At 69.8% G+C, this 113637-nt stretch carries 114 protein-coding genes and 3 pseudogenes (2 of these 117 running past the window's edge); 32 read left to right on the top strand and 85 right to left on the bottom strand.

Going from position 1 to position 113637, the window contains the following annotated elements; all coding sequences use genetic code 11:
* From ABH927_RS04095 to ABH927_RS04105, 3 genes are all read right to left on the bottom strand, one after another.
* Positions 1-224: the 5' portion of a DUF4082 domain-containing protein gene (locus ABH927_RS04095; protein ID WP_370018163.1), read on the bottom strand. It extends 1474 nt beyond the left edge of the window; the window shows 224 of its 1698 coding nt (coding positions 1-224); it begins with the start codon at positions 222-224; the stop codon falls past the left edge of the window.
* A 270-nt stretch (positions 225-494) separates the two neighbouring features.
* Positions 495-1448 carry a hypothetical protein gene (locus ABH927_RS04100; protein ID WP_370018164.1) on the bottom strand — a complete coding sequence of 318 codons (954 nt, stop codon included), beginning with the start codon at positions 1446-1448 and terminating at the stop codon, positions 495-497.
* A gap of 10 nt (positions 1449-1458) precedes the next feature.
* Complete coding sequence (locus ABH927_RS04105) at positions 1459-2079, bottom strand: hypothetical protein (protein WP_370018166.1); 621 nt, start codon at positions 2077-2079, stop codon at positions 1459-1461.
* Positions 2080-2323: 244 nt separating this feature from the next.
* On the opposite strand from ABH927_RS04105, the gene ABH927_RS04110 reads away from it, so the two are divergent.
* From ABH927_RS04110 to ABH927_RS04120, 3 genes are all read left to right on the top strand, one after another.
* Positions 2324-3316 (top strand): hypothetical protein, encoded by a 993-nt coding sequence (locus ABH927_RS04110; protein WP_370018168.1) that lies wholly within the window; start codon positions 2324-2326, stop codon positions 3314-3316.
* A 156-nt stretch (positions 3317-3472) separates the two neighbouring features.
* Positions 3473-4915: an O-antigen ligase family protein gene (locus tag ABH927_RS04115; RefSeq protein ID WP_370018169.1), complete on the top strand. Its 1443-nt coding sequence runs from the start codon at positions 3473-3475 to the stop codon at positions 4913-4915.
* Positions 4797-5918, top strand: coding sequence for a glycosyltransferase family 4 protein (locus tag ABH927_RS04120; RefSeq protein ID WP_407072826.1), 1122 nt, complete (start codon positions 4797-4799; stop codon positions 5916-5918). Before ABH927_RS04115 ends, ABH927_RS04120 begins: the two co-directional genes overlap by 119 nt.
* 122 nt (positions 5919-6040) lie before the next feature.
* Here ABH927_RS04120 and ABH927_RS04125 read toward each other — a convergent pair whose 3' ends face one another.
* The 11 genes from ABH927_RS04125 to ABH927_RS04175 all read right to left on the bottom strand — a co-directional run bounded on the left by ABH927_RS04125 (position 6041) and on the right by ABH927_RS04175 (position 20812).
* Positions 6041-7153: a DegT/DnrJ/EryC1/StrS family aminotransferase gene (locus ABH927_RS04125; protein ID WP_370018172.1), complete on the bottom strand. Its 1113-nt coding sequence runs from the start codon at positions 7151-7153 to the stop codon at positions 6041-6043.
* A 13-nt stretch (positions 7154-7166) separates the two neighbouring features.
* Positions 7167-7823 carry an acetyltransferase gene (locus tag ABH927_RS04130; protein ID WP_370018174.1) on the bottom strand — a complete coding sequence of 219 codons (657 nt, stop codon included), beginning with the start codon at positions 7821-7823 and terminating at the stop codon, positions 7167-7169.
* Positions 7820-9298: a lipopolysaccharide biosynthesis protein gene (locus tag ABH927_RS04135; protein WP_370018176.1), complete on the bottom strand. Its 1479-nt coding sequence runs from the start codon at positions 9296-9298 to the stop codon at positions 7820-7822. Before ABH927_RS04135 ends, ABH927_RS04130 begins: the two co-directional genes overlap by 4 nt.
* On the bottom strand, positions 9295-10569 hold the full coding sequence (locus tag ABH927_RS04140) for a glycosyltransferase family 4 protein (protein WP_370018178.1): 1275 nt from the start codon (positions 10567-10569) through the stop codon (positions 9295-9297). The genes ABH927_RS04135 and ABH927_RS04140 overlap by 4 nt, the downstream gene beginning before the upstream one ends.
* Positions 10566-11693, bottom strand: coding sequence for a DegT/DnrJ/EryC1/StrS family aminotransferase (locus tag ABH927_RS04145; RefSeq protein WP_370018180.1), 1128 nt, complete (start codon positions 11691-11693; stop codon positions 10566-10568). Before ABH927_RS04145 ends, ABH927_RS04140 begins: the two co-directional genes overlap by 4 nt.
* Positions 11690-12871: a glycosyltransferase gene (locus ABH927_RS04150; RefSeq protein ID WP_370018181.1), complete on the bottom strand. Its 1182-nt coding sequence runs from the start codon at positions 12869-12871 to the stop codon at positions 11690-11692. The genes ABH927_RS04145 and ABH927_RS04150 overlap by 4 nt, the downstream gene beginning before the upstream one ends.
* A complete protein-coding gene (locus tag ABH927_RS04155) occupies positions 12868-13860 on the bottom strand; it encodes an NAD-dependent epimerase/dehydratase family protein (protein WP_370018183.1) in 993 nt (330 codons plus the stop codon). Before ABH927_RS04155 ends, ABH927_RS04150 begins: the two co-directional genes overlap by 4 nt.
* Positions 13861-13910: 50 nt before the next feature.
* Entirely contained in the window at positions 13911-14942 is a 1032-nt protein-coding gene (locus ABH927_RS04160; RefSeq protein ID WP_370018185.1) for a Gfo/Idh/MocA family protein, read from the bottom strand.
* 73 nt (positions 14943-15015) lie between these two features.
* Entirely contained in the window at positions 15016-18996 is a 3981-nt protein-coding gene (locus ABH927_RS04165) for a DUF4082 domain-containing protein (protein ID WP_370018187.1), read from the bottom strand.
* Positions 18997-19153: 157 nt separating this feature from the next.
* Positions 19154-20161, bottom strand: coding sequence for a TolB family protein (locus tag ABH927_RS04170; RefSeq protein ID WP_370018189.1), 1008 nt, complete (start codon positions 20159-20161; stop codon positions 19154-19156).
* A gap of 51 nt (positions 20162-20212) precedes the next feature.
* Positions 20213-20812: an acyltransferase gene (locus ABH927_RS04175; protein WP_370018190.1), complete on the bottom strand. Its 600-nt coding sequence runs from the start codon at positions 20810-20812 to the stop codon at positions 20213-20215.
* A 27-nt stretch (positions 20813-20839) separates the two neighbouring features.
* Between ABH927_RS04175 and ABH927_RS04180 the strand changes: the two genes are divergently transcribed.
* Positions 20840-21697, top strand: coding sequence for a glycosyltransferase (locus tag ABH927_RS04180; protein WP_370018192.1), 858 nt, complete (start codon positions 20840-20842; stop codon positions 21695-21697).
* Positions 21698-21702: 5 nt separating this feature from the next.
* Here the strand turns inward: ABH927_RS04180 and ABH927_RS04185 are convergent, their stop codons facing one another.
* Genes ABH927_RS04185 through ABH927_RS04215 form a run of 7 tightly spaced genes read right to left on the bottom strand, consistent with a single transcriptional unit; the run spans position 21703 to position 30358 of the window.
* The gene (locus tag ABH927_RS04185) at positions 21703-23475 is read right to left on the bottom strand and encodes a WecB/TagA/CpsF family glycosyltransferase (RefSeq protein ID WP_370018195.1); all 1773 of its coding nucleotides are present in this window, start codon (positions 23473-23475) and stop codon (positions 21703-21705) included.
* Positions 23472-24653, bottom strand: a complete 1182-nt coding sequence (locus ABH927_RS04190; protein ID WP_370018197.1) for a hypothetical protein — start codon at positions 24651-24653, stop codon at positions 23472-23474. The genes ABH927_RS04185 and ABH927_RS04190 overlap by 4 nt, the downstream gene beginning before the upstream one ends.
* Before the next feature lie 39 nt (positions 24654-24692).
* A complete protein-coding gene (locus ABH927_RS04195; protein ID WP_370018199.1) occupies positions 24693-25976 on the bottom strand; it encodes an MFS transporter in 1284 nt (427 codons plus the stop codon).
* Positions 25976-26833: a dTDP-4-dehydrorhamnose reductase gene (gene rfbD / locus ABH927_RS04200; protein ID WP_370018201.1), complete on the bottom strand. Its 858-nt coding sequence runs from the start codon at positions 26831-26833 to the stop codon at positions 25976-25978. Before rfbD ends, ABH927_RS04195 begins: the two co-directional genes overlap by 1 nt.
* Before the next feature lie 36 nt (positions 26834-26869).
* Positions 26870-27826: a dTDP-glucose 4,6-dehydratase gene (gene rfbB, locus ABH927_RS04205; RefSeq protein WP_370018203.1), complete on the bottom strand. Its 957-nt coding sequence runs from the start codon at positions 27824-27826 to the stop codon at positions 26870-26872.
* Positions 27823-28887: a glucose-1-phosphate thymidylyltransferase gene (locus tag ABH927_RS04210; RefSeq protein ID WP_370018204.1), complete on the bottom strand. Its 1065-nt coding sequence runs from the start codon at positions 28885-28887 to the stop codon at positions 27823-27825. The genes rfbB and ABH927_RS04210 overlap by 4 nt, the downstream gene beginning before the upstream one ends.
* A gap of 1 nt (position 28888) precedes the next feature.
* Entirely contained in the window at positions 28889-30358 is a 1470-nt protein-coding gene (locus tag ABH927_RS04215; RefSeq protein WP_370018205.1) for a sugar transferase, read from the bottom strand.
* 329 nt (positions 30359-30687) lie between these two features.
* On the opposite strand from ABH927_RS04215, the gene ABH927_RS04220 reads away from it, so the two are divergent.
* Both ABH927_RS04220 and ABH927_RS04225 read left to right on the top strand, forming a co-directional pair.
* Positions 30688-31710: an LCP family protein gene (locus ABH927_RS04220; protein ID WP_370018206.1), complete on the top strand. Its 1023-nt coding sequence runs from the start codon at positions 30688-30690 to the stop codon at positions 31708-31710.
* A 42-nt stretch (positions 31711-31752) separates the two neighbouring features.
* Positions 31753-32520: a crotonase/enoyl-CoA hydratase family protein gene (locus ABH927_RS04225; RefSeq protein WP_370018208.1), complete on the top strand. Its 768-nt coding sequence runs from the start codon at positions 31753-31755 to the stop codon at positions 32518-32520.
* A 28-nt stretch (positions 32521-32548) separates the two neighbouring features.
* On the opposite strand, the gene ABH927_RS04230 is transcribed toward ABH927_RS04225, so the two are convergent.
* Genes ABH927_RS04230 through ABH927_RS04240 form a run of 3 tightly spaced genes read right to left on the bottom strand, consistent with a single transcriptional unit; the run spans position 32549 to position 34555 of the window.
* Positions 32549-32911 carry a hypothetical protein gene (locus ABH927_RS04230; protein WP_370018209.1) on the bottom strand — a complete coding sequence of 121 codons (363 nt, stop codon included), beginning with the start codon at positions 32909-32911 and terminating at the stop codon, positions 32549-32551.
* 58 nt (positions 32912-32969) lie between these two features.
* The gene (locus ABH927_RS04235; RefSeq protein ID WP_370018210.1) at positions 32970-33584 is read right to left on the bottom strand and encodes a GntR family transcriptional regulator; all 615 of its coding nucleotides are present in this window, start codon (positions 33582-33584) and stop codon (positions 32970-32972) included.
* Positions 33581-34555: a DMT family transporter gene (locus ABH927_RS04240; RefSeq protein WP_370018212.1), complete on the bottom strand. Its 975-nt coding sequence runs from the start codon at positions 34553-34555 to the stop codon at positions 33581-33583. The genes ABH927_RS04235 and ABH927_RS04240 overlap by 4 nt, the downstream gene beginning before the upstream one ends.
* Before the next feature lie 268 nt (positions 34556-34823).
* Here ABH927_RS04240 and ABH927_RS04245 point away from each other — a divergent pair, with 268 nt between their 5' ends.
* Entirely contained in the window at positions 34824-36977 is a 2154-nt protein-coding gene (locus ABH927_RS04245; protein ID WP_370018214.1) for a nitrate- and nitrite sensing domain-containing protein, read from the top strand.
* Positions 36974-37327: a DUF742 domain-containing protein gene (locus tag ABH927_RS04250; protein WP_370018215.1), complete on the top strand. Its 354-nt coding sequence runs from the start codon at positions 36974-36976 to the stop codon at positions 37325-37327. The genes ABH927_RS04245 and ABH927_RS04250 overlap by 4 nt, the downstream gene beginning before the upstream one ends.
* 60 nt (positions 37328-37387) lie before the next feature.
* On the opposite strand, the gene ABH927_RS04255 is transcribed toward ABH927_RS04250, so the two are convergent.
* Together ABH927_RS04255 and ABH927_RS04260 are read right to left on the bottom strand one after the other, a co-directional pair.
* On the bottom strand, positions 37388-37789 hold the full coding sequence (locus ABH927_RS04255; RefSeq protein WP_370018217.1) for a hypothetical protein: 402 nt from the start codon (positions 37787-37789) through the stop codon (positions 37388-37390).
* Positions 37790-37894: 105 nt separating this feature from the next.
* Positions 37895-38248, bottom strand: a complete 354-nt coding sequence (locus ABH927_RS04260) for a hypothetical protein (RefSeq protein ID WP_370018219.1) — start codon at positions 38246-38248, stop codon at positions 37895-37897.
* 284 nt (positions 38249-38532) lie between these two features.
* Here ABH927_RS04260 and ABH927_RS04265 point away from each other — a divergent pair, with 284 nt between their 5' ends.
* Positions 38533-38901 (top strand): hypothetical protein, encoded by a 369-nt coding sequence (locus ABH927_RS04265; protein ID WP_370018221.1) that lies wholly within the window; start codon positions 38533-38535, stop codon positions 38899-38901.
* Positions 38902-38908: 7 nt separating this feature from the next.
* Here ABH927_RS04265 and ABH927_RS04270 read toward each other — a convergent pair whose 3' ends face one another.
* Positions 38909-39085, bottom strand: a complete 177-nt coding sequence (locus ABH927_RS04270) for a hypothetical protein (protein WP_370018222.1) — start codon at positions 39083-39085, stop codon at positions 38909-38911.
* Positions 39086-39297: 212 nt separating this feature from the next.
* On the opposite strand from ABH927_RS04270, the gene ABH927_RS04275 reads away from it, so the two are divergent.
* The 5 genes from ABH927_RS04275 (at position 39298) to ABH927_RS04295 (ending at position 43704) form a co-directional block, all read left to right on the top strand.
* Positions 39298-39714 (top strand): STAS domain-containing protein, encoded by a 417-nt coding sequence (locus ABH927_RS04275; RefSeq protein ID WP_370018224.1) that lies wholly within the window; start codon positions 39298-39300, stop codon positions 39712-39714.
* A 251-nt stretch (positions 39715-39965) separates the two neighbouring features.
* Positions 39966-40898, top strand: coding sequence for an NADP-dependent oxidoreductase (locus ABH927_RS04280; protein WP_370018225.1), 933 nt, complete (start codon positions 39966-39968; stop codon positions 40896-40898).
* A gap of 49 nt (positions 40899-40947) precedes the next feature.
* Entirely contained in the window at positions 40948-41727 is a 780-nt protein-coding gene (locus ABH927_RS04285; protein ID WP_370018227.1) for a class I SAM-dependent methyltransferase, read from the top strand.
* Positions 41728-41765: 38 nt separating this feature from the next.
* Positions 41766-42488 (top strand): trypsin-like peptidase domain-containing protein, encoded by a 723-nt coding sequence (locus tag ABH927_RS04290; RefSeq protein WP_370018229.1) that lies wholly within the window; start codon positions 41766-41768, stop codon positions 42486-42488.
* Between the two features lie 79 nt (positions 42489-42567).
* Complete coding sequence (locus tag ABH927_RS04295; protein ID WP_370018230.1) at positions 42568-43704, top strand: ANTAR domain-containing response regulator; 1137 nt, start codon at positions 42568-42570, stop codon at positions 43702-43704.
* Positions 43705-43712: 8 nt separating this feature from the next.
* Here ABH927_RS04295 and ABH927_RS04300 read toward each other — a convergent pair whose 3' ends face one another.
* A complete protein-coding gene (locus ABH927_RS04300) occupies positions 43713-44609 on the bottom strand; it encodes an aminoglycoside phosphotransferase family protein (RefSeq protein WP_370018232.1) in 897 nt (298 codons plus the stop codon).
* 200 nt (positions 44610-44809) lie between these two features.
* A complete protein-coding gene (locus tag ABH927_RS04305; RefSeq protein WP_370018234.1) occupies positions 44810-45865 on the bottom strand; it encodes a nitroreductase/quinone reductase family protein in 1056 nt (351 codons plus the stop codon).
* Between the two features lie 116 nt (positions 45866-45981).
* Between ABH927_RS04305 and soxR the strand changes: the two genes are divergently transcribed.
* Complete coding sequence (gene soxR, locus ABH927_RS04310) at positions 45982-46437, top strand: redox-sensitive transcriptional activator SoxR (protein ID WP_370018405.1); 456 nt, start codon at positions 45982-45984, stop codon at positions 46435-46437.
* An 81-nt stretch (positions 46438-46518) separates the two neighbouring features.
* On the opposite strand, the gene ABH927_RS04315 is transcribed toward soxR, so the two are convergent.
* The 4 genes and pseudogenes from ABH927_RS04315 to ABH927_RS04325 all read right to left on the bottom strand — a co-directional run bounded on the left by ABH927_RS04315 (position 46519) and on the right by ABH927_RS04325 (position 49188).
* Positions 46519-47280: a winged helix DNA-binding domain-containing protein gene (locus tag ABH927_RS04315; protein WP_407072827.1), complete on the bottom strand. Its 762-nt coding sequence runs from the start codon at positions 47278-47280 to the stop codon at positions 46519-46521.
* 107 nt (positions 47281-47387) lie between these two features.
* Positions 47388-47534: pseudogene (locus ABH927_RS34185) on the bottom strand (DNA glycosylase AlkZ-like family protein); the annotation flags it as partial.
* A gap of 316 nt (positions 47535-47850) precedes the next feature.
* Positions 47851-47991: pseudogene (locus ABH927_RS04320) on the bottom strand (ABC transporter permease); the annotation flags it as partial.
* A 162-nt stretch (positions 47992-48153) separates the two neighbouring features.
* Entirely contained in the window at positions 48154-49188 is a 1035-nt protein-coding gene (locus ABH927_RS04325) for a lytic murein transglycosylase (protein ID WP_370018236.1), read from the bottom strand.
* Between the two features lie 402 nt (positions 49189-49590).
* Here ABH927_RS04325 and ABH927_RS04330 point away from each other — a divergent pair, with 402 nt between their 5' ends.
* Positions 49591-50220: a DUF899 domain-containing protein gene (locus ABH927_RS04330; RefSeq protein WP_370018238.1), complete on the top strand. Its 630-nt coding sequence runs from the start codon at positions 49591-49593 to the stop codon at positions 50218-50220.
* Positions 50221-50907: 687 nt separating this feature from the next.
* Here the strand turns inward: ABH927_RS04330 and ABH927_RS04335 are convergent.
* From ABH927_RS04335 to ABH927_RS04345, 3 genes are all read right to left on the bottom strand, one after another.
* The gene (locus tag ABH927_RS04335) at positions 50908-51348 is read right to left on the bottom strand and encodes a hypothetical protein (protein WP_370018240.1); all 441 of its coding nucleotides are present in this window, start codon (positions 51346-51348) and stop codon (positions 50908-50910) included.
* Positions 51349-51394: 46 nt separating this feature from the next.
* Positions 51395-51688: a hypothetical protein gene (locus ABH927_RS04340; protein WP_370018241.1), complete on the bottom strand. Its 294-nt coding sequence runs from the start codon at positions 51686-51688 to the stop codon at positions 51395-51397.
* A 111-nt stretch (positions 51689-51799) separates the two neighbouring features.
* On the bottom strand, positions 51800-52006 hold the full coding sequence (locus ABH927_RS04345) for a hypothetical protein (protein WP_370018243.1): 207 nt from the start codon (positions 52004-52006) through the stop codon (positions 51800-51802).
* A 360-nt stretch (positions 52007-52366) separates the two neighbouring features.
* On the opposite strand from ABH927_RS04345, the pseudogene ABH927_RS04350 reads away from it, so the two are divergent.
* The 4 genes and pseudogenes from ABH927_RS04350 to ABH927_RS04365 form a co-directional block, all read left to right on the top strand.
* A pseudogene (locus ABH927_RS04350) lies at positions 52367-53404 on the top strand (ATP-binding protein); the annotation flags it as partial.
* Positions 53405-53656: 252 nt separating this feature from the next.
* Entirely contained in the window at positions 53657-53857 is a 201-nt protein-coding gene (locus ABH927_RS04355) for a PIN domain-containing protein (protein ID WP_370018244.1), read from the top strand.
* A 99-nt stretch (positions 53858-53956) separates the two neighbouring features.
* On the top strand, positions 53957-54520 hold the full coding sequence (locus tag ABH927_RS04360) for a helix-turn-helix domain-containing protein (RefSeq protein ID WP_370018246.1): 564 nt from the start codon (positions 53957-53959) through the stop codon (positions 54518-54520).
* Complete coding sequence (locus ABH927_RS04365) at positions 54517-55788, top strand: MFS transporter (RefSeq protein WP_370018248.1); 1272 nt, start codon at positions 54517-54519, stop codon at positions 55786-55788. The genes ABH927_RS04360 and ABH927_RS04365 overlap by 4 nt, the downstream gene beginning before the upstream one ends.
* Positions 55789-56141: 353 nt before the next feature.
* Here the strand turns inward: ABH927_RS04365 and ABH927_RS04370 are convergent, their stop codons facing one another.
* Both ABH927_RS04370 and ABH927_RS04375 read right to left on the bottom strand, forming a co-directional pair.
* Positions 56142-56696 (bottom strand): PIN domain-containing protein, encoded by a 555-nt coding sequence (locus ABH927_RS04370; RefSeq protein ID WP_370018249.1) that lies wholly within the window; start codon positions 56694-56696, stop codon positions 56142-56144.
* 2 nt (positions 56697-56698) lie between these two features.
* Complete coding sequence (locus ABH927_RS04375; RefSeq protein WP_370018251.1) at positions 56699-57154, bottom strand: excisionase family DNA-binding protein; 456 nt, start codon at positions 57152-57154, stop codon at positions 56699-56701.
* Between the two features lie 201 nt (positions 57155-57355).
* Between ABH927_RS04375 and ABH927_RS04380 the strand changes: the two genes are divergently transcribed.
* Together ABH927_RS04380 and ABH927_RS04385 are read left to right on the top strand one after the other, a co-directional pair.
* The gene (locus ABH927_RS04380; RefSeq protein WP_370018252.1) at positions 57356-58789 is read left to right on the top strand and encodes a serine hydrolase domain-containing protein; all 1434 of its coding nucleotides are present in this window, start codon (positions 57356-57358) and stop codon (positions 58787-58789) included.
* Positions 58790-58802: 13 nt separating this feature from the next.
* Entirely contained in the window at positions 58803-59204 is a 402-nt protein-coding gene (locus ABH927_RS04385) for a hypothetical protein (protein ID WP_370018254.1), read from the top strand.
* Positions 59205-59448: 244 nt separating this feature from the next.
* Here the strand turns inward: ABH927_RS04385 and msrA are convergent, their stop codons facing one another.
* Positions 59449-60111, bottom strand: a complete 663-nt coding sequence (gene msrA / locus ABH927_RS04390; RefSeq protein WP_370018256.1) for a peptide-methionine (S)-S-oxide reductase MsrA — start codon at positions 60109-60111, stop codon at positions 59449-59451.
* 146 nt (positions 60112-60257) lie between these two features.
* Between msrA and rarD the strand changes: the two genes are divergently transcribed.
* The gene (gene rarD, locus ABH927_RS04395) at positions 60258-61169 is read left to right on the top strand and encodes an EamA family transporter RarD (RefSeq protein ID WP_370018258.1); all 912 of its coding nucleotides are present in this window, start codon (positions 60258-60260) and stop codon (positions 61167-61169) included.
* Positions 61170-61251: 82 nt separating this feature from the next.
* Positions 61252-62109 (top strand): LLM class flavin-dependent oxidoreductase, encoded by an 858-nt coding sequence (locus ABH927_RS04400; protein ID WP_370018259.1) that lies wholly within the window; start codon positions 61252-61254, stop codon positions 62107-62109.
* A 24-nt stretch (positions 62110-62133) separates the two neighbouring features.
* On the opposite strand, the gene ABH927_RS04405 is transcribed toward ABH927_RS04400, so the two are convergent.
* The 17 genes from ABH927_RS04405 to ABH927_RS04485 form a co-directional block, all read right to left on the bottom strand.
* Positions 62134-63129, bottom strand: a complete 996-nt coding sequence (locus ABH927_RS04405) for a polyprenyl synthetase family protein (RefSeq protein WP_370018261.1) — start codon at positions 63127-63129, stop codon at positions 62134-62136.
* Positions 63130-63141: 12 nt separating this feature from the next.
* Complete coding sequence (nuoN, locus tag ABH927_RS04410; RefSeq protein WP_370018262.1) at positions 63142-64698, bottom strand: NADH-quinone oxidoreductase subunit NuoN; 1557 nt, start codon at positions 64696-64698, stop codon at positions 63142-63144.
* Positions 64695-66200, bottom strand: coding sequence for an NADH-quinone oxidoreductase subunit M (locus ABH927_RS04415; protein WP_370018264.1), 1506 nt, complete (start codon positions 66198-66200; stop codon positions 64695-64697). Before ABH927_RS04415 ends, nuoN begins: the two co-directional genes overlap by 4 nt.
* Positions 66200-68110 carry an NADH-quinone oxidoreductase subunit L gene (gene nuoL / locus ABH927_RS04420; RefSeq protein WP_370018266.1) on the bottom strand — a complete coding sequence of 637 codons (1911 nt, stop codon included), beginning with the start codon at positions 68108-68110 and terminating at the stop codon, positions 66200-66202. Before nuoL ends, ABH927_RS04415 begins: the two co-directional genes overlap by 1 nt.
* 39 nt (positions 68111-68149) lie before the next feature.
* Entirely contained in the window at positions 68150-68446 is a 297-nt protein-coding gene (gene nuoK / locus ABH927_RS04425) for an NADH-quinone oxidoreductase subunit NuoK (protein WP_036325326.1), read from the bottom strand.
* The gene (locus tag ABH927_RS04430; protein WP_370018267.1) at positions 68443-69201 is read right to left on the bottom strand and encodes an NADH-quinone oxidoreductase subunit J; all 759 of its coding nucleotides are present in this window, start codon (positions 69199-69201) and stop codon (positions 68443-68445) included. The genes nuoK and ABH927_RS04430 overlap by 4 nt, the downstream gene beginning before the upstream one ends.
* Positions 69194-69709: an NADH-quinone oxidoreductase subunit NuoI gene (gene nuoI, locus ABH927_RS04435; protein WP_370018269.1), complete on the bottom strand. Its 516-nt coding sequence runs from the start codon at positions 69707-69709 to the stop codon at positions 69194-69196. The genes ABH927_RS04430 and nuoI overlap by 8 nt, the downstream gene beginning before the upstream one ends.
* A complete protein-coding gene (gene nuoH / locus ABH927_RS04440; RefSeq protein ID WP_370018271.1) occupies positions 69696-71048 on the bottom strand; it encodes an NADH-quinone oxidoreductase subunit NuoH in 1353 nt (450 codons plus the stop codon). Before nuoH ends, nuoI begins: the two co-directional genes overlap by 14 nt.
* Positions 71045-73453 carry an NADH-quinone oxidoreductase subunit G gene (locus ABH927_RS04445; RefSeq protein WP_370018272.1) on the bottom strand — a complete coding sequence of 803 codons (2409 nt, stop codon included), beginning with the start codon at positions 73451-73453 and terminating at the stop codon, positions 71045-71047. The genes nuoH and ABH927_RS04445 overlap by 4 nt, the downstream gene beginning before the upstream one ends.
* A complete protein-coding gene (gene nuoF / locus ABH927_RS04450) occupies positions 73450-74736 on the bottom strand; it encodes an NADH-quinone oxidoreductase subunit NuoF (protein ID WP_370018274.1) in 1287 nt (428 codons plus the stop codon). Before nuoF ends, ABH927_RS04445 begins: the two co-directional genes overlap by 4 nt.
* Positions 74733-75395, bottom strand: coding sequence for an NADH-quinone oxidoreductase subunit NuoE (gene nuoE, locus ABH927_RS04455; RefSeq protein WP_370018276.1), 663 nt, complete (start codon positions 75393-75395; stop codon positions 74733-74735). Before nuoE ends, nuoF begins: the two co-directional genes overlap by 4 nt.
* Positions 75392-76708: an NADH-quinone oxidoreductase subunit D gene (locus ABH927_RS04460; RefSeq protein ID WP_370018278.1), complete on the bottom strand. Its 1317-nt coding sequence runs from the start codon at positions 76706-76708 to the stop codon at positions 75392-75394. The genes nuoE and ABH927_RS04460 overlap by 4 nt, the downstream gene beginning before the upstream one ends.
* Entirely contained in the window at positions 76705-77382 is a 678-nt protein-coding gene (locus tag ABH927_RS04465; RefSeq protein WP_370018280.1) for an NADH-quinone oxidoreductase subunit C, read from the bottom strand. The genes ABH927_RS04460 and ABH927_RS04465 overlap by 4 nt, the downstream gene beginning before the upstream one ends.
* Positions 77379-77930, bottom strand: coding sequence for an NADH-quinone oxidoreductase subunit B family protein (locus tag ABH927_RS04470; RefSeq protein ID WP_370018281.1), 552 nt, complete (start codon positions 77928-77930; stop codon positions 77379-77381). The genes ABH927_RS04465 and ABH927_RS04470 overlap by 4 nt, the downstream gene beginning before the upstream one ends.
* Positions 77931-77932: 2 nt before the next feature.
* Complete coding sequence (locus ABH927_RS04475; RefSeq protein ID WP_036325316.1) at positions 77933-78292, bottom strand: NADH-quinone oxidoreductase subunit A; 360 nt, start codon at positions 78290-78292, stop codon at positions 77933-77935.
* Positions 78293-78329: 37 nt separating this feature from the next.
* On the bottom strand, positions 78330-79604 hold the full coding sequence (locus ABH927_RS04480) for a geranylgeranyl reductase family protein (protein WP_370018283.1): 1275 nt from the start codon (positions 79602-79604) through the stop codon (positions 78330-78332).
* Positions 79605-79706: 102 nt separating this feature from the next.
* Positions 79707-80444: a demethylmenaquinone methyltransferase gene (locus tag ABH927_RS04485; protein WP_370018285.1), complete on the bottom strand. Its 738-nt coding sequence runs from the start codon at positions 80442-80444 to the stop codon at positions 79707-79709.
* 101 nt (positions 80445-80545) lie between these two features.
* Here ABH927_RS04485 and ABH927_RS04490 point away from each other — a divergent pair, with 101 nt between their 5' ends.
* Positions 80546-81784, top strand: a complete 1239-nt coding sequence (locus tag ABH927_RS04490) for a hypothetical protein (protein WP_370018286.1) — start codon at positions 80546-80548, stop codon at positions 81782-81784.
* Here ABH927_RS04490 and ABH927_RS04495 read toward each other — a convergent pair.
* The gene (locus ABH927_RS04495) at positions 81781-81993 is read right to left on the bottom strand and encodes a DUF4229 domain-containing protein (protein WP_261584984.1); all 213 of its coding nucleotides are present in this window, start codon (positions 81991-81993) and stop codon (positions 81781-81783) included. The genes ABH927_RS04490 and ABH927_RS04495 overlap by 4 nt on opposite strands.
* Before the next feature lie 259 nt (positions 81994-82252).
* Here ABH927_RS04495 and ABH927_RS04500 point away from each other — a divergent pair, with 259 nt between their 5' ends.
* Positions 82253-82474, top strand: a complete 222-nt coding sequence (locus ABH927_RS04500; RefSeq protein WP_036325312.1) for a BldC family transcriptional regulator — start codon at positions 82253-82255, stop codon at positions 82472-82474.
* Positions 82475-82583: 109 nt separating this feature from the next.
* Here the strand turns inward: ABH927_RS04500 and ABH927_RS04505 are convergent, their stop codons facing one another.
* Positions 82584-82820 carry a hypothetical protein gene (locus ABH927_RS04505; RefSeq protein WP_261584986.1) on the bottom strand — a complete coding sequence of 79 codons (237 nt, stop codon included), beginning with the start codon at positions 82818-82820 and terminating at the stop codon, positions 82584-82586.
* 9 nt (positions 82821-82829) lie between these two features.
* A complete protein-coding gene (locus ABH927_RS04510) occupies positions 82830-83678 on the bottom strand; it encodes a hypothetical protein (RefSeq protein ID WP_370018288.1) in 849 nt (282 codons plus the stop codon).
* A gap of 123 nt (positions 83679-83801) precedes the next feature.
* Here ABH927_RS04510 and ABH927_RS04515 point away from each other — a divergent pair, with 123 nt between their 5' ends.
* Complete coding sequence (locus ABH927_RS04515; protein WP_370018290.1) at positions 83802-84125, top strand: PLD nuclease N-terminal domain-containing protein; 324 nt, start codon at positions 83802-83804, stop codon at positions 84123-84125.
* A 154-nt stretch (positions 84126-84279) separates the two neighbouring features.
* Here the strand turns inward: ABH927_RS04515 and ccsB are convergent, their stop codons facing one another.
* The 6 genes from ccsB to ABH927_RS04545 form a co-directional block, all read right to left on the bottom strand.
* The gene (ccsB, locus tag ABH927_RS04520; RefSeq protein WP_370018292.1) at positions 84280-85233 is read right to left on the bottom strand and encodes a c-type cytochrome biogenesis protein CcsB; all 954 of its coding nucleotides are present in this window, start codon (positions 85231-85233) and stop codon (positions 84280-84282) included.
* Between the two features lie 2 nt (positions 85234-85235).
* Positions 85236-86777, bottom strand: a complete 1542-nt coding sequence (locus ABH927_RS04525) for a cytochrome c biogenesis protein ResB (protein WP_370018293.1) — start codon at positions 86775-86777, stop codon at positions 85236-85238.
* Positions 86777-87508, bottom strand: a complete 732-nt coding sequence (locus tag ABH927_RS04530; protein ID WP_370018295.1) for a cytochrome c biogenesis CcdA family protein — start codon at positions 87506-87508, stop codon at positions 86777-86779. The genes ABH927_RS04525 and ABH927_RS04530 overlap by 1 nt, the downstream gene beginning before the upstream one ends.
* Positions 87501-88067 (bottom strand): TlpA family protein disulfide reductase, encoded by a 567-nt coding sequence (locus ABH927_RS04535; protein ID WP_370018297.1) that lies wholly within the window; start codon positions 88065-88067, stop codon positions 87501-87503. Before ABH927_RS04535 ends, ABH927_RS04530 begins: the two co-directional genes overlap by 8 nt.
* A 75-nt stretch (positions 88068-88142) precedes the next feature.
* Positions 88143-88778: a histidine phosphatase family protein gene (locus tag ABH927_RS04540; protein WP_370018298.1), complete on the bottom strand. Its 636-nt coding sequence runs from the start codon at positions 88776-88778 to the stop codon at positions 88143-88145.
* Between the two features lie 12 nt (positions 88779-88790).
* Positions 88791-89699 carry a LysR family transcriptional regulator gene (locus ABH927_RS04545; protein ID WP_370018299.1) on the bottom strand — a complete coding sequence of 303 codons (909 nt, stop codon included), beginning with the start codon at positions 89697-89699 and terminating at the stop codon, positions 88791-88793.
* 481 nt (positions 89700-90180) lie between these two features.
* Between ABH927_RS04545 and ABH927_RS04550 the strand changes: the two genes are divergently transcribed.
* Entirely contained in the window at positions 90181-90678 is a 498-nt protein-coding gene (locus tag ABH927_RS04550) for a Uma2 family endonuclease (RefSeq protein ID WP_370018407.1), read from the top strand.
* On the opposite strand, the gene hemL is transcribed toward ABH927_RS04550, so the two are convergent.
* From hemL to ABH927_RS04585, 7 genes are all read right to left on the bottom strand, one after another.
* Positions 90675-91964 carry a glutamate-1-semialdehyde 2,1-aminomutase gene (hemL, locus tag ABH927_RS04555; RefSeq protein ID WP_370018301.1) on the bottom strand — a complete coding sequence of 430 codons (1290 nt, stop codon included), beginning with the start codon at positions 91962-91964 and terminating at the stop codon, positions 90675-90677. The two genes, ABH927_RS04550 and hemL, sit on opposite strands and share 4 nt — an antisense overlap.
* A gap of 73 nt (positions 91965-92037) precedes the next feature.
* Positions 92038-92697 (bottom strand): bifunctional DNA primase/polymerase, encoded by a 660-nt coding sequence (locus ABH927_RS04560; RefSeq protein WP_370018303.1) that lies wholly within the window; start codon positions 92695-92697, stop codon positions 92038-92040.
* 71 nt (positions 92698-92768) lie between these two features.
* Positions 92769-93752 carry a porphobilinogen synthase gene (gene hemB / locus ABH927_RS04565; protein ID WP_370018409.1) on the bottom strand — a complete coding sequence of 328 codons (984 nt, stop codon included), beginning with the start codon at positions 93750-93752 and terminating at the stop codon, positions 92769-92771.
* Positions 93753-93776: 24 nt separating this feature from the next.
* Positions 93777-95366 carry a uroporphyrinogen-III synthase gene (locus ABH927_RS04570; protein ID WP_370018305.1) on the bottom strand — a complete coding sequence of 530 codons (1590 nt, stop codon included), beginning with the start codon at positions 95364-95366 and terminating at the stop codon, positions 93777-93779.
* On the bottom strand, positions 95363-96274 hold the full coding sequence (gene hemC, locus ABH927_RS04575) for a hydroxymethylbilane synthase (protein WP_370018307.1): 912 nt from the start codon (positions 96272-96274) through the stop codon (positions 95363-95365). Before hemC ends, ABH927_RS04570 begins: the two co-directional genes overlap by 4 nt.
* Positions 96271-97578, bottom strand: a complete 1308-nt coding sequence (locus tag ABH927_RS04580; RefSeq protein ID WP_370018308.1) for a glutamyl-tRNA reductase — start codon at positions 97576-97578, stop codon at positions 96271-96273. The genes hemC and ABH927_RS04580 overlap by 4 nt, the downstream gene beginning before the upstream one ends.
* Positions 97579-97603: 25 nt before the next feature.
* Positions 97604-98302 (bottom strand): redox-sensing transcriptional repressor Rex, encoded by a 699-nt coding sequence (locus ABH927_RS04585; RefSeq protein WP_370018410.1) that lies wholly within the window; start codon positions 98300-98302, stop codon positions 97604-97606.
* A 186-nt stretch (positions 98303-98488) separates the two neighbouring features.
* On the opposite strand from ABH927_RS04585, the gene ABH927_RS04590 reads away from it, so the two are divergent.
* Positions 98489-98737: a glutaredoxin family protein gene (locus ABH927_RS04590; protein WP_370018309.1), complete on the top strand. Its 249-nt coding sequence runs from the start codon at positions 98489-98491 to the stop codon at positions 98735-98737.
* A gap of 175 nt (positions 98738-98912) precedes the next feature.
* Here the strand turns inward: ABH927_RS04590 and ABH927_RS04595 are convergent, their stop codons facing one another.
* Positions 98913-100340 (bottom strand): putative quinol monooxygenase, encoded by a 1428-nt coding sequence (locus ABH927_RS04595; RefSeq protein WP_370018311.1) that lies wholly within the window; start codon positions 100338-100340, stop codon positions 98913-98915.
* A 124-nt stretch (positions 100341-100464) separates the two neighbouring features.
* On the opposite strand from ABH927_RS04595, the gene ABH927_RS04600 reads away from it, so the two are divergent.
* From ABH927_RS04600 to ABH927_RS04610, 3 genes are all read left to right on the top strand, one after another.
* Positions 100465-101151: a sigma-70 family RNA polymerase sigma factor gene (locus tag ABH927_RS04600; RefSeq protein WP_370018312.1), complete on the top strand. Its 687-nt coding sequence runs from the start codon at positions 100465-100467 to the stop codon at positions 101149-101151.
* Between the two features lie 78 nt (positions 101152-101229).
* Positions 101230-101922, top strand: coding sequence for a DUF5667 domain-containing protein (locus ABH927_RS04605; protein WP_370018313.1), 693 nt, complete (start codon positions 101230-101232; stop codon positions 101920-101922).
* Positions 101923-101964: 42 nt separating this feature from the next.
* Positions 101965-102834, top strand: a complete 870-nt coding sequence (locus ABH927_RS04610) for an HAD family hydrolase (RefSeq protein ID WP_370018314.1) — start codon at positions 101965-101967, stop codon at positions 102832-102834.
* 21 nt (positions 102835-102855) lie between these two features.
* Here the strand turns inward: ABH927_RS04610 and ABH927_RS04615 are convergent, their stop codons facing one another.
* The 12 genes from ABH927_RS04615 to ABH927_RS04670 form a co-directional block, all read right to left on the bottom strand.
* The gene (locus ABH927_RS04615; protein ID WP_370018411.1) at positions 102856-103767 is read right to left on the bottom strand and encodes a lysophospholipid acyltransferase family protein; all 912 of its coding nucleotides are present in this window, start codon (positions 103765-103767) and stop codon (positions 102856-102858) included.
* A gap of 5 nt (positions 103768-103772) precedes the next feature.
* Positions 103773-104804, bottom strand: coding sequence for an NAD-dependent epimerase/dehydratase family protein (locus ABH927_RS04620; RefSeq protein WP_370018315.1), 1032 nt, complete (start codon positions 104802-104804; stop codon positions 103773-103775).
* Between the two features lie 71 nt (positions 104805-104875).
* Complete coding sequence (locus tag ABH927_RS04625) at positions 104876-104974, bottom strand: 30S ribosomal protein bS22 (protein WP_018654693.1); 99 nt, start codon at positions 104972-104974, stop codon at positions 104876-104878.
* A gap of 122 nt (positions 104975-105096) precedes the next feature.
* Positions 105097-105300 carry a helix-turn-helix domain-containing protein gene (locus ABH927_RS04630; RefSeq protein WP_030456159.1) on the bottom strand — a complete coding sequence of 68 codons (204 nt, stop codon included), beginning with the start codon at positions 105298-105300 and terminating at the stop codon, positions 105097-105099.
* 320 nt (positions 105301-105620) lie between these two features.
* A complete protein-coding gene (locus ABH927_RS04635; protein ID WP_370018317.1) occupies positions 105621-106436 on the bottom strand; it encodes a phosphatase in 816 nt (271 codons plus the stop codon).
* Between the two features lie 36 nt (positions 106437-106472).
* Entirely contained in the window at positions 106473-107636 is a 1164-nt protein-coding gene (locus ABH927_RS04640) for an acetoin utilization protein AcuC (protein WP_370018319.1), read from the bottom strand.
* Between the two features lie 16 nt (positions 107637-107652).
* Positions 107653-108837, bottom strand: a complete 1185-nt coding sequence (locus ABH927_RS04645; RefSeq protein WP_370018321.1) for an ABC transporter permease — start codon at positions 108835-108837, stop codon at positions 107653-107655.
* Positions 108834-109520 carry an ABC transporter ATP-binding protein gene (locus ABH927_RS04650; RefSeq protein ID WP_370018323.1) on the bottom strand — a complete coding sequence of 229 codons (687 nt, stop codon included), beginning with the start codon at positions 109518-109520 and terminating at the stop codon, positions 108834-108836. The genes ABH927_RS04645 and ABH927_RS04650 overlap by 4 nt, the downstream gene beginning before the upstream one ends.
* Positions 109521-109565: 45 nt before the next feature.
* The gene (locus ABH927_RS04655) at positions 109566-110936 is read right to left on the bottom strand and encodes an efflux RND transporter periplasmic adaptor subunit (RefSeq protein ID WP_370018325.1); all 1371 of its coding nucleotides are present in this window, start codon (positions 110934-110936) and stop codon (positions 109566-109568) included.
* A gap of 35 nt (positions 110937-110971) precedes the next feature.
* The gene (locus ABH927_RS04660; RefSeq protein ID WP_370018327.1) at positions 110972-112210 is read right to left on the bottom strand and encodes an MFS transporter; all 1239 of its coding nucleotides are present in this window, start codon (positions 112208-112210) and stop codon (positions 110972-110974) included.
* 47 nt (positions 112211-112257) lie between these two features.
* Complete coding sequence (gene proC / locus ABH927_RS04665) at positions 112258-113052, bottom strand: pyrroline-5-carboxylate reductase (protein ID WP_370018328.1); 795 nt, start codon at positions 113050-113052, stop codon at positions 112258-112260.
* A 1-nt stretch (position 113053) separates the two neighbouring features.
* Positions 113054-113637, bottom strand: partial view of a proline dehydrogenase family protein gene (locus ABH927_RS04670; protein ID WP_370018330.1) — the 3' portion only. The gene runs 181 nt beyond the window's last position; only the last 584 of its 765 coding nucleotides appear in the window; its start codon lies off the right edge, out of view; it ends in the stop codon at positions 113054-113056.

A 113637-nucleotide genomic window follows, 5' to 3' on the forward strand; every position in this document is an offset into this window, starting at 1 on the left:
GCGGACACCGCGCCCTTCGGCTTCCAGAAGCTGGCCTGCAGGATCTGCTCGTCGGCGACGGGAGCGGTCTTGCCGAGAGACGGGCTGGACGAGTGGTGGGTGAGCGCCACGGTGACCGTGACCCCGCCGACGGCACAGGCGACCAGCAGCGAGGCCAAGCCCAGCAGACGTGGCCTCCGCCGCGGGCCGGACGCCCTGTCCCCGTGCTGAGGGGTACGTGCCATCGCCCTGCCTCCGACCTCCGCGCTCAGCAGAGCGCCTGGTTCGACATCGAGTCAGCCATCCTCATGCGCGGCCATTGTTGCGGTTGAGACACCACGGAACAACACGAATGGACTAGTTCGGCCATTGTTCATCACATGGCCAAAATGCCCGAAACATCCTGACAGAGACTCGTTTGGGCGAATAAATAGCGACAAATAGGCATCAATCGCGCGCCAACGGAAGAGATTCCATGCGTTTCCGGTAAGGCCGCAGACCGTTTGGGACGGCTCTTATGGCTCGACCGGCCGGCCCGAGTCGGCCCAGACGTTGTTCCGCCACTCGTTGCCCTTACCGCTGGCCTCCCAGCCGACCACCGGGCCCCATCTTCCGCCCTTGGGGAACAGGTCACGGGTCCACACGTTCCCGATGATCCTGATGTCGCTGGTCGCGCGCTTGTCCTGGGCTCCGCGCCCGGCGTAGACGGTGTAGCCGCCGCCTCCGAGGAGGTTGTTCTCGATGAGGACGTCGTGCGGGGCGCCGAAGTCCTGGAAGAGGCCCACCGCCGAGGTCTGCTCCTGCTGGTTGAGCAGGGTGTTGTTCCTGATGACGAGCTTCAGCCCGGCCGCCGGACCGCTCCCCGCCTGGATGAGGTCGACATGGTCGTCCTTGCCCGCCGACGGGTCGTGGATGAAGTTGCCCTCGATGAGGCCGTGCGGGGTGACGACGCCGTCGGCGGTTCCGGAGATCTCCGTCTTACGGACGGTCAGCATGCCGCCGAAGTTGAGCACGCCCTGGTCGATCTTGTGCGTCGGCGTACTGACGATCTCGCTGTTCTCGATCACCAGGCCTCCGGCGCCCTGCCGCTGGATGACCCCCCAGCCCTGGTGGGAGTCGCTGACGACCCGGGTGTTGCGGATGACGACGTTGTCCGCCTCCACGCTGATGTCGCCGTGGACCTCGTATCCGTCGATCACCTCTCCCGGGCGGGTCACCCTCAGGCCCGGGTTGGGGATCAACGCGGCCTTGTCAGGCGGTCCCGAGGTCTTGGCGCTGGGCCACGGCGACACGTCGACGGCCCCCGTGGGCCGCGCGGCCCCCGCGCCGGGCGTGATCTCCGCCACGCCGCGCAGGCTCTCCTGCGCCGCGGGCCTGCTGGGCACGGCCACCGCCCACACGACGCCCGCGCCCACGACCGCGCCCGCACAGAAGACGACCGCCGGCCTCACCCAGCCTGCCAGTTCCACCGGTTTCCCTTCACGATGACGAGACGGCCGAGGGCGCCCTGCGCAGCCGGGTCCAGCTCCGCAAGGAGGCCAGCACCCGGTCCGCCACGACGGCGCTCTTGACCACGGCCACGACGGTCAGCAGGGCCAGGATGACCAGCGCCTGCTTGGTGTGCCTGGGCACCTCGGCGGCCTGCTTGGTGCCGTCCACCGTCTTCAGCCTGAGAATGTAGTAGTCGTCGGTGGCTCCGGCGGACATCTGCCAGGAGGCCAGCCTGACCCGCATCGCCCGGACCAGCACGGCCATCGACCTGTCCGCCTCGGCCACGCTCGGAGCGAAGGTGTCGAGCACGACCCACGGCTGGTCCCGGATCGGCACCTCCTCGCTGCCCTGGTTGGCCATCGCCACGAGGTAGTCCGTCCGTCCGCCGGCCTGGGCCACCTGCGCCCGGGTGTCCTCGTCGTCGAAGGACCTCGCGAGCAGGTCGGCCGTACCGACCGTGCTGGCCGTGAAGATCGTCTCCTCGCCCTGACGCACCACGGCGACGACCGTGTGCGCCCGGTAGGAGGGAGGGGAGAGCTTCGTCAAGTAGAACCCCGTGCCCCCGATCACACCGGCGACGATCAGCACCACCAGGGGATGCCGGATCATCGCTCGGAAGATGTGACGAATTGTCACGGAACGCTCCAACTTCGGTGCGAGGATCGGCTTGACGTGTCATTGTGGCACTCTGCCGATCAGGGCGCATGCCCCTTGTCGCAGGTAGCGGAATCCCGCCCCTTAGGGGACACTTTGTAGGGTCCGCTGCTCTGGCATGGTTTCGTCAGTGGCACCTGTCGCGAAAGCACACCGGCATCATGACTATTCACGCGGGGTGGGAGTTGTTGGAGGTCCGGTGGATCTGATGGAAGCCGTGTTCGTCCTCGCGCGCAGGTGGACGATCACTGTGCCGTTGCTGCTGCTCACGATAGGAGCCGTCACGGCGGCATACTTCGTCCTGCCCTGGACCTACGAGTCCTCGGGCACCATCGTGTTCCTCACCTCCAAGCAGATCGCGGACAAGAATACCGGCGGCAACCCGTACCTCTCCTTCGACGGCTCCCTGTCGATCACGGCCGAGCTGGTCGGCCGCGCGGTCAACGACGAGTTGACCGCGCAGAAGCTCGCGGAGCAGGGCCTGACCGGTGAGTACGAGACGCAGATCCCCCCGGACAGCCGCGCTCCCCTGCTCAAGGTGACCGTGACCGACAGCGACCCCCGCATCGCGCAGGCGACGATGGAAGCGATCATCAAGAGGATCCCCTCCACGCTCAACGATCTGCAGAAGACCAACACCTCCATCTCGCAGGTCCGGCAGTCGGTGCTGACCAAGAGCACGGCGCCGGACCGCAAGGCGACGTCGAAGATCCGCTCACTGGTCGGGATCCTCGCCATCGGCATGCTGCTGACCGCGGGCGTGCCGCTGGTGACCGAATCCGTGAAGAACCCTCGCCGGCCGATTCAGCCGAAGCGCGTGGCCCAGGCGACCCAGGGCGAGCCTTCCGTGGAGCCGCCCCCTGAGCGGAGGCGGGTGGACGACGACGCGCCCACGGCCGTACACGTGTGGCCGCCGGCCGCCACGGTAACGGGCCGCCCGCCGGGCGAGCCGTGGCAGGACACCGGCACGAGCAGGGGCCCGGGCCAGCGGACGGCCAGGACGACCGGCAGGGGCACGGGACGGACCAGGAGCACGCGCGGGAGCGCCGACGTGAACGGCGACAGGACGGGGTCCGACAGGACGGGGTCCGACAGGACGGGGTCCGACAGGACGGAGGCCGACAGGACCGACGCCCCGGCATGGCGGAACGGGACGAGCGACGGAACCCCGCCGAGGAGGAGGCCCCTCTAGGCGTCCGGCGGCAGGCAGGCTCAAACGGCGGGCTCAATCAAACGGCACGGTCAGACGGCAAGGTCAGACGGCAGGTCAACGGCAGGTCACAACGGCATGGTCAACGGCACGCAGATCGGCACGGGCACAGACACGGGCACAGGCACAGGCCTTGATATGTCCGACTTCTCCTCGTCCCCGTTCCCCGAGGATGAGGGCCGGCGCGGCAGGAAGTTTCCGGTGGCCATCGACGCGGTCACGGTCCTCAGCCTCCTCGTCGTGGCGCTCGTGCTGATCCCGTCGCGGTACGTCGTCGGCCCGCTGGGCGGCTCCGGCACGCCGGCCAACCTCATCGCCGTGCTGGCGTTCATCTGGTACTGCGCCTCGATCTCGACGGAGAGGTCCACCCCCCTCAAGGGGCGGCAGCCGATCAGGACGTCGATCCTCATTTACGTGTGCGCCATCCTGGCCAGCTATGTCGCCGCCATGAACCGGCCGATCTCCGGCGAGGAGATGCAGGCCGCCAACATGGCCCTGCTGCCCGTGATCGGCTGGTGCGGCATCGCCCTGCTCGCGGCCGACGGCATCACCACCAAGGAGCGGCTCGACACGCTGATCCGCAGGTTCGTCGTCGGGGCCACGTTCGTGGGCATCGTGGGGATCATCCAGTTCGCCACGGCGTTCGACCTCTCGCAGTACCTGGCCTTCCCCGGGCTGAAGGTCAACGGGACGTTCATCTCGCTCTACAACCGCGACGGCTTCAACCGGCCGACGTCCACGACGATCCACCCGATCGAGTTCTCCGCGACCCTCGCCATGGCGCTGCCGCTTGCCATCCACTACCTGCTGTACGGCCTGGGGGGGCGGCGCTGGGTCAAGCGCCTGTGCGTGGCCGTGCTCGCGGTGGCCGTGCCGCTGACCGTGTCGAGGACCGCGGTGCTCGGCATGGCGGTCTGCTTCATCGTCCTCATGCCGACCTGGCCCCGGGCCTGGCGGCACACCGCGTACGTCGCGCTGCTGATGTTCACCGGCGCGATGAGCGTGGCGGTGCCGGGCCTGCTGGGAACGTTCAAACGGATGTTCTTCGGGATGGGCGACGACTCCAGCGCGACGGCCCGTACAGACGACTACGCGGCGGTCGCCCGCTACTTCTCCGAGCACCCGCTGTTCGGGCGCGGCGTGGGGACCTTCCTGCCGCACACCTACCGCATCCTCGACAACCAGTACCTCGCGACGCTGGTGGAGACGGGGGCCTTCGGGCTGGGCGCCGTGCTGCTGATCTTCCTCTCCGGCTGGGTCGTGGCGCGCCGTTCGCGGCGCAAGTCCGACGACCCGGAGACGCGGCACCTCGGCCAGGCTCTCGCGGCGAGCATCGCCGTCTTCGCCGTGACCTGCGGGACGTTCGACGCGTTCTCGTTCCCCGTCGCCGTCAGCATCGCCTTCCTTCTGATCGGCTGCGCGGGCGCGCTGTGGCGGATCACCGACCCCCATGGAGGGGCGTATGTCGCCGTATCCCCGCGTTGGATTCGCCTGTTTATGGGACGAGGATCCGCGCAAGACATGGTCGTACACCCCGTGGCATCTCCGCGAAGCCCTGAGGGAGCGGGCCGACGTCGTTGACGTCGGCGTCGACATCCCCCCAAGGGTCCGCGCGGCACTGCGCGCCATGCACGTACGGCCCCGCCACGGCAGGCTGGCCACGACGTGGAAGTACTCCGGGGTCACCGACGAGTACTGCCGACGGGCGCTGCTGCGCTCCATCGCCGAGTCCGGGTGTGACGCGGTGCTGCAGATCCAGGACATCGCGCCGCTGCCGGTGCCGTTCTTCCTGTACCAGGACCTGAGCTACGACGCGCTGCTCAGCGTGCACGATCCGGACAACGAGCGGGCCGTGCTGCCGAACATCTCGGTCGGCATGATGCACCGCCGGCGGGAGCGCCAGCTCGCGATCTACGCGCGGGCGACGGGGGTGCTGGCGATGAGCGAGTGGTTCGCGCGGACGCTCGTCGAGGTGACCGGGCTGCCGGCCGAGAAGGTGCACGTGGTGCATCCCGGGATCACGTCGGCGGCCGATCCGGCACGCCCGATCCCGGAGCGGCAGGGGCCCCGGCGACGGCTGCTGTTCGTGGGCGGCGACTTCCGGCGGAAGGGAGGGGCGCTGGTCGTCGCGGCGACGGAGCTTCTGCGCCGCGACTTCGACCCCGCCGTCACCCTGACCGTGGCGGGCCCTCCCGCCTGGCCACTGCCCGGGGAGCCCCCGGAGGGGGTGCGGTTTCTCGGCCAGCTTCCCCCGGCCGAGGTCGCGGCGCTCTGGGACACCCACGACCTGTTCGTCATGCCGTCACATCTGGAAGCCTTCGGGATCGTCTTCGCCGAGGCGCTCGCTCGCGGGGTGCCCTGCGTGGGACGCGACGCCTTCGCCATGCCCGAGATCATCCGCCCCGGGGAGAACGGCGGCCTGGTGCGCGGCGACGACCCCGCAGAGCTGGCCGAGACGATCGTCAAGATCCTCGAGGACGACGCGCTGTACGCCGACTGTCGGGACGGGGCCGCCGCGACCGCCGAGTGGTTCAGCTGGGACCGCGCCGCCCGGCAGTCGCTCGAAGCCATCAGAGCAGTCTGATCAGCAGTTCAACCGGTCGCGGTACGGCCGGTGCATGATCACGCGAGGAGTCCGTGCTGGTCAGGCACCCTCGATGGGAGGGTGTGCATGATCACGCCTTCCTGGCCGCGGTGCGGGGTTGATCACAGTGCCTTGCGGAGCGCGTCGACTACCTGCTCCTGCTGCTCGGGGGTGATGTGCGGGAAGATCGGCAGGGAGAGGATCTCCCCGGCCGCCCGCTCGGCCACGGGGAAGTCGCCCTCCCGGTAGCCGAGATCCGCGAAGGCCGGCTGGAGGTGCACCGGCACCGGGTAGTGGATCTGGGCCTGCACCCCGAGCTCGTGCAGCCCGGCCAGGACGCGGTCGCGGTCGCGGTCGGGCACGCGGACCACATAGAGATGCCAGACGTGGTCGGAGCGCAGCGACTCCTCCGGCGTCGCGGGCGGCGTCACCCCGGCCCCGGCGAGGTCCGCGAGCAGTTCCCCGTAGCGCGCGGCGGCCTCCCGCCGCCGGTCGTTCCACTCCCCGAGCCGCCGCAGCTTGGCGCGGAGCACGACGGCCTGGAGCGTGTCGAGGCGCGAGTTGAAGCCCAGCGTCTCATGGCGGTACTTCACCTCGCTGCCGTGGTTGGACAGCAGGCGGACCTTCCTCGCCAGCTCGGCCGAGCCGGTGGTGACCGCTCCCGCGTCGCCGTACGCGCCGAGGTTCTTACCGGGGTAGAAGCTCGTGGCCGCGAGCGCGCCGAAGGCGCCGGAGACCGTGCCGCCACGGGCCGCGCCCTGCGACTGGGCCGCGTCCTCGACCACGGGGACGTCCCCGGCGATCTCGATGATCCGGTCCATGGGCGCGAGCCGGCCGTACAGGTGCACCGGGATGACGGCGGCGGTGCGCGAGGTGACGGCGGCGGCGAGCCCGTCCGGGTCCATGAGCAGGTGCGCGGGATCGGCGTCGACGAGAACCGGCCGCGCGCCCGCGCGGAGCACGGCCTCGGCGGTGGCCACGAACGTGTTGGCGGGGAGGATCACCTCGGAACCGGCGCCCACCCCGAGCGCCCGGAGCGCCAGCTCGATGGCGTCGGTGCCGTTCCCGACGCCGACGCAGTGCGCGACGCCGCTGAACGCCGCGAACTCCTCCTCGAACGCGGCGACGTCGGGCCCCTGCATGAAGGCGGTCGAGCCGAGCACTCGGGCGAAGCCGGCGTCGATCTCCTCCGCCACCTCCTCGTGGGCGGCGCGCAGGTCGACAAAGGGGATCACGGAAGCTCCTTGTTCACGATGGATTTGCGGTTGCCGGCCGGAGGAACCGGGCGGGAGCGCCCACCCATACCTCTCCGGCGGGGACATCCCTGGTCACGACGGATCCCATACCGACGAGCGACCAGGCCCCGACGGTACGGCTCTCGCGGACCAGCGCCCCCGCCCCCAGGTAGGCGCCCCGGCCGATCCGGACGCCGCCGGCCAGCCGCACGCCCGAGGCGATCGTGGCGAAGTCCTCCACGACGTCGTCGTGGGTGAGCGTGACGTGGGGCATCACGGCGACGTGCGCGCCCACCTCGACCGAGGCGGTCAGCACGCACTGAGCGTGGATCACCGACCCCGGCCCCACCCGTGAGGAGGCGGAGACGACGGCCGAGGGATGGATGAGCGTCGCATAGCGGTCGGCGGGCAGGCCCAGCCGCTCCACAATGCGGAGGCGGCTGGCGTAGTCATCCGGCCGCCCGGTGCAGACGACCGCCTTGGCCTGTTCCGGCAGCGCGGCGAGACCGCCGAGCACCGGCAGGCCGTCGACGAGGACGCCGTGGCGGGCCGGGTTGTCGTCCAGGAAGCCGAGCAGCCGCCACCGGTCGCTCAGCGTGAGAGCGAGCTGGGCCGTCTCCCTGGCGAAGCCCCCGGCTCCCACAAGGACAAGATCGACGGTCTCCGTCATGTCACGGCCTCCACTACGCCCGCGCCCGCGCCACGCAGGCCGCGCAACGCGCTCCTCTTCAGGTAGATGAGCGCGGCGACCACCGCCATCGTGGCCGATCCGGCGGCGAGCAGCGCCACCAGGTCGGCGGCGATCAGCCAGGCGATCAACGCGGCGGCCAGCCCGGCGAGCAGGCCGCCCGCGAGACCCGGCGCGACGCTCGCCGCGAGGTCGCGCGCCCGGATCCCGACCCGTCCCAGCTCGCGCAGGTAGATGGGCAGAATGACCAGCACCGCGACGGCCACGTGGGCGATGCCGCCACCCGCGAAGCCGTACGCCCTGACCGCGAAGACGAGCGCGGGGGCGAGCAGGACGAGCCAGATCACCTGGACGGTGAACACGACGCGGGAATGCGCGAGCACCACGAAGTAGTCGTAGACCAGCTCGAACGCGATGCGCAGCGCGCCGAAGACGGCGAGCCAGACCAGCGCGGAGGCGGCCGGCTCCCAGACGGGGCCGTAGACGAACCGGACGAGCGGCCCGGCCGCTCCGGCCAGCAGGAGGCACACGGGCACGGTCACCGCCACGAGAAGCCCGGCGGTGGAGGTGAAGGCCCCGCGGAGCGCCTGGGGGTCGTGCTGGAGCCGGGCGAACGCCGCGGGCGCCACGCTCCGCACGGGCTGGGAGAACACGCTGACCGGCCAGTTGGACAGGTTGAACGCCAGCACGTAGAAGCCGAGGGCCGTGGCCCCGAGCACGTGCCCGACGACGAACTGGTCGAGGTTGCCGACCAGGAAGACGACGATGCTGGAACCGGCCAGCGGCAGCCCGAACCGCAGCAGCCTGCGGGCCACCGCCCGGTCGAACCCGAGCCGGAGCTTGCCCGGCGCGAAGCCGATGTACAGCACGGCCGACCCGGCCGCTCCCGCGAGACGCCCCACGGCGAGGCTCATGGCCCCCCATCCCGCGACGGCGAGGGCGATCGACACGAGCGTGCCCAGCCAGCTGTTGACCTGGTCGGCGATGGCCTTCCTGTCCTGGCGGAAGTGCCGCTGGAGCATGGCTGCCGGCGTCGCCACGACTCCGCTGACGAGCACGTTCAGCGCGAGCAGCCGGACGACGGGCGCGGCCTGCGGGTTTCCCATCGCCTCGGCGAAGGACGGCGCCCCGAGGAAGCAGACGATGTAGATCAGGCAGCTCGACGTGACGGAGATCGTGGCGACCGTCGGGGCGATCTCCTTGGGGTCTCCGGGCCAGCGGACGATCGCGAGGCTCACCCCGAGCTCGTTGAAGCTCAGCACGGCGAGCAGCGCGACCATGGCCACGGCGAACGTGCCGAACTCGACGGGCCCGAGGAGCCGGGCGAGCACGATGCCGATGGCGAGCGTGCTCAACCGGCCCACGATGGTGTTGATGAGGCTCCAGCCGAGCGCCCGGGACGCCTGGCCGAACAACGAGTCGCCGTCCTTGATCCAGATGCCGCGGAACAGCCTCATTTCCCCACCGCGTTCTTCCCCGCGGCGTTCTTCCCCGCGGCGTTCTTCGCCACGGCGTTCTTCGCCACGGCGTTGAAGTCGTCGGCGGGAGCCCTGCCTCTCGCGCGGGCGTACTTGCGGCGCACCTTGTAGCCGAACACGGCGGCCGACGAGGCGGCCGCGGAGCGCAGGGAGGCGCGCGAACCCGCGCGGGCCAGCGCGTCGCGGTAGATGCCCTCCTGGACGCGGGCCGCCCGCTCCAGGCTGAAGCGCTCGACGACCAGCGAGCGCCCGAAAGCGCCCAGCTCGGCCCGGAGGTTCGCGTCGGCCAGCAGCGGACGCAGGGCCTCCTCCAGCCTGCGGGCGCCCTCGGCCGGGCCGTTCCCCAAGCCATACCACCCGCCCGTGAGGAAGCGGTCCACGGTCTCCGGGGTCAGCGGCTCGAAGAAGCCCGCCTCGCCCTGGACGACGAGCGGGCAGCCGAATGCCAGGGCGCGCAGCGCCGAGCCGCCCATGCCGATCGCGACCGCGCCGGAGGCGTACGCGGGGCGCGGGTCGAACAGCTCGCCGGTCAGCACGACGACGCGCTCTCCGGCGCGGGTGTTGGCCTCGGCGGCCCGGCTCTCCACCTGGTCGCGGGCGGCGCCGTCTCCGACGACCACCAGCCGGACGGGCAACTCGGCCGCCAGGCGGCCCACCACCTCGACGGCGGTCAGCAGGCCCTCCAGCTTCAGCTCGGGCACCAGGCGGCAGACGACGACGATGTTGAGCCGGTCGTCGCCGAGGCCGAACCGCTCACGGAACTCCTCGCTGGACCGGCCCGGCGCGTTGGCGACGACGTCCACCGGCGGCTCGATGAGGCGCACGTCGTCGCGGCGCGCGGCCTCCCGCGCTCTGAGCTCCTCGGTGCCCACGATGAGCGGCAGCTCCCGGGGCAGGAACGGCGCGACCCCCGAGGACATCACCGTGCAGACGGCGGCGGCGGGTGACCTGCCGAAGGTCGCGAAGTACGCCTCGAGGCCGGGCGGCCATTCGTAGCCGTGGACGACGTCGATCCCGCGCTCGGCCACGAGGCGCCTGAGCAGCCGCACGGTCGCGGGGTCGGGTCGCCGCCTGGCGGTGTCGAGCTCGACGTGCTCCAGCCCCGCGGCCTTGACCCGCTCGACGAGCGGCCCCGGGTCGCTGACCAGCATGACCTCATGCCCAAGGTCGCGTACGGCCTCGGCCAGCTCGATGGCGTTGAGCTGGCTTCCCCCGACCTCCATGGTGTGGGGATAGACCAGGATCCTCATGTCCCGCTCGCAGCCCGGATGACGGCCACCACCGCGTCCTGCTCCTCCTCCGTGAGCGTGTGGTAGAGCGGCAGGATCAGCGAGTTGTGGCTGAGGCGCTCGGTGACCGGCAGGTCGGCGTCCGAACCGGCGTAGGCGGGCTCCAGGTGGGCCGCCATGATGCCGCGCCGCGCCGAGACGCCGGCGTCGCTGAGCCGCCGCAGCAGCTCGTCGCGCCCCACGGGGAAGTCGTCGGGAAGCAGGACCCAGAAGCTCTGGTAGTTGGTCTCGCCGTACTCCGGGTCCCTGATCGCGTACAGGCCCGGGATGTCGCTCAGCAGCGCGTGGTAGCGCCCGGCCAGCGACCTGCGCCGGGCGATCATCTCGTCGAGCTTGGCGAGCTGGACCAGCCCCAGGGCGGCCTGGATGTCCGTCATGCGGTAGTTGTAGCCGGTCTCCAGGTACCGCTCGATGATGACCTTGCCGGCGCTGGCGTGCCGTTCGGCGGCGCTGACGCTCATGCCGTGCTCGCGCAGCCTCCTGGCCCGGACGGCCCACTCCTCGGACTCGGTCGTGAGCATCCCGCCCTCGCCGGTCGTGAGAAGCTTGCGCGGGTGGAACGACCACGCCGCGATGAGCGCCCCCGCCCCGGCGGGCCTGCCCCTGTAGACCGAGCCCGCGGCACAGGCGGCGTCCTCGATGACGGCGATCCCGCGCGGGTCGCACACCGCGCGGACGGCGTCGACGTCGGCCGGCGTGCCGCCCTGGTGCACGAGGATCACCGCGCGGGTGCGGCCGGTGATCGCCGTCTCCACAGTCTTGGCGGTGAGGTTGGCGGTCGCGGCGTCGACGTCCGCGAAGACCGGCGCGGCGCGCACGTAGCGGACGGCGTTGGCCGTCGCGATGAAGGAGAGCGAGGGCACGATCACCTCGTCGCCCTCCTCCACCCCGGCCAGCAGCAGCGCCAGGTGGAGGCCCGTCGTACACGAGGACACGGCCACGCCGTGCGCCGCGTTGATCCGGGCCGCGAACGCGGTCTCGAACTGGGCGACCCGGGGGCCCTGGGCCACCCAGCCGGACTCGACGGCCGCCGCGACGGCGGCGGCCTCCTCCGGGCCGAACCACGGCTTCATCACGGGGATCATGCCCGTGACACCTCCCTCATCTCGATGTCGAGCAGCCCGGCCAGTGCCAGCGCCCGCTGGGACCAGTCATGACGTGCGGCGAACGCCCTGCGACGGGCGATCAGGTCATCGGTGCGCGGCTCCCGCGCCGCCTCCGCGACCGCCTTGACGAACTCCTCGGGCGACCCGGCCACCCGGATCAGCTCCCGGCCGCCGGCCTCGTCGCGCAGGAGCGCGGTGGCGGGCAGTTCGGACGAGACGACCGCCCGGCCCGCCGCGAGGTATTCCAGCGTCTTCAGGGGGAAGCTCGCGCGGTTGAAGGCCGTGTCGGCGTACGGCGTGAGCCCCACGTCGATCAGCCGCAGGTACGGCGGGAGCTCCTCGAACGCCTTGTGCCCGACCCAGCGGACGGTGGGCAGCTCGACCAGCGCCTCGAACCTGCCGGGCGCGAAGTCCGGATGCCGCGGTCCCACGAGGAGCAGCGGGCCACTGGCGGCCACCGCTTCGAGGACCGCGATGTCGATGCGCTGGTTGATGTTGCCGACGAACCCCGCCACCGGTCCGTCGCCGGCGGTGAAGGAGGCGTCCGGAGGCGGCGGAGCGCTGTCCACATCCGCGTAGGCGGCCACGTCGCAGCCGTTCGGCACGAGCTCCGCCCGCCGGCCCAGCGCCTCGAAGCGGTCGCGGAGCGCCGGGGAGACCACCGCGACGATGTCCGCCTTGCGGAGCTGCCGCGCCTCGGCCCTGATCATGGTCCGCACGGGCAGCCCCATCATCCGGGCCCCGGCCACGATGTCGTCGGTGGCGTAGAACAAGGTGCGGGCACTTTTGATCGTTCCAAGCACGTTGTCGTAGTTCGCCACGATGACCGCGTCCACCGGGCGGCGCATCCGCCGCAGGGCCCGCCGTACGGCACGGCGGGTCAGCGCCACGCTGAGCTGGTAGACGCCCGGCCTGCTGCGCGCCGGAGGGACCCGGAAGGTCAGCAGGGTCAGCCTCGAGCCGACCCTGTCCAGCGACGGCCGTCCCCTCGTCGCGGCCAGGTCGGGCCTGGGCCTGCGCGCGGCCACCGCTATCGGTGGGTTGACGTAGAGCACGTCGTGTTCCACCGCGAGACGGTCGGCCACGTGGCGGTCCGTGCCCGCGACCGAACCGTCGTAGTAACTCCCCGCGAAATAGACGAGAAGCCCACCGCTCACGAGGCCGTGCCCCCCGCGCTGTCACGCCACCAGGCGACCAGGCGCGCGAGGCCCTCCTCAAGACCGATCTCGGGCTTCCAGCCGAGCCGGTCGGCCGCGCGGGAGATGTCGGCCAGCCGCCGGGTGACGTTGTTCACCCGTCTCGCCGGGCCGTACTCGGGGGACAGGTCGCTGCCCATCACGGACAGCAGGGCCTGCGCGAGCTCGGTCAGGCTGGTCTCGACGCCGCCGGCGATGTTGAAGACCTCGTCGGTCGCGTCGGACGCCGCGGCGGCCAGGTTGGCCCTCGCGATGTCCTCGGTGTAGACGAAGTCCATCGTCTGGGTGCCGTCGCCGAGGATCAGCGGTGGCTGGCCGCTCGCGATGCGCTCCATCCACCGGATGAGCACCTCGGTGTAGACGCCGTGGATGTCCATCCGCGGGCCGTACACGTTGAAGTAGCGGAGCGCCACGTAGTCGAGGCCGCGCATCGCGTGGAAGCTCCTGAGGAGGCCCTCGTTGTACGCCTTGGCCGCCCCGTAGATCGTGTCGTTGTCGTAGGGGTGCTGGGTCTCAGGCGTCGGGAACACCTCGGCCAGGCCGTACACGGAGGCGGACGAGGAGGCGACCACCTTGCGCACCCCGGCCTCGGCCGCCGCCTCGACGACGTTGAAGGTGCCGTTGACCAGGACGTCGTTGGCGAGCCGCGGCTCCTCCACGCACTGGGTGATGCGGATCGCCGCCAGGTGGAAGACGTAGTCCTTGCCCTCGGTCAGAGTCCGGACGAGGTCGCGGTCGAGGATGTCGCCCTCGACGAGGCGCACGGCGTCGCCGGCCTGTCGCAGGGCCTGCTCCAGGTTGGCCTTCCGGCCGCGGACGAGGTTGTCCAGGACGACGATCTCGGCGGCGCCGGCTTGGGCGAGCTGGTCGACGATCGTCGAGCCGATCGTCCCCGCACCTCCCGTGATCAGGCACCGGCTTCCAGTCAGTCCCGGGTAAGCGCGAGTCATTGACTCCTCATTCATCAAGATCGTGGGTTCGGTGAAGGAAATGGGGAAGCTCACAGTTCGACCCGTACGCCACCATTGTCGAGGCTGCGGGACGCCGCTTCCAGCAAACGCAGAACTCGCAGACCAGAACGTCCGTCGGTCAGCGGGGCGCGGCCCTCGGTGATGGCGGCCGCGAACTCGGCCATCACCCCGCGCAGCGCCTCTCCCTCCGGGAGGGCGGGCACGCGGATGTCACCGAGCCGGTAGGAGATCAGGGCCTGGCGGCGCTCGTCGAGTCCGAGTTCCCCGGCCTCACGGTCCACGCCGCGGTCGTACACACCGATCCGCTGGGAGGGGTTGAGGTCGTCCCACACGATCGTGCGGCGCGACCCGCCGAGCACCATCGTGCGGATCTTCGTCGGGCTCAGCCAGTTGACGTGGATGTGGGCGATGACGCCGGTGGACAGCCAGACGGTCAGGTAGGCCACGCAGGACCTGCCCGCCCCGATCGGGTCGGAGCCGTGCGCGGCCACGGCGACGGGAGTGACGTCCTCGGGGAGGACGAAGTCGAGGATGGACAGGTCGTGGGGCGCGAGGTCCCACAGGACGTCCACGTCGGGCTGGACCAGCCCGAGGTTGATCCGGACAGAGTCGACGAACTGGACGTCGCCGATCTCACCGCCGCGGACCAGCTCGCGGATGTGCCGCACCGCGGCGGTGTAGCAGTAGGTGTGGTCGAGCATGAGGGTCAGGCCCGACCGCTCGGCCAGCTCGACCAGCTTGGCCGCGTCCTCGGCGGACGGCGTGATCGGCTTCTCCACCAGCACGTGCTTGCCGGCCTCCAGCGCGGCGCGGACGATCTCGAAGTGGGTGGCGGCCGGTGTCGCGACCGCCACGGCCGCGACGGACGGGTCCGCCAGCACCTGCTCGACCGACGTGGTCGCCCGGACCGTGGAGTAGGCCCCGAGCACCGACTGGGCCCGCTGGAGATCCAGGTCGCAGAGCCACTCCAGCCGTAGCGCGGGCGTGGCCTGCGCGTTGCGCACCAGGTTGGGGCCCCAGTAACCGGCCCCGATGACCGCCAGCCCGATTGGTGAAGTCACTGCTTTCCCCTCATGTCACGGTGGGCATGCGGCGGGCCATGCCCCGGTGCCGAGGCATGGCCCGCCGTCATTTCTAGGGTTGGAAGACGACGTCGACCCAGTAGTTGGCGCCGTTGTAGGTGTTGTTCGGGAACTGCGAGGAGCTTCCGTAGGCGTACACGCCGTTGCCGGCCGCGCCGCCGCCGTTGGCGAGCGCCGTCAGGTGGCCGTTGGTCGCCGGTCCGGTGTTGAAGTACGCGCTGTCGGCCGAGTAGTGGCCGTTCGGCGCGTAGTAGGAGGCGACGTACGTCGTGTTGGCGGAGATCGACACCGGTGAGGTGAACGTCAGCGTCTGCCACCCGCCGGACGTCTCGCCGCTGAACGTACCGGACGCCAGCGGCGTGCCGTCGGCCGCCCACAGGTTGCCGATGTGGGTCCCGGTGTTGCCCGGCCCCTTGTAGAAGCGGACTCCGGTGATCTGGCCGGCCGTGTCCGAGCTGAACTTGACGCCCAGCTCGATCCCCGAGCCGTCGTTCTCGGCCGCGACGCCGGGCACGGTGTCACTCTCCCAGATCGAGCAGGGGCAGGAGCCCGTCGTGGTGAAGGACCACGGCGTCGAGGACATGGTGTTGCCCGCGTCGTCCTTGGCCCCGCTGACCGTGACCGTGTACTGCGTGCCGGCCGCCAGCGCGGCGTCCGGGGTGAAGGTCAGGACCTTCCGGGTCGAGTCGAGCGACGCGGCGCCGCTGATCGTGGTGTTGCCCGGCCCCTCAACCGTGATCACGGGAGTCCCGGTCTGGACGGGCTCGCTGAAGGTCGCCTTGACGGTGGTCGTCGTGGGGACGCCGGTCGCCGCGTCTCCCGGCGTCTTGCCCGGGACGGTCGGGGCGGTGGTGTCCGGCGGCACCGTGAAGACCACGTCCACCCAGTAGTTCGACGCCCCCCACGTACCCGTGGGGAACCGCCGCGCGCCGTACGCGTAGAGGCCGTTGCCCCCGTCCGCGCCGTCGGCCAGCGCGGTCAGCGGGCCGTAGCCGACGGCGGACGACAACCCGGAGTTGCTGACCGAGTAGTAGCCGGTCGTGGTGTGGTACGACGCGACGTAGGTCGTCCCGGCCGTGACCGCCACGGGCGAGGAGAACGTCACCTCCTGCCAGCCGAGGGTCGACTCGTTAGAGAAGGTGGCCGACGCCAGGGCCGTGCCGCTCGCCGACCACAGCGTGCCGATGTGGGGGCCGGTGTTCGACACCCCCTTGTAGAACCGGATGCCCCTGACGTAGCCGTCGACGGAGGCGCGGAACTTCACGCCCAGCTCCAGCTCGTTCGGGTCGTTGGCGCTGACCGTCCCGGGGACCGTGAGGTCGTTCCAGATCGAGCAGGGGCACTGTCCCGGCGGGAGCGTGGCCTTGGCCGTCGTGAACGTGTAGCTGTACGTGCCGGACATGGTGTTGCCCGGCACGTCCTTGGCCCCGCTGACGGACACGGTGTACTTGACGTCGGCGGCGAGCGGATTCGCCGGAGTGAAGGTGATCTTCGTGGCCGCGCCGTCCAGCGAGATGTTGCCCGCCACGGTGTTGTTGGCCGCGTCCTTCACGGTGACGTTCGCCGTGCCGCTCTGGATGGGCTCGTTGAAGGTGATCGTCGGCGTGACGCTCACCGGGACGCTCGACGAACCTGCGAACGGCGTCGAGCTGTTGACGCCGGGCGGGAAGGTGTCCTGGGTGGCGAACACCACGTCGACGCCGTAGTTGCCGCCGTTGTAGGTGCTGTCGGGGAATCCCGCCCCCACCCGGTAGACGCCGTTGCCGCCGTCGTCACCGGCCTTGAGCGCGGTCAGCGGCGCACGCGTGTACGCCTGGCCCCAGAAGCCGCCCGGCGTGGACGCGTAGTGCCCGGCCGGGGCGTAGTACGACGCGATGTAGGTGGTGTTGGCCGACACCGTGACGGCGTTGGGGAAGGTCAGCGTCTGCCATCCGGTGGAGGTCTCGCCTGAGAAGGTTCCGGTGGCGAGCAGCGTGCCGTCGGCCTTCCACAGCGAGCCCGTGTGGGTGCCGGTGTTGCCTGTTCCCTTGTAGAACCTGACGCCGGTGACCCAGCCGTTCTGGGCGGCGCGGAACTTCACGCCCAGCTCGACGGCCGAGGAGTCGTTCTCGGCGGCCTTCACGGGGGTGTAGGAGTTCGGGAAGATCGTGCACGGGCAGTTCACGGTGACGTTGCGGCCCGCGCCGGGCGTCTCCAGGTTGGAGCTGTCGTCCACCGCCCGAGTCTTGATGTTCACGGTGCCCGAACCGGTGACGGTCCAGGAGTAGGTCCAGGTCTCCCGTCCCGTCGCCGGGTGCCAGGTGGCGCCGCCGTCGGTGGAGACCTCGACGCCGCCGACCCTGCCGCCGCCGCTGTCCAGCGCGGTGCCGCTGATGCTGACCGTGGCCCCGCTGTTCAGCGAGGTGTTGGCGACCGGGCTGACGATCGTGGAGGTCGGCGCGGTGTGGTCGGACGACGCGGTGGCCGAGTTCAGGCCGGACATCAGCGACTTGGGCTGCACGCCCATGTCGGCGAAGAGGTTCACCGTGGCCTGCTGCATGCTGGCGTCGACCGCCGGGGTGTCGCCGTCGTGGTTGTCGTCCAGACCCCAGGACCACTGGACGGTGCCCGCGCCGAAGACCAGCGCCCCGCTGGGCGCGCGGTACATCGTGAGGCTGTGCGTGGCGGTGTCCGCCGCGACGTTCGAGCCCCAGTCCTGGACCTTCGCCGGGACGCTCACCGTCGTGGACGACATGTGGAAGAGACCGGCGGGACGCGAGCCGTTGTCCACGTCCTCGTCCCACTCGTATCCGAGAGTGCCGTCGGGCAGCGTCGTGGACAGGCCCAAGGTGGCCCGGCTGGCCAGGTTGCTGTTGCGCCAGAGCCGCATCTTGCCGTCCGCCGACGGGACCGTCATCGCGTACGTGCAGCAGTTGACCGTCCACAGCGTGCCGGTGAGGCTGTTCTCCGGCCTGCCGCCGTCGGAGGGCGGGCTGAACCGCGGGTCGCGCCAGGTGCCCGTCCAGGCGGCGTTCGGGTCGGTCTTCGCGTTGTCGTGGGTCTCCTTGTAGGTCACCAGCGTGCGGTACGGCGCGCCGCCCGCGCCGTTCTCCCACCGGGTCTTCCAGAAGACCTCGTTGCCGCTGAAGAAGGCCAGGTTGACCCCGGCGTCCCTGGCCGCCTCGAAGTTGGCCCGCTCGGCGGCCGACCAGTACTCGTCGTGGCCGACGGAGAGCAGGGTCCTGTGGTTCAGCAGCGCCGCGCCGTTACGTCCCGCGTCGAGGCTGCCGATGTAACTCACGTCGTAGCCGTTGCGCTCCAGGAAGCGCACCATGGGGTACTCGGAGTTGAAGAAGAAGTCGCGGCCGGTCGTGCCGACCCGGGTGTGGAACGGGCGGTTGTAGCTCAGCTTGACCGCGCGGCCCGTGGCCGTGTTCGCGGTGCCGCTGTAGAAGCTGTTCCCACCCCAGTCGTTGTACGCCTGCCAGGTGGTGTCCGAGGTCTTGAAGAGGAGGTCGCTGGTGCTGGAGTCGTTCCGCACCACGAACACGATCTTGTTGCCGTCGGTCGTGCCGTCCGTGCGCACGAGGTGCGCGAAGTAGACGCCGGAGATCTGGCCGGACGGGACCGCCCAGCTGGCGGCCGTGTTCCAGGAGCACTCGGTCAGGCCGGTCGTGTCGTTCGTGGGACACGTCGCCGGGTTGGCCCGCGCGACGGAGACGTTGGGTGTCAGGTTCGTGATGAACCGCGCGCCGTTCCCCTGGTAGTAGCCGACCCGGTATATCTTCACCGTGAAGGCCGTGGCGCTCGTCCGGATCTTGAAGTTGATCGTCGTGCCGGGTGCCACGCTGAACTGGTCGGAGTAACCCTCGATGGTCTCTCCGTCGGAGACCTCGTACTCCGAGTCCCACTCCTCCGGGGACGTGCCCGGGTTGTTGTTCTCACAAGTAATCGCGTTACCGCCGGAATCGCAAGGCCCCGCCGCCTGCGCCGATACGGGAATCGCGAACACAGCGGCGAATAACGCGCTGAAGACGGCGATCCGAACTTTCATTTTTGTGCCTTACGGGAGCGGTGCCACTGGCGCACCAAGCGCCAATCGTTCACCAGGAGAAACCCACATAAACGACGTCACCTGCCAGCGGTTGGTTTACCGCCGCCGGCCGCGAACTGGAGCGATCCAGAAGTCTCAGCCCACTCTCAGGTCACCGTCAGGTCACCGCCACCGGAGACCGGGCGTCGCGGGCCAGCAGACGGGGCGTTCCGGAGCCGTCCGCGGGCACCGTCCACACGTCCGTTGTGTTCTCTCCGCGGATCCGGGCGTACATCACATCGGCGTCGTCCAGCCACGCCGCCTGGTCGTCGACGCTCGCGGGCTCGGCCAGCTCGACGTCACGGCCGCTCGCCAGGTCGAGCACGTGGAGCCGCCAGGGACCGCCGACGGCGTTCCGGACCTTCTTCTTGTAGACGAGACGGGTGCCGTCCGGGGAGAGGGACGGGCACTCGACGTTCTCCCGGAGCGTCTCCAAGCGACGTCTGGCGAAGTCGCCCCGCACGAGATAGGTGGCACCCCCCGTCGAGACCGTGGCGTAGAAGACGTTGTCGTCCTTCGCGAACGTGACGCCCCAGTAGTTGACGTCCGACGCCCGGTGAAGGCTGCCTTTCAAATAGAGCGTGAAGTCCTCCAGGGTGCTCACCACGGCGCCGGTCCTGGTGTCGAGGATGCCGGTGCGCGTGGAGAACCCCCCGCCGATGTAGGAGTCCCCGTTGACGAACACGGTCCACGAGACCATGCGGCCGCTGGCCGACACCCGCGCCCGGCTGGGCGCGCCCGGAAGCTCGATCCGCCGTGTCTCGCGCAGCCGGTCGTCGACCGTGACCGCGTAGAACCTCGCCACCGCCGCACGGACCGCAGTGAGGCACACCCCAGTTCCGGACGCCGCGTAGAAGCGCACGCACTCCAGCCCCGACACGCTGCGCGGGCCGTCCGGCGAGGACCTGCCGGCCGAGGCCACCCGACCGCCGCCCGGACCCGCCGTCACGACGAGCAGCCTGCCCGGCTGCTTCAGATCGATCTGGACGGAAGGCGCGGCGGCCCTTTCGGCGGTCCGCGTGCCCTCGCGCACCTCGTCGGCGGCCCGGGCCGCGTAGACCGCCGCCACGACCGCCAGCAGGGCCGCCACGACCGCCAGGACCACCAGCCGGGTCCGCGTGCTCATCTCGCTTACTCCGATGTTCAGGCACTTCTCGTATGCAGGCAGGCTTGGGTTTCAGGCGGGGACGAGCAGGTTCCCGTCCTCCACGTACCTCTCGCCCGTCTCGGGGCAGGTCCACAGGCCGTCGCCGGACTCGGCGAGTGGCCGCCCGGCCCGGCCGACCCATCCGATCCGCCGCGCGGGATTGCCCGCGACCAGGGCGAAGTCCGGCACGTCCCGGGTGACCACCGCGCCGGCCCCGACCAGCGCGTAGCGGCCGATCGTCTTGCCGGCCACGATCACCGCGCGGGCTCCGATCGCCGCCCCCTTACGGACCACGACGCCGAGGGCCTCCCAGTCGCCGTCGCGCTTCAGCCGCCCGTCGACGTCGACGGAGCGCGGGTAGGTGTCGTTCGTCAGCACGGCGGCCGGGCCGACGAAGACGCCGTCCTCCAGCACCGCCGGCTCGTAGACCAGCGCGTAGTTCTGCAGCTTCACGTTGTCGCCCAGCACGACGCCGGGGCCGACGTAGGCGCCCCGCCCCAGGATGCAGCCCGTCCCGAGCTTCGCCTTCTCCCGGACCTGCGCCAGGTGCCAGACAGTCGTCCCCCGGCCGATCTCCGCGCTCGGATCCACGTCCGCGGAGGGGGCGATTCTGGGTTCTTCGGTAGTCATGCCACTCTCCCGTGAATAATCCGGTCCATGCCGACTTCTGCGATGCCGACTTCCGCGATGAGCGTCATCATCCCCGCCCACAACGAGGCGACGGTGATCGGACGGCTCCTGTCGGGACTGCTCAGGGACGCCGAGCCGGGCGAGATCGACGTCGTCGTGGTCGCCAACGGGTGCTCGGACGGCACCGCCGACGTCGCGCGCGGCTTCCTGGGAGTCCGCGTCCTGGAGACGCCCGTGCCGTCCAAGCGCGAGGCGCTCCGCATGGGCGCCGCCGCCGTCACCGCCTTCCCGGTGCTCTACGTGGACGCGGACGTGGAGCTCGGCACCGCCGACGCGAGGGCGCTGTGCGCCACGCTCGCGCGGGACGGGATCCTCGCCACGGCGCCGGAGCGCAGGCTTCCGCTGGCCGACCGGCCCTGGCTCGTCCGGTCCTACTACGCCGTGTGGACCCGCCTGCCGGAGGTGCGGGCGGGCCTGTTCGGCCGGGGCGTCATCGCCGTGAGCGAGAAGGGGCAGGCGCGGCTCGACGCCCTGCCTCCCGTCATGGCCGACGACCTGGCGGCCTCCCTGGCGTTCGAGCCGGGCGAACGGGCCGTGACCGAGGCGGCCTCGGTCGTGGTCCACCCGCCGCGCACGATGGGAGACCTGATGCGCCGCCGCGTCCGGGCGGTGACCAGCGTGGCGGAGCTCGGCGAGAAGAGCGGCCAGCCGGCGGGACAGGCCCGGACGAGCGTGCGCGACCTCATCGGCATGGCCCGCGCGCCGCGCCTGCTCCCCCACCTCGCCGTCTTCCTCGCGGTGACCGTGCTCGCCCGGGCCCGCGCCCGCAAGGCCGTACGGCGAGGCGACTTCTCCACCTGGCTTCGCGACGAGAGCAGCCGTTAGCGACGTCACGGAGAAGATCGGGGCGGCCACCCTCGGCTCCACTGGGACCGGGCGCCCCACAGCGCGCGCCAGTCGTCGCGCTGGGAGGTGGGGCGGCCCTGCCGCTCGGCGCCGGGAGGGCTCATCCACCGGCTGGCGACGGCCCGCAGCAGCACCCCGGCCTTCAGCAGGAGGACTCCAGCCCAGCGCGTCCCCGGCGGGAAGTGCCGCCTGATCAGCGTCACCTTGCCCGTGTGGAGCATGATTTGCTTGCGCAGGCTGCTCGACGACAGGCCGCCCGGATGGACGAACGACGCCGCCGCCGTGACCATCGGCCGGTAGCCGATCCTCGCCGCCCGCAGGCACAGGTCGGCGTCCTCGCCGTACATGAAGAAGGCGCGGTCGAGGCCGCCCAGCTCGTCCCAGGCGTGCCGGTCCACGAACATCATCGCCCCCGTGACGACGGGCACGCCGAACTCCTCGGCGTCGCCGGGCAGCGCATCCGGCGAAGACCAGGGGCGCGGCGTCTCCGGGTCCAGGAGCCTGTGGCCGGGGAACACCGTGGTCAGGCCGAGCCCGAAGCACAGCGCCGACCACAGCGTGGGCCTGCCCCACCACGAGCGCGGGTCGCTCTCCCCGCTTTCGGTGACGCACCGGCCGCCGATGATCCCGGCGCGCGGATTCCGCCGCGCCGCGTCGAGCAGGGCGGCCACCGCGCCGGGGTCCAGCTCGGCGTCGGGGTTGACGAACAGCAGGTGCCTGCCCCTGGCGACCCGCGCGCCCGCGTGGCAGCCTCCGGCGAAGCCGTCGTTGTCCTCGCGCGCCACGATCCGGGCGCCGGGCGACGCCTCCCTCGCGACCTCCACCGTGTCGTCGCCCGACGCGTTGTCGACGACGATGAGCTCGCCGGTCAGGCCCGAGCCGCTCAGCTCCTCGAGCGCCCGGTCCACGGCTTTCAGGCAGCCGGTGACGTAACCGGCGCTGCGGTAGGTGACCACGATGACGGAGACGTCGAGCTCGGTCTGCGCGGGGGACGGCACGGCGTGGCCGCCGCCCTTGAAACGCTCCAGCGCGGTCATCCGGACGAACGCGCCGTTGGTCGCGAGGTAGCGGGGGCCGAGCCGCCTCGGCTCCTGGAGCAGCCGGTAGAGCCACTCCAGCCCGGCCTTCTGCCACGCCACCGGCGCCCGCTTGACCACTCCGGCCAGCACGTCGAAGGAGCCGCCCACGCCGTGGACCACGCAGGCCCCGGTGTGCTCGCCCCACGTCTCGACGAAGATCTCCTTCTTGGGCGACGACATGCCGAGGAAGAGCATGTCCGTCCCGGCCGCGCGGATCTCCTCGGCCACCGATCGGGCCTCGTCGTCGGAGAAGTAGCCGTCCCGGGCGCCCGCCACCACCAGATCGGGATGCCGTCTGCGGATCTCCGCGAGCATGTCGCCGAGCACCTCGCGGGTCGCCCCGAGGAAGAACACCCGGTGGCCGCGCCGCTCACTCTCCGCCAGGAGCGACGTGAACAGGTCGATGCCCGCGACGCGCTCCGGAAGCGGGTGGCCGAGCAGCCGCGACGCCCACACCACGGCCTGCCCGTCGGCGAGGATCATGTCGCACTGGGCGACGGACCGCCGCAGGCCGGGGTCGGTGCGCATGTGCACCAGCTTGGCGGCGTTCACCACTCCGATCGACAGCAGGGAGCGCGCCTCGACGGCCGCGACGCACCGCTCGACGGCCCCCTTCCCGGTGAGGGGGTCGATGCGGATCCCGAAGACGACCGCGTCGGCCCGCGGGGGCGCGCTCACCCCGCCAGCCCCTCGGACAACCCCTGGGACAACCCCTGGGACAACCCCTCGAACAACCAGGCGTAGAGGAGCCACCCAAGCTCGTACGGCCGGCACTCGTGGTCCACGGCGACGGGCGGGTACATCCTGTCGAGCACCGCGACCCGGGCGCCCCGGTTGATCGCGGTGGACATCGCCCGCACGCCTCTGACGACCTTCTTCGGATCGTCGCGGGCGGCCTTGCGCCAGGTGAGGTCCAGCTCCTCGACGATCAGCTCCTCGTCGGTCTCCGGCCGCGAGGTCATCCAGCGGAGCCCCAGCGCGATCGCGTCCATGTACGGCGTGCCGCCCGCGTCGGCCAGGTCGAGCAGCGCCATCGGCGCCATGGAGAGCTGGTGGACGCTGTAGACCGGGTAGCCCTCGACGACCCCTCCCGTGCGGGCGTCGTAGTGCCACCACCACTGGCCCTCGGACCCCTGAGCGGCGCAGATGCCTTCGGCGATCCGTTCGGCGGCGGCGAGCGCCTCGGAGTCGCCGCCGGCCGCCGCGTGCAGCCGGGCCAGGGACTGCATGGGGTAGACCTGGTCGGCGAAGCACCCGACGTGGGCGCGGTACCACGGCGCGGAGCCGATGACGTGGCGGTAGAGCCGGTCGTCCCCGAGGCCCGCGAGCAGCCGGTCGCGGGAGCGCTCCAGGCGGCCGTCGAGGCCGGGTGCCCCTCCGGCTGTCCTGACGGCGGCCAGCGCGGCGAGCGCCCAGGCGGCCTCGACCGTGTAGACCGGCCCGGTGGCCGCGTCCTCGATCTCGGCCAGCCTGGCGAGCGCCGCCCCCAGGTCGGAGTGCCCCGTCTCGGCGGCGGCCCAGCAGATCAGCGCGGTGTCGCCGAGGCCGGTGATGTCCGGCAGGCGCTTGATCATGTTCCCGGTGAGGTCGAGAGCGGTGTCGCCCGCGAGCGCGGCGCGCTGCGTCTTCTCCGGCAGTGTCGCGACGCCGAGCGCCACGATCGCGCTGTAGCGGACGCTGCGGCCCTCGGGCACGGCCGTCCAGCGGCCGTCGGGTCCGCGGTGCCCGCGACGGGTGAACACGAACTCCCCGTCGGCGTAGCCCGGCGGAAGTCCCCGGACCGACAGGTCGACCATCCGGTCGACGAGATCAGCGGCGTCCGGGCCCACCGAGCGGAGCCTGGTCAGACGAGTCACCGCTCCACCCTCCGGCAGACGCACGACATGCCGTGATTTCTACGTTCCACCGGTAACCCCATTCAGGTTCTGACGAGACTTGCCACTGCGGAAATTGCCACCGCTTAAAAGGAAGGCGGCGAGCGCGAGGGCGGCGGCGAGCGCGGCGGCCATGACGCCGACGGCGCCCTCCAGCCCGAGCCCCGACCACAGCACACCGAAGGCCCAGGAGGCGGCCATCGCCGCGAGGGCCTGCCCGGTCTGCACGACGGCGAGGCCGGTGGCCCGCTGCTCCTCGGGCAGCAGCGGGCCGGCGAGCGCGCTCACCACCCCGTCCGTCGCCGCGTAGCCGAGCCCGCGCAGCAGGAGCACGGCCACCAGGAAGGCTGGATGGTGCCCGACGATCACCAGGACATAACAGGCCAGCAGCGCGCCGTACCCGCCGATGACGACCGGTGTCCGGCCGATCCGGTCGGCGAGCCGCCCGAACGGCACGGCCGCGAGGAGGTAGGCGGCCGACATCGCGACGGGCAGCAGCGGCAGCCAGCTCGCCGCGATGTCGAGCCGCTTCAGCAGGAGCAGGTAGAGGAACGCGTCGCTGATCGTGGCGAGCGACAGCGGCACGACCGCTGCGAGCACCCGGCGGAAGGGTCCGGGCCCGAGCAGCCGGGCGGCCTCCCGCAGCGAGACCGCGCGGCGTCCGACTTCCCCGGAGGGCTCGCGGACGAACAGCACGAGCACCAGCACGCCCAGCACGGCGACGCAGAAGCTGGTCACGAAGACCGCGTCGTAGGTCCCGAGCGCCAGCGAGAGCACGCCGAACGCGGCGAGCGGGCCGATGAGGGCGCCGGCGGTGTCGAGCGCCCGATGGACGCCGAAGGCCCGCCCCTGCGCCTCGGGCGGCACGCTCAGCGAGATCATCGCGTCGCGCGGGGCCGTGCGGAGCCCCTTGCCCGCGCGGTCCACGCCGATGACCAGCCCGAGCAGCGGCACCGAGCGCCCGGCGGCGAGGAAGCCCAGCTTGGTTACCGCCGAGAGGCCGTAGCCCGTGCCCGCCACGGCCTTGCGCCAGCGGAACCGGTCCGCGACGTGCCCGCCCACGAGGCGCAGCACGGCGGTCGCGCCCGTGTAGACGCCGTCGAGCACGCCGAACTGGACAGTGCTCATCCCCAGGCCGAAGACGAAGTAGAGCGGCAGGACGGCGGTGACCATCTCGGACGAGATGTCGGTCAGCAGGCTGACCATTCCGAGGGCCAGGACGTTGCCGGTGACGACCCGCAGGCGCGCGGCTCCCCCGGACGTGTCGGCGGGCCGGTCCCCCGCGCGCGCGTCGGACAGGTACATCAGGCCGCCAGCGAGGGCCAGGCGGCGTGGAGCGCGTCCCGCCAGTCCCGGATCGGGGGCAGCCCGGCGTCCGCCCAGCGGCCGTGACCGAGCACGCTACTGGCCGGGCGCGGGGCGGGCCTGGGGAAGGCCTCCGAGGCGACCGGGCGGACCCGGTCCGGATCGGCGCCCAGCAGGGCGAAGACCTCTCGGGCCAGGCCGTGCCAGGTGGTGCTCCCCGAACTGGTGCCGTGGTAGATCCCCGCGGGCGCGCCCGCCTCGACCAGCGCGACGATCTGCCGGGCGAGGTCGGCCGTCCAGGTGGGCTGGCCGTGCTGGTCGTTGACGACGTCGACCGTCTCGCGCTCGCCGGCGAGCCTGATCATCGTCCGGACGAAGTTGGGGCCGGCCGCGCCGTACAGCCACGCGGTGCGGACCACGTAGCCGGTCTCCGGCAGGGTCTTGACCACCGCGTGCTCTCCGGCCAGCTTCGTGCGACCGTAGGCGTTGAGCGGCATGGTCGGCGCGTCCTCGGCGTACGGCTCGCGCCCACCGCCGTCGAAGACGTAGTCGGTGGACGGCTGCACCAGCCACGCGCCGGCGTCGAGACATGCCTCGGCGAGCACCTGTACGGCGGAGCCGTTTACGGCCAGCGCCTCGTCCTCGCGCGTCTCGGCGTCGTCCACGGCGGTCCAGGCGGCGCAGTTGACCACCGCGCCGGGCCGGAGCTCACGGACGGCCCGCCGGACGGCCTCGGCGTCGCGGAGGTCGAGCCCCGCCCGGTCCAGGGGCGTGACGTCGTGCCGCCCGGCCCGCAGCACGGCCACGAGGTCGGTGCCGAGCATGCCACCGGCTCCGGTGATCAGCCATCGGGTCATCGCTTCGCTCTCGGGGGGTCGGAGAGGTACAGGAGATCAGGAGTGCGCGGCCTTGAGGGGCCGCCACCAGTCGGCGTTGTCGGCGTACCAGCGGACGGTGGCCGCGAGGCCCTCGTCGAACGGCGTGCGGGCCTGGAAGCCCAGGGCCCTGAGCTTGGCGTCGTCGAGCGAGTAGCGACGGTCGTGACCCTTGCGGTCGGTGACCCGCTCGACCATGTCCCAGCCCACGCCCAGCGCGTCCAGCAGCCTCCCGGTCAGCTCCACGTTGGTCAGCTCCGCCGTACCGGCGATGTGGTAGATCTCGCCCGGCCTGCCGGCCTCCGCGACGAGACGGATCCCGCGGCAGTGGTCGTCGACGTGGACCCAGTCCCTTACGTTGCCGCCGTCACCATATAACGGGACTTTTCGTCCTTCGAGGAGATTGGTGATGAAAAGCGGGATCACCTTCTCCGGGTACTGGTAGGGCCCGTAGTTGTTGCCACATCGGGTGATCGACACCGGAAGCCCGTAGGTGACCGCGTAGGCGCGGGCGATCATGTCCCCGCCCGCCTTGGCCGCCGCGTACGGCGAGCGTGGGGCCAGCGGAGCGGACTCGTCCCACGAGCCGGACTCGATCGACCCGTAGACCTCGTCGGTCGAGACCTGCACGACCTTGGGGACGCGCGCGTCCAGGCAGGCCTGCATGAGGGCCTGCGTGCCGAGGACGTTGGTGCGCGTGAACGCCGCCGCCCCCTCGATCGACCTGTCGACGTGGGACTCGGCCGCGAAGTTGATGACGAGGTCGTGGCCGGGGACCACGTGCGCCAGCAGCTCGGTGTCGCAGATGTCTCCGTGCACGAAGTCGTACGCCCCGGAGACCGGCTCCAGGTTGGCCAGGTTGCCCGCGTACGTGAGCCCGTCCAGCACGGTGATCTTCTCGCCTGTCTCCGCGATGGCCGTGCGCACGTAGTGGGAACCGATGAACCCGGCGCCGCCGGTGACGAGCACTCTCATTGGGAAATCTGGACCTTACTGTGATCGCCGAGCACGAGCCGGTGCGCCCGTGGCGTGTTGGGGGCGGGGGTGACCTCGACATCGTGGCCGATCAGCGAGGCCTCGATCCGGCGCACCCCCTTGATGGACGAGCGGGCCAGCACGATCGAATACTCGATCTCACTGCCGCTCACGTGGCAGTCCGTGGCGACGGAAGTGAAGGGGCCGATATAGGAGCCCGCGATCACCGTCCCGGCACCGATGATGACGGGGCCGACGATCCGTGACCCGCGCACCAGCGCGCCGGCCTCGATGACCACGCGGCCGATGAGCTCGCAGTCGCGGACGTCGCCGTCCACGCGAGGCTCCATCGACTCCAGCACGAGGCGGTTGACCTCCAGCATGTCGGCGACGTTGCCCGTGTCCTTCCAGTAGCCCGTGATGAGCGTGGACTGGACGCCGCGGCCCGAGTCGATGAGCCACTGGATGGCGTCGGTGATCTCCAGCTCTCCCCGCCAGGACGGCTTGAGCTTGGCCACGGCCTCGTGGACGGCCGGAGTGAACAGATAGACGCCGACCATGGCGAGGTCGCTCTTGGGCTCGCGCGGCTTCTCCTCCAGGCCGACGACCCTGCCGTCCGCGTCGATCTCGGCCACGCCGAACTGGCGCGGGTCCGGGACCCTCGTCAGCATGATCTGCGCGCTCGGCCGCTCCGTGCGGAAGCGCTCGACCAGCTCGCTGATCCCGCCGACGATGAAGTTGTCGCCGAGGTACATCACGAAGTCGTCGTCGCCCAGGTAGTCGCGGGCGATCAGTACGGCGTGCGCCAGCCCGAGGGGGGACTCCTGGCGGAGGTAGGTGATCTCCAGGCCGAACGCCGAGCCGTCCCCCACGGCGGCCTCGATCTCGGCGTGGGTGTCCCCCACCACGATCCCGGCCTCGCGGATCCCCGCCGACGCGATGGCCTCCAGGCCGTAGAACAGGACGGGCTTGTTGGCGACCGGCACGAGCTGCTTCGCCCGGGTGTGCGTGATGGGACGCAGCCGGGTGCCGGAGCCGCCCGCCAGAACGAGGGCCTTCACGTCAGTAGGCTCCTTCTCCGCGAGTGACGGCCGACCAGGTCTTCCACAGCACCTGGAGGTCCAGCATGAGGGACCAGTTCTCGACATAGCGCAGGTCGAGCCGGACCGACTCCTCCCACGACAGGTCGGACCGGCCGCTGACCTGCCACAGGCCGGTCATCCCCGGCTTGACGACCAGGCGGCGGCGGACGTCCGTGCCGTACTGCTCGACCTCGGCGGGGAGCGGCGGGCGCGGACCGACGAGCGACATCTCCCCGCGCACCACGTTGAGCAGTTGCGGCAACTCGTCCAGGGAGTAGCGACGGAGCAACCCGCCGACCTTGGTGATTCTTGGATCGTTCCTAATCTTGAACAGCACCCCGTCTGACTCGTTGTCGTCAAGCAGCACCTGCTTGAGCCGCTCGGCGTCGGCCACCATCGTGCGGAACTTCAGAACCTGGAACTCGCGGCCGTGCCTGCCGACCCGCGTCTGGCGGAACAGCGCCGGGCCGGGGGTGGTCGCCCGGATGATCAGGGCGATGGCCAGCATGGGCACGGCCAGGACGACCAGCGCGGCGGCTGCCACGACCTTGTCGAAGGCGCTCTTCACGAACTGGCGCATGCCGGCGATGTCGGGGTGCTCCACATGTAGCAGCGGCATGCCGGCGACGGGGCGGACGCTGATTCGCGGCCCGGCGACGTCCATGAGGGCCGGGGCGACGAACAGGTCGGCGCCTCTCGACTCGATCCCCCAGGCGAGGCGGCGCAGGGCCGTGCCGTCCAGTTCGGGGCAGGCGAGCACCGCCACCGCGTCGGCCGCGACCTTGTCCACCACCGCCGGGACGTCGCCGAAGTCGCCGAGCACCGGCACGCCGTCGACGTCGAACCGCTGGTTCCGGTACTGCCCGTCAGGCAGGCACACCGCGACGACCCGCATGCCGTGGTACGGCTGCCGCCTGAACTGCATGACGAGGTCCATGACGGACGCACGGTGCCCCACGGCCACGACCCGCCGCATGTGCTGGCCCTTGGCGCGTAACCGGTGCAGCCGCTTGCGCATCCGGTGGCGGAACACCAGCGTGAGGACCGTGGCGAGCGGCAGCATCGCCATGACGTAGCTCCGGGCCACCATGGTCTGCGTCACGTAGGCCCCGATGGCGATCACGGCGATCAGTCCCACGCCGCCCTCGGTGACTGCGCGGAACTCGTCCGCGCCCTCTCCGTGGGCCCGCCTGCGGTATCCGCCCGCCATCCCCATGATCCCCGGCCAGAGGAGGGTCAGGGCCAGCCCGAAGAGGAGGTCGTACGTGGGGATGTACGCGCCCAGCCTGAGCCGGGTCACCTCGACGCCGGCGAAGGCGAGCATGGCGCACATCAGGTCTCCCACCTTGAGGACCCTGAAGTACGACCGCGTCGACATGCTCGCGGGAATCCGCACGTCAACGTCACTGGGGAGCACCCGTATCTCGGGCAGCCCCAATCGCGTTTCCATCTACCACGCCCCTACTCGCTGGACTGTGCAGGAGATTGACGCATATGGAGCCACCCTGGTTCACATGAAACCCATGCGTTTCAAAGGCATCTCGCCCAGGTCGATCCTAGAGAGTGACCGATCGGTAGGGAACGCAGGTCACTGTCCACAATCGGTCGCGGTGAAGCTATCGGAAGCGCTTGACGGAACGGTCCAAAGATGTCCGGCTTACCGGGCCGATGGGCCGAGTTTTGACACTGTTCGCCCATTAGCCAAGATCACTTTCTTGCGGGACACCCTCGTGGGCTACGGTCTCCTGGATCGGCCCGCCCCCCCTCCCAAGGTGACCCGTGACGACCTCAGATGAAACCTCCGGCGACGTCGAGCCGCCCCGGCGATCCACCCGGCGGCGCAAGGTTCTGATCATCGCGACCCTCATCGTCCTCCTGCCGCTCGCCGCCGCGTTCGCGCTGGTCATGCAGCGGCAGTGGGTCTACGACGGCAACATCCGGCGCGTCCAGCAGGTCTTCCCCGAGGAGGGTGACCGGCCGGCCAAAGTCGTCGGGGAAGCCCAGAACTGGCTGGTGATCGGGGCCGACCGGCGTCCCGGCGAGGCGGGCTTCCAGCGGTCGGACAGCATCATGATCGCGCACATCCCCGCCGATCGGAAGAAGGTCTTCGTCATCGGGGTCCCGAGGGACTCCTACGTCACCATCCCCGGCCACGGCAAGGACAAGATCAACGCGGCGTACGCCTTCGGGGGCCCAAAGCTGCTGATCAGGACCGTCGAGAAGCTGACCGGCGTACGGATCGATCATTTCGCCGCGCTCGACTTCAACGGGTTCGTCACGATGAGCAAGGCGCTCGGCGGGGTCGACATCTACGTGGAGCGCGAGGTCCACGACCCGATGAACGACGTCACCTGGCCGCAGGGAAATGTTCACCTCGAAGGCGAGCGCGCCCTGCTTTTCGTCCGGCAGCGTTACAACCTCCCGGGCGGGGATTTCGACCGCATCAAACGGCAGCAGGCCTTCCTCAGGGCGATGGGGGAAAAGGCGATAAGTAAGGGAACTCTGACCGACCCGCTCGCACTCGACGCCTTTCTTCAGGCTTTGACGAAATCCATAACGGTGGATTCGGGCGTGACGATCGGCACGCTGCGCGACCTGGCGCTCGAACTGCGGGATGTCCGGGGCGGCGACCTGATGTCCGCCACGGTCCCCGTCAAGGGCACCGGCATGGTGAAGGGCGCCAGCATCGTGCGGCTCGACCCGGCCGCCTGTGCGCGCCTGTTCGCCGCGATCAGGAACGACACCCTCGAAACCCACCTGGCGGATTTCGGCGGCGAGAACGACACTTCCCTCGTGAGGTAAGGCGCGGCCGCCCCCTACATTCGGACCCCCTACATTCGGACCATGTCCGTACGCATCGACCGGCGGGGCCCGGTCACAACCGTGATCCTGCACCGGCCCGAGGTCCGCAACGCGGTCGACGGGCCGACGGCGGCGGCCCTGGCCGCGGCGTTCCGCGAGTTCGACGCCGACGAGAGCTCCTCGGTCGCCGTGCTGTGGGGCGAGGGCGGCACGTTCTGCTCGGGCGCCGACCTCCACGCGATCGGCACCGAGCGCGGCAACCGGGTCGAGCCGGACGGCGACGGCCCCATGGGGCCGACCAGGACGCGCCTGTCCAAGCCGGTCATCGCGGCGGTGGAGGGCTACGCCGTCGCGGGCGGTCTGGAGCTCGCCCTCTGGTGCGATCTTCGGGTGGCCGCCGAGGACGCCACCTTCGGCGTGTTCTGCCGCAGGTGGGGAGTCCCTCTCATCGACGGCGGCACGGTACGGCTGCCGCGCCTCATCGGGACGGGCCGGGCGCTCGACCTCATCCTGACCGGCCGTGCCGTACCGGCGGGGGAGGCTCTGGACATCGGGCTGGTCAACCGGGTGGTCCCGGCCGGGACGTCGAGGGAGGCCGCGGAGGAGCTGGCCGCCCACCTGGCCACGCTCCCGCAGGCGTGCATGCGCGGCGACCGGCTCTCCGCGCTGGAGCAGGAGGGGCTGACGGAGGAGGAGGCCCTGGCCGCCGAGTTCCGGTACGGCCTGTCGTCGCTGCGGGCGGACACCCTCGCGGGCGTCGAGCGTTTCCGTGCCGGAGCCGGCCGGCACGGCGCCCGGACAACCACCTAGAAACCTGGGAGCAGTGCTCCTGAGCGGGTCAGTCGTATTCGAGGTCGGGTAGGGGCGACGGCGGGTCGGGGCTCCGCCATACGACGACATATCCGTCGTTGGCGCTCTCGAAGGCCGTGCTCAGCCGGTCGAGGTCGAAATCAGGCAGGTACCGGAGGCGTGCCAGGAAGGTCGCGTCGGTCGCCGACCGGGGGACCACGCACCCCTCACCGTCACGGTCGAGCAGGACTATCAGGACGTCGGCCCGTCCGTCGGCCGGCGTCAGGCCGCCGACCCGGACCTCGACGACGTCCTCCCACGCGAGAGCTTCGACGCTGCCGTCGGCGTAATGACGGGTGACGCCTTCCTCGGTGACATAGACATAGGTATCCGGCACTGGGTTGCCGTGCATGGGCGCGATTGTGACCACTCGGGGGCGTCCCGTGCAAGAGAACCCCGGAGAAGAAGATTCAGGATTCGCGCCACCGCAGATGGTCCCTGACGGCCTGTTTCGCCGCGTCGGCAGGGCCCCGGGCGATCACTTGGAGCAGCTCGCGGTGCTCGGCCGCCAGCTCCTGCCGGTCTTCGTAGGCGTCGCGGAGCCCCACGAGACCGAGACGGGTCTCCGCGGCGAGGGCACCATAGAGGCGGCCCAGGCGGGGGCTCCCGACGGCCACGATGAGCGCCTCGTGCAGCGCCATGTGCTCGGCCACCACGGCGGCCCAGGGCGCGTCGGGCGGCAGGCCGTCGAGGCGGTCCAGCGCGGCCTCGGCCCCGGCCACCCGGCGCCCGGCGAGGGCCTCCGCCATCAGTTCCTCCAGGGGCCGCCTGACGTACATCAGGTCGGCGAGGTCCTCGGCCGTGACCTCCGGGACGTGGGCGCTGCGGTTGCGCTCCCGCCGGAGCAGCCCCTCGTGGACGAGGACGGCCAGCGCCTCCCGGACCGTGGGCCTCGCCACGCCGTACCGGGCGGAGAGCTCCTGCTCGGGCAGGGCCGCGCCGGGGCCGATGTCCCCGGACAGCACGCGCTCCCGGAGAGCGGCGGCGAGCGCCTCGACGGTGGAGACGGGCCTGAGCGTGGTCACGCCGCCGAGCCTAGACGCGCGGGCGCGGGCTTCCGCTCGGAGGCGGCCCTGCCGGGAACGGCCACGACGGCCAGGCTGAGCGCGAGAAGCACGAGACCTCCCCACGAGACCGCCGGCAGGTGCTCGTGCAGCACGATGAGGCCGAGCAGCGCCGCCACCGCGGGCTCGGCCAGCGCGAGCGTGGCCGCCGTCGCCACGGGCGTTGTGCGCAGGCCCCTGCCGTACAGCAGGTAGGCGAGCGCCGTCGTCGCGCAGCCCAGGTAGAGCGCGGTCAGCAGGCCGCGCGGCTCGGCCAGCCAGCCGGGGCCGGTCATGACCAGGACGGGCAGCATGATGACGGCGGCGCCGCCGAACAGCACGCCCATGACGGCGGCGGAGTCCATGCCCTCGCCTATGGCCCGGGCGGCGATCACGGCGTAGAGGGCGTAGAGCAACCCGCCGAGCAGGGCGAGCCCGATCCCCTCTGCGTCCGCGCCGCCCGCGCCGCCACCGGTGATCAGAAGGGCGCATCCGGCGATGGCGGCCGCCGTGGCGAGGGCCCAGCGGCGGCTCGGCGGCCGCCGGTCGGTGAGCCAGGACAGCAGGCCGGTGAAGACGGGTCCGCTGCCGATGGCCACCACGGTCCCGATGGCGACCCCCGTCCGGTCGACCGCGGCGAAGAAGGCCAGCTGGTACGCCGCCACGGCCCCCGCCCCCACACCCATTGTGATGATCATGCGCGGGTTCCCCCGCCTCCCCCTCCCCACGCCGTGATCATGCACAGATTCCCGCGCACCGGCCTTCACCTGCGGCTCAGCGGTTCGTGATCGTGCGAGTACGGCGACCAGAGCGAGCACCGCTCCCCCGATCACGAGACGGGCGGCCGCCAGCGAGACGGAGTCGGCGGCGGCCACGGCCCCGGCGGTGCCGGCCGTACCCCAGAGGACGGCGGCGGCCACGACGGCGAGCGGGCCGGAGGGTCGCAGAGTCATGGGCAGATTGTCTGACAACCAGACATGATGCGCAAGCGCGTCGAATCCGCCGTGGAGCGACGGGGGCCACAAATACAACGGGGATGACAGCGCCGAAGGCGCCAAGCAACTCCGGTACTGAAAGTTGTTACTGGAGATCCTTGGTTCGACTGCCAGGCAATTGCTAGGGTTTCGCCACAATTAACACAGTGGCATCGGACGGGCAGGTCTCATGGCTGGCCGGAAACGCTCTATTCGTTTCAAGATTTTCGCGATCCTGCTGGTCCCGGTGACCGCTCTCGTGGTGATCTGGGGGTTCGCCGCCACGCTGACGATCCAGGGTGGCCTCGAGCTGCTCAGGATCCAGACGATCTACAACGACGTCGTCCTCCCGACGAGGGACCTGCTGACGGAGCTGCAGAACGAACGGCTGATGTCCGCCACCTACCTCGGCACGAACACCACGCTGCACACCGAGCTCGACGCCCAGCGCCACCGGACCGACGCGGTGGCCGACACGCTGATCCGTGTGTCGCAGCAGGCGCGGGACGACACCCCCGGACCCATGTGGGACCGGCTCCAGGAGCTCATCCGGCAGATGGGCAAGATCCAGGACCTGCGGCGCCAGATCGACGAGCGCGGCCTCTCGCGGCTGAACGCCATCGAAAGGTACAGCGACCTCGCGGAGGTCGGCTTCCAGACCTACGACCGGCTGATGATCTCGCCCAACCTCGATCTCGTCGAGCAGACCAAGGCCATCATCCTCATCACCCGCAGCCGCGAGATCGTGAGCCAGCAGTCGGCGCTGATCACGGGCGCCCTCGCCGCCGGGCGGATGACGCGAAGCGAGCACGACGCCTTCTCGGCCATGGTCGGCAAGCGCCGGATGCTCTTCCAGCTCGGCACCAGCCTGCTCGACGCCGAGCTGGTCAAGCCGTACGAGCGGCTGAGCACCACGCCGTCCTACACCTCGTTCGTGACGATGGAGAACACCATCGTCAGCCAGGTCCAGCCCGACAGGCCGCTGCCGGCGAGCGCGGCTCCCTGGCACAGGACCGCCGAGATGTGGATCATCAACCTCGCGGGGGTCGGCGCGAGCAAGACGCTCGCGGATCGCGCCGTCCCGCTCGCCAAGGGCGTGCTCTACCGCATCGGCATCGCGGGCGTCCTCGGCCTGATCGCGGTGGTCGCCACCGCGCTGATCTCCCTGCGGTTCGCCCGGAGCCTCACGGCCGAGCTCGTCGAGCTCCAGAGGGCGGCGCTCGAACTGGCCGACCGGCGGCTCCCGGCGATCGTCGACCGCCTGCGGCGGGGAGAGGACGTCGACGTCGCGGCCGAGACGCCGCCCATGCGCTCCGGTGGAGACACGGCCGAGGTGGAGAACGTCGGGAACGCCTTCACGTCCGTGCAGCACACCGCCATCGAGGCCGCCGTCGGGCAGGCCGAGCTGCGCAAGGGCGTCAACAGCGTCTTCCTCAACCTGGCCCGCCGCAGCCAGTCCCTGCTGCAGCGGCAGCTCTCCATGCTCGACGGGCTGGAACGGCAGGTCACCGATCCGGACGTGCTGGAGCAGCTGTTCGGCATCGACCACCTGACCACGCGCATGCGCCGGCACGCCGAGGGCCTCATCACGCTGTCCGGCGCCGCCCCCGGGCGCGGCTGGCGCAACCCGGTCAGCCTCTTCGACGTGGTCCGCGCGGCCGTCGAGGAGGTCGAGGACTACCTGCGGGTCAGCGTCGACGTGGCCCACGGCCCGGCGCTCGTCGGCGGCGCGGTCACCGACCTGGTCCACCTCCTGGCCGAGCTGGTCGAGAACGCGACGATCTACTCGCCGCCGCACACGCAGGTCTTCGTCCACGGCGAGCTCGTCGCCCGGGGCTTCGCGCTGGAAATCGAGGACCGCGGCCTCGGCATCGCCGCCGAGGAGATGGCCCAGTTCAACGAACGGCTCGCCGACCCGCCCGAGTTCAACCTGGCCGACAGCGACCGGCTCGGCCTGTTCGTCGTCGGACTGCTCGCCAAGCGTCACGGCATCCGCGTCTCCCTTCGGACCTCCCCGTACGGTGGCACCAGCGCGATCGTGCTTCTCCCGCAGGAGCTCGTGGTCGAGAACGCCGAGGGCGACTACTCCGTCGAGCCGCTGGTCCCGCCGCAGCCCACGCCCCCGCCCGCCCTCACTCTCACGCCGATCGCCGATGACATCCCGGTCACCCAGGCCGCGCCGGTCGCACAGGTCGCCGACCCTGTGGAGGCCGCCGAGCTCGCCACGCTGGCCGGGCTCGCCGACCGCACCAGCATGACCGGCATCGCCGACATCGCCGCCGAGGACTCCCTGCCCCGGCGCGTACGGCAGGCGAACCTGGCACCGCAGCTCCGCGAGGAGCGTCGCGATGTCTTCTCCTCGTTCCAGGCAGGGTGGCAGCGCGCGCAGGAGGAGTCATGACAGAAGAGGACTTCGGCCCCTTACTCCGCCCCTACACGCTGACCCGCGGCCGGACCCGCCCGACCGGCCCCGAGTTCGACCTGATGACCATCATCAGGACGGCGCCGTCCGCCTACGGGCGTACGGCGGGGCTCGCGCCGGAGCATCTCCGGATCCTTCACATCTGCCAGAGCCCGTCCTCGGTGGCCGACCTGGCATCGGACATCGGCCTGTCGCTCAACGTCGTCCGCATCCTCCTCAGCGATCTGCGCGACCAGGGGTTGATCACGGCCCGGCCGCAGGCCACGGTCGCGCAACTGCCCGAGGAGCGCATCCTCCGCGAGGTCATCCAGGGCCTCCGGGCGCTGTAACCGGTCGCGAGCCCCGAATCACGAGCCCCGAATCACGAGCCCCGAATCACGGGCCCGGAATCACGAGCCCCCGAAGGCTTCGATGAGCGAGCCGACGTGCCTGCGGGCCGGAGCGGTCAGCTCGTCGGCGTAGTGGTCCAGCAGGGCCACGAGCCGGTCCACGTCGTCCGTCTCGACCGGGGGAAGGTCGAGCCGGCTCTCCTCGTCGTCCAGCACGAGATCGCCCGTGATCGTGAACACGTCGTCGCCGACGCCGACGCGCACCTCGAAGACGAGCTCGTGACCGGGCAGCGTGACCTCCATGCCGAGCCGTACGGCACGGCCGGCCAGGTCGGAGATGGGCTCGGTGCGGACGTGCGGGAAGTAGTCCTGGGCGACCGACCTGCCCGCCTCCGTGAAGCGCGCCGCCGTGCGCATCAGCGCCCGCAGGAGCTCCGCGGCGGCCTTACTGTTGGCGTCCACCCCGGCAGGGTAGATCACGCAAAGGAGTCGACGAGGCAAATCATCGAGGTGGACGCGGATTTTCGGGAAAAGCGCAAGAAGGCGTGGCTAGGACCAGGGCGTGGATCATTGGAAGGCGTAGCACTCGACCTCGGCGCGGCGATAGGTCAGCCCGCTCTCCACGGAGTCCTTGACACAAGCCCGCTGCCTGGGGCTGAGCGTCAGCTCTCCGCACACGGTGACGCTGGAGTACGTACGGCAGTCGAGTGAAGGGTTCCGCGCGCCGATGAAGTACTTCTGCTCGACCTCCGACCGGCACTGCGCCCGGGCGCTGGGCGTGTCCGCGTAGCGGCACTGGCTCATCAGGATGTGGTACTGAGCCCTGCTGACCTCTTGCTGCTGACCACCCTCGCCTCCGGCAGCGACCGTCCCGAGCATGGTCATCGCAGCGAGCGCGGCGACAGCGACGATCTTCTTCATAGCGTTCCCCCCACTACGTAAGTACCCGCCATGCCGAAATTCCGACCCTGGCGACATACCGGACATATCTCGCGTTATCCGCTTACTCCGGTATTGGCGGCGCGGCGTTCTGTCATAAGAAAGTCGACGCCGTTACTACTTTAGGCAAATAAGCGATTACTCAGTGTGACCGAACATGATCAGGGGTACGTGTGGTTGCGGATCCGACCGCGTGGGCTCGCGTGGCGGCCGAAACACAAAACGGGCCCGAATCAGGTCACTTCTACATCAAACGGAGCTATTTCGTGCGATTTGTACACGCAATCACGACAGGTGCGCTCGTCCTCGCCGGCGTCGCGGGCGTCACGGGCACGGGCCTGGCCGCGCAGGCGGACAGCGACCCCCACCTGCCGCCCTCAGCGGTCAAGTCCTTCGATGGGTACCAGCTCGTCCAGCTTCCCAACGCCAACGTCCCGAACTTCACCCGGCGCACCGTCTACTGCCCGACCGGCAAGCGCGTCGTCGGAGGCGGCGGCGAGGCACAGGGCAACGACGCCATCCTCGTAGGCAGCTTCCCCACGGACGACGGCAGGGGCTGGATCGCCCTCGGCCGCCAGAACAACTACAGCACGGTCGGCATCAGCGTCTACGCGATCTGCGCCAACGCGAGCTGATCCATCCTCACGGGGGTGCGGGCCCGCCCGCACCCCCGCCCACCCACCGGTGGCCGAAGCCGCCGTTGGCGACCACCACGACGTGCCCGTCCGCAACGGCTTGTACGGCGAGCACGGCGATCGCCGCCACCGTCACCGGATGGCCGAGCCACACCAGGGCTGATCGGGAGCTCCAAGTGGTCACATCGACCTCGCACCGCCGTAGATCCATGCCTTCGTGCGGCCTTCTGTGTGGTTCGACAACCACGAGCCCACGGGAGTTGGCAACGGTTCGACGGCGACGTGGCGTGAAGGCCGCCTCGCCCTCGTGACGGATCCTTTCCCCCGGCCGAGTTGACAGTGCCGTCCGGGGCGGGAAACCCTCGAAAGTGTCCGCGCCTCATCAGGAAGGGCGGCATGCCGATGACGAGGAACGCCCATCCCTTGCAGGGCGACACCCGGGTGGCGGCGGCGGCTCCGGCCCGGCTGACACGGAAGCCGCCGCGTCGCGCCACCGCCGACCGGCGCATCCTGTACGCCGACGACCGGCTCACCGTCTGGTCGGCCACGGTGCGCTGGGTCCGGCTCAGCGGGGAGATCGACCTCACCAACAGCGAGGCGGTCGCGCTGGCGCTCGCCGACGCCCGGCAAGGGGACGACCTGGTCCTCGTCGATATCGGCCAGGTGACGTTCATCGACCTGTCCGGCCTGCGGGCGCTGGCCCTCCTGCCCGCCGCGCCACCCCGCCGCGGGATGCGGCTGGTGAACATGCCGCCGTTCCTGAGACGGCTGCTGCGAACGCTCGATGACCAGCCGGGTCAGCCGGCTGGCTGAGCGGGCGCGGTCCGTGGCTCCTGGGCGGCCCGTGCCGGTCATACGTCTCGCGAGCTGCCAGGGTCTCGGTCACATGCTCCTCGGACCAGTGCTTGATCCCTCCATCAGCGAGACCACGCTGCCGCCACGCTCACTTTTCTCAGGACGGTTTCCACAAGGTACCTATATACCGAAAAAGTGCCTTCTTTCGTTTAGATACCGATACGCCGACTATTGGTCTCGCACATTCCGTCACGAATGAGGAGATCACGATGCGTTCCGTCACCCAGTCCGCTTTCGGCGACCCGTCCGTGCTGGAGATCGTCACGGTGGATCGTCCCTCGCCGGGGCCTGGAGAGGTTCTGATCAAGGTCGGCGCCATCGGGGTCAACCCCGTCGACGCCGCCGTCCGGGCCGGCTACTACCCGTTGCTCGGCGACCCGCCTTTCACCGTGGGGTGGGATGTCGCGGGCGTGGTGGAGACTTCGGGGCCGGGCGTGTCCGCGTTCGCCCCCGGTGACGAGGTGCTGGGCTTGCTCGCGTTCCCCGCCGCCGGAAACACCTACGCCGACTACGTGACGGCCTCGGCGAACGAGATCATCCGCAAGCCCGCCGGGCTGGACACGGAGGAGGCGGCCGCCCTTCCCCTGGCCGGTCTGACGGCGTGGCAGGCGCTGGTCGGCATCGCGCGGATCGCTCCTGGCCAGCGGGTGCTCATCCACGCCGCCGCGGGCGGTGTCGGGCACCTCGCCGTCCAGATCGCCAAGGCGCGCGGAGCCCACGTCGTCGGTACGGCCAGCGCCGCCAAGCACGCGTTCCTCCGCGAGCTGGGGGCGGACACGCTGGTCGACTACAGCTCGGCGGACTTCACTCAGGAGGCCGGGCCCGTCGACGTGGTGTTCGACCTGATCGGCGGAGAGTACGGCGAGCGGTCCGCCACCATCCTCAAGCCCGGCGGCGTGCTCGTAGGGGCACTCGGCGCCAACCTCGGCCTCACTCCCGAAGGCGCGGCCGAACGCGGAGTGCGGCTCACCGCGGTCTCGGTCCGCCCCTCCCCGGCCGACCTGGCGCAGTTGCTCGCGCTGGTCGAGTCCGGGCAGCTCAAGGTGCACATCGACCACGTGCTCCCCCTCGCCGAGGCGGCCAAGGCCCACGAGCTCATCTCGGCCCGCCGTACCACCGGCAAGATCGTCCTGATCCCCTGAGGCGGAAAACCGTTTGGCGGGCCGGCGTGGCGGCTGCGAGCCTCCCGTCATGACGACGACGCGGACGTTCGAGGAACTGGTCGCCGAGGCGGACGCCGTCTCAGTCGAGGGCTGGGACTTCTCCTGGCTCGACGGCCGAGCGACGGAAGAGCGGCCCTCGTGGAGATATTCACGGCTTCTGGCCGAGCGGATGGCACGCGCGACGGCCGCGTTGGACCTCCAGACCGGTGGCGGCGAGGTGCTGGCGGGCGTTCCGCGGCTCCCCGCTGTGGCGGTGGCCACGGAATCCTGGCCGCCGAACATCGCCCGTGCGACCGCGAGGCTGCGCCCGCGCGGCGTCGCGGTCGTCGCCGACGATGACGAGCCGCGGCTCCCGTTCGGCGACGGGGTCTTCGACCTGGTGACGAGCCGCCATCCGGTGACCACCTGGTGGGCCGAGATCGCCCGCGTGCTGCGGCCCGGCGGGACCTACCTCTCCCAGCAGGTCGGCCCCAGGAGCGTCGTGGAGGTGACGGAGCACTTCATGGGGCCACAGCCGTACGGCTCGGCCCGGGATCCGGAGAAGGCGCGAGCCGCGGCGGAGGCCGTGGGTCTCGAGGTGGTCGACCTCCGGCTGGAGGCCCTGCGCACCGAGTTCTCCGACATCGGCGCCGTGATCTACTTCCTGCGGAAGGTGATCTGGATCGTCCCCGGGTTCACCGTCGACCGGTACCGCACCGAGCTGCGGGCCCTTCACGACCGCATCCAGGCCGAGGGGCCGTTCGTGGCCTACGCGACGCGGTTCCTCATCGAGGCCCGGAAGCCGTCCCTCCGGGCGGTGAGCGGTTAGGTCTGTCTCCCAGGGCTGCCGGCCGTACGCTGATCTTCATGCCGAGATGGGACGCCACCGTTCGCCTGTTAGCGGCGATCTCGATCACGAGCGCCGCGGGTTGCGCCGCCGTGCCGTCACCGCCGTCGGTTCCGCGGGAAGGCCCCTCGGCGGCCCAGCCATACGCCGCGGACAGCGTCGTACGGATGAACGCTTTCGCGAGCGCCTGCGACAAGAAGATGGAGGCGACCGGCTTCGTCTACGCCGCCGAGCGGGTGATGCTGAGTGCCCACTCGGTGGCCGGGGCGGACCGGGATCTGAAGGTCGTCCTCGGCGACGGGCGGCCCTTCCCCGCCGAGGTGGTGGTTTTCGACCACCGCGCAGATGTCGCGGTGCTGCGTGTCCCGCATCTGCCCGCGAAGCCGCTGCGCCTGAACACGAAAAGGCAGAGCGAAGGCGTGGTGATCGGCTACCCCAAGGGCCAGACCACGCCGGTCGCCATGCCGGCGGCAGTGGGCTGGAAGACAGAGGCCCTGTCGTACGACATCTACAACCGGAACCGCACCACCCGAGAGGTCTACGGCTTCACCGGCCCGCACATCACGCCCGGCTTGTCAGGGGCGCCCCTGATCTCCGAGGCGGGTCAGGTGCTGGGCATGGTCTTCGCCACCGACAACGATCGTGACGACAAGGGCTACGCGCTCACGGCCAAGCAACTGGCCGCGGCGGCGGACACCGGAATGCGCGCGGCCGGCGCCGTCTCCACGCAGGAGTGCGACTGATCACCGGTCCGGCCGATCAAGGGCGGGATCGGCGTTCGCGCGGGTATGGTCGAGATCTCTCGCCAGGGAGGCGCTGCCGATGAACGCCCCACCCCAAGTCTTGATCGTCGACGATGAGGCCCTCATCAGACTGGACCTCGCCGTCATGCTCGCCGACGAGGGCTACCAGGTCGTGGGCCAAGCCGGTGACGGGCTCACCGCGGTCCGGCTCGCGGAGGAGCTGCGCCCGGACGTCGTGCTGATGGACATCAAGATGCCCATCATGGACGGTATCGAGGCCGCCGAACGGATCAACGCCGAACGGATCGCCCCGGTCGTCTTCGTCACCGCCTTCAGCAATCGGGACCTGCGCGAGCGTGCCGGACGAAGCGGCGCGTACGGCTACCTGGTCAAGCCGATCACCCGCAACGACCTGGTGCCGGCGATCGACATGGCTCTTTCCCGGTACGCGGAGCAGCGGGTCCGGGAGGAAATGGCCGGCAATCCCGCCGCACGGCAGGCCGTCGAGCGTGCCCAGGGATTCCTGATGGGCCGGTTCGGACTGTCCGAACCCGAGGCCCTGACCTGGATGCAGGACCAGGCGATCGACCGGCGGCTCGCCATGGCGGAAGTCGCCGAGCAGGTGCTGTCCGGGGGAATCGTGACGACCTCGTCCGCTCGGCCGGAACTGGTGGACCCGTTGTCCTCGTTCGAGGTCATCGCGGTCGAGGCCTATCTCGCCACCGATGACGAGCCGACCGCGCGGCGTGTCTTCGCCGCCCTGGACGAGGTGGCCCGGCTGCTGGGCTACCAGGACCCGGTCGAGGAGAGCCTGGAGCGGGGGTCGATCTGGCGGCGGGCCAAGGCGGCGCTCCGGTCCGGTCTGAGCTCCCGCGAGGTCCGGGAACGCCTGATCAAAGTCGAGCGTGCCCTGGAAGTGGTCGCGCTCGACGCCCGCCAGGCCGAGGTGGACGGCAAATTCGCCGAGGCGGTGTCCGTCCTCGTGGCCAGCCTGGCCGACGTGCCCGAGGCATGCCTTCGGGTCGGCTCGATTCTGCTGGTCAAGCACTACAACAACACAGGCCCGGTCTTGGTGACCCGCAATCTCTCACAACTGGAGATGCGGGCGCTGGAGCGCTACCCCGAGATCCAGGCACACCCGAAGACGACATTGGCCGCCCTCGCCACCGCGGTCGCCAGCCTGGAGATCGGCGAGGAGGAACCCGCCGGTCATTAGGCGATGGCTCAGGACCACCCCTCGCCGAGCCGGCTTCTCAGCCAGGGCAGCGCCGTACGGCCCTGCGCGGCCTGGAACGCCCGGAGGGTCGGCAGTCCGGGCGGCGCAGGCTGCCTGGCCTGGCGGACGAAGTAACCCGTCATCGCGGCGAGCACGGCGGTGACCGCGTCCGGGTCGGCCTCGGCGGCGAGGGGATGGCTCCGGAAGACGTGCTCGGGGTCCGGGCCGCCCTGCATGCGGACGCTGGGCAGGAGGCCGACCAGGTCGAACCACGGTGCGCCACAGGAGGCCCACGGCCAGTCGACCACGATCACTCGGTCGTCGGTCAGTAGGAGGTTGTCCGCGCGCAGGTCGCAGTGCAGCAGGGTGCTGCCCTCGGCGGCGTCTGACCAGCTGCTCTCCAGCTCGGCCAGGGCGTCCAGGCGCCGCGCCGCCCACGGGTCCAGGCCACTCAAGTCGTCGGTCCCGGAGTCGCGGGCCGCGACGAGTCGTCGCCATCCGCGGAAGACGTCCTCGTATCGGTCCGCGATCGCCGGCGCGTCGATCGGACAGGGCGTGAGCCCGGCGGCGAGGTCGGTGACCATGCTGAGCACGCGCGCCAGCTCGTCCTGGCGCCACGGCTCGGCGGGAAGACGGCCGTCGACATGCTCGAAGAGCAGGACCACCCAGCCTTCTTCTTCGAACGTGGCGATCAGGCGAGGGACGGGCGCGGTGCGCGGAAGCACGGCCGCGATCCGCGCTTCCTCGCGGTAGATCTCCACGGTCTCGGAGTTGCCCTGAGGATCGGCCGCCTTCACGAACGCCCGGCCTCCGTCGGCCAACGTGAGCGCCGCCGCGACCGCCGGGGAGAAGCCCGTGACCGCGCTGACCGCTTCGACGACATCCCCACCGAGGATGTCCTCCATGCGACGCCGTACCACCTCTGGGACGGACGCCCAGGAGATACGGACTCCCCGTGCCGGCGGAACTGCCTGCTCATCAACGGTCCGAGTCATCGCCACATTTTCCCAACGACCCACCGATCAGCGCGAACGGTTTTCACCTGCTCATCTCGTACGTGGCGGCCAGGACGCAGACGAGGGCAATGCAGGCGCGAAGAGGGTCGTCAAGTGCCCTCACGCTCGATGACGACCAGCGGGATCTCCCGGCCGGCGCGAGACTGGTACGTGTCGTAGAGCGGAAAGATCGCTGTCATCCGTTCCCACAGTCGCGGCTTCTCCTCCGCGGTGGCGAGACGGGCCCGCGCGGTGAACCTGTCGCTGCCGACCTGGACGGTGACCGCCGGGTTGGCGACCAGGTTGAGGTACCACGCGGGGTGGTGTGGCGACCCGCCGTTCGAGCCCACCAGCAGGTAGCGATCGCCGTCCTGCCCGTAGATCAACGCGGTGCGCCGGAGCATTCCCGACTTCCGGCCGCGGGTGGTCAGCAGGAGCGTCGGCCAGCCCTGGTACATGTGTCCGCTTTTGCCGTCGGTCTCGACGTAGGCCCGGACGTGCTCGGCCACCCACTTCGTTGGGCTGTCGAGCACTTCGTCCGATGGAGGTGCGGAAAGGCTGCGCAGCAAGCGGTATCGCCGGAATCCGCCGCTTCTGACCCCAGAAAAGTCGAGGACCCGCCGCCACTCGGGTGACGAGCCCACCGTTCCCTGGCCGGACCTTTCGATGGCGTCGCGATGCGCCTGTTCATCGGTCCACTCCGCGTAGTTGACCACCCTGGTGCCGTCCGTGCTCAGGTGAAAGTGACCGGAGATCCCGCCGGGAGGCGGCTCGGTCTCGGCGTCCAGCGCCTCGAAGACCGTGTCGACCCAGCGCCGTTGCCGCTCTGGATCGGGTCCGTCGAATTCGGCGCTGACGACGACGACGCACCCCGGGACGGATGGCTCGTCCTGCACCCTGCTGCGGTACAGCGAATACTCGACCGGCTCGGCGCCGGTGAGTCCGGCCAGGAACTCGCGGTCGGCTTCGCCGTACGTCCACTGCGTGTAGGTCAGCACCGTCTCGCCGTCAGTGCTGAGGAACGCGCTGTAGGAGAGCAGCCCCTTCGGCCAGGGCACATGCTCCAATTCGGCGATCTTCACCTGCTCTATGGGCGATTCGGCGATCAGGACGGTGCAGGCACTTGGCAGCGTGATGTCGGGCAACGTGTTCTGGCTGGCGGTCATCTCTCACCTCTGCGGCTCACGGATCCAGCGGCATGCGGGCACTCAGCGGCAGCGCGGTGCCGTACCGGGAAGTGTCGAACCTGAACAAAGGTTCAAGTCAAGCTAGTGTGATCCGCATGGCATCGCTACCGGCAGAGGCCACGGAGCTCACGATCGGCGAGGTGGCCGGCCACAGCGGAGTTCCGGCCTCGGCCCTGCGCTTCTACGAGCGCCAAGGGCTCATCCGAAGTCGGCGCACCGCCGGGAACCAGCGCCGCTACGGCCGCGAGACCCTTCGTCAGGTCGCCTTCATCCGTGCCTCACACCACCTCGGCATCCCCCTCACGATGATCCGCGACGTACTCGCCCTGCTGCCCGAGGAAGCGGCTCCGACCCGCGAGTTCTGGGTCAGGGCATCCGCGTGCTGGAATACCGAACTCAACGCCCGTATTGAGCGGCTGGAACGGATACGGGATCGATTCACCGAGTGCATCGGCTGCGGCTGCCTGTCGTTCGAGCAGTGTGCGCTGGTCAACCCAGGCGACAAGCTCGGCCAAGAAGGCCCGGGCCCGCGTCGCCTGTTCAGCCCCTAGGGAGCCGGTCAGGTAACCCGTCGCCGTGATCATGCAGGGTTTCCCGGGAAGCTCGGGGACGTGCGGCTCCCCGGATCGTGATCATGCATGGATTCCGCCGTACGCGGTCCGATCAGGGCCGACACCGTTTGTGATCATGTCCGTGGCTCCGAGGAACGGCAGCATGCGCTCGGCTTCGTCCGTCACCGCCCTCAGGTCGGCCGCCGCCAGTGACCTGAACGGGGTGAGACACAGGGTGGTGCCCTTGAGCGACCAGCTTCCGTGTACGAACCCGTCCACGAGGAAGGTCGGCAGCACCATCGCTCCGCCCGGCATCACCCGCTTGCGGTCGGAGTCGCTGATCACCCGGGTGCGGTCGGCGTGACCGAGCAGGAGGTTGTCGAAGGCGGGCAGGAACCGCACCGGGACGGGCATGCCGGGATCGGACGGCTCCGGCGACGACTCCAGATCGAACAGTTCCCTGCCCTCGGTGTCGTGGTAACAGCGCAGCTCACCACGCATGGCGTGAATAACCTCGCGCAGCCGGGTGAGCCCCGACCACGCCTGCACGTCCATGACCCCGGCGGGCCCGAACGCCGCCAGATAGCGGCGCACGAGTTCCTCGACCGGCGCCGGTTCCATGGGCGCGCCGAGCCAGTCCTCAGCGCGGGTGACCGAGATGGCGGCCCTGGTGCCCCAGCCGCCCCATTGCCCGGTCTCGGGCGTGTGGACCAGCGGTGTCCTGAGCTCCACCTCCCCGGCCAGGATCTTCCCATCGCGGCCGGGGTGGCGCGACGCCAGCATCCGGCCCAACTCCCGCCGCGGCAGCGTCCCAGCGGCCAGGATCTCCGTGCCGGCCGCCACGAGAGAGACACGGTGTCGAGACCCGCGCTCACCTTCGCGAAGTACGGCGAGCGCGCCGTACGGTCGAGAACCGGTTGGAGCGCCGGCCGCAGCCGGCGGAAGTCGTCGGCCACGGCGAGGTGCTGGGTGCTGCGCAGCAGCGCCGATCGGACCACCAGCCGCTTGTCCAGCAGCACGCTCAGGTGGGCCTGTGTGAACCCGTCGATCCTGCTCCACAGCCCGACATAGGGCCAGTTGGGCTCCTGGGCCTGCATGGCGACAAGGTGCCCGATGGCCTCCAGCGGAGTGCGGCCGGTGCGCTCCACGAGGAACTGCCGGTGCAGCAGTGCCCGGTTGAGCGCGCGCCGCGAGAGCCGGCTCGCGCGCGCCGCGAGAGCCGGCTCGCGCGCGCCGCACCGTCATGCCTTCCGGTGCCAGGCCGAGACGGCAGGTCCACCAGCCGGTTCTCGCGAGTGATCATTCCCTGTTCCCTTTCTCGGGGGCTGCGGGATCCACGCTAGAGAGGCTTCCGGTCACCTTCTGACCGGAATGCTGGTCAGCGTGACCCCACGTTCTTGAAGGCCGACCGCGCCACAGGTAGCCGGCCAGGGTCAGGCCGGCGCACCAGGCCAGAGCGATGATGCCGCTGTTGCCGATCGGAGTGCCCATCAGCAGTCCCGGCAGCGTCTCGATGAGCGGTGTGAAGGGCTGATACTCGGCGAACCAGCGCACCGGCCGGCAGTCCCGGAGACGGCCTTCGCACGTGAAGTCCGCCATCGGCGAGGTGCCCTGGACGTCCGAGCCGGCCGGCAGCTCGACGGTCACGTCGAGTGCCCCGCTCCGGCCGAACAGTGAGCGCTTCCTGGGCCCTTTGACCAGTGACTTTCCGCGCCTTCAGGGACCGGTCAGGCGACGCTCGCCACGGGTGGTGATGACGAACACCTGCCAGTTGTAGTAGCCGTAGTAATTCCTGATGTCCCGCTTCATCTGCCGAGCATGCAGTAGCACAGCGTCGACGTACGCCTGGGAGTGGTTGTAGGCGTACAGCGCACGCCGGTAGTCGCGCGGCGCCCCCGACGCGTGCAGATAGTTTGCCGCGGCAAGCAGGGCGTCCTTGGTGTCATGGACGTCACCACCCATCCCGTACGCGGCCCAGGTGCCCGGCATGAACTGCATGGGGCCCTGCGCGCCGGTATAGCTCGGCGACCTCACTCGGCCGAACTTGGTCTCGACGAACATCACCGCCGCCAGCACCTCCCACTCGACGCCGAACCGGCGCTCGGCCCGCCGGAAGTCGCCGAGCAGGACATCCGCGGGCTCAGGCGGCCGGACGCGGAACTTCACCGGTCCGCTGATGGGCCGGGCGAGGGAGAGCAGGTTGCGGACGGCCGTCACGTTGTCTCGCGCCTGCCCGGCCAGGTCCTTCGGCAACCTGTCGTAGGTGCGGGACGCGACCTCCGGGTTGCGGGCCAGGTATCGGTAGATGCGCTGCTCGTGCAGTGCCAGCAGGACCACCGGCTCAGGGGCGTTCGCCTTGGCGGGGCCTCCGTCGCGCACCCAGTCATCGACGGCACGTCGGAGCTGCGTGGCTGTGCCGGTCAGGGAGTCGGCCAGCCGCGGCGGGTCCTTGGGGATCGCCGCGTCCGGGGCGGGCAGGACGGGCGCCTGGCGGGAAGGCTCCTGATGGGAGGGCTCCTGATGGGAGGACTCCTTGGCCGAGGGAACCGCGGAGGGCGTCGCCGACGGCTCCGGCCCCCGTCGCGTCGCGGTCTGGCGGAGCGCACCCGGTGAGGCGGCGCCCTCCGAGCCGGCGCACCCCGAGATCAGGACAGTGAGACCGACGAGCGAGGCGGCCAGATGCCTCCCCGGCCGCCCGGCCGGCCGGTGGCGTTGTCCTGACCATGCGACCCCGGCATGCATATCCTTCATCGGTCCCAAACGTATGCCCAGCGGCGAGCTCTCAGGCTGTTTTCTCACTTCTCGCTGTGGCGCTCGGCCAAGAGACCAGGACTCGACCAAGAGATCAAGACTCGAGCGGGGCCTCGCGTCCGTGGGGGCGCGCCACCTGCGCCAGACGGTACGGCATCCGCAGGTCGGGCCGATCGAGCTGGACTTCGACGTGCTGACCGTTCCCGACCGGAGCAGCAGGTGGTGATCTTCACTGCCGCCCCCGGGGTCCCCGCCTACCAGTCCCTCCAGCTCCTGAAGGTCATCGGCACCCAGCGCATGACCGTCGACAGCTGACCGTACGCCACTTGATCCTTTCGCCCGGCAAGGCACGGACAGCTGTCAAACCGGAGTTCTGTCGGTGCCTGCGGGCACAATCGGCGCATGGAGAAACCGGAGATCGTTACAGCCGAGGAGTGGCAGCGGGCCCGCGATGAGCTGCTCAAGGCCGAGAAGGAAACCACCCGCGCGCTCGACGCGGTCGCCGCGCGACGCCGCCGCCTGCCGATGGTCAGGTTCGACAACGGGTACGTCTTCGACACCCCGGCTGGCCCCAAGACCCTGCTCGAACTGTTCGAGGATCGGGGACAACTGGTCGTCTACCAGTTCATGGACAATGGGCCGGACCACTACTGCCCGGGCTGCACCGGGTTCACCAACAACGTTCCCTCGGCCGGGCTGGCCCAGCTCGCCGACCGCGGGGTTACATGGGTGACCGTGTCCAACATGCCGCTCGCCCAGATCGAGGCGTACAAGGCTCGGATGGGATGGACGCTGCCGTTCGTGTCATCGCACGGCACCTCGTTCGCGGACGACTGCGGCGCCGGTGGCGGCTTCATGCTCAGTGTGTTCCTGCGCGACGGCGAAGACGTCTACCGTACGTACAACACCACCTCCCGCGGCGTTGACCGGCTCGTCTTCGTCAACAGCATCCTCGACCTGACCCCGTACGGCCGGCAGGAGGATTGGGAGGACTCTCCACCCGGCTGGCCCCAGCACCCCACCTACGGATAGGTGGGCCGCATGAGACGCGATTTCGCGTAGCACTCGTCGCCGCTCGATTCCAAGCGGCCCGCCGTCTGTGGAAGCTGAGCGAGTGCCTTATGGGCAGCGCGATGTCGGCGTAGGCATTTGGCCGCCCGGCCGGGGTTCCAAGACTGACGGAGGTTGTTGACACCTCGGGTCTCCGATCACGGCGCCTGGCGCGGTTCGCCGAACCATGGCGGCTGGCCGGGGTGGTGCCGGCGCTGTCCGGGCTGTTCGTCGCCGCCTTCTCCGGCGTGGGCAATGGCGGCGCGTTCGGGTCGGCAGCGACGGACGGCGGGAGGCGCTCGCCGTCGCGGGCATGATCGTGGCGGCGGTGCTGCTGGTGATATGGACCCCGCGGGGCGACTACGGGTACACCGGAGGATTGGCGGACGCCAGCTCTGCGGTCCTTGGCCTCCCTTGGCCATGTTGGCGGAGTGGTTGACCACTATCAGCTCGTTCACCCCAGGTCATAATTCCTGCTCACCCAAGCCGTTGAAGAGCCGGGCCTGCTGACGAACCGCCCGTGGAGCATGGCGTTCGACGATGAGACCCCGAGTGCTTCAGTGACACTGGACGAGGTGCAGCTTCCTCGGCACCTCGCGCGCTTGTCGGCGCGCTCCAAGGACCGGCGAACCTCGCTCGCCATCACCTAGGCAAAGCCCAGCAGCTTGTCTACTCTCCGCCCAGGAGACGCTCCGAGGCAGCGGTGACGAACGCGGATACGGCCAACTCGAATTCAGTCTCACGGATCTTGAGTTCATTCGCGTCGGGTGCGTGACGCAGCGCGTCTATGTGCGTGAACGCGGTATCGGCGATCGGTTCCGGCCTGCCCGACAGTAGCCGCAACCGAAAACGTGCCGTCTCGGCGAGAGCACCCAGGCGATCAGCGTCAGCGAGAAGCTGCTTGTGTGCGGCCGCATCCGAGCGGCTCAGCCATACGGCGACGATGGCGCGCTTGAGTTCGGTCAACGCAGCAGCGAATTCGCTGTAGGCGGCCACACGCTCCCGGCGTAGCCATTCCTGCCGAGCGCCTGCCTCGGCCCGCCTGGCGGTCCGCTGCTGGAACAGGTAGGTGCTGAAGGATCCGAAGAGAGTCCCGAGAACGGCGATCAAGCTTCCGAGGACAGTGCTCACCCGCACAAGTGGATCACACGCGCCATTAGAGGCCAAGGGGCGCCGGACCCAGCACGCGGCCGGCGAACCGAGCACACGCCGACCACGTAACTACTGAAATGCCGCCAAGGAGCCCGACGAGGGAAAGGCCGCTGGAGTTCGCCTCGGCCGAACGCTTCGTGTTCGCGAAGCCGCAACTCTCGATCAGCGGGACTATCCGGATCAGGTCCTCGCTGGTCAGATCCACCAACGTCAGGCCGGATCCGAAGGAATTCAGGAAGGCCGCTTCCGCATTGCTGCCCTGCCGCTTCTCAATCAGTTGGCAGACTTCGGTGACCACTGTCGCTGGAACGAGCAGCCGCCCCGGGGGTCTGGAGAAGCCGGGCGCACGCCTGATGGTGATTGTCGCGGCTGTTGACCGCTGCGACGAGGGGACCGGAGTCGATGACGATCACAAAGAGTGATTGTCCTCCGAGTTGAGGATCTCCTCTGCGCGTTCGGCGAAATCCGGCTCCGCTTCAAGCGTTCCGATGAACGGCAGGTCCCGGACCACTGGCTGTTCGTCCAGTTGGCCGCGGACGAGGCTGAGCAGGGGAGCCACCTTCTCCTCGGGCAGCCGATCCACGAGGTGGTGGAGCTCGTCACGCATCACGCTCATGTCCTAAGTCTAACTAGGGCGGTTCCGGATCAAGTAGCGAAAGTACACGCCGGGCCCGCCTACTCCTCTGAAGAGCTCGTCAGCCCTGTCGGGTACCGGGCCGAAGGGCCACCTGCGTTGACACCGGTGCCGCCTATGCCGCAGTAGCCATGACCCAGGACCGCGACCTGCCGCACGAGTGGGCATGGCTTATAGCGCAACGGCAGAACTGCCATGAGATGTGCGGCAGACTGGCCATGAGCTATCCGGCGAATCTGCCATGATAGATGCGGCAAATCTGCCACGCTCAGAGGTGGATCGCCATATCCTGAGCCGGTGGACACCGATGAGCTGACGGTCTTCCCCCGGCGTGCGGAAGCCATGGCTGTGGAAGCACTCGTCGACACCCGTGTCGTAGTGATCAATGGTGCCAGGCAGGTCGGCAAGAGCACCCTGGCCCAGGCGATCGTGCACAGGACGCCAGGATCACGGGAGATTTACCTGGATCAGGCGGCGGTACGCGCTGCGGCACGACAGGATCCTGACGGGATCGTCCACCACAACGGGCTCATACTCATCGACGAGGTCCAGCGCGTACCTGACCTCCTGCTCTCCATCAAACGCGAAGTGGATGCCGACCCTCGCCCAGGACGCTTCCTGCTGACCGGCTCGGCCCGACTACTCGGCCTACGAGATCTTCCCGACGCACTTCCTGGTCGATCCGAGACGATCGAACTCTGGCCGCTCTCCCAGGGGGAGATCGAGCGCAGCGCCGACGGATTCGTGGACGCGGCGTTCCAGAAGGGCCGTGACCTCGCAACTCCGAGATCCCGGCTCCGCAGAGCTGACTACCTTGACCGCGCACTGAGGGGCGGCTACCCGGAGGCGGTCCACCGTCCTACGCATCGGAGAAGGGCACGGTTCTTCGAGTCCTACATCTCCGATCTGATCAACCGAGACGTGAAACAGGTCTCCGATATCGAGCGACCCGCGGACATGCGGCGCCTGCTGAACGTCCTCTGTGGACGCATGGGCGGGCTGGCAGTGATCGACAACATCAGTCGTGACCTGGGACTTCCACGCAACACCGTGAAACGGTACGTCGATCTGCTCGACCTGGTTTATGTCATCAGGCGGATACCGGCATGGTCGTCCAACGCCACAACACGCGCGGTCGCGACCCCCAAGCTACTAATCGTGGACTCCGGACTGGGGGCACACCTGGCAGGTCTCACCCCAGCCCGAACTACAGGCATAACCGCCCCGGTGGGTCCCCTTCTAGAGAACTTCGCCCTCGGCGAGTTGGCTCGCCAATTGACGTGGGCCGAGGAGCCCGTACGCCTCTACCACTATCGTGACCGAGACAACGTCGAGGTGGACGGCATCCTGGAACGAGCATCCGGCGAAGTCGTCGGCATCGAGGTCAAGGCCGCCGAAACCGTACGCGCAGACGACTTCAAGGGACTCCAGCACTTGGCCCGCAAGCTCGGTGACCGCCTGATCGCCGGCTTCGTCCTCTACGCGGGTCAAGAAACGCTCCCATTCGGGGACCGAATGCGGGCCCTGCCACTGTCCGCGCTGTGGGAAGCGACCCCAGCCTCCTGACTGTCAATCAAGCAGCACGCCGAAGGGTCCGCGTTCCTCGACTCCATCGACAGCGGCGAGCTGGAGTTGATCCCTGTCGAGCCGAAGGGCATCACGCGTATCACGGAACTCATACGGCTGTACAAGGATCTCCCCTTGGGCGCAGTCGACGCATCCGTGATCGCGATCGCTGAGCGGCTCGGGCTGCCCGCGGTTGCGACTCTGGATCGTCGCCACTTCAGTATCGTGCGCCCCCGGCATGTCGCCGCCCTGCAACTGCTCCCATAACGGCTGCTGCCGAGGCCACAGAGCCGTTGAGGTCGCAGACCCCGATCACAATACACAAGAGCAGTTGCACAATAACATTTGTGCAATTAGGGTGAATGCGTGCCTGATCGTCCACTGCGCGAGATTCACGACTCGAAGGTCCTCGCCGCGATGTCCCATCCGCTACGCCGACGTCTGCTCGATGTCCTGCGTGTGGACGGCCCGTCCACGGTGTCGGTGCTTGCCGGCAAGACCGGGCAGGCTGTCGGCAACGTCAGCCATCACCTGAAGGTCCTCGCCGCCAGCGAACTCGTCGAAGAGGTACCCGAGCTCGCACGTGATCGCCGGGAACGCTGGTGGCGCGCGGTGTCGGGTCGACTCAATTGGTCGCCATCGGACTTTCCAGACGACCCCGTCGCCGAGGCCGCCGAGTCGCTGGTTCTGGACCGACAGGCGGCCCTGGCCAGACAGTGGTTCGCCGAGCGCGATGGCTACCCGGAGCCGTGGCGGCGAGCGGCGTTCACGGCTGACCACTGGGCGCGGCTGTCGGTCGCCGAGCTCGCCGAGTTGGAGGAGCAGATTCTCGCCTTGCTCGCCTCGCTGGCCGACCGGGAGATCCCCGAGGACGGCCAGGAGCGCAAGCTTGTCTTCCTCACCGTCCGCGCCGTTCCGGGGCGTCCGTGACCGCAGCGATCTCATCGCGGGTCGTGCAGGGTGGCCTGCTGCGGATGCGGGACTTCCGGCTGCTGTGGGCCGGCGAGACCACCAGCATGCTCGGCAGTTCGGTGGCCGGCGTGGCTCTGCCGCTGGTCGCCGTGGTCACCCTGCACGCGAGCACATTCACCGTCGGGCTGCTCACCGCGGCCGCCTGGCTGCCGTGGCTGCTGGTCGGACTGCCCGCCGGCGCATGGGTGGACCGACTGCCGAAACGACCGATGATGCTGGTGTGCAACACCGTGTCAATGGTGGTGTTCGCGAGCGTGCCAATCGCGGCCTGGCTAGGCGCGCTCACGATGACACACCTGCTCGTGGTGGCCACGATGGGCGGTTCCGCGAGGGTGTTCTTCAGCCTCGCCTATCGGGCCTACCTGCCGACCCTGGTCGAGGGGGATCGGCTCCTGGAAGCCAATACCAAGCTCCAGGGCAGCGAATCGACCGCGCAGATCGCCGGCCCCGGGTTGGCAGGGCTGCTCGTGCAAGCGTTCGGCGCGGTAAGCGGCGTACTGGCGGATGCGATCAGCTTCGGGATCGCCGTGCTGTGCCTCCGCTCCGTTCACACCAGGGAGACGCGCCGGGACAGCACGGCGAAACGGCCATTGCTCGCAGAGATTCATGAAGGGCTACGGTTCGTGGTAAGCGACCCGTACCTGCGTACGCTCACCACTTTCAGCGCGATGTCGAACATCGCGTTGATGGGCTACAAGTCGATCCAGGTCGTGTTTCTCGCCCGGGATCTCGGTGCCGGGGCGGGACAGGTAGGCGTCGTGCTGGCGTTGGCCAGCGCGGGCGGCCTGTTCGGCGCGTCGCTGGCGGGCCGCATCGCCACACGGTTCGGGACGGCACGGGGATTTCTGCTGTGCGAGGCGTTCGCGGCGCCGATGATGCTGCTCGGGCCGATCAGCAGTGGCGGCGCCGGCCTGACGTTCTTCGCCGCCGCGGGCTTCGGCACCGGCGCCGGTGTCGTCGCCTCGAACATCCTGACCAGCACCTTCCGCCAGCACTACTGCCCGGCCGACCTGTTCGGGCGGATCACCGCCAGCACCTCGGCTCTGAACTACGGCGCGATCCCCCTCGGCGGGCTGCTGGGCGGCACGCTAGGCGAGGCCATCGGCGCCCGCGGGACGCTGTGGCTGATGGCGGCCACCCAACTCCTCTCAGTCGCGATCCTGCTGCTCAGCCCAATCCGCCCCAAGCGCGACTTCCCCACCCGCATGCCCATGCGACAACGGTGACCATCGCGGGAGCCGCGCCACGTCGATCTCATGCCCTTTGTCGCCCTACAACTCACAGCCTCCGAATCGGAGGCTGTGAGTCCCGATCAACACTCGGAAGACGAGACGCTGGGGGTCCGGGGGCCCGTGGTCCGAGGAGTGTGAGCCGTACAAGCGCGATCTCGAGGATTACTCCTCCGTGGGAACCAGGCCCCGTCTGGCAGGCGCCCCACTCAGATGAGTCACCTAGCTTGACGTTGGTGCCGCCTATGCCGCAGTAGCCGTTGGGGACCTTGTAGAGGTACTGCTGGTGGTAGCGGTCCACTTCGGGCAATAAGTCATGTCCGCCGCCATGTCCACGGCGCATGGGCGAGCTAACCGGCCCGAAGGGCTGCGACCGACTCAACGAGGTCGGCCCTTTCCGGAGCGTCGAGCACGTCGTCCACGGTCTCCGGGGGGTTGAGCCGTGAGTCCGCGATCTGCTGAACGCAGGCCCACACGGTGCGTCCGTCGAGATCAATCTGGTCCAACACGAAGTCGTCGGGAGACTTCGCCTCGATGTCCCAAGGCGTCAAGTGCTCGGGAGGAAAGTCCCTAAGGTTAGACGTGACGATCACTTGCGCCCTCACCTTGATCGCCGCCGCAAGCACGTGCCGGTCATCCGCGTCCGGTAGCTTCAACCCGTCGACAAGAGGCTCGTACCCCTCGATCAGGCAGTCTCGGACAGCCGAGTTCATGAGCAGGCGAAGCTTGCCCAGCTTCTCGGCAGGGATGTCCGGACGATTGGCGGCGAGGTTGCGCTGCATTTCATCGAGGATCCCGTTGGTCCATTTGGCCTGGAGCCGTCCCGTCATGGCCAGGCGGATGAGCAGATCTCGGAGCGTGTTGCCGTAGAGCACGTTCGCGTCGTACACCACCACAAAGCCCATGCTCAGATACCCAACTCCTGGCCGAGCGCGGCTAGATCGTCCGCAGCCGTACGGCGCTTGGCGTCATCACGACGCTTGTATTCCTGAAGGTCCTCGTATGTGACACGCCGGTGCTTGCCGACCAGCCGAAAGGGGATCGCCCCCTCCTCTAGCAGCTTGATCAAATATGGACGTGAGACGTTCAGCATGTCCGCTGCTTCTTGCGTCGTGACCTCGGCATGAGACGGTACGACCGTTACCCCTCGCCCCTCAGCCGCCTGGGCAAGGATGAAGGCCAGGAGACTCACGGCTTCGCGAGGCAAGATCAAGGGGTCCTCGCTGCCGTGCTCGCCGGTCGCTCGAATGGTTGACTGCTCGGGATACCGCATGAGGTAGTCCTTGATCCGGCGCACGGCGCGACCAGCCATCTCGGCGTCGATGCTTCCAGGCCGAACACGCTTGGCCTGCACTTCAGTCATGGCGAAACCTCCTTCTCGCAGTATCCGCAACAGACGCAATAAACGCAACCAGACGTCTGAAGATCGGTAACGCAGGATGATGTCCTGACGAAAGTCAGGGATGGGCCATGTCCTTCGGGTCCCGTGACAAGAGCACGCGATACCTAGCGTGGCCGTCGTCAACAGACGACGGGAGCGTGCTGTGCGCAAGAGCGCGAGACGATGGCTGGGCGTGGCGGCGTCCGCCGGGCTGATGGTGCTGTCAGCGGCGGACCCGGGGTTCGCAGCGACGGTGCCGGAAAAAGCGGCTGTGGAGCGGGTGGTGGCGGGCTTCGCCGGCCGGGCGGGTACGGCCATGACTCGGCCGGCGCCGCGGTGACGGCGACCACGCCGATGCCGGTGGCGTCGGTCAGCAAGTCGTTCACAGCGCTCGCCGTCATGCAACTGGCCGAGGCAGGGAAGGTGGTGCTGGACGCACCGGTGCGCGACTACCTGCCAGATTTCCGGATCAACGACCCACGCGGGACGCGAATCACGGTACGCGAACTGCTGAACCAGACCTCTGGGATCACCGATCGCACACTTCCGGAGAAGAGCCTGCCGCAGCCGCGAACGCCTACGGACGCCGTGACGCGTGCGCGCGAGGCGACGCTGGCCGCCGAGCCCGGCACGAAGCACTACTACACCAACACGAACTACCACCTCGCCGCCCGGCTGGTGGAGGTCATCACCGGCGAGCCGTTCGCGGACTATATGCGGCGTCACGTGTTCGAGCCGATCGGCATGCGCACGACCATCACGATCAACCAGACTCCACGCGATCTTCCGAACACCGTGCGTAAGGGATATATCTACACCTACGGCATGTCGATTCCCGCCACTGAGCCGACCCGGTTCGTCAACGGCTCCGACGGCGTGATCACCACTGCTGGGGACATGGCCCAATGGCTGATCATGCAGGCCAACGGGGGCCTGGCCGCGAACGGGACCCGCCTGGTGTCCGCCGCGAGCGTCACAGCCATGCACACCTCTTCTGACCGGCGGTGGACGTACGGCATGGGCTGGGACACCGATCAAAAGGGCCGGGTCAACCACAATGGCATCTGGTTCACCTACACCGCCGACCAACTCCTGCTTCCCGGCGGCTACGGCATCGCGGTCGTCGGCAACAGCGGCATCGGCCTCGGCAACGAGGGAATCGGCGCGCTGACGGACGAGCTGCTCACCCTCGGGACCGGCGGCGTGCCACAAGCGGGCGCCCCGGTGCGACTTGTCGTCGACCTGCTGCTGGCCGGCCTCACCCTGCTGAGCGTGTTCCTCGGCGTCCGCAACCTGCGGCGCACGCGGGCCTGGGCCGCCCGGCTCGCCGCCCGACCGTCGTGGCGGCTCACCTTGCGGCTGGCGCCCCGGCTCGTTCCCCTCGTTGTGCTGCTGACCAGCCTTCCCGGCCTGCTCGGTCAACTCGTCGGAGGCGGGCGGGACATCACCTTCATCCAGCTGTGCTACTACTCGGTGGCGCTGGTCGCCTGGTCGGCGGTCGCGACCGTGATGAATGCCGGCGTGCTGGCCGCCCACGTCGCCGCGCTGGTCCGCCTGCGCCGCTCAGCCGTGGCTCCCCCTGTACCGGACGGATCCGCCCCGCTCGCCACGAGATAGCGTCGGCGCTGTGATGAACGACGGCCGCGGGTGGCTGACCAGCTGGCCCGTACCACCATGGGCGCGGGGCGTGCTCGCGATACTGCTGATCGTCATCATCGTATCCTCTGCCGAGCTGCCCGCGTGGGCGTGGGCGGGTGCCCTGTCGGCGCTCGTCGTGGCCACGGCACTCGTCGCGTCGTTCCCGGTCGTCTCACTGGGGGTGTGCGCCGCGACGAGCGCCGCGACGGCGCTGGGCATGACCGACGCAGTCCCGGTGTGGAGCAGCGCCGCCACAGGGGTGATCTTCGTGGTCAGCCTGCTGGCCGGCCGGCGGATGCCTCGGCCAGCCCCCGCGCTGGGCGTGTTCGCGGCGGGGGGCGCGCTGAATCTCCCGCTCTCCCTGGTCGCGGGTGACACGAAGATCGTCCGGTGACGGCCACCGCGCCTCCCCCTGGAGGGCGTGTCCACCTCGCCTGCACTGTCGAGAGTCCACGTCGATGGCCCCGCACCGACGCCGCTGTTCGGGAAATCCCATTCTCCGCCCGGGACGAAGGTCGGGTTTCCCGAACAGCGAGAAAGACTGGAGAGACCATCGAGGCGAGGTCGCAGCCTCAGAACGAGGCTGAACTTCTCTCGGCCGGGATGGCTGTGCTGAACGACCGGTTGCCGACGCTGGTCTACGCCTCACCGGTGGTCAGGCCGACGGGGCACGCGACGCCCGTTCCGCCGATGCCGCAGTAGCCGTTGGGGTTCTTGTAGAGGTACTGCTGGTGATAATCCTCCGCAAAGTAGAACTCGCGGGCGGGGGCGATCTCGGTGGTGATCTCGCCGTACGCCGCCTTGGTCAGCACGTCCTGGTACGCCTCCTTGGACGCCAGGGCGGCCTTCTCCTGCTGCGGCCCGTGGGTGTAGATGGCCGAGCGATACTGCGTGCCGACGTCGTTGCCCTGCCGCATGCCCTGCGTGGGGTCGTGCGCCTCCCAGAAGACCTTGAGGAGTTCCTCATAGGACACCTGGGTCGGGTCGAACACCACCCGGACGACCTCGGTGTGCCCGGTCATGCCCGTACACACCTCCTCGTAAGTCGGGTTGGGGGTGTACCCGCCCGCGTAGCCCACCGCCGTGGACACGACGCCCGGCGTCTGCCAGAACTTCCGCTCGGCTCCCCAGAAGCAGCCCAGCCCGAAGTCGGCGATCTCCGTCCCCTCGGGGTACGGCGGCGCCAGCGGCGCCCCCAGGACCATGTGGCGGGTGGCCACCGGCATCACCTCGGAACGGCCCGGCAGCGCCTCCGAGGGGTCCACCATCGATGTCTTGTTCCGGCCGAAGAGCCAGCCCATCTCGAACCTCCATCCGCTCTGACAGACCCAACCAGATGCCGAGGCTCGTTGTTCCTTCAAGTGCGCCTTCCGTAAGAATCTCTTAACATCCAAGCCAAGCACTACTTATTTGAGTTAAATACCGGTAAGCAGTCACAATGGGCTTCATGCCTGAAACGCGCCGTGGAGCCCTGTACGGCATCGCCGCCTACACCATGTGGGGCCTGTTCCCCCTCTACTGGCCGTTGCTCAAGCCGTCCGGGGCAGTGGAGATCCTCGCCCATCGGATGGTGTGGTCGCTCGTCGCCGTCGTCGTGATCCTGGCTTTAAGGCGCCACTGGTCGTGGTATCGCACGCTGACCCGTCGCCAACTGCTCCTCCTCACCCTCGCGGCGATCACCGTCTCGATCAACTGGGGCACCTACATCTACGCGGTCAACAGCGGCCATGTCGTGGAGAGCGCGCTGGGCTACTTCATCAACCCGCTGGTCAGCGTGCTGTTCGGCGTCGTCATTCTCCGTGAGCGGCTGCGCCCGTGGCAGTGGGTCGCCGTCGGCCTCGGCGCGGCGGCCGTGCTCATCCTGACCCTCGACTACGGCCGTCTCCCCTGGATCGCCCTGGTCCTGGCGTTCAGCTTCGGGACGTACGGCCTGGTCAAGAAGACGGCGCAGGTCGGCAGCGCCGAAAGCCTCACCGTCGAGACCCTCGTGCTCCTGGTGCCCGCGCTGGCCTACCTCCTCGTCATCCAGGCGAACGGCACGGCGACCTTCGGCCACCACGGCGTGGGACACGCCCTGTTGCTGGCCGGCTCCGGGATCGTGACCGCCGTGCCGCTGCTGTGTTTCACGGCGTCGGCGCTCCGGGTGCCGCTCACGATCATCGGCCTGCTCCAGTACATCGCCCCGACCCTGCAGTTCCTCTGCGGGCTCCTGATCTTCCACGAGACCATGCCGGCGAGCAGGTGGATCGGCTTCGCGGTCGTCTGGCTCGCGCTGAGCGTGTTCACCTACGACAGCCTGCGCGCCGCGCGCGCCTCCCGTCGCGAGGCTCGCAGGACTCCCACCCTCGAAGCCGCCTAGAAACGTCTACTCCCCCAGGAGTACGGCTTTCGCCGCCCCGGGACCGACGACTGCCGTGCGGTACGCCGCGAGGATCGGCGGCATGACAAAGCATTTTCGCTTCGGGATCGTGGCGGCGCTCGCACCGGACGCCGAGGCGTGGACGGGCCTGGCGCGGCGGACCGAGAACCTCGGCTACTCGGCCCTGCTCGTCCCGGACATGCTGGCTACACTTCCCCCGCTTCTCGCCCTCACCGCGGCGGCGACCGCGACGACCCGTCTCCGCCTGGGCACGTTCGTGCTCGCCGCGCCGTACCGCAACCCGTCCCAGCTCGCCTGGGAGCTCGCGGGCCTCGACTTCCTGTCCGGCGGGCGGCTGGAGGTGGGCGTCGGCGCGGGCCGCCCCGACGCCCGCGCGGACGCCGCAGCCCTCGGCGTGCCGTACGGCACGGCGGTCGAACGCATCGCGCAGGTGGAGGCGGTGATCGCCAAGACCAGGGCGGCGTTCGGCGAGGCCAGGGCGACGTCCAGCGAGCCCGGGCGGTTCGGCCAGGCCGTGCAGCGGCAGGGGCCGAAGTTCCTCGTGGCCGGGGCGGGCGAGCGGATGATGGCGCTGGCCGCCAGGGAGGCCGACATCGTGGCCCTGGCCGCCCCGCCGACCAGCACGGACGACGACCTGCGGCGGCCGATCGCCGCCCTGCGGGACCGGGCGGGGACGCGGTTCGACGAGATCGAGCTGTCCCTGAACCTCCTGCAGGTGGGCTCCGAGCCCGCACCCTGGGTGCCGGCGGGATACGAGGCGCCCACTCCTGGCGTGGTCGCCGTGCTCGACGGCTCGCCGCGGGAGATGGCCGACGTGCTGCTGCGCCGCCGCGACGAGCTCGGCATCTCCTACGTCACCGTCAACGGCTTCTACGCCGAGGCCCTCGCGCCCGTGGTCGAGCTCCTGAGCGGTTGCTGACGCTCACCCAGGGGGCCGTGGAGGTCAGCCGGAGCGTTCGACCACGTAGTCGCACAGGGCGGACAGAGCGGTCCTCGCCGGGATGTCGGGAAGGGTGGCGAGGGCGGCCTTGGCCCGGTCGATCCACCTGGTCAGCTCCTGCCGAGCCTGGACCATCGCCTGGTTGGCCCGCAGGAGGGACAGCGTCTCCTCGACGTCCTCCTCGGCCACCGGGCCGGACAGCAGGGTGCGCAGGCGACCGTCAGCCGGGTCCTGGGAGGCGAGGGCGTAGAGAACGGGCAGCGTGCGGACGCCCTCCCGGAGGTCGGTCCCGGGCGTCTTGCCCGACTCGGCCGTCACCGCCGCCACGTCGATGAGGTCGTCGCCGAGCTGCCAGGCCACGCCGATGGCCTCGCAGGCGTCGGTCAGCCGGTCGACGATCTCGGGCGGCGCGCCGGCGAGCATCGCCCCGAACCGGCCGGAGGTGGCGATGAGCGAGCCCGTCTTGTCCGCGAGCACCTGGATGTAGTGCGCGACGGCGTCGGCGCCGTCGGCGGGTCCGACGGTCTCCCTGATCTGCCCGCGCACCAGCCGGGAGAACGTGCGGGCCTGGATCCGGATGAGCTCGGCCCCGAGGTCGGCCAGCAGCTCCGACGCCTGGGCGAAGAGGTAGTCGCCGGTCAGGATGGCCACGGTGTTGTCCCACCGGGCGTTGGCCGAGGGCGAGCCGCGGCGCACGGGCGCCTCGTCCATCACGTCGTCGTGGTACAGCGTCGCCAGGTGGGTCAGCTCGATGACGACGGCCCCGGGCACGATGCCCGGGGCGTCGGGGTTGCCGAACTGCGCGGCCAGAAGCACGAGCATCGCCCGGAAGCGCTTGCCGCCGGCCTCAATGAGGTGCCTGGACGCCTCCGTGACGAAGGCGTCCTCGCTCTCGACGGACGAGCGGAGCAGCTTCTCCACCGCCGCCAGACCGTTCGCCAGGTCCTCGGCCAGCTGCTCGTCGACCAGAGGAATGTCCACAACGGGCGGCGCGGCCATAAGGCGAGGCTCCTAACGAACGAACAGCGATTGAGCAGCCGAGTGCGCCAGATCAAGCACAGGCTGCGGGTAAACACCCAGAACTACCGTAGCCAATACGGCGAAGCCGACCACAGCCGCGGTCCCCCAGGAGGGCAGCACGATCGACGGTCCGTCGGCCGCGGGGTCGCTGAAGAACATCAGCACGATGACCCGGACGTAGAAGAACGCGGCCACGGCGGAGGCCACCACACCGACGATGACCAGTGGCAGCGCGCCACCGGACACGGCGGCCTGGAACACCGCGTACTTCCCGAAGAAACCGCTGGTCAGCGGGATTCCGGCGAAGGCCAGCAAGAAGAACGCGAAGATGCCGGCCAGAAGAGGCGAGCGCTTGCCGAGCCCGGCCCAGCGGGACAGGTGCCACGCCTCGCCGCCCGCGTCGCGGACCATCGTGACGACGGCGAACGCGCCGACCGTGGTCAAGCCGTAGGCCACGAGGTAGAACAGGATTCCCGACAGCGCCGACGCGTTCTGCGCCGCCGCCTTACCGGTCGCGATGACGCCGACCAGCAGGAAGCCGCCGTGGGCGATCGAGGAGTAGGCCAGCATCCGCTTGATGTCGGTCTGCGTGATGGCGAGGACCGCGCCGACCACCATCGTCAGAATCGCCACACCGTACAGAACCGGGCGCCAGTCCCAGTCGAGACCGCCCAGCCCGACCCAGAACACCCGGACGAGCGCCCCGAAGGCGGCGACCAGGGTTCCGGACGCCATCAGCGCCGTGATCGGGGTCGGCGAGCCCTGGTAGACGTCGGGCTTCCATGCCTGGAACGGCGCGGCACCGATCTTGAAGAACAGGCCGACGCCGAGCATCGCCGCGCCGATGTAGAGCAGCGTGTCCTGACCGCCGACCGCGCCGATCGCTGTGCTGATCTTCGCCAGGTCGATCGACCCGGCGTAGCCGTACAGCAGGGCCGTGCCGTACAGGAAGAAGGCGGAGGAGAAGGCGCCGAGCAGGAAGTACTTGACGGCGGCCTCCTGCGAGAGCAGGCGGCGGCGGCGCGCCAGGCCGCACAGCAGGTAGAGCGGCAGCGACATGACCTCGAGGGCCACGAACGCGACCAGCAGGTCGTTGGCGGCCGGGAACAGCAGCATGCCGCCGACGGCGAACAGCACGAGCGGGTAGAGCTCGGTGTGCGCGGCCCCCTCGTGCAGGGCCTGCTCCTCCTCGGCCGATCCCGGTACGGCTGACGCCGCGGCCACGAAGTGGTCCTCGCCCTTGATGAGCAGGACACTCGCGAAGGCGAGCACCAGGATGGTGCCCCAGATGAACAGCGCCGGCCCGTCCACGGCCACGGCGCCCATCGCGGCCGCCTTGGTCGGGATGCCCTTGACCACCGCCTGCCAGATGGTCAGCGCGAACGCGCCCGCCAGCGACAGGAGGGTGAGCGGCACGTGGATCGCCGAGCGCAGGTAGCGCGGGGCGAAGGCCTCCACGAGCACGCCCACGATCGCCGCGCCGAAGACGACCAGCATCGGCGCCAGCAGAGCGTACTCAATGGTCGGCGCTTGAATGGTGCCGTTCACTGGCCCTCCTTGGCAACGGGTACGGCGGGCGCCGGATCGGTGACGGAGACGCTGGACAGTGTGTCCTTCACCGCGGGATGGATGACGTCGAGCAGCGGCTTGGGATAGAAGCCGAAGACGAGGAGCAGCGCGATAAGCGGCGTGACGACCCACTTCTCACGGGCGTTGAGGTCGGGCAGGGTCTTCACCGATTCGGCGGTCGGCCCGTTCATGGTCCGCTGGTACATCCACAGGATGTAGATGGCCGCCAGGATGACGCCGGTCGCGGCGATGACGGCGAACACGAGGTGCTTCTCGTAGGTGCCGGCCAGGACCATGAACTCGCTCACGAACGTGCTGAGCCCGGGGAGCGAGAGGCTGGACAGGCCCGCGACCAGGAACGTCCCGGCGAGCACCGGGGCGACCTTCTGGACGCCGCCGTAGTCGGCGATGTACTGCGAGCCCCGGCGGTTGATCAGGAAGCCGGCGATCAGGAACAGCGCGCCGGTCGAGAAGCCGTGGTTGACCATGTAGAGCGTCGCGCCGGCGCCGGCGTTCGTCGTCATGGCGAACACGCCCATCGCGATGAACCCGAAGTGCGAGACCGACGTGTAGGCGATGAGCCGCTTCATGTCGGTCTGCCCGATGGCCACGATCGCGCCGTAGACGATGCCGATCACCGACAGCGTGATGACCAGCGGCGTGAAGAACTTCGCGGCCTCGGGGAACAGTTCGAGGCAGAAGCGCAGCATGCCGTACGTGCCGACCTTGTCGAGCACGCCCACCAGCAGTACGGCGGCGCCGGCCGGCGCCTGGGCCGCCGCGTCGGGCAGCCAGGTGTGGAACGGCCACAGCGGAGCCTTGATCGCGAAGGCGATGAAGAAGCCGAGGAACAGCCACTTCTGCGTCGTCACGTCCTGGATGGTCCCGACGAGGTCGGAGAACATGAACGTGCCCTTGCCGGCGATCGAGTAGAGCGCGATCACGGCTACGAGCATGAGAAGCCCGCCGAACAGCGAGTACAGCAGGAACTTGACGGCCGCGTAGGACCGCTGGGCCCCGCCGTACGACCCGATCATGAAGTACATCGGGATCAGCATGGCTTCGAAGAAGACGTAGAAGAGGAAGACGTCGGTCGCCGCGAAGACGCCGATCATCATCGCCTCGAGCACCAGGATCAGCGAGAAGTACGTCCGGACGGACCGCTTGCCGGCCTCGGCGTCATGCCAGGAGGCCAGCACGACGATCGGCACGAGCACGGCCGACAGCAGGATCAGCACCAGCGCGATGCCGTCGACGGCCACGCCGTAGTGGACTCCGAACGCGGGGATCCAGTTGTAGGTCTCCGCGAACTGGAACTTGTCGCCGTTCGGGCTGAACTGGACCGCCATCGCGACGGTCAGCGCCAGCACCACCAGCGACACCGCGAGGGTGAACTGCTTGGCGAGCTTGTCGTTCCGCACGAGGGTCACGCCCAGCGCGCCCAGTACGGACACGCCCATCAGGGTGGAAAGCCAGGGCATCACAGGTTCCCTACGACGAACCAGGCACCGACCAGGAGGGCGGCGCCGACGAATATCGACAGCGCGTACGAGCGGACGAATCCGGTCTGGATCCTGCGCAACCGGCCGGACGAGCCACCGATGCCCGCGGCGAGGCCGTTGACCACGCCGTCGATCCCGCGGTTGTCGAAGAACACCGCGAGCCGGGTGAGCCACTGGCCGGGCCGCATGAACAGGGCCTCGTTGAGCGCATCGCCGTACAGGTCACGGCGGGCGAACGCGGTGAGGAACGAGCCGCGCGGGGCGACCGCGGGCACCTCGGCCGCGCCGTACCGGAACCAGGCGAACGCCGCGCCGACCGCGACGAGCGCGAGCGTGACGAGACCGGTGAGGCTGAACGGATTGAACTCCGGCAGATGCTCCGGAAGCCCGACGGCGGGCGACAGGAAGGTCATGAACCGGTTGCCCACGATCAGGAACCCACCCAGGAAGATGGCGCCGACCGACAGGATGATCAGCGGCCAGGTCATGACGGCCGGAGACTCGTGCGGGTGGGCGTCACCCTCCCAGCGCTTCGCGCCGAAGAAAGTCATGAACACCAGGCGCGACATGTAGAAGCCGGTGATGCCCGCGCCCAGGACGGCGAGCCAGCCCAGAATGGCGTTGTGCTCCATCGCGGTCTCGATGATGCCGTCCTTGGTGAAGTAACCGGACAGCAGCGGGAACCCGATGATCGCCAGATAGCCGATGAGGAAGGTGGCGAACGTGACCGGCATGGCCTTCCGGAGCGCACCGTACTTCCGCATGTTCACCTCGTCGTTCATGGCGTGCATGACCGATCCGGCGCCGAGGAAGAGGTCGGCCTTGAAGAAGCCGTGGGTGATGAGGTGGGCGATCGCGAAGGCGTACCCGGCCGGGCCGATGCCCGCCGCCAGCACCATGTAGCCGATCTGCGACATCGTGGACCCGGCGAGGGCCTTCTTGATGTCGTCCTTGGCGGTACCGATGATCGCACCGGCGAGCAGCGTGGCCACGCCGACGATCGTCACGACGAGCTGGGCCGTCTCGGCGGCCTGGAAGATGACGCCGGACCGGACGATGAGGTAGACACCGGCGGTGACCATGGTCGCGGCGTGGATGAGGGCCGAGACCGGAGTCGGGCCCTCCATCGCGTCCAGGAGCCAGGACTGCAGCGGGAGCTGGGCCGACTTGCCGCAGGCGCCGACGAGCAGCAGCAGCCCGATCGCCGTCAGCGTGCCCTGCGACGCGCCGTGGGCCGCGGGGAACACCTTGGCGAACTCCAGCGAGTGGAACGTCGCGAAGATCGTGAAGATGCCGATCAGCAGGCCGAAGTCGCCGACCCGGTTGACGATGAACGCCTTCTTGGCCGCCGTCGCCGCCGAGGGCTTGTGCTGCCAGAACCCGATCAGCAGGTACGACGCGAGGCCGACGCCCTCCCAGCCGACGAACAGGGCGACGTAGTTGTCGGCCAGCACCAGCAGGAGCATGGCCGCGACGAACAGGTTCAGGTAGGCGAAGAACCGCCGCCTGCCCGGGTCGTGGGCCATGTAGCCGATCGAGTAGATGTGGATCAGCGACCCGACGCCGGTGATCAGCAGGCAGAACGAGATCGACAGCGGGTCGACCAGCAGCCCCACCTTGGTGGCCATGCCGGGAATGAAGTCGTAGAGCGCGATCCCTCTGCGGCGCTCGCCCGGCGTGAAGCCCAGCAACTGGACGAAGGCGAGGACGGCCACGACGAAGGACGCGAGCGCCGTGACGACGCCCAGCAGGTGGCCGAACCTGTCGGTCTTCCTCCCGCCCAGCAGGAGGACCGCCGCCCCCACCAGGGGCAGGGCGATCATCAGCCAGGCGGCCCCGATCGCACCACCGGAGTGCTGGATGAACGGCGCGATCTCAGAAGTCGGCATGAGATCGCCTTGCAACACAGCGGGTTCCACGGCCACCTCTTAGTACTTCAGCAGGCTGGCGTCGTCGACGGACGCGGACCTGCGGGTTCGGAAGATCGTCACGATGATGGCCAGGCCGATGACGACCTCGGCGGCGGCCACGATCATCACGAAGAACGCGATGACCTGGCCGTCGAGGTTGCCGTTCTGCCGGGCGAAGGTGACGAACGCCAGGTTGCAGGCGTTGAGCATGAGCTCGACGCACATGAAGACCACGATTGCGTTGCGCCGTACCAGCACGCCGACGCCGCCGATCGCGAACAGCAGCGCGGAAAGAACCAGGTAGTGAGTGGTCACTTGCCCTCCTCCTCCTGCTGAAGGATCCGCGCGACCTCGGGGGCCAGCGTCCCCTCCTCGGCCTCGTACCGGGCGATGAACCGGTTGACCGACAACGGCGAGACCGTGCCGTCCGGCAGCAGCGCCGGCATGTCGATGGCGTTGTGCCGGGCGTAGGTGCCGGGGCCTGGCAGCGGGGCCGGATTCTTGCCGTGCCGGCCGAACTCGACGAAGCGGGCCCGGGACAGGTCCCTCTGGGTCGGCTTGGGCTCGGTGCGCTCGCGGTGCGCCAGCACCATCGCACCGAGCGCGGCAGTGATCAGCAGCGCCGAGGTGACCTCGAAGGCGAAGACGTGTCGCGTGAAGATCAGCTCGGCGAGCGAGGGCACGTTGCCGGCCTGGTTCGCCGTCGCCAGCCCCTTGGGAGCCGACATCACCGTGTTGCCGATGCCGAGCCCGAGCAGGGTGGCGAAGCCGAGCCCCGCCACGATGGCCCAGAACCGCTGTCCCCTGATGGTCTCGACGAGCGAGTCCGACGAGTCCACGCCCACGAGCATGAGCACGAACAGGAACAGCATCATGACGGCGCCGGTGTAGACGATGATCTGCACGGCCGCCAGGAACGGAGCGTCCTGCACGGCGTACAGCACCGCCAGCGAGAGCATGACGACGCCCAGCATCAGGGCGGAGTAGACCGCCCTGCGGCTGAAGACGAGCCCGAGCGCGGCGATCACGGACACGACCGCCAGCACCCAGAACGTGATGGACTCACCCATTGCTGCGACCCAACCGGTAGTAGTCCTCCTCGGTGTCGCCGAGGCGCATCGGGTGGGGCGGCAGTTCCATGCCCGGCCCGAGCGGCGCGAGGAGCATCTCCTTGGTGAAGATCAGCGATTCGCGGCTGGAGTCGGCCAGCTCGTACTCATTCGTCATCGTGAGCGCCCGCGTGGGGCACGCCTCGATGCACAGGCCGCACAGGATGCACCGCAGATAGTTGATCTGGTAGGTGCGGCCGTACCGCTCACCGGGCGAGAATCGCTCGGTCTCGGTGTTGTCCGCGCCCTCGACGTAGATGGCGTCGGCGGGACAGGCCCAGGCGCACAACTCGCAGCCGACGCACTTCTCCAGGCCGTCCGGCCACCGGTTCAGCTGGTGACGCCCGTGGAACCGCGGCGCCGTGGGCCGCTTCTCCTCCGGGTAGTTGACCGTCACCGGCTTCTTGAACATGTGGTGGAAGGTGACGCCGAATCCCTTGATCGGGTTCAGCCAATCAGTTGCTCCCACTGGTCACCTCCTCTTTAGGGGCACGCGCCGACGGAACGACTCCGTGGTAGTGCGGAAGGTCGAGCGGCGGCACCGGGAACCCGCCCGCCGCCGGCTCCTCGCGGAGCTGCTCGAACTCCTCCTCGACCTCGGCGGCCCTGGCTTCCCTGCGGCGCTGGTTGACCGTGTCGAAGCGGAGCCAGATGCCGAGGCCGGCGATGACGACCACCGCGCCGAACGCCAGGATGCCGTTCCGGTTGGCCTCCGGAAGGCGGAGCGCCTGCAGCGTGGCGGCGAGCAGGATCCAGCCCAGGTTGAGCGGGATGAGCACCTTCCAGCCGAACGCCATGAGCTGGTCGTAGCGGACGCGGGGCAGCGAGGCGCGGACCCACACGAAGAACGCGAAGGCCAGGACGAGCTTGGCGAAGAACCAGAGCATCGGCCACCAGCCGGTGTTGGCCCCGTCCCAGAGCGAGATCGGCCAGGGTGCCCGCCAGCCGCCGAGGAACAGTGTGATGGCCACCGCCGACACCGTGAACACGTTCACGTACTCGGCGAGCATGAACATCGCGAACTTCAGCGACGAGGAGTACTCCGTGTGGAAGCCGCCCACCAGCTCGCCCTCGCCCTCCGGCAGGTCGAACGGCACGCGGTTCGTCTCGCCCAGCATCGTGACCGCGTAGATCAGGAACGACGGGATGAGCGAGAAGACGTACCAGGACGGCGTCGGGATGTGCAGGCCGAAGATGTCCCAGGTGCCGCCGCCGGCCTGCTTGGCCACGATCTCCGAGGTGGACAGCGTGCCGGCCTTGAGGAACACCGCGACGAAGGACAGGCCCATCGCGATCTCGTAGGACACGACCTGGGCGCTGGAGCGCAGGCCGCCCAGGATGGCGTACGGCGAGCGCGAGCCCCAGCCCGCGAGCACGATGCCGTAAACGCCGATCGAGGCCGTGGCCAGGACGAGCAGCACCGCGACCGGGAGGTCGGTGAGCTGGAGCGGGGTCTTGTGCCCGAACATCCAGACCATCGGCCCGAACGGGATGACCGAGAAGGCCAGGAACGCCGGCACGGCGATCACGACCGGGGCCAGGAAGTAGATGACCTTGTCCACCGTGCGGGGCATGAGGTCTTCCTTGAGGCCCATCTTCAGGCCGTCGGCCACCGACTGGAGCAGGCCGAACTTGCCCGCCCGGTTGGGGCCGTAGCGGTGCTGCATGCGCGAGATGAGCTTGCGCTCCGTCCACACGCCGAACAGCACGCCCAGCATGAGGAACACGAAGATCGCGACGGCCTTGATGATCGAGATCCACAGGGGATCGTGGCCGAAGTCGCTCAGCGTGGGTCCGGGGTTGTTCATGAGACACTCCCGATGGTTACGACGTCGCCCGCCACGGCACGCAGGTCGCGGGTGACGGACAGTCCGGCCGAGTTCGACGGCACCCAGACCACCCGGTCGGGCAGGTCCGCGATCCGCACCGGCAGGACCACACCGTCTCCGATGGTGATCTTCCCGCCGTCGACCGCGCCGATCTCCGCGGCCGTGGCCTCGGAGAGCAGCGCCGCCGCCGAGCGGGCGGTCCCGGCCAGGTACGGCTCGCCGTCCTGGAGGCGGCCGTCGTCGAGCAGCAGGTGCCAGGTGGCCAGGACGGCCTCACCGGTCCGCGGCTCCCGCACCCCGCCGCCGGTGACACCGGGCGCGGCCGGGCGGGAGCCCCGCCAGGCGCCGAGCGCGCCGAGTTCGCGGCGGGCGGCGGCCGCGTCGGGCAGGCCAAGGTGCACGTCCATCTGGTCGGCGATCGAGGTGACGGCCCGCAGGTCGCTCATCACGCCCGGGACGGCCGTCGCCACCTCGAACGAGCGGCCCCTGCCCTCCCAGTTGACGAACGTGCCGGCCTTCTCGGCCACGGCGGCGACCGGGAGGACCACGTCGGCCCGGTCGGTGACCGCGCTGGCCCGGATCTCCAGGCTGACGATGAACGGCGTGTTCTCCAGCGCGGCGAGCGCCTTGTCCGGGTCGGGCAGGTCGTACGGGTCGACGCCCGCGACGACCAGCGCGTCGATCTCATCGTTCAGCGCCGCCTCGAGGATCCCGGCGGTGTCCCGCCCGGGGGCGTCGGGCAGGGCCGCGACGTTCCACGCCCTGGCGACCTCGCCGCGGGCGCTCTCGTCGGCGACCGGGCGGCCGATCGGCAGCAGGCCCGGCAGGGCGCCCGCCTCGATCGCGCCGCGCTCACCGGCCCGCCGCGGCACCCAGGCCAGCCGTGCGCCGGTGACCTGCGAGAGCCGTACGAGCGCGGAGAGGGCGCCGCGGGCGGTGGCGAGCCGCTCGCCGGCGAGGATGATCGACCCGGCGGGCAGGATGTCGCCCGCGGAGCCGACCAGGTCGCCGAGCGCCTCGGCCTCGCCGCCGGGCAGCGTCCGGATGAGCGTGCCGCCCACCTTGGCAAGGCCCGGCGTGGCGAACGGCGCCAGCGCGTGGACCTTCAGACCCTTCTTCCGCGCGGCCTTGCGGAGGCGCAGGAAGACGATCGGCGACTCCTCCTCGGGCTCGAAGCCCGCGAGGAGCACGGCCGGGGCCTTCTCCAGGTCGGCGTAGGAGACCTCGATGCTCTTGCCGGCGATGGCGTAGGCGAGGAACCTCGCCTCCTCCTCGGAGTGCGGCCGGGCCCGGAAGTCGATGTCGTTGGTGCCGAGGGCGATCCTGGCGAACTTGCTGTAGGCGTAGGCGTCCTCGACCGTGAGACGGCCGCCGACCAGCACGCCGGCCTTGCCGCGCGCGGCGGCGAGGCCCCTGGCCGCGACCGCGAGCGCCTCGGGCCAGGAGGCCGGGACGAGCCTGCCCTCCTCGTCACGGATCAGCGGCGACCTGAGCCGGTCCGGCTGCGTGGCGTACTGGAAGGCCCAGCGGCCCTTGTCGCAGTTCCACTCCTCGTTGACCTGCGGGTCGTCCCCGGCCAGACGGCGGGTGACCTTGCCGCGCCGGTGGTCCGTACGGAGCGAGCAGCCGGAGGCGCAGTGCTCGCAGGCGCTCGGCGTCGAGACCAGGTCGAACGGCCGGGACTGGAACCGGTAGGCCGCGCCGGTCAGGGCGCCCACCGGGCAGATCTGGACGGTGTTGCCCGAGAAGTAGGACTGGAAAGGCTCGCCGTCGGCGACGCCCACCTGCTCCTTGGCCCCGCGCTCGAAGAAGTCGATGAACGGGTCACCGGCGATCTCGTCGGAGAAGCGGATGCAGCGCGCGCACTGGACGCACCGCTCGCGGTCGAGCAGCACCTCCGTGGACAGCGCGATCGGCTTCTCGAACGTGCGCTTCTGCTCCTGGAACCGGCTCTCGCCCTGGCCGTTGGACATCGCCTGGTTCTGCAGGGGGCACTCGCCGCCCTTGTCGCAGACCGGGCAGTCCAGCGGGTGGTTCAGCAGCAGCATCTCCATGACGCCGCGCTGCGCCTTCTCCGCGACCGGGGAGGTGAGCTGGGTCTGAACGACCATGCCCTCGGCGACCTCGATGGCGCAGGAGGGCTGCGGCTTCGGGAAGCCCCGGCCGTTCCCGGCGTCCGTGATGTCGACCAGGCACTGGCGGCAGTTGGCCGCCGGTTCGAGCAGCGGGTGGTCGCAGAACCGCGGGATCTGGATGCCCAGCAGCTCGGCGGCCCTGATGATCACCGTCCCCTTCGGGACGCTCACCTGGAAGCCGTCGATGGTGAGGGTCACCATGTCCACGGGCTGCTCGACCGCTCCCGCCGAGGTCGTCTGTACTGTCATGCCTTACCCCACACAGTTGACGCGGCGTGATCGAACGGGCAGCCGCCGATCTCGAAGTGCTTGAGGTATTCCTCGCGGAAGTACTTGACCGATGAGTAGACCGGGCTCACCGCGCCGTCGGCCAGGGCGCAGAACGAGCGTCCCGCGATGTTGTCGGAGACGTCGACGATGGTGGCCAGGTCCTCCTCGGTGCCCTGCCCCTTGTCCAGCCGCTTGAGCACCTGCTTGAGCCAGTAGGTGCCCTCCCGGCAGGGGGTGCACTTACCGCAGGACTCGTGCGCGTAGAACTCCATCCAGCGCAGCACGGCCCGCACGACGCAGGTCGTCTCGTCGAAGATCTGCAGGGCCCGGGTGCCGAGCATCGATCCCTTGGCGCCGACCGACTCGAAGTCGAGCGGCACGTCCAGGTGCTCGGCGGTGAAGATCGGCGTCGAGGATCCCCCCGGCGTCCAGAACTTCAGCTCGTGGCCCTCGCGGATCCCGCCCGCCATACCGATGAGCTCGCGCAGCGTGATGCCGAGCGGCGCCTCGTACTGGCCAGGCCGGGTCACGTGACCGGACAGCGAGAAGATGCCGAAGCCCTTCGACTTCTCGGTGCCCATGCCCGCGAACCAGTCCGCGCCGTTGGTGACGATACTCGGCACGCTGGCGATGGACTCGACGTTGTTGACCACGGTCGGGCAGGCGTACAGGCCCGCGACGGCCGGGAACGGCGGCTTGAGCCTCGGCTGGCCGCGGTAGCCCTCCAGCGAGTCGAGCAGCGCCGTCTCCTCGCCGCAGATGTACGCCCCGGCCCCGCTGTGCACGACGACTTCGAGGTCATAGCCCGAGTCGAAGATGTTCGTCCCGAGATAGCCCTTCTCGTACGCCTCCCGGACCGCGGCCTGCACCCGGCGGATGACGTGGAGCACCTCGCCGCGGACGTAGATGAAGGCGTGGCTGGCCCTGATGGCGTACGCCGTGATGATGACGCCCTCGACCAGCGAGTGCGGGTTGGCCAGCATGAGCGGGATGTCCTTGCAGGTCCCCGGCTCCGATTCGTCCGCGTTGACGACGAGGTAGTGCGGCTTGCCGTCGTTCTGCGGGATGAAGCCCCACTTCATGCCGGTCGGGAAGCCCGCGCCGCCACGGCCCCGGAGGCCCGAGTCCTTCACCGTCTGGATGATGACGTCCGGGTCCATGGCCAGGGCCTTCTTGGCCGCGTCGTACTCGCCGTACCCCTCGAGGGTGAACGAGTTCGGCAGGTCCCAGTTCTTCGTCAGAACCGGCGTGAGCTGTGTCATCGGTCGCTCACCGGTGCCTCCCAGCCGTTGGCCTTGGCGATCTTCAAGCCTTCGAGCGACGGGCCGGACGCGGCGGGGCCCTCGCCGGCGAGGCCGTCGGGGAAGCCCGCGAGCACCCGCGAGGCCTCCTTGAAGGTGCACAGCCTGCCCGGGCCCCGGGTCGGCGCGACCTCCTTGCCCGCCCTCAGGTCCTCGACGAGCTGCTTGGCCGACTCGGGGGTCTGGTTGTCGAAGAACTCCCAGTTGACCATCATCACGGGCGCGAAGTCGCAGGCGGCGTTGCACTCCAGCCGCTCCAGCGTGACCTTGCCGTCCGTGGTGGTCTCGTCGTGGCCGACGCCGACGTGCTCGGTCAGCTCGTCCCAGATCTGGTCGCCGCCCATGATCGCGCACAGCGAGTTGATGCAGACGCCGACGTTGTACTCGCCGGACGGCTTCCGCTTGTACATCGTGTAGAACGTCGCGACGCCCACGACCTCGGCCTTGGACAGGCCCAGCATCTCCGCGCAGAACTCGTGCCCGTCGTCGGAGACGTAGCCGTCCTCCGACTGCACCAGGTGCAGCAGCGGCAGCAGCGCCGACCGCGGCCGGGGGTAGCGGCCGATGATCTCCTTGGCGTCCGTCTCCAGACGCTCGCGGACCTCAGGTGAATAAGTCATCGGTCCACACCTCCCATGACGGGGTCGATCGAGGCGACCGCCGAGATGACGTCGGCGATCATTCCGCCCTCGCACATCGCGGGCACCGCCTGCAGGTTCGTGAAGGACGGGTCGCGGAAGTGCACGCGGTAGGGGCGCGTGCCGCCGTCGCTCACCACGTGCGCGCCGAGCTCGCCGCGCGGCGACTCGACGGCGGCGTAGACCTGGCCCGCCGGCACCCGGAAGCCCTCGGTGACCAGTTTGAAGTGGTGGATCAGGGCTTCCATCGAGCTGCTCATGATGTGCGCGATGTGGTCGGGCGAGTTGCCGAGGCCGTCGGGGCCGAGCGCGAGCTGGGCCGGCCAGCCGATCTTCTTGTCCTCGATCATCACCGCGCCGCCCTTGAGCGGTCCGGACAGGCGGTCCAGCGCCTGCTCGATGATCTTCAGCGACTCCTCCATCTCGTCCACCCGGACGAGATAGCGGCCGTACACGTCACACGTGTTCTGCGTCGGGACGTCGAACTCGTAGGTCTCGTAGCCGGAGTAGGGCTGCGACTTGCGCAGGTCCCACGGCAGGCCCGCGGCCCGCAGGATCGGCCCGGTGATCCCGAGCGCCATGCAACCGGTGAGGTCGAGGTAGGCGACGTCCCTGGTGCGGCGGGTGTAGACCGGGTTCGCGTCGAGGAGCTTGCGCATCTCCTTGATCCGCCCCGGCATGACCTTGAGGAACTCGCCGATCTTGTCGACCGCCCCGGCGGGCAGGTCGACGCTCACGCCGCCCGGCCGGACGTAGGCCATGTTCATCCGGAGGCCGGTGATGTACTCGAACAGGTCGAGCACCATCTCCCGCTCGCGGAAGCCGAACAGCATCGGCGTGGTCGCGCCCAGCTCCAGGCCGAAGGTCGCGATGGCCACCAGGTGCGAGGAGATCCGGTTGAGCTCCATCATCATGACCCGGATGGCCTGCGCGCGCTCCGGGATCCTGTCGGTGATCCCGAGGAGCTTCTCGACGCCCATGCAGTACGCCGTCTCGTTGAAGATCGGCGAGAGATAGTCCATGCGGGTGACGAACGTGACCCCCTGGGTCCACGTCCGGAACTCCATGTTCTTCTCGATGCCGGTGTGCAGGTAGCCGATGACCGTGCGGGCCTCGTTCACCGTCTCACCGTCGAGCGTCAGCACGAGACGGAGCACGCCGTGGGTCGACGGGTGCTGCGGCCCCATGTTGATGACCAGGTGCTCCTCGGCCGAGTCGGTGACGGTCTCGACCAGCTCGTCCCAGTCCTGGCCGGCGACGTCGTAGACGCGGCCTTCGGCCTCCGTCGTGCTCACGTGTAAGACCTCCTCTGGTCCGGCGCGGGGATCTCGGCGCCGCGGTACTCGACCGGGATTCCGCCGAGGGGATAGTCCTTGCGCTGGGGGTGACCCTCCCAGTCGTCGGGCATCTCGATCCGGGTCAGCGCCGGGTGACCGTCGAAGACGATGCCGAAGAAGTCGTACGTCTCCCGCTCGTGCCAGTCGTGCGTGGGGTAGACAGAAACGGTGGACGGGATGTGCCGGTCGGCGTCGGGGCAGGATGCCTCGACCCGGATCCGCCGGTTGTGCGTGATGGAGCACAGGTGGTAGACCGCGCGCAGCTCGCCGCCGGTCTCCTGCGGGTAGTGCGCGCCGGAGACGCCGAGCGACAGCTCGAACCGCAGCGCCGGGTCGTCGCGCAGGTGGCGCATGACGTCCACCAGGCGCTCCCGCGCGATGTGGAACGTGACCTCGCCGCGGTCGACGACCACCCGCTCGATCGCGTCGCCGAACGACGGCTCCAGAGCGTCGGCCACCTCGTCGAAGTACGACCCGTACGGCCTGGCGGTGAAGATCGTCGGTGGACGCCGGACGACCAGGCGACCGTAACCGGAGGTGTCGCCGGTGCCGCTGGCGCCGAACATGCCCGTGCGGACGACCGGCTCCTCCGGCACGCCGGGGAGGTTTCCAGGGAGGTTGCCGGTGCTCACTTCTGGGCCCCCTGGTCGATCAGCGGCAGCGTCCGCAGCGCCTGGAGCTCGAGCTCGTCGATCTGCTTGGCCCGGTGCGCGCCGAACTTCATGTTCTGGATCTTGTCGTGCAGCTTCACGATGGCGTCGATCAGCATCTCCGGGCGCGGCGGGCAGCCGGGGAGGTAGATGTCGACGGGCACGACGTGGTCCACGCCCTGCACGATGGCGTAGTTGTTGAACATGCCGCCACTGGACGCGCAGACGCCCATCGCGATGACCCACTTGGGCTCTGCCATCTGGTCGTAGATCTGGCGGAGCACGGGGGCCATCTTCTGCGACAGCCGGCCGGCCACGATCATCAGGTCGGCCTGCCGGGGCGACGCCGAGGCCCGCTCCATGCCGAACCGCGCCAGGTCGTGCGTGGGACCTCCGGTGGCCATCAGCTCGATCGCGCAGCACGCGAGACCGAAAGTCGCCGGCCAGACGGAGTTCTTCCGGGCCCAGCCCGCCACCTGCTCGACGGTGGTGAGGATGAACCCGCTCGGGAGTTTCTCTTCAAGACCCATGGCTAATCCCAATCGAGGCCGCGACGGCGCCAGACGTAGGCGTACGCCACGAGGACGGTGACGATGAACAGCACCATCTCGACCAGCCCGAACACGCCGAGTTTGTCGAAGGCCACCGCCCACGGATAGAGGAAGATGATCTCGATGTCGAAGACGATGAACAGCATCGCTGTGATCATGTACTTCAGCGGGAAGCGCCCTCCGCCGACCGGCTGCGGAGTGGGCTCGATGCCGCACTCGTAGGCATCCAGCTTGGCGCGGTTCCAGCGCTTCGGCCCGGTGAAGGGCGCGATGCCCACGGAGAACACGGCGAACCCCGCCGCGAGGACCGCGAGCACCAGAATCGGCACATACAGCTCCATGGCTACATGTCCTCGCTTGGTCGGTAGGAAGGGACAGTCATGCGGGCGGAGCCACCTTGGAAAGGGCGTTGATAATGCGGTCGGAGGCGTCGCCTCGCCGATCTGTGAGATTAGCCAGGAGTTTCAGCGCGAATCTCATCAGGGTCGGATGCGGAAGGCCGTGCCGCGTGGCGAAGCTCATCACCCCGGGCCGTCCGATCGCCTCCACGAACAGCCGCCCGAGGGTGAAGTATCCCCCATAGGTTTCCTTGAGGATACGCGGATACTGGAGCAGCACCCGCTCACGCTGGGCGGGAGTGGCCCGGGACAGCGCCTGAACCACGATTTCGGCGGCGATCCGCCCGGTTTCCATGGCGTAGGCGATGCCCTCGCCGTTGAAGGGGTTGATCGAACCGCCCGCGTCGCCGACGAGCACCAGGCCCCGGGTGTAGTGCGGCTGCCGGTTGAAGGCCATCGGCAACGCCGCGCCCCTGATCGGGCCGGTCATGTTCTCGTCCGTGTAGCCCCACTCGGCGGGCATGTTCTTCACCCAGCGCCTGAGCAGGTCGCGGTAGTCGATGTTCTTGAACGCCTCGCTGGTGTTCAGCAGCCCGAGGCCGACGTTGGAGGTGCCGTCGCCCACGCCGAAGATCCAGCCGTAGCCGGGGAGCAACCGGTCGCCGTCCCAGAGCTCCAGCCACGACTCCAGGTAGTCGTCGTCGTGCCGGGGGCTCGTGTAGTAGGTCCGTACGGCGACGCCCATCGGGCGGTCCTCCCGCTTGTGCAGGCCCATCGCGAGGGACAGCCGGGAGGAGTTGCCGTCGGCGGCGAGCACGAGCCGGGCCCCGTAGGTGACGTCCTCACCGTCGTGCCGGGCGGTGACGCCGACGATGTGGCCGCCGCGCTCGTCGAGCACCGGGCCGGTGACGTTGACCCCCTGGATCAGGGTGACGCCGCCGCCGCGCGCCGCGTGTTCGGCGAGGATCTGGTCGAAGTCCATCCGGGTGCGGACGAGCCCGAAGTCCGGGAAGCTGTGCAGCTCGGGCCAGTCGAGCTCCAGGCGCAGGCCCCCGCCCATGACGCGCAGGCCCTTGTTCCTGATCCAGCCGGGGCCGTCGATGTCGACGCCCATCCCGATGAGCTCCTTGACGGCCCGGGGCGTGAGCCCGTCGCCGCACACCTTCTCGCGCGGGAACCGGGTCTTCTCCAGCAGCAGCACGTCGAGCCCGGCACGGGCGAGGTAAAAGGCGGCAGTCGACCCGGCGGGGCCGGCGCCGACGACGATGACGTCGGCCTCAGCTGCTTTCCGCTGTCTGCGGCCTTGCTCGCTCACGGGGGACCTGTCCTGTCACCTTCGTGCCTTTGTGAACCACTTCACAAACTGTTCGCGCCGCAGTCTAACCCCTATTCCCCGAACAATGTCAGAGGGGGTGCGCTAAGGATTTACGGCCTCCGGCTTGACGGCCCGATGGAGGGCCACTATGCCGAACGAAAGGTTCCGCCAGGCGACCTTCTCCCAGCCCGCGCGCTGGATGACGGCCGCGAGCGCGGCCTGATCGGGCCACGCCCTGATCGACTCGGCGAGATATTCGTAGGAGTCGGGGTTCGAACTGACCGCCCGGGCCACCTGGGGCAGCAACTTCATGAGGTACTGCGAGTAGACCAGGTCGAACGACTTGATGACGGGCCGGGAGAACTCGCAGATCACAAGCCTGCCGCCCGGCCGGGCGACCCGGAGCATCTCGCGCAGCGCCTGCCCGGTGTCCGCCACGTTGCGCAGCCCGAAGGAGATCGTCACCGCGTCGAAGACGTCGTCGGCGAACGGCAGGTGAAGAGCGTCGCCCGCGATGAAGCTCACGCCCCGGACGCCGCCGCCGTACAGGCCGGAGCCGCCGCGCCGCGCCACGCCGGTCCGCAACATGCCGAGCGAGAAGTCGCAGGCGATCGCACGCGCGCCCAGCATGGTGAAGGCGTCCGTCGAGGTGCCGGTGCCCGCCGCGAGGTCGAGCACGAGCTCGCCGGGGCCCGCGTCGATCGCGGCGGCGGTCGCCCTGCGCCACAGCCGGTCCTGCCCGAGCGAGAGGACGTCGTTGACCAGGTCGTACCGCTGGGCCGTGCGATCGAACATCGCGGCGACCTCGTGCGGCTGCTTGTCCAGCGATGCGCGCGTCATGGTGGCAAGCCTAGGCGGCGGCCCGGTAAGCGCCTCACCACCATCACTGGATGCGCGCAACGTAGTTTGTTGATTACGCTCCGTCTGCTAGAACTTGGGGAATGCTCGCCAGAACCGCACTGATCGCAGTGGCAACGCTCGCGGCACTTCCCGTGGCCCCGGCCCTCGCCGGCGTGAGCCAGCCCCACGTGGTGTCGGAGAACCCGGTCGACACGACGCCGCACGTTCTCGACGGCATCGTGAACGCCCTGGCGCTCGTCGGCGACACGGTGGTGGTCGGCGGCGAGTTCAGCGCCGTGCGCGACGCCGGGAGCACGCGGGAACTCCCCCGCGCCAATATCTTCGCCTTCGACCTGCGCACCGGCCGGGTCCTGCGCGGCTTCGCGCCCGACCTCGACGGCCCGGTGTCCGCCCTGGCGGCGGGGCCCGGCGGCACCGTCTACGCCGGCGGCTCCTTCAACGGCCCCTTCGACCGCGCGCTGGTCCGGCTGCGCGTGAGCGACGGCTCCGCCGTGCCGTCGTTCTCGGCGCCCGTCTACGGAGGGAACGTTTCCAGCCTCATACGACAGGGCGCGGACCTCTTAGTCGGCGGCGACTTCAGCAGGATCGGCCACAGCGCCCGTACGGCTCTCGCCCGCGTGGACGCCGAAACCGGGGCCGTCGATCCCAACTTCACGGTCACGCCGGGTGACGGCCGGGGAGGCGACGTCAGGATCTACGCGATGGCCGCCACCCGGGGCACGCTCGCGGTCGACGGGTCCTTCACGACCCTCGACGGCCTGCGCCGCCCCCAGATCGGGCTGATCGACCTGGCGAGCGGGCGGGTCCTCGACTGGCACACCGAGGCGTACGCGGCCAGTTGCCGGGCGAGCTTCCCCTCCTACGTCCGCGGGCTCGACTTCTCCCCGGACGGGCGCTATTTCGTGGTCGTCACCACGGGCGGTCCCGCGCCGCGCACCTCGAAGCTGTGCGACTCGGCCGCCCGGTTCGAGACGTACGCCCGAGGTGATCGAATCCGTCCTACCTGGGTGAACCTGACCGGTGGTGACTCGCTCTACGCGGTGGCGATCACCGGATCGGCCGTCTACGTGGGCGGCCACCAGCGCTGGCTGGACAACCCCCTGGGCTCGGACACCGCCGGGCCGGGGGCCGTCAGCCGGCCGGGCATCGGGGCGATCAACCCCGTGACCGGCAAGGCGCAAAGTTGGAACCCCACGCGAGAAAGGGGAATCGGGGTAAAGGCGTTCCTGACAGTTAAGAAGGGGCTTTTGGTGGGAAGCGACACGACGAGGCTCGGGCATGAGTACCATGCCCGGGTCGGCATGTTCCCGGCGACCTAGTTCTCCCCCGCTCCCCGGCGATTCCTGGCGATCCGCTCGCTGACCGCGTCCCGCTGTTTCGACAGCAGAACGTAGCTGGCCACGCCACTGATCAGGAACGCCAGAGCGAACAGCACGTAGGCGTTGCGAACGCCGACGAGATAGAGGACAGCGAGGGCGACGGCGAACAGGCCGAGGCGCGAAAGCGTGTATACGACTACCGGATGCACAGCGTCGAGGTTACGTCACCCTCACGAGATGTCGGTCTGTCTTCGCATCTGGTGCGAGCACTGCTAGTGTTCACAACAAGGCGCTTTTGTAAAGAAACACCCATGAGCGCCCCAAAGAGGCTCTATCATATAACAATCGGGCACTGAGCCGGTAACAACCCGTGATCTTCTATGAAAACCACGGATAAATCAGGCTTCGCTCGGCACACTGGTTACCTGTCCGCCCGCTGCAGGACGCGGGACGCGAGGGGGAGAGATTGTGGAGAGTAGCAGCGAGCGACTGCTGACCCCTGGAGAGGTTGCCGCCCTCTTCCGGGTCGACCCGAAGACCGTGACACGCTGGGCCGCGGCGGGGCGAATCAGCAGCATCCGTACCCCCGGAGGGCACAGGCGGTTCCGCGAGTCGGAAGTGCACGCCCTCCTTCGCGGAGAGGACGTCCTTACGGCCGATCGGCCGAACGGCGACTCACCGCGAGTCTGACGCATGTACCAGCACCAGGTGATCCTGCGCGCTACCCCGATAGCGCAGGGTCACCCGAGTCAGTCTTGAGCCATCCCCACGTTTCCCCCATGTCAGCCACGCCACGAGTTCAGTCCTGCTCGGCCTTGAAGGCCAGGAACTCGCGCTCCAGCTCGTCGTTCTCCTCGCGCCAACGGCGCCGCCGCTCGGCCTCCTCCTCTTCGGTGATCGACTCCGCCGCCCAGCGGTCGTAGTCGGGCTCACCAGGGGCGATCTCCATGTACGCGTTGCCGATCAGGCGCCCGTCATCGCTGGTCAGTGATTGGGGCACGCGGAGTGTCCCGTCACCGAGCCGGATCACGTACATCCAGACCACCTAGATTCCGTAGCGCCGGTTGAAGAACAGCATGACGTTCAGCGCCGTCCGCGTGTCCCCGCCCAGCATGTCGACCAGGGCCGGACGCTGCCGGGACGCGATCGCCGCGAACGCGTCGGCGAAGAACTCCTTGCGCCCGAGGCCGCCGGGCTGCCGGTGGAACGCCGAGGCGAACAGCGGGCGGCATTCCTCGTAGAGCGCGGCGAACTCGGGAGAGTCCGACACCCACTCTCCCGGACTCGCGTCCACGTCGTCCAGCGCATGTCCGACTTCGTGCATCATCACGTCCGGCGTCGGAGACGGGCGGTCCCCCACCACGATCTTGCGGTCGCCGTACGCGCCTGCGCAGATGTCCCAGGTGGCGCGCCCCGACGGCAGCGGCGCGCCGCGCAGGTAGCCCATGTCGTCCAGGTCGGGGACGCCACCGCGGCCGATGTAGATGCCGTCGAGCCCGATGGCCAGCTTGGTCTTGAGCTTCTCGGGCAGCCGGGCGAGGCTGTCCACCGCGCGCACCGCGTCAGCCGAAGGAGGACCGTCCATCGCGTCCCACTGACGGTAGAGGACGCGCTCAAGCGGCCCGCAGTGCCTGCGGCCGTCTCGCAGGTCGGGCGCGTCCGGCCGGTGCGGCTCGGCCCGCGCGGGCTGGTCGTCCAGCTCGAAATCCCGCCATGTGTACTGCGGCCGGTCGTCCACCACGGGCGCGTTCACCGCGTGCACCCGCTCCACGGACCGCTCGGGCCACCGCTCTTCCGTTTCGCGGTGCGACGAGACGTACGGCCCGCGCTGCCACCACCGCGACCCTCGCCGGTGGCGGCCCCTGTCGCCCGGCTCCGCCATCGCACCCCTCATGCCCTCGCGCCTGAGTTTCTACCGGTCCACCGTACGTTGCCCGCCTGGCCGCGTCACCCGGAATCATGTACGGCTATCACCCCGCAAACACGATCACAAGGCGACATGGCTTACCGTGTGGGCATGCCTAGCGTGATTCTCGGTCTGGCGCTGCTGGCCTTCTGGCTTTACTGCCTGTTCGACGTGATCACGACCCCGGATTCGGTGATCCGGAATCTCCCGAAGCTGCTGTGGATCCTCATCGTGGTGTTCCTCGCCGACATCGGGGGCGTGTTCTGGCTCCTCTTCGGCCGCCCTAAGGCCTCTGGGTCCACGGTCGTGCCGTACGGCCCGCAGGGTGCGTTTGGAACGCGGCAAGACGTTCCACAGGGTGGCGTCCCCCGGGGGCCCGACGACGACCCCGAGTTCCTCCGCCACCTGGAGCGACGCCTCCGCGACGACGACTAACCCTCCCCCCTCTCCGGCGTGATCATGCGGAGATTCCCGGGAACGGCCCCTGAGCGGGGTTTTGGCCGATGACAGGGCAGCCTGGGACTCTGTGCATGATCACCAACCACATGATGATCACCAACCATGGGCGGGGGCCAACCGGCCATGGGGGTTAGCGGGGGACGTCGGCGTAGGAGTGGAGGCCGCTGATGAAGACGTTCACGCCGATCAGGTTGAAGAGCAGGCACCCGAACGCGACCAGCGACACGATCATGGCGGCCTTGCCGCGCCATCCGGCGGTGGCCCGGGCGTGGAGGTAGGCGGCGTACGCGACCCAGGTCACGAACGCCCAGACCTCCTTGGGGTCCCAGCCCCAGTAGCGGCCCCACGCGCGGTCGGCCCACAGGGCGCCGGCGATGACGGCGAACGTCCAGATCGGGAAGGAGATGACGATCGCCCGGTGCGCGATGCGCTCCAGGTCGGCGCGTGACGGCAGGACCGACGGCCGCCCGTCCTTCCTGATCAGATAGAGGATGGCGCAGACGCCGGCCAGGATGAACAGCCCGCTGGAGACGATGGCGGCCGTCACGTGGATGGCGATCCAGTAGGAGTGCAGCGCGGGCATCACCGGGCCGGCCTGGACGTGCAGGAAGAGCACCGCGAAGCCCAGCCCCAGGGCGGCCGTCAAGGTGACGAACGCGCCGAGGAAGCGGATCGGCTGCCGGGTCAGCAGCACGAGGAAGGCGGTGACGGCGGCGAAGCAGATCGCCACCACGAACTCGTACATGTTGCCCCACGGCCACCGGTCCACCGCGAGGCCGCGGGTGAGGATGCCGGCGAGGTTGCCCGCCCACGCGATCCACGAGAGGACGACCGCGACGCCCCCCGCCTTGACCGCCCACAGCGCAGGCCCCGGATCGGGCTTAGTTCCGCTCTCCGGAAGGGCGTCCCCTCCGCCGGCGCCGACGGACACCAGCTCCCGCTTGGGGGCGGCGGCCGCCGTACGGACCCGGCCGAAGGCGAGCTCCAGGGCATAACCGATCATGGCGACGAGATAGAGCAGGACGGTCGCCAGGATGAGCTGGTCGCTCAGCGTGGCGAGTCCCTCGTTGACCTGGGCAGGCATCTCTACTCCTCGTCCGGGCGCAGCATGGTGACGATCTCGGAGAATTCCTCGGAGAAGCTCGCGCCGCCGCCCTCCGCGCGGGTCAATCCTCCCACCGTGACCTGCCGGTCCTTTGTCCGGACCCAGACCCTGCGGCGGCGGATGGTCAGGGACAGCACGAGGCCGATCACCGCCGCGGCCGCCGCGAGCAGGGCGGGCAACCGGCCGGGGTCGTAGGTCGTCTGGAGGCTGATCCATTCCTTGACGCCGGTGAACTGGATCTTCCCCGCGCCGTCGGGCAGCTCGCGGGTGTCGCCCACGTTGAGCGGTGCGGGCTGGGCCGACATCGTCCCGAGCGGCTTCAGATGGTCGGTGTTGAGCTGGTAGACCGACTGCGGCCGCCCGTTCTTCAGGCCGAGATCGCCGGAGAACGGGAAGACCTGGACCGTCGGGTTGACCGCGCCGGGGAAGACGGACACCCAGGCGCCGCCGTTCGGCACCGTGGTGGGCAGGAAGCGCGCGAGGAACCCGAGTTGCACCGGCTGCGCGTCAGGCACCTTGATCACGCATTCGGAGGTGTAGGTCGCCTGGTCGTTGGCGAGGCAGGGCACCGGCCCGTCGAAGGCCACCTGCCCCTTGCCGTCGATGACCTTGAACGTCGGGGCGTACCCGTGCCCGATGAGGTAGGTCAGCGTGCCGTTCACGTCGAGCGGGTCGTTGACCTTGAGGTCGAAGTCCCGGGGGGCGGCACTTGGGGAGTCCTGGACGGACAGCTTCGCGCTGTAGTCGAGCGGCTGGCCCTGTTTCGCCCCGGCCGCGACATAACTCGCCTGGAAGTCCTTGAGCGTGAACGAGAACGGCTCGAGCGACTCGGCCGTCACCCGCTGGCCCGGCATGAACCGGTCGTACGCGGCGACGGCGTTGGCGAAGCCGTCCCCCTCGACCACGAGCACGTTGCCGCGGTAGCCGTACAGGCCGCCGGCGCCGACCGCGAAGAGCAGCACGAGCAGCGCGACGTGGAAGAGCAGGTTGCCGGTCTCCCGCAGGTAGCCCTTCTCGGCGGCGACCCAGTCCGGCCCCGTGACGACGCGGAACCGCCTCTTCCGGAGCTTGGCCGCCGCCTCCTCGACCGTCAGGCCGCTCTCGAACGACTCGCCGTACGGCAGGCGCAGGAGGTTGCGCGGCGCGGCGGGAGGCTCGCGGCGGATCTCCTTGAGGTGGACGAGCGCCCGGGGGAACACGCATCCCGCCAGCGAGACGAACAGCAGCAGGTAGATGGCCGCGAACCAGGGCGAGGTGAACACGTCGAACAGCCAGAACCGGTCCAGCCACTTGGCCTCGGTGGGGCTGTTGGCGTAATACTGCGCGACCCTTGCCGGGTCGACGCCGCGCTGCGGGTAGAGCGAGCCCGGCACCGAGCCGAGCGCGAACAGGAACAGCAGGATCAGCGCCGTCCGCATCGAGGTCAGCGTCCGCCAGGCCCACCGCAGCCAGCCCATGGGCCCGAGCCCCACGGGGCGCACGGGGTCCGGGGCGACCTCGACGGTGTCGTGGGGCGCCGTCATCAGATCACCGGCTCGAATCCGCCGACCCAGCCCTGCAGCCCGGCGATCAGGTCGCCCCAGAGCCCGGTCACGAGCAGCAAACCCACGCCGACGAGCATGGCGCCGCCGACGCGGGTGACGAGCGGGGTGTGGCGGCGCACCGCGGCGAACGCGTGGAGCGCCTTCCGGTAGGCCAGCCCGGCGAGCACGAACGGCAGGCCGAGGCCCAGGGCGTACGCGAAGGCGAGGACGGCCCCCCGGGCGGCGCTGCCCTGGTCGACGGAGAGCGTGAGGACGACGGCCAGTGTGGGGCCGATGCAGGGCGTCCAGCCGAGCCCGAAGACGACCCCGAGCAGCGGCGCGCCCGCGAGCCCGGCCGCCGGGAGCCGGTGGAACCGCACGTCACGCTGGAGGCCGGGGATGAGGCCGACGAACGCGAGGCCGAGGACGATCGTGACGACCCCCAGCACGCGGGTGATCACGTCGGCGTTGCCGAGCAGGACGCCTCCGAGGCCGCCGAACAGCGCTCCGCCCAGCACGAACACGGCGGCGAAGCCGAGGACGAACAGGGCACTGCCGAGGATCATCCGGCCGCGCTTCGGATCGCCGCTCATGCCCGTCACGTACGACAGGTAGCCCGGAACCAGCGGGAGCACGCAGGGAGAAAGGAACGACACCAGCCCGGCCGCCAGCGCGATCGGCAGGGCGACCAGCAGCGATCCGGTCGCGACCGTGGTGCCGAGGTTACTCATCGCTCACCTTGGTGACCGCGTCGAGAAGGTCCTTGTACTTGACCTCGCCGAGCGCGCGGGCGGCGATCCGGCCCTGGCTGTCGATGATCAGCGTGGAGGGGATGGCCGCCGGAGGGACGGTCCCCTGGAACGCGAGCAGCACCTTGCCGGTCTTGTCGTAGATGCTCGGGTAGCCCGGCTGGACCGTGCGGTCGAAGGCCTGGGCGGACGCCTGGAGGTCCTTGAAGTTGACGCCGACGAACTCGACGCCCTTGGCGCGGGTCCTGGCCGCGATGTCCTTGAGCACCGGGGCCTCGGCCCGGCAGGGGGCGCACCACGACGCCCAGAAGTTGAGCACGTAGACCTTGCCGGAGGCAAGCTTGGCCGTGCCGCCGTCGAGGGTCGCGCCCTCGATCGCGGGCGCCTTCTGACGGGCGGAGGCCCCGAAGAGCTCGACCCTGCCGTCCCCCGCCACGAACCTCGTGTCGCCGGATCGGGGCTGGGACGCCTGACCGCCCGCACAGCCCGCGAGGGCTGTCACGGCCAGAGCGACGATCACGGACAGGCTCTTGGCGGACACGGGAGGAAATCTCCTTGTACTACAACCGGTAGAGCTGCAAGCCTACCGAGCACACGGGGTGCCCCGGCCAGCGGGTCATGCCCCGGGGACGGGATTGCCCTTGAGGAGCGTGCCGGCCGGCTCGCTGTAGCCGACGCTGATGAGGCGGTCGCCCTCGAACGTGAAGCTGGTGAGGCTCGCCAGCGCGCACTGTCGGCGGCGCGGGTCGTGCCACAGGCGCCTGCCCTCGGCCGCCAGGCGGATGACCCAGATGGGCAGTTGGTGGCTGACCAGCAGGGCCTCGTGACCGCGCGCCCGCTCCCGCGCGTCGTCCACGACCGACTTCATGCGGGTGACGACCTCGGTGTACGGCTCGCCCCAGGACGGCCGGAACGGGTTCCTGAAGTGCCGGTAGTAGCGGGGATCGCGGAACACGCCGTCGCCGGCGACCCGCATGCCCTCGAAGACGTTGGACGCCTCGATCAGCCGGTCGTCGAGCGTGACGTCCAGGTTCAGCGCCTGGGCGGCGGGCGCGGCCGTCTCCTGGGCGCGCTCCATCGGTGAGCTCCAGACGGCGACGACGTCCCTGCCCCCGATGGCCTTGGCGACCACTTCGGCCATCTGCCTGCCGTTTTCGGACAGGTGGTAGCCCGGCAGCCTGCCGTACAGGATCCCGGAAGGGTTGTGGACCTCACCGTGGCGGAGGAGGTGGACGACGGTCGTCTCAGTCATGGCCTCGACAGCCTACCCGGCGTCCAGGCCCTCGCACGCGGTACGCAACGCGTCGACGGCGGCGCGAATCGCGGGACGGCGGGCGGCGTCGGTCCGCCAGACGGCGTAGAGGCGCCGCACGGGCGGCGGCTGGATGGGCACCACGTCCACGCCCTCGGGGAGCGGTCCCCGGCCGAGGCGGGGGACCAGCGCGCACCCGTGGCCGGCCGCGACCAGGGCGATCTGGGTCGGGTACTCCTCCGCCATGCAGACGATCTCCGGCTCCTTCTCGGCCGAGCGGAGCAGGAACAACAGGAAGTCGTTGCACACGGTGCCCGGCGTCGAGGCGATCCAGCTGTCGCCGGGGAGGTCGGCGAGCTCGACGTGCTCCCGGCCCGCCAGAGGGTGGCCGACCGGCACGATGACGTCGGCGATGTCGTCGAGCAGCGCCACGCGGGACAGGCCTTCGGGCAGCGCCATGGGCCGGTTCAGCCAGTCCTGCACCACGGCGAGGTCGATCTCACCCCGGGACACCTCGCGGAGCTGCCGTTCCGGCTCGCGCTCGTAGATCAGCAGGTCGAGGTCGGGATGGTGCTTCTTCAGCACCGAGAGCGCCTGGGGCAGGATGCCGCGCGCCGCCGTCGGGAAGGCCGCCATGGTCAGCCTGCCCACCACGGCGCCCCGCAACGCCTCGAAGTCGGCCTCCGCGGTCTCGACCAGCGCGAGGATCTTCTCCGCGTGCTCGGCGAGCAGCCCCGCCGCGTCCGTGAGCTTGACCCCCCGGCCGTTGCGCTCGACGAGGACCGTGCCCGTCTCGCGTTCGAGCTTGGCGAGCTGCTGGGAGATGGCGGACGGGGTGACCATCAGTGCCTCGGCGGCCGCGCCCACGGAGCCGTAGACGGCCACCGCGTGCAGTGCCTTCAGCCGGTGGAGATCCAACATGTAAGCCAGTCTAAACCGTTCTGCTTAGAAAATCTCGCTTGTCCTCAACTGTTAAGCAGTGAAACGATATGGGCATGCGAATCCTCAACAAGCTCTTCACTAAGCCCACCCGTCCGTCCTACCTCGAGGCCCTCGCCGCCGACGCCCGGCAGAGAAGAAACAGGCAGAACACCTCCTCCCGCTGACGTCCTCCCACCGACCGTCGCTCGGCGTGGCGCAGTTCGGCCTGCTCCTCGTGGGCATGCGCGCCGGCATGCCGGCCGAGCGACTTCTCCTTCCCCATAGGAGAGAATGGACAAAGCGCACGGAGGCGAGCGGGATGGCCACGGAGAGTAGCGTGGACGATGCTACGGTGAGCGACGTGAGCAGCGCACTGGAGTACTGGCCGGCTCCTCCCCCGTGGGGATGAACCGCCGATGATCTGGATCGCCTGCCGCCTGAAGGCCCGAACGGTGAACCCGACTTCTTCAAGCACGTCGAGCTGATCGATGGAGCGCTTGTCTTCATATCCCCCCAGCGGCGCTTCCATCAGCGCCTGATCCGCGGCCTGACCGAGCGGCTGGACGCCCAGGCCCCAGCTCATCTGTCGGCCGTAGACCAGATGGACGTCATGCTGGGGCACCGGATGCGCCCGTGCCCCGATGTGCTGGCCATCGACGCGGCCGCGGCGGCCGACAACGAGCGGACGTTCTACGTCGCCGCAGAGGTCCACCTCGTCGTGGAGATCGTGTCCCCCGGCTCGGTGGATCGTGACCGGAAGACGAAGCCGCAGCGGTACGCGGAAGCGGGCATCCCGAACTTCTGGCGAGTGGAGGAGTGGCGAGTGGAGGAGAACGACGGGCGGCCGGTCGTCTACGTCTACGAGATCGACCCGGCCACCGGGGCCTACAGCGTCACCGGCATCCACCACGATCGGTTGGCGGTCTCCGTCCCGTTCACGATCGACATCGACCTGAATGCCCTCCTCGGCCGCGTTTAACCGGCTTGGGCGGCGGCCTTGGCGGCGAGGGGGAGGGCCTCGGCGACGCGGGTGAGCGCCTCGTCGTCGTGGGCCGACGACAGGAACCACGCCTCGTAGGCCGACGGCGGCAGGTAGACCCCCTGGTCGAGCATGCTGTGGAAGAACGCCCGGTAAGCGCCGGTGTTCTGGGTCCGCGCCGACGTGAAATCGGTGACCGGGCGGTCCGTGAAGAAGATCGAGAAGAGGCTGCCGGCCCGCTGGAGCCGGTGGGGCACGCCCGCGGCGGCCAGCGCGTCGGAGGCTGCCCGGCCGATCACCAGCGCCGCCGCGTCCACCCTGTCGTACACGTCGTCGTCACAGGCCCGCAGCGTGGCCAACCCGGCCGCGCAGGCCAGCGGGTTCCCGGAGAGCGTGCCGGCCTGGTAGACGGGGCCTTCCGGCGCGAGGGCGGCCATCACGTCGGCCCGGCCGCCGAACGCCGCGGCGGGCAGGCCGCCGCCCATGACCTTGCCGAACGTCATCAGGTCGGCCTCGACGGGATCGACGCCGTACCAGCCCTCCGCGGACACCCGGAAGCCCGTCAGCACCTCGTCCATGATCAGCAGAGCGCCGTTCTCCGTACACAGCTCACGCAGGCGCTGGTTGAAGCCCTCGGCCGGAGGCACCACGCCCATGTTCGCCGGGCAGGCCTCGGTGATGACGCAGGCGATCTCGAAGGATCGGAACGCCTCCTCGACCGCCTCCACCGAGTTGTACGGCAGGACGATCGTGTCGGCGGCGGACGCCCCGGTGACCCCGGGGGTGTCCGGCAGGCCGAACGTGACGACTCCCGAGCCCGCGGAGGCGAGCAGCGCGTCCACGTGGCCGTGGTAGCAGCCGGCGAACTTCACGATCTTCGACCGTCCGGTGAAGCCGCGGGCCAGCCGTACGGCCGACATCGTGGCCTCGGTGCCGGAGCTGACCAGGCGGATCTTCTCGACCGGCTCGACGCGGGAGACGATCTCCTCGGCCAGCAGGACCTCGCCCTCGGTCGCGGTGCCGAACGAGAACCCACGGGAGACGGCCTCCTCCACGGCCGCCACGACGGCGGGGTGCCGGTGGCCGAGGATCATCGGGCCCCACGAGCACACCAGGTCCACGTAGCGGTTGCCGTCGACGTCCGTGACGTACGGCCCGTCGCCGGAGGCCATGAACCGGGGCGTGCCGCCCACGGCGCCGAAGGCGCGCACCGGCGAGTTGACACCGCCCGGAACGATCTCACGGGCGCGGGCGAACAGGTCCTCGGAGGTCTGCGTTCGAGTCACGTCCCCCAGATTACGGGCCCGGGGGCGCGGCACCCGTACCGGATCTGGTGGACGGGGTCTGGTGGGGGAGGGATCACTCGCAGAAGTCGGCGAGCAGGTCGAGGACGCGGAGCGGGTCGGGCAGCGGGCGGCCGTCCGGCGGGCGGAGCCAGCTCACGGCGCCGCCGGTGGCCAGCGTGGACGGTGGTGCCAGGACGTAGCTCTCGCGGCAGTGCCAGCGCAGGCCGGGCGTTTCGTCGATGGTCTCGGGGCCGGCGTCGAGGTGGCACGACCACCACTCGTCCTCGTCCTCCGGCGCGCCCCTGGTCGCCACGTAAAAAAGGACCCGGTCGCCGTTCACGGCGACCGGGCCCGTTTCGAAGCCTATCTCCAGGCCTGCTGCGTCCATCGCGGCCAGCGCGGGCGTCCCCGCGGAGGCTTGTACGTCGAACACGTCGAACACCCTGCCGGTGGGCAGGACCACGTTGGCGTCGGGCTCCTGCTCCCACCACCGTGTCAGGAGGGCGGAGTCCGTCGTGGCCTGCATCTGCCAGGCGGGCGAGACCGGGTGCATGCCCGGCTCCGGACACCCGACCCGGTCGCAGGAGCACGCGCGCCCTCCCTCGGCGAGCGGATGGGCGCCCATACAGCTCGCCCACCCGAGCCGGGCGTACTCCAGCACCGAAGAGATCTTCCGCGGCGCCGCCCGGTGCGCACGCCGTTTCGTGCGACGGGCCAGCGGTACCCCGACCATGGTGCTCCTCCCCACAAGGAACGTGACTAGCGATGCCTCCCGCGATGCCTCCGCGATGACGCGATGAATGGTCAGGATAGTCGGCGTGCGACCTCCGTGGCCCAGTAGGTCAGGATCATGTCGGCCCCGGCGCGGCGGATGGCTATCAGTGACTCCATGATGACCCGCTCCCGGTCGATCCAGCCGTTCGCCGCGGCCGCCTCGACCATCGCGTACTCGCCGCTCACCTGGTAGGCCGCGACCGGCACCTCGACCAGGTCGCGGACCTGGCGAAGGATGTCCAGGTAGGCCAGGGCGGGCTTGACCATCACGGCGTCCGCGCCCTCGGCGAGGTCGAGCCGCACCTCGCGCAGCGCCTCGCCGACCGGCCCGGCCGGGTCCTGCTGGTACGCGCTGCGGTCGCCGAACTGGGGCGCGCACTCGGCGGCCTCGCGGAAGGGCCCGTAGAACCCGGAGGCGTACTTGGCCGAATAGGCCAGGATCGGGATCTCGGCGTAGCCGCCCGCGTCCAGCGCCTGGCGGATCGCCCCGACCTGGCCGTCCATCATGCCGCTGGGCGCGATGACCTGCGATCCGGCCGCCGCCTGGGCGACCGCCGCCGAGGCGTACCGCTCCAGGGTGGCGTCGTTGTCCACCTCTCCGGTGCCGGTCAGCAGGCCGCAGTGGCCGTGGTCGGTGTACTCGTCCAGGCACGTGTCGGACATCACGACCAGGGAGTCGCCCACGTCCGAGGCGAGATCCCGCAGGGCCACCTGCACGATCCCCTCGGGATCGTCGGCGGCGGACCCACGGGCGTCCTTGTGGGCCGGCACCCCGAACAGGATGACGCCGCCCACGCCCGCCTCGGCCGCCTCGTGGGCGGCCTTCCGCAGCGAGTCCCGCGTGTGCTGGACGACGCCCGGCATCGACCCGACCGGCTGCGGCTCGGCGATGCCCTCCTTGACGAACATCGGTAAGATCAGCTCGGCGGGATGCAGCCGCGTCCCCGCGACCATCCGGCGCAGCGGGACCGTACGGCGCAACCTGCGCGGCCGTGCCGCCGGGAACTCGGCCATGGTCACCGTCGCCTCCATCCGGCGTCACTTGACACGGCGGCGGGCCCCTCTGCGGGTCTGTGAGGGCCTCCGGGGCACCTCACCGGCCGAAAGGGCCGCCTGCCGCTGCTTGGCACCATAGTCCGCCAGGGCGGCGGCCAGGGCCGAAGCCGACGGCTTGTCGGCCATCACGTCAACCCGCAGGCCGAACTCCTCGGCAGTCTTGGCCGTCTGCGGGCCGATGACCGCGATGACCGTGACGGTGTGCGGCTTGCCGGCGATGCCGACCAGGTTCCTCACGGTCGACGACGAGGTGAACAGCACCGCGTCGAAGCCGCCGCTCTTGATCGCCTCCCGGATCGGGGCGGGCGGGGGCGCCGCCCGGACCGTCCGGTACGCCGTGACGTCGTCGCACTCCCAGCCGAGCTCCGTGAGTCCCGCGACCAGCGTCTCGGTCGCGATGTCCGCCCGCGGCAGCAGGACGCGGTTGATCGGATCGAGCATCGAGTCGTACGGAGGCCACTCGGCCAGCAGGCCCTCCGAAGACTGCTCGCCGGTCGGCATGAGGTCGGGCTTCACGCCGAACTCGACGAGCGCTCGCGCGGTCGCGTCGCCCACGGCGGCGACCTTGAGCCCGGCGAACGCCCGCGCGTCCAGGCCGTACTCCTCGAACTTCTCGCGCACGGCCTTGACCGCGTTCGCGCTGGTGAAGGCGACCCACTCGTAGCGGCCGGTGACCAGGCCCTTGATGGCGCGGTCCATCTGCTGCGGAGTCCGCGGCGGCTCGACCGAGATGGTCGGCACCTCCTCCGGCACGGCGCCGTAGGAGCGGAGCTGCTCCGACAGGCCCTGGGCCTGCTCCTTCGTGCGCGGCACCAGGACCCGCCACCCGAACAGCGGCTTCGTCTCGAACCAGGAGAGCCGGTCGCGCATGCCGACGGCCTCGCCCACGACGACGACGGCCGGCTCGGTCATGCCCGCGTGCTTCAGGTCGGGGCCGAGACGGCCCAGCGTTGAGACCACGGTGTACTGCTCGGTCGTGGTGCCGTCGCTGGTGACGGCCACCGGTGTCGAGTCGGGCTTGCCGGCCGCGATCAGCGCCTTGGCGATCGGCACGGCGTCCGCGACGCCGTTGTAGATGACCAGGGTGCCCTCGCAGGCGGCGTGCGGAGCCCAGTCCTCCACCTGCGCCGCGTCCACGATCCGGAACTCCGGCACGGCCACCGCCGGCGGGATGCCCGCGTAGGTCAGCACGGCCGTCGCGGGCGGGACGCCCGGCACGATCTCGAAGTCGACGTCGGCCTTGGCGCATGCCGTGACCTCGTCGGTGACCGAGGAGAAGAACGACGGGTCGCCGGGGCAGAGCCGCACGACGGTCCGCCCGGCCTTCGCCTCCTGGATGGTCCGCAGCGAGACGGAGTTCTCCGCCGCGTCGGCGCAGACGTCGACGACCTCCACGCCCTGACGGCAGTGGCGCAACAGCGAGCCGTACGCCTCCCGGTCGAGGACGACGACGTCGGCCCTGCTCAGCAGGTCGGCGCCGCGCAATGTGAGCAGGTTCTCGTCACCCGGCCCGGCGCCGACGAAGGCGACGAACCCGGTACAGGCGTGTGGACTGTGATTCACGGAGCTCAATGGGCCTGCTCCCCCATCAACGTGCCGGCCCCTTCGGCGATCATGGCGGCCGCGAGCTCGCGGCCCAGGTCCATGGCCGCCGGAGAAGGTCCGGAGGTGGACTTACGCACCGACCGGACCCCGTCGACGGCGACGACGGTTGCGGTCAGATTGAGAATGTGCCCGTCACCGGACGCGAAAGCACCTACCGGCGCCGCGCACCCGGCCTCGAGGGCGGCGAGAACCGAGCGCTCAGCCGTCACCGCGGCCCGCGTACGCGGGTCGTCGACGGCGCTCAGCAGCTCGATCAGGTCCGCCCGGGCGGCCAGGCACTCGAGGGCGAGCGCTCCCTGCCCCGGGGCGGGAAGCATCTCGTCGACCTCGAAGACCTGCGAGATGTCACCGTCACGGCCGAGCCTGCCGAGCCCGGCGGCGGCCAGGACGACCCCGTCGAGCTCACCAGAGGTTACCTTGCCGATACGAGTGTCCGCGTTGCCCCTGATCGGGACATAGTCGAGGTCAGGCCTGATCATGCGGAGCTGCGCGACCCGGCGCGGCGACCCGGTCCCGATCCGCGCGCCCGGCGGAAGATCGGAGAGCTTCGCCACGCTCACGAGCGCGTCACGGGGATCGTCGCGCGGCGGGATGGCCGCGATCACGATCCGCTCGTCCGGCGTGGTGGGGAGATCCTTCAGCGAGTGGACCGCGAAGTCGATCTCGCCCTCGACCAGCTTGTTCCGCAGCTCGCTGACGAAGACGCCGGTCCCGCCGAGCTGGGTGAGATGGGCCTTGGTCACGTCGCCGAAGGTCGTCACGCCGACGAGCCGCACCTCACGCCCGGTGAGGGCGGTCAGCCGGTCGGCCACGAGCTGCGACTGCGTCGTCGCCATCAGGCTCTTGCGCGTGCCGAGACGCAGAGGATCGCTCACTGGTCCATCTCCATCCGGGAGACGGCGTCCGGCGCCTTGGGATCGAGGTCGAAGAGCTCACGGAGCGCCTCGGCGTAGTGATCGCCCGCCGGGGAGGCGGCCAGCCGCTTCACCCGCACCGTCGGCTCGTGGAGCAGCTTGTCCACGACCCTCCTGACGGTCTGGGTGACCTCGTCGCGCATCCGGCCGTCCAACTCGGGAAGCCGCGACATCAGCCGGCCGATCTCGGACTCGACCACTCCGGCCGCCTTGGTGCGCAGCGCGATCACCGTCGGCGTCACCTTGGCCGCCCGCTCCGCCTCCAGGTAGGCCGTGACCTCCTCGGCGACGATCCGCCTGACCGCGGCGATCGCCTCGGCCCGCCCGCCGTCGGCGGTGTCGCTCCCCAGCCCGGCCTGCTGCATCGACTCCAGATCGACCAGCGTCACGCCGGGGATCGCCCGAACCCCCGGATCGACGTCGTGCGGGAGCGCCAGGTCGAGCAGGAAGAGCCCGGTCCTGCCGTTCATCGCGGTCGCCACCATCTCGGCGGTGATCGCGCGGGTCCCCGCGCCGATGCAGGAGACCACCAGGTCGGCCTCGGCCAGCTCCGCGGGGACGTCCGCCAGCTCGGCGGCCCGCCCGCCCACGGTCTCGGCCAGCCGTACGGCACGCTCGTGGGTGCGGTTGGCGATCACGATGTCCGTCACGCCGGCGCGGGAGAGGGTCGCGGCCGACAGCGCGCTCATCGAGCCCGCTCCGACGACGAGGGCGCGCTTGCCGGTGATCGGGCCCATCACCCGCTCGGCGAGCGTCAGGCCCTCGCCCACCAGCGACGCCCCGGCCCGATCGATGTCGGTGTCGGCGTGCGCCCGCTTGCCGACGCGCAGGGCGTGCTGGGCCAGCTCGTTGAGCGCCGTCCCGGCCGTGCCCTCATCCTGGGCGAGGCGCAGCGCCGTACGGATCTGCCCGAGGATCTGGCCCTCGCCGACCACCATCGAGTCGAGGCCGCAGGCCACCGCGAACAGGTGCTCGACCGCGCGGTCCTCGTAGTGCACGTACAGGTGCCGGGCCAGCTGCTCCTGCGGCATGCCGGAGCGCGCGCTCAGCAGGTCGGTCAGCGCCGTCACGCCGCCGTGGAAGCGGTCGACGTCGGCGTAGACCTCTACCCGGTTGCAGGTGGAGACGACCAGCGCCTCGGAGACGTGCTCGTCCTGCCACACGTCGTGCAGCAGCTTGGCGAGCGCGTCACCGGTGACCGTGACGCGTTCGAGCAGCGCCACCGGCGCGGTGCGGTGGCTGAGGCCGACGACGAGGAGGCTCATGAGCACACTCCGATCGCTCGCTCACTCACATGACCACCCCGTCCGGCCACTCCTCGGCCATGATGGGCCCTCCACTTGCCTTGCGCTGCTCGTGGAACGCAAGAATCTGCAGCTCGATGGATAAATCGACTTTACGGACATCTACTCCGTCAGGCACAGCCAGAACGACGGGAGCGAAGTTCAAAATACTCGTGACGCCGGTCGCGATGACCCGGTCGCACACATGCTGGGCCGCCGTCGCGGGCGTCGCGATCACCACGATGGAGACCCCGCGCTCGGTGATCACGGATTCCAGCTCGTCGGTGTGCTCCACGACGAGACCGGCGATCCGGTCGCCGACGACTTCCGGATCGGCGTCCAGCAGGCCCGCCACCCGGAATCCCCTGGACACGAACCCTCCGTAGTTGGCCAGAGCTCGCCCGAGGTTGCCGACACCGACGATGGCGACGGCCCAATCCTGGGTGAGACCAAGCTCACGCGATATTTGGTATATCAAGTACTGAACGTCGTAGCCCACTCCCCTCGTGCCGTACGACCCGAGGTGGGACAGGTCCTTGCGCAGCTTCGCCGAGTTGACCCCGGCGGCCAGCGCGAGATCCTCCGAGCTCACCGTCGGCGTGCCCCGCTCCGCCAGCCCGTTCAGCGCACGCAAGTAGAGCGGCAGTCGCGCGACGGTCGCGTCGGGAATGCCACGTTCGCGGGCCTGTGGGATGCGGCGGATCACGTGCCGGTGCTCCAGGGGGACGGACGGCCGGTGCGCCCCCGGCCGCACGAGCGGATGCGACGGATGTCGTAGACATCTAGGTTAGTGCCTTTGTGAAGCCGCGCACAAAGTGAGTGCCCGTTAACTGTCCCAGCACGGCGCCCCGGTGGCGAATCCGGCCCGCGCTCGCCGCAATAATCTGAGGTCATGACCCCTCGTGATCACCGCATCACCCTCCTCGGCAAGCCCGGGTGTCACCTCTGCGACGACGCCCGCGCGATCATCCAGCGCGTCGCCGAGGAGCTCGGCGTGCCCTGGGAGGAGCGGGACATCACCGCCGACCCCCAGGACCAGGCCGAATACGGGGAGATGATCCCCGTCGTCCTGATCGACGGCGTCCAGCACGACTACTGGCGCGTCAACGAAGCCCGCCTACGCGATGCATTGACGGCGTGATCATGCACTGTGCGGCGCGCGCCCGCAGGACGGGCACATCGCATGATCACGAAGCGCCGTGGCGCTGGTCAGACTGCGTGCGGCGGAATCCCTGCATGATCGCACCCTGAGAAACCGTACGTCACGGAGCTTCCCGGGACGCCGCGCATGATCACGGCGACTTCGGTTGTACGTCTCAGACAAAGGTGGTGGGGAGGGGGACGACCTTCGCGGCGTTGACGGTGAGTTCGATCACGTTGGTGGCGAGGACGAGCGCCTGGCGTTCAGTGGCGAAACGCTCCATGTGGGGCTGGCGCTGGTGCTCGGAGAAGCCGACCTCGTCGCGGTAGAGCTCGTAGACGATGCGCTGGAGCGGCGCGGACTTCACCCCGTGGCAGACGAAGACCAGCGTGTCGGGCTCGTTGCGCTGCACGGCCTCAACGGTCTCCTCCGCCAGCTTGTCGAACGCCTCGCCCGAGCCGTCCAGCAGCGTGAAGACCGTGAGCAGGCCGTAGATGGACGGGGACGGCTTGACCGACCCGCCCCGTGGGGCCGGCGCGGGGCTCTGCCGGGACGCCGAGCCGAAGCCCACGCCGAAGCTGGCGGCGACCTCCGGCGGGATCTCGACCCCGGGGAAGACGGCGCCCGTGGCGGGCATGCCCTGCTGCGGCTCCGCCTTGGCGGGCGCCGGCATGCCGTACACGTCGGCGGCCATGAGCTGGCCCGTCGCGGGGCCGCCGAAGTCGTCGAGCGGCTGCATGCGGGCGGCGTAGTCGACCTCCTCGCCGGCGCGGTACTCGGCCACGAGGTCACCGAGGCCGGAACGACGGGGCGGAGCCTGGGCGGGCGGGGCAGGCGGCACAACCTGCGGAGCGGGCGGGGCCTCCCGGCGATCGACGGCGCGGCGGCGCCCGCTTTCCTCCCACTCGCCGTCCTCGTCCTCGTCCTCGTCTTCGTCGTACGGCGCGAGCGGCCTGGCCACCGCGTACCAGATCCCACCGGCGGTGACCGCGAGGAGCGCCACGATGACGATCCCGGGGAGCGTGAGCTCCAGCGCGCCCACGAGCGCCATGCCGGCCGGAGCGAGCACCACGGTCGCGTTCATGTTGTCGGCGTCGTAGTCGTCCCCGTCGCGCCAGCTCAGCAGGGCCACGGCCAGGGAGATCAGCAGCGTGACGATCACCAGTACGTGGATGCCCCGCAGCAGCCACTCGGGCCAGATGTCCCAGTGGACCGGGGCGTCCGGGAGCTGCTTGGTGAACCCGCCGGCGACCGGGTCGAGCAGCATGATGACGACGCCGACGACCGTGAGGGCGATGCCCAGCAACCACCCGCCGAAGCGGGCCGACGCCTTCTCGGCGAGGAGTTGCAGCACGCCGACCGCGAGCCAGAGCGGCGCCAGCAGCGAGCCGGTGACCTCGAACGCCCGGAAGGTGGCGGACCCGAAACCGGTCAGGTGACCGACCGCGATCGCGCCGAGCGAGAGGGCGAGCGCACCCGTGGTGACGCTCCACGCGATCAACCAGCCGGTGGGCTCGTCACGAAGGCGCCCGATGAGGACGCCGGTGGTGATCCCGGCAAGCAGGGCGCCGGCGAACGCGAGGAGAGCGACAAGGACTTCCATGGTGGACCCCATGCTGCCGGACATTGCCTTCCGACCGGTAGCCGGTTCCCCAGGGGCGTCTACGGACCGGAAGCACCGTTACGGGAATTGATTACTGTGCTCAGACGGATTGTGTTATTTCCCGATGATTTCTAGAGTGTTCGAGCACGCCGACTCCCCTTCCCCCATGGGATACCGGATGCCGAACACGTGGCCGATGGCCGGGCTGTCCCCTCCAGCCGGAGCAGCGCTCCCCGCGCGCGCCGTCGATCCCGCCGCCGGCGAGAACGACGAGATGCGAACGCTGGTGTTGCGCGCCAAGACCGGCGACACCGAGGCGTTCGGCATGCTGTACGACCGCTATCTGGAGCTGGTGTACCGCTACGTCTACTTCCGGGTGGGCGCGCACGCGCTCGCGGAGGACCTGACGAGCGAGACCTTCCTGCGCGCGCTGCGCGGGATCTCCGACTTCACCTGGCAGGGCCGTGACTTCGGCGCCTGGCTGGTGACGATCTCCCGCAACCTCGTGACCGACCACTTCAAGTCCGGCCGGAACCGCCTGGAGGTGGTCACGGCCGAGGTCCTGGACACCCCGCTCGACGGCCCGCACATCCCCGAGAACGCCGTGGTCACCAACATGGTCAACGAGCGGGTGATGCAGGCGATCAAGCAGCTCGGCCCGGAGCAGCAGGAGTGCGTGATCCTGCGCTTCCTCCATGGAATGTCGCTCGCCGAGACCGCCATGGTCATGGGCAAGAAGAGCGGCGCGATCAAGGCCCTGCAGTTCCGGGCTATCAAGGCACTCGCTCGGACGCTACCCAAGGACCTCTAGCCCGTAACCCATACCGCCGTCCCGTCGTTGGGCATGTGGCAGGGGCGGGATCATCAAGCGGGGATGGCGGGAGCGTTCATGGGCTGGTGGCGACCCTCGCGCCGGCCGTGCGACGGGTGGGTCACCCGCACGACCGGCCATGTCACCGCGCGCCTGCTCTCCCTCCGCCTGGGCGGCGCCCCGAGCCCCGAGTTCCGCGCGAGCCTCCGCGAGGAGCTGCTGCGCGCGCACGCCGCCGAGCGGGTCCCCGCCGGGGACCCGCCCGCCCGGCGGCCCGAGGTCCGCCGCCGGTCCCTTCTCGTACGGCTCCGCCCGGCCATCGTGTTCGCCGTCCTGCTGGCCGGGATGTACGCCACGGGCGTCAGGACCTACCACTCCGTGCCCGGTGACGTGCTGTATCCGCTCAAGCGGACGGCCGAGTCGACGTTGCTGTCCCTGGCGACCGACGACCAGGAACGGGCAGAGCGGGAGATGATCGCGGCACGGCTGCGGGCGGCGGAGACCGCCTCACTGGTGGGCTACTCGGCGCCGGATCGCGACCGGCTGATCGAGCAGGCGCTCGACGACATGGAGACGACGACCCGGGCGGCTCTGAGCCGCGTGCAGCACCGTGGACCGGCCAACAGCGAGGAGAGCAGGGAGGCCCGCCGCTTCGCCCGGGAGCAGCGCACGATGGTGGAGCCCCTGCTGCCGAAGCTCGACGACGAGAACCGCGACAAAGCCAACAAGTACCTGAGCTATATCGACACGTTCACGGCTTCCGGCCATTGACGTACGGCTCGCCGCGCACATGGGCGATTAAGCTGATGTGCCATGAGGCGGCTATTGCGACGGCGGGAGGCGGCGGAGATCGCGGGTGAGGTGGCGGCCGCGGCCGCGGTCTCGGCCCCGGTGATCGTCCCCGATCTCAGCGCGGCGGCGTTCTTCGACGTCGACAACACCATGATGCGCGGCGCCTCGATCTACCACTTCGCCCGCGGGCTCGCCTCGCGCGGCCTGTTCACCACCAACGACCTGCTGAAGTTCGCCGTGGGCCAGGCGTGGTTCCGGATCCGCGGCAACGAGAACCCCGAGCACATCGCGCGGGCCAAGGAGATGGCGCTGGCCTTCGTCGCCGGGCTCAAGGTAGACGACGTCGTGCACCTCGGCGAGGAGATCTACGACGAGGTCATGGCCGACCGCGTCTGGGCCGGCACCCGGGCCCTGGCCCAGGCCCATCTCGACGCCGGCCAGCGGGTGTGGCTGGTCACCGCCACCCCGGTCGAGCTGGCCCGGGTGATCGCCCAGCGCCTCGGGCTGACCGGCGCGCTCGGCACGGTCGCGGAGACGGCCGACGGGGCCTACACCGGCAGACTGGTCGGCGACCTGCTCCACGGGCCGGCCAAGGCCGAGGCGATCCGGGCGCTGGCCCGCCGCGAGGGGCTCGACCTGTCCCGCTGCTCGGCCTACAGCGACTCGGCCAACGACCTGCCCATGCTCTCGCTGGTCGGCCACGCGTACGCGATCAACCCCGACAGCGAGCTCCGCGAGCACGCCCGGGAGCAGGACTGGGAGATCCGCGACTTCCGGACCGGCCGGAAGGCCACGATGATCGGCCTGCCGATCGCGGCCACGGCGGGCGCCATCGCGGGCGGCATCGCCGCCGGGATCGCGCTGCGCAAGCACTACCGCTCGGTCGTCTGACAGAACTAGTCGTCTGACAACCTAGAAGAGCGGCGGGAACGCGTGGCCGCGCCGCAGCCGCAGAGCGTTGAGCCGCTGCTGGATGGTCTCGCGCACCTGGTCGGTGAGGTTGAAGACCAGCATGGGGTCGTCCGCCTCATCGGGGTCGAACTCGTCCGTCCGGATCGGCTCGCCGAACTCGATGAGCCACTTCGACGGCAGCGGGATCAGCCCTAACAGCCCCAGCCAGGGAAAGAACGGCGTGATCGGCAGGTACGGCAGGCCGAGAAGCCGGGCGAGCGTCCGGAAGTCCCCGACCTTGGGGTAGATCTCCTCGGCCCCGACGATGGCACAGGGCACGATCGGCACCCCGGCCCGGATGGCCGACGCCACGAAGCCGCCCCGGCCGAACCGCTGGAGCTTGTAGCGCTCGGAGAACGGCTTGCCGACGCCCTTGAAGCCCTCGGGGAAGACTCCTACGAGCTCGCCCTTGCGCAGCAGGCGGTCGGCGTCCTCCGGGGTGGCCAAGGTGTGTCCCGTCTTGCGGGCGAGATGCCCGAGCACGGGAAGCTGGTAGACCAGGTGGGCGCCCAGCAGCCGCACCGGCCGCTTGGCCTCGTCGTGCAGCGCGACCTGCATCATCAGCGCGTCCACCGGGAGCGTTCCGGAGTGGTTGGCCACCACGAGAGCGCCGGAGTCGGCCGGCACGTTCTCCAGCCCCAGCGTCTCAACCCGGAACCAGTGGTGGTAGAGCGGCCGGATGAGCTCCAGCAGGACCTTGTCGCTGAGCTCGGGGTCGAAGCCGAACTCGTCGACCTCGTACTCCCCTGAGACCCTGCGCCGCAGGAAGGCGAACAGCTCGGCGAGCCGCTCGTCCGGCGGGCCGGGTGGAGAAGCGCCGCGGGCCGCCGAGATCGGGATGACCCGCGCGCCGTCCGCGCCGGAAGCCGGCATCTCGTTCACCACCTCGTCGCCAGGCCGGACAGCCAGTCCACCACGGCCACCTGCAGGTCTCCGGCGATCCCGACGGTGCCGCGGGACCGGAGAAAGTCGTCGAAAGCGGCGGCCGTGCTGTACTTGGGCTTCCAGCCCAGCTCGGCGGACAGCCGGGTGGTGTCCACGGCACGGCCATGGAGCAACAGCGCGATCTGCTCCGGGGAGAAGTCGACGAGGCCCGCGTTCCGCGCCAGCCCTCCGAGCGCGCGGAATGCCGGAGACGGCACCGGGACCGCCGGACGGCCCGCCCGCCGCGCGCACTGCGACAGCAGCAGCACGCCGTCTCCGGCGACGTTGAACACGCCGGGGTGGTCCTCGACCGCCATGCGGCGCAGCACCTCGACCGCGTCGTCCTCGTGGACGAACTGCAGCCGGGGGTCGAACCCGAAGACGGTCGGCAGCACGGGCTGCGAGAAGTACCGCGTCAGCGGCGAGTCGATGCCCGCGCCCATGAAGTTGGCGAACCGCAAGGTCGAGGTCGCCACGTCGGGACGCCGCCTGGCGAAGCCCCTGGTGTATCCCTCGATCTCGTGGGCGTCCTTGGCGTAGCCCGAATGGGACACGTCGACCGGCTCGGTGTCCTCGGTGAACACCGCGGGGGCGTGCGGCGACGAGCCGTACACGGCCGTGGTCGATCGCACCACCACCCTGCGCACCGTCGCCGACCGCTGGCAGGCCGCCAACAGCTGCATGGTGCCGATGACGTTGTGCTCCTTCATGGCCGAGCGGCTCTGGGCGGGGCCGCTGACCAGGCTCATGTGCACAACGGTGTCGACGTCCGCCGCCGCGATGACCTGCGCGATGTCGGGGCTGCGCAGATCGACGCGGACGAACTCGGTGCGGCCGAGCGGCGCGCCGCCGTCTCTCGCCGGAGAGGGGGGTGGCACCGTGTCGACTCCGATGACCCGGTCGATGCCCGGGTCCGCCGCGAGAGCGCTCGCCAGCCGAGCACCGATGTGACGGGAGACCCCGGTGACAAGCACGGTATGGGTCATCGCCGCCTCGCTGGGGTGTCCGTGTTCACGGTCGCCCGGCCCCTCGGGGACCGGTGCGCGCTCCGTCTCGACTACTTCTTGTTACGCCGCTGGATGCGGGTCTTCTTGAGCAGCTTGCGGTGCTTCTTCTTCGCCATACGCTTACGGCGCTTCTTGATCACAGAGCCCACGGGACCCCCAGGTGAAGGTAGTGAATGTCAAACCGGCGCGCGAGCGCACACCGGCTCAACAGCCTACCGGCGATCCACGGTAGATCGCCCCCAGGGGACCCCGCGTGGCCCGCGGGGCCGCTTCATCCAGCTTCGATGAAGGCATCCCTCAGGTAGTCGTGTACCGCCTGTTCGGGCACTCTGAAGGATCGGCCGACCCGGATGGCCGGCAGCTCACCCGAGTGCACGAGCCGGTACACCGTCATCTTGGACACCCGCATGACAGTGGCCACTTCGGCCACCGTCAGGAACTTCACCTCGCTGAGAGGTCTTTCGCCTGCACCCATCGGACGCCTCTTCCGCACGTGTTTCCGGGTTATCCCCACTGGTGCCATCGCTCACGCACGTGTACTGCCGTCAGCGTAAGTCCGGACTCCGAGTAGGCAAACCCCCCATTTCATCAGTCACCGGAGTCTTGTGCCGTCAAAATCGAGAAAAACGCTGGCAGCAGCCGGGTCGTGCCCCTCGCCTCAATCTTGGAACGGACCAACTTCTCTCACATTAGAGTCGCCCAGGCACACCAAAAAGTTGGCAAACGGTCGACACACCGGTCCAAAAGTGGCCTGAAATGCCCGGTTTGGGGTGACCCGGAAAGTCCGATTGGATCTCAGAGGGCTTGGGCGATCCGGTCGAGGAGGTAGGCCGTCAGCGGCCGGTAATACCGGGGCAACACGTTGTCATCCAGCGGCACGGTCACCGCGATCTTGCCTTCGGCCTCTCCGACGAACAGGGCGGGGTCGTTGCTGTCCGCGAACCCGACGGTCTCGATCCCGGCCTCTCCGGCCGCGCCCGCCCAGCCGTGGTCGGCGATCACCAGATCGGGCCGCTCCTCCGCGAGCATCGCCCGCATCGGGTCGGGATCATGCGTGTGGACGAGGGTTCCGCCGTCGGACAGCATGGCCACGTCGTCCACATAGCGGATCTTCTTCCGGCGACCGAGGCCACCGCCGACGTAGCTCCATCCCTCGGCGGGCGTGAGCAGGGTCGCGCCGTACGCCTCCAGGAACCGGGCCAACCCGAGGTGGATGGTGAGCAGGCCGGTCGGGTGTCCCGTGGCGACGATGACCCGAGCGCCGCCCGGCCGCAGCGCCTCGGCGACGCGGTCGCCCATCTCCTCCACGGCGTCGATGGTCCGCTCGGGATCGATCGTGTCCTGTCCCTCGCGGTGCGCCGGGTCGGCGACCACGCCGGCCTTCTTCGCCATCAGCTCCAGCACGTCGGCGTACGTCCAGTCCTCGGAGAACGTGAGGCCGAACATGTAGTAAGGGTCGCGCAGCGCCAGCGACCGATAGTGATCGAGGTTGTTCTCGCGGGTGGTCGCGACGTCCCCGGCGATTCCCGTCCTGACGAGGTGGTTCCGCAACTCGGCGCGCGAGGGAACGGCCGAGGCGGTGGCGAAGGCGGCGTGCGGAGGAAGGGTCACAGGGGCTACAGCGCTCCTCGTCTCGTCATGATTCCGTCAGGGCATCGGATCCAGCCCGTGGAGGGGGAAGACCGCGTTCCTGCTCGCCATGATGGCCCGGTCGATGGCGTCGGCTGGATCGTACCCTTCGGAAAAGTCACGATAATCCGGGTGGCGCCCGTCGGTCATGGTGAGCGGGGGCGTCTCGCCCGTCCGTTCGCGGACCAGGGTGCGCCAGCTCTGCGGCGTCGGCGTCTCCGGATCCACGGGGGCGCCCGCCGCCTCGGCGATGAGATGTGTCCAGGCCCGTGGCACCACCTGGACCAGCTCGTAACCTCCGCCGCCGGTGGCGATCCACCGGCCCCCCGCGGTCTCGTGAGCCAGCCGGTGCAGCTCCGCGTAGGCCGTACGCTGCCCGTCGATGCTCAGCATGAGGTGGGCGAGGGGGTCGAGCGCGTGGCTGTCGCAGCCCTGCTGAGTGACGAGGATCTCCGGCGCGAACTCCCTGAGCAGCGGAGGGACGACCGCGTGGAAGGCCCGCAGCCAGCCGCTGTCGCCGCACCCGGCGGGAAGGGCCACGTTGACCGAGGTGCCCTCCGCGCCCGTCTCCTGGGGGAAGCCCGTGCCGGGGAAGAGCGTGCGTGGGCTCTCGTGCAGGCTGATCGTGAGGACCCGCGGATCGTCGTAGAACATCGCCTGCACGCCGTCGCCGTGATGGGCGTCGACGTCGACGTAGGCGACCCGGGACGCGCCCTGGGAGAGCAGCCAGGCGATCGCGACGGCCGGGTCGTTGTAGACGCAGAAGCCGCTGGCCGTGGAGGGCATCGCGTGGTGCAGGCCCCCGGCCACGTTGACGGCGTGCTCGGCCTCGCCGTTCCACACCGCCCTCGCGGCCTCCAGCGTGGCCCCGGCGATCAGCGCCGACGCCTCGTGGACTCCCACGAACGAGGGATTGTCGGGGGTGCCCAGCCCGCGGCTCAGATCGGGCCGGCCGGTCCGGGAGACCTCCTTCACCCCGTCGATGTAGTCCCGCTTGTGGACCAGCGCCAGCTCGTCGTCGGTCGCGGCGACGCAGCCGGTCATCTCGACGCCGTCGAGCACGCGCAGGTCCCGGGCGAGCGCCATGGTGAGCTCGACCCGCACCGGCGCCAGCGGATGCTCGGGACCGAAGTCGTACGAAATCAGCGCGTCATCCCAGACGACCCGCACCGCCTGACTCATGACCGCGACGGTACCGTTACTCGGTGCGGAGGGCGACGACCGGGTCCAGCCTTCCGGCCCGCCGCGCCGGGGCGACGCCGAAGAAGACGCCCACGGCGACCGACACCCCGAACGCCAGGGCGATCGACCACCAGGTGATCGCCGCCGGCACCGGCGAGACGGCCTGGATCAGCAGCGCCCCGCCGACGCCGAGCAGGATGCCGATCAGCCCCCCGAGGGTCGTCAGCAGCACGGCCTCGATGAGGAACTGCCCGAGGATGTCGCGCTGACGGGCGCCGAGGGCCTTGCGCAGGCCGATCTCCTTGGTCCGCTCCCTCACGCTGACCAGCATGATGTTGGACACGCCGACCCCGCCGACCAGCAGCGAGATGCCCGCGATGGCGGCGAGCACGCCCGTGAGCATGCTGAGGACCGTGCCGATGGTCCCGAGGAGCTGCGTCTGCGTCACGGCGGAGAACTTCTCGTCGGGATAGCGGGCGTCGAGCGCGGCGACGACACGGCGTTGCAGCGGCTCGATCTCGTCGGGGCCGGACGCGCCGACCGCGATTCCGTTGATCCTGGGCAGCCCGATCAGCCGCTGGGCCGTGGTGACCGGGATGTGGACCTCCTGGTCACGCGCCACGCCGAACGTCGAGCCCACCGTCTCGTAGACCCCGATCACCCGGAACCGGACCCCCGCGATCGTGACCTGGCGGCCGATGGGGTCGACGTCGCCGAACAGCTTCCCCGCCACCTCGGCCCCGAGAATGGCCACCCGGCGGCGGGTGTCGACGTCGGTCGCGCTCAGATAGCGGCCGCGGCGCAGCGGCCGGTCGAAGATGTTCGGCAGGTTCTCGTCGGTGCCGGTGAGCGTGGCGAACACCTCGGTCCGTCCGACCCGCACCGACTCGCCGGAGTTGACCGCGACGGTCACCTTGGACGGATCCCCGACGACGCGGCGCACGTAGGCGACGTCGGACAGGTCGAGCCGGCTCTGCGTCGGGGCGGCGCCGAGGCCCACCTGACCGGGAACCACGAGGATGATGTTGCTGCCCAGCCCGGCGATCTCCTTCTCCACCGCGTTCTTGGCCCCGGTCCCGATGGCGACGAGGATCACGACCGCCAGCACACCGATGATCACGCCGAGCATGGTCAGCGTGCTGCGCAGCCGGTTGACCCGCAGGGCCTCCAGCGCCATCCGCAGCGCCTCCGCCGTCCTCATCGGGTGTCACGCTCGATGAGGCCGTCGCGGACGTGGACCTGGCGGCGGGCGCGGGCCGCGACCTCGGGCTCGTGCGTCACCAGGACGACGGCCACGCCGCTGTCGGCGTTCAGGCGCTCCAGCAGGTTCATGACCTCATCGCCGTTCCGCGTGTCGAGGTTGCCGGTGGGCTCGTCCGCGAGGACGACCTTGGGGTCGCCCACGAGAGCGCGGGCGATCGCGACCCGCTGCTGCTCGCCGCCGGACATCTGGGACGGCCGGTGCCCGAGCCGGTGCCCCAGGCCGACCGCCTCCAGGGCCTCCCTGGCCCTCGCCCGCCGTTCCGTCCCCGAGACGCCCCGGTAGACCAGCGGAAGGGCCACGTTGTCGATCGCCGACGTGCGCGCCAGCAGGTGGAAGGACTGGAAGACGAAACCGATCGTCTGGTTGCGCAGCTCGGCCAGCTTGGTGTCGTCGAGGGTCGAGACGTCCACGCCGCCCACCCGCAGGATGCCGGATGTGGGCCGGTCGAGGCAGCCGAGCAGGTGCATGAGCGTGGACTTGCCCGAACCCGACGGGCCGAGGATGGCCACGAACTCCCCCTGGTCGATGCGCAGGTCGACGCCGCGCAGGGCGTCCACGGAGACACCGTCGAGGCGGTACGACCGCGTGAGCCCCACCGCCTCGAACGCCGGATCACTCACCTCACGCCACCCCCAATGCATGATCACGCGGGAAGTAGGGGGAGGTCATGGGAGCGTCTGGGCTTGGCGGACGGTGTCGGCGCCCTTGACGACGACCTGGTCGCCCGGTGAGACGCCGCTGAGGACCTCCACCGCGGCGTCGCCCTGCGCCCCCAGCTTGACGACCCGCCGCTCCGCCCTGCCGCCGCGGACCGCCCAGACGATCGTCTCCCGCCCGCTCGTCACGATCGCCGAGGCCGGTACGGCTGTCGCGTCCGGAGACTCCCTCACGGTGAGGCGGACGACGGCGCTCATCCCGGGTTTGGGCCACGGGGCGGCGCTCTGGTCGTCGTAGACCCCCTTGCCGAGCCTGAGCCGTACGGGATAGCTCACCCCGCCGGTGGCGCCTTCCTTGGGGGTGACCCCGATGCCCGTCACCGTGGCGGTGTAGGTCGCGCCGGTGACCGCGTCGAGCTCGACCTGGGCGGGCGTCCCCTCCTTCACCAGCAGCACGTCGGTCTCGTCCACGTCGGCGGAGAGCGTGAGGGTGGACACGTCGGTCACCGTGGCGATCGTGTCGCCCACCGCCACCGGGACGCCGGTCGCGATCACGCCTCCGGACCGGCCACTGGGCGCGGCGGCCGCGGCTCCGGCCTGGCCCGCCAGCCCTGCGGGGAGCTGGCTGATGAGGCCGCTCAGGCCGGCCGTACCGCCACCGGAAGAGGGGCCGCCAAGAGTGACGACCCCGCCGAACGGCGCCTTGACGACGAGGCCGTCCACGGTCCGCTGGGCGGCCTTGACCGCGGCCTTGGCCTGGGACCTCGACGCGGCCTGGAGGGACGACATGGAGGCCGTCAGCCCGCTCAGGCCCGCCCCGAGCCGGCCCGTCACCTGGCTGATCGACTGGTTGAGCCCGGTGACGACCTGGCTGAGCGCGCGCTGCTGGGCCCTCTGCTGGGCCTCGGCCGTGTCGATGGCGGACAGCAACTGGGCTCTGATCAGGGGATCCTTGATCTTCTTCGCCGCTTTCCTGGCCTGGGCGAAACAGCGGGCCACGTCGGGCGATCCGGGCAGCTTGAGCGTTGGAAGGCGCACGGAGGTCGCGCCGCCGCCGAGGGAGACGGGCCGGGAGGCCTGCCTGTCGGCCTTATGGGCCTGGTCGAGCTGGTCCTTGGCCTGCGGAGAGCTGATCTTCGCGAGGATCTGGCCCTTCTCGACGGTGTCGCCGTCCTGGACGTAGAGCTTGGCGACGGTGCCGGAGGCCGGAGCGGTCAGGGCGGCCGTGGCGCGCGCGCCGACCGTCGCGGGCGCCTCGACGACCTCGCTGACCGGCGCGCGGGTCACCCGGGCGATCTGAACCTTCGCGGGTTCGGACGCGGAGCAGCCCGCGACGAGGAGGACGGCGAGGAGCGGGAGGATTCCGCCACGAAACGTCACCCGGCCAATGGTAAAGGGGGGGTCACGCGGTCCCCTCAGACGCGCCTCAGATTCCTGATGGCGGGCACGCTCAGCAGGCAGACGACGCCGGCGAGGCCGACCGCGAAGCCGAACAGCAGGACGTGCTCGGCCCCCACCCTCGCGGCGACGGGGCCGGAGAGCGCCTGCCCGAGCGGGATGCTGAGCACCGAGCCCGCGACCTCGTAGGCCGTCACCCGGTTGAGGACGTCCTGGGTGACCTGGGTCTGCACGCTGGTGGCCCACATGACCGACCAGAACGCCCACGCCGCGCCACTGAGGGCGAAGGCCGCGGCGACCACCAGGGCGGGCATGTGGACGGCGATGACGAGAGGCTCCAGGAAGTACACGATCATGGCGACCGCTCCGGCGGCCAGCGGCCTGACCGGCTTGAACCACATCGCGACCACTCCGCCGACGATCGTGCCCGCCCCGGCGGCCGACATGATCCAGCCGACGGCCGCCTTGCCGAGACTCTCGCTGACGATCGCGAGGCCGAGGGGCATCAGCGGGCCGAAGACCAGCACGCCGTAGACGGCCCAGACGATGATGACCGCCCACATCCAGGTGCGGGAGCGGAACTCGTCCCAGCCCTCGCGGAGGTTCCGCAGGAACGAGGAGCCGCGGGCCAGCGTCGCGACCGGGCGGACCCGGAGCGCGAGGAGACAGACGGCGCTCACGGCGAACGTCCCGGCGTTGACCCCGTACACGACGCCGGCGCCTCCGAGGAGGATCAGCGAGCCGGACAGGGCGGGGCCGAGGAGCTGCGCCATGGCGTCCGCCACCCGGAGCGTGGCGTTCGCCCGCTGCACGTCCGGGGATATCTGCGGCACCATGCTGCTGACGCCGGGCTGGAACATCGCCGCGGCGGCGCCGCTGAGCGCGGACAGCACGATGAGCAGCGAAAGCGCGGGCCTGCCGGTGAGGAAGGCGGCCGCGATGACCGACTGGGTGACGACGCGGACCAGGTCCGCGCCGATCATCATGCGACGGGCGGTGAACCGGTCCGCGAAGACGCCGCCGAACAGGATGAGGCCGCCGAAGGGGGCCATCCAGGCCGCGAGGACGTACCCGACCCCCGTGGCCCCGTATCCGGCCCCCAGCACGCCGAGGGAGACGGCCACGGGCAGCATGGCGTCTCCGAGGATCGAGATCGCCCGTCCGACGAAGTAGAGCGCGAAGTCACGCGTCCAGAGAGCGGGCCGCCGGGTCTGTCCCGCAACCTGTACGGCTTGCGCCACTTCGTCCCCTCCCATTTGTCCGGACATATCATGCCCCCAAAAGGGAAGGTTTCCGAATCGGTTTAGCCGGAGGCGAGCTGGCGGCTGCGGTCGCGGGCGGCCTCGATGGCGTCGAGGAACGCCGCCCTTACCTTGTGGCGCTCCAGCTCGGCGATGGCGGAGATGGTCGTGCCGCCCGGCGAGGTCACGGCCTCCCGCAGGATCACCGGATGCTCCCCGGAGTCCCGCAGCATGATGGCCGCGCCGACGATCGACTGGGTCACCATGTCGAGCGCGGCGGCGCGCGGCATGCCGAGCAGGATCCCGGCGTCGACCATGGCCTCGACGAGGTAGAAGAAGTAGGCCGGGCCGCTGCCGGACAGCGCGGTCGCGGCGTCCTGCTGGGACTCGGGGATGCGCAGGACCTTCCCGACCGGGCTCAGCAGGTCCTCCGTGCGCTTCAGGTGCTCCTCCGAGGCGTGCGCCCCGGCCGAGATGACGCTCATGGCCTCGTCGACGATCACCGGGGTGTTCGACATGACCCGGACCACCGGGACGTCGTCGCCCAGCCTGGACTCGACGAACGCCGTCGTGATACCCGCCGCCACGGAGATGACGAGCCGGCCGGCCGGGACGTACGGCGCGATCTCGGTCAGCAGGCCGGCCATGTCCTGCGGCTTCACCGCGAGGATGAGGGTGTCGGCGCTCTTGGCCGCCTCGGCGTTGCCGGCGACGCGCACGCCGTACCTCTCGCGCAGCGCCTCGGCCCGCTCGGGGCGCCGGGCGGTCGCCATGATCTCGTTCGGGCGGAGCCCGGCGCGCACCAGCCCGGACAGCAGGGCCTCGCCCATCTTTCCGGTTCCCAAAATCGCGATCATGTCACTCCTTTATCGGTACGTGCACCCGCACCTGGGCGCCCCGGCCCGCGAGCCTGCGCCGCTCGGCGGGGCGCACGCCGTACGGGATCTGGAACTCGAAGCCGTCGGGCTCGCGGTCGTTCAGGGCGGCCAGCGCGGCGGCGACGTCGATGAGCCGCCGGTCGTGCGTGGCGATCACCGGGTGTCCCGGGCCGGCCAGCAGGATCTTGAGGCACCGCACGTACGACAGGTCGGCCTCGTGGGCCGTCTCGTAGGCCAGGGCGGGAGCGGCGTCGTAGCCGCCGTTGCACAGCCGTACCCTAGCGGAGGCCAGGGCCCGGCAGTCCTCCTCGGCGCGTCTGAGGGACGACTGGACCACGACGCCGAGCGTGGGGTGCTCGCCCCGCAGCGCCGCGTGCACGGCGAGCGTGGCGTCGACGGCCGTGTGGTCCTCCCTGTCGAGGGGCCTGCCGAGGGGCATGTCGAGGGTCACCGTGGCCCCGGCGTCCCTCGCGGCCTCGCAGAGACGCCCGACGCTCTCGCGGTCGAGCTTCTGGGGCCTCACCGTCAGGTCCGCCCCCCGCGCGAGCCCCCGCCGGGCGAGGG

Origin of the sequence: Planotetraspora sp. GP83, from assembly GCF_041262585.1 — a bacterium.
Taxonomy (GTDB): domain Bacteria; phylum Actinomycetota; class Actinomycetes; order Streptosporangiales; family Streptosporangiaceae; genus JAOEGB01.

Coding starts and splice junctions, on each gene's coding strand:
- ABH927_RS04240 (WP_370018212.1), bottom strand. CDS start 34,555: ATGACTCTGCGACCCTCCGGCCCGCTCGCCGTCGTGGCCGCCGCCGTC.
- ABH927_RS04580 (WP_370018308.1), bottom strand. CDS start 97,578: ATGAGCCTCCTCGTCGTCGGCCTCAGCCACCGCACCGCGCCGGTGGCG.
- ABH927_RS04295 (WP_370018230.1), top strand. CDS start 42,568: ATGAACGCCCCACCCCAAGTCTTGATCGTCGACGATGAGGCCCTCATC.
- ABH927_RS04645 (WP_370018321.1), bottom strand. CDS start 108,837: ATGAGGACGGCGGAGGCGCTGCGGATGGCGCTGGAGGCCCTGCGGGTC.
- ABH927_RS04120 (WP_407072826.1), top strand. CDS start 4,797: ATGTCGCCGTATCCCCGCGTTGGATTCGCCTGTTTATGGGACGAGGAT.
- ABH927_RS04325 (WP_370018236.1), bottom strand. CDS start 49,188: ATGAAGGATATGCATGCCGGGGTCGCATGGTCAGGACAACGCCACCGG.
- ABH927_RS04485 (WP_370018285.1), bottom strand. CDS start 80,444: ATGACGCGCGCATCGCTGGACAAGCAGCCGCACGAGGTCGCCGCGATG.
- ABH927_RS04530 (WP_370018295.1), bottom strand. CDS start 87,508: ATGAGTAACCTCGGCACCACGGTCGCGACCGGATCGCTGCTGGTCGCC.
- ABH927_RS04515 (WP_370018290.1), top strand. CDS start 83,802: ATGCCTAGCGTGATTCTCGGTCTGGCGCTGCTGGCCTTCTGGCTTTAC.
- ABH927_RS04430 (WP_370018267.1), bottom strand. CDS start 69,201: ATGGGTGAGTCCATCACGTTCTGGGTGCTGGCGGTCGTGTCCGTGATC.
- soxR (WP_370018405.1), top strand. CDS start 45,982: ATGGCATCGCTACCGGCAGAGGCCACGGAGCTCACGATCGGCGAGGTG.
- ABH927_RS04290 (WP_370018229.1), top strand. CDS start 41,766: ATGCCGAGATGGGACGCCACCGTTCGCCTGTTAGCGGCGATCTCGATC.
- ABH927_RS04330 (WP_370018238.1), top strand. CDS start 49,591: ATGGAGAAACCGGAGATCGTTACAGCCGAGGAGTGGCAGCGGGCCCGC.
- rfbD (WP_370018201.1), bottom strand. CDS start 26,833: ATGACCCGATGGCTGATCACCGGAGCCGGTGGCATGCTCGGCACCGAC.
- ABH927_RS04250 (WP_370018215.1), top strand. CDS start 36,974: ATGACAGAAGAGGACTTCGGCCCCTTACTCCGCCCCTACACGCTGACC.
- nuoL (WP_370018266.1), bottom strand. CDS start 68,110: ATGCCGACTTCTGAGATCGCGCCGTTCATCCAGCACTCCGGTGGTGCG.
- ABH927_RS04600 (WP_370018312.1), top strand. CDS start 100,465: ATGATTTCTAGAGTGTTCGAGCACGCCGACTCCCCTTCCCCCATGGGA.
- ABH927_RS04470 (WP_370018281.1), bottom strand. CDS start 77,930: ATGGGTCTTGAAGAGAAACTCCCGAGCGGGTTCATCCTCACCACCGTC.
- ABH927_RS04380 (WP_370018252.1), top strand. CDS start 57,356: ATGGCTGGGCGTGGCGGCGTCCGCCGGGCTGATGGTGCTGTCAGCGGC.
- ABH927_RS04345 (WP_370018243.1), bottom strand. CDS start 52,006: ATGAGCGTGATGCGTGACGAGCTCCACCACCTCGTGGATCGGCTGCCC.
- nuoE (WP_370018276.1), bottom strand. CDS start 75,395: ATGACTTATTCACCTGAGGTCCGCGAGCGTCTGGAGACGGACGCCAAG.
- ccsB (WP_370018292.1), bottom strand. CDS start 85,233: ATGCCTGCCCAGGTCAACGAGGGACTCGCCACGCTGAGCGACCAGCTC.
- ABH927_RS04280 (WP_370018225.1), top strand. CDS start 39,966: ATGCGTTCCGTCACCCAGTCCGCTTTCGGCGACCCGTCCGTGCTGGAG.
- ABH927_RS04445 (WP_370018272.1), bottom strand. CDS start 73,453: ATGACAGTACAGACGACCTCGGCGGGAGCGGTCGAGCAGCCCGTGGAC.
- ABH927_RS04130 (WP_370018174.1), bottom strand. CDS start 7,823: ATGACGGAGACCGTCGATCTTGTCCTTGTGGGAGCCGGGGGCTTCGCC.
- ABH927_RS04490 (WP_370018286.1), top strand. CDS start 80,546: ATGCTCGCCAGAACCGCACTGATCGCAGTGGCAACGCTCGCGGCACTT.
- ABH927_RS04545 (WP_370018299.1), bottom strand. CDS start 89,699: ATGTTGGATCTCCACCGGCTGAAGGCACTGCACGCGGTGGCCGTCTAC.
- ABH927_RS04590 (WP_370018309.1), top strand. CDS start 98,489: ATGACCCCTCGTGATCACCGCATCACCCTCCTCGGCAAGCCCGGGTGT.
- ABH927_RS04415 (WP_370018264.1), bottom strand. CDS start 66,200: ATGCCCTGGCTTTCCACCCTGATGGGCGTGTCCGTACTGGGCGCGCTG.
- rfbB (WP_370018203.1), bottom strand. CDS start 27,826: ATGAGAGTGCTCGTCACCGGCGGCGCCGGGTTCATCGGTTCCCACTAC.
- ABH927_RS04135 (WP_370018176.1), bottom strand. CDS start 9,298: ATGAGGCTGTTCCGCGGCATCTGGATCAAGGACGGCGACTCGTTGTTC.
- ABH927_RS04180 (WP_370018192.1), top strand. CDS start 20,840: ATGCCGACTTCTGCGATGCCGACTTCCGCGATGAGCGTCATCATCCCC.
- ABH927_RS04620 (WP_370018315.1), bottom strand. CDS start 104,804: ATGACCCATACCGTGCTTGTCACCGGGGTCTCCCGTCACATCGGTGCT.
- proC (WP_370018328.1), bottom strand. CDS start 113,052: ATGATCGCGATTTTGGGAACCGGAAAGATGGGCGAGGCCCTGCTGTCC.
- ABH927_RS04510 (WP_370018288.1), bottom strand. CDS start 83,678: ATGAGGGGTGCGATGGCGGAGCCGGGCGACAGGGGCCGCCACCGGCGA.
- rarD (WP_370018258.1), top strand. CDS start 60,258: ATGCCTGAAACGCGCCGTGGAGCCCTGTACGGCATCGCCGCCTACACC.
- nuoH (WP_370018271.1), bottom strand. CDS start 71,048: ATGAACAACCCCGGACCCACGCTGAGCGACTTCGGCCACGATCCCCTG.
- ABH927_RS04115 (WP_370018169.1), top strand. CDS start 3,473: ATGTCCGACTTCTCCTCGTCCCCGTTCCCCGAGGATGAGGGCCGGCGC.
- ABH927_RS04370 (WP_370018249.1), bottom strand. CDS start 56,696: ATGGGCTTTGTGGTGGTGTACGACGCGAACGTGCTCTACGGCAACACG.
- ABH927_RS04560 (WP_370018303.1), bottom strand. CDS start 92,697: ATGGTCGGGGTACCGCTGGCCCGTCGCACGAAACGGCGTGCGCACCGG.
- ABH927_RS04285 (WP_370018227.1), top strand. CDS start 40,948: ATGACGACGACGCGGACGTTCGAGGAACTGGTCGCCGAGGCGGACGCC.
- ABH927_RS04660 (WP_370018327.1), bottom strand. CDS start 112,210: ATGGGAGGGGACGAAGTGGCGCAAGCCGTACAGGTTGCGGGACAGACC.
- hemB (WP_370018409.1), bottom strand. CDS start 93,752: ATGGCCGAGTTCCCGGCGGCACGGCCGCGCAGGTTGCGCCGTACGGTC.
- ABH927_RS04195 (WP_370018199.1), bottom strand. CDS start 25,976: ATGTACCTGTCCGACGCGCGCGCGGGGGACCGGCCCGCCGACACGTCC.
- ABH927_RS04615 (WP_370018411.1), bottom strand. CDS start 103,767: ATGCCGGCTTCCGGCGCGGACGGCGCGCGGGTCATCCCGATCTCGGCG.
- ABH927_RS04605 (WP_370018313.1), top strand. CDS start 101,230: ATGGGCTGGTGGCGACCCTCGCGCCGGCCGTGCGACGGGTGGGTCACC.
- ABH927_RS04630 (WP_030456159.1), bottom strand. CDS start 105,300: ATGGGTGCAGGCGAAAGACCTCTCAGCGAGGTGAAGTTCCTGACGGTG.
- ABH927_RS04610 (WP_370018314.1), top strand. CDS start 101,965: ATGAGGCGGCTATTGCGACGGCGGGAGGCGGCGGAGATCGCGGGTGAG.
- ABH927_RS04640 (WP_370018319.1), bottom strand. CDS start 107,636: ATGAGTCAGGCGGTGCGGGTCGTCTGGGATGACGCGCTGATTTCGTAC.
- ABH927_RS04375 (WP_370018251.1), bottom strand. CDS start 57,154: ATGACTGAAGTGCAGGCCAAGCGTGTTCGGCCTGGAAGCATCGACGCC.
- ABH927_RS04165 (WP_370018187.1), bottom strand. CDS start 18,996: ATGAAAGTTCGGATCGCCGTCTTCAGCGCGTTATTCGCCGCTGTGTTC.
- ABH927_RS04215 (WP_370018205.1), bottom strand. CDS start 30,358: ATGGAAACGCGATTGGGGCTGCCCGAGATACGGGTGCTCCCCAGTGAC.
- ABH927_RS04475 (WP_036325316.1), bottom strand. CDS start 78,292: ATGGAGCTGTATGTGCCGATTCTGGTGCTCGCGGTCCTCGCGGCGGGG.
- ABH927_RS04540 (WP_370018298.1), bottom strand. CDS start 88,778: ATGACTGAGACGACCGTCGTCCACCTCCTCCGCCACGGTGAGGTCCAC.
- ABH927_RS04260 (WP_370018219.1), bottom strand. CDS start 38,248: ATGAAGAAGATCGTCGCTGTCGCCGCGCTCGCTGCGATGACCATGCTC.
- ABH927_RS04405 (WP_370018261.1), bottom strand. CDS start 63,129: ATGGCCGCGCCGCCCGTTGTGGACATTCCTCTGGTCGACGAGCAGCTG.
- ABH927_RS04145 (WP_370018180.1), bottom strand. CDS start 11,693: ATGATCCCCGTGATGAAGCCGTGGTTCGGCCCGGAGGAGGCCGCCGCC.
- ABH927_RS04505 (WP_261584986.1), bottom strand. CDS start 82,820: ATGTACGTGATCCGGCTCGGTGACGGGACACTCCGCGTGCCCCAATCA.
- ABH927_RS04155 (WP_370018183.1), bottom strand. CDS start 13,860: ATGACTCGCGCTTACCCGGGACTGACTGGAAGCCGGTGCCTGATCACG.
- ABH927_RS04400 (WP_370018259.1), top strand. CDS start 61,252: ATGACAAAGCATTTTCGCTTCGGGATCGTGGCGGCGCTCGCACCGGAC.
- ABH927_RS04175 (WP_370018190.1), bottom strand. CDS start 20,812: ATGACTACCGAAGAACCCAGAATCGCCCCCTCCGCGGACGTGGATCCG.
- ABH927_RS04525 (WP_370018293.1), bottom strand. CDS start 86,777: ATGACGGCGCCCCACGACACCGTCGAGGTCGCCCCGGACCCCGTGCGC.
- ABH927_RS04385 (WP_370018254.1), top strand. CDS start 58,803: ATGAACGACGGCCGCGGGTGGCTGACCAGCTGGCCCGTACCACCATGG.
- msrA (WP_370018256.1), bottom strand. CDS start 60,111: ATGGGCTGGCTCTTCGGCCGGAACAAGACATCGATGGTGGACCCCTCG.
- ABH927_RS04275 (WP_370018224.1), top strand. CDS start 39,298: ATGCCGATGACGAGGAACGCCCATCCCTTGCAGGGCGACACCCGGGTG.
- ABH927_RS04300 (WP_370018232.1), bottom strand. CDS start 44,609: ATGGAGGACATCCTCGGTGGGGATGTCGTCGAAGCGGTCAGCGCGGTC.
- ABH927_RS04230 (WP_370018209.1), bottom strand. CDS start 32,911: ATGCACGGCAACCCAGTGCCGGATACCTATGTCTATGTCACCGAGGAA.
- ABH927_RS04305 (WP_370018234.1), bottom strand. CDS start 45,865: ATGACCGCCAGCCAGAACACGTTGCCCGACATCACGCTGCCAAGTGCC.
- ABH927_RS04140 (WP_370018178.1), bottom strand. CDS start 10,569: ATGAGGATCCTGGTCTATCCCCACACCATGGAGGTCGGGGGAAGCCAG.
- ABH927_RS04105 (WP_370018166.1), bottom strand. CDS start 2,079: ATGATCCGGCATCCCCTGGTGGTGCTGATCGTCGCCGGTGTGATCGGG.
- nuoF (WP_370018274.1), bottom strand. CDS start 74,736: ATGACACAGCTCACGCCGGTTCTGACGAAGAACTGGGACCTGCCGAAC.
- ABH927_RS04170 (WP_370018189.1), bottom strand. CDS start 20,161: ATGAGCACGCGGACCCGGCTGGTGGTCCTGGCGGTCGTGGCGGCCCTG.
- ABH927_RS04595 (WP_370018311.1), bottom strand. CDS start 100,340: ATGGAAGTCCTTGTCGCTCTCCTCGCGTTCGCCGGCGCCCTGCTTGCC.
- ABH927_RS04225 (WP_370018208.1), top strand. CDS start 31,753: ATGTCCGTACGCATCGACCGGCGGGGCCCGGTCACAACCGTGATCCTG.